Source organism: uncultured Nocardioides sp. (assembly GCF_947489365.1).
In the GTDB taxonomy this organism is placed as follows: domain Bacteria; phylum Actinomycetota; class Actinomycetes; order Propionibacteriales; family Nocardioidaceae; genus Nocardioides.
Map to the genome: position 1 here is coordinate 387,696 of NZ_CANLDB010000003.1, position 113,114 is coordinate 500,809.

A 113,114-nucleotide genomic window follows, 5' to 3' on the forward strand; every position below is an offset into this window, starting at 1 on the left:
GTGACGCTCGAGCTCGCCAACGTCGCGAACCTGCCGATCAAGCTCTGGCCCGGCATGAAGATCGGCCAGCTCTGCTTCTTCCGGCTCTCCTCGCCGGCCGAGCACCCGTACGGCTCGGAGAAGTACGGCTCGCGCTACCAGGGCCAGCGCGGCCCGACCCCCTCGCGCTCCTCGGCGAACTTCCTGCGCACGCAGATCTAGCCCCGGGTCCGGCCCCGGACCTAGTCCAGGACCTGCGAGACGTCGTTCATCAGGTCCGACGTGCTGTTGCCGCTGCTGCCCGAGCTCCTGCCGGGTCGCACGAGGAAGCGCGCCAGGAGGAGTGCGGCGACCAGCACGAGCACGGCGGTGCCGAGCGCCGCGAACGCCGCGGCGTCCCCGGAGCCCCAGGTCGCGAGCGCCTGGGAGACCAGCAGGGCGACGCCGACGACCGCCACCCCGACGGCGCCGGTGGTCACGCGGGCCCGCTGCCAGGCCTCGGCCGTACGCCGCCGCGCGAGCAGCACGCCCGCGAGGGCGAGGGTCGCGGCCGCGGTGGCGACGACGAGCCACGCCGGCGGGCCGGTCCCGGCGTCGAGGTCGGAGGTCCCGACGACCGCGACCAGGCCGGCGACCACGACGGCCAGGCTCGTCAGCGTGACCAGCAGGGACCGACGCCGCGCCGCGGCCCGCGCCTGCAGGTGCTCGCTCACCCTCTGCTTGCGCTGCTGCTTGCGCTCCCGCTTGGTCGTCACCGCTGGAGCGTAGGTCCGGGCGAGCGGGTTGAGCGGCTCGTCGGCCGTAAGTTAGGGTCACCTAACATGAGCACCGGGACGGTCGAGGAACCCCGCAGCGTCGTCGACCGGGTCATCGTACGACGGGCCGAGCGGGTGAGCCCCTCGTTCGTCCGCGTCTGGCTCGGCGGGGAGGCGCTGGCGGACTTCGGCACCACCGGCCCGATGCTCGACCAGCGCATCAAGCTGATCTTCCCCGGCGCCGCGGGCACGCTGCCGCCGCTGGACCCGGCGAGCGACTGGTACGCCGCCTGGCTGGCCCTGCCCGAGGACCAGCGCGGGTCGATGCGCACCTACACCCCCCGTGACGTCCTCGGCGAGGGCGCGGACCGGCAGGTGGTCGTCGACATCGTCGTCCACGAGCACGGCCCGACCGGTCCCGGCAACGCGTGGGCGCTGGCCGCCGTACCGGGCTCCGAGGCGGTCGTCGTCGGCCCCCGCCGCGACGCGGCGTGGGGCGGGATCGAGTTCGCCCCCGGTGACGCCGAGCGGGTCCTCGTCGTCGGCGACGAGACCGCCGTCCCCGCGGCGTACGGCATCCTGCGCGACCTCCCCGCCGACGCCCGCGGCTGCGTGCTGCTCGAGGTGCCGACCTCCGGCGACGTGCTCGACGACCTCCGCGGACCCGAGGGCGTGGACGTCGAGTGGCTGCCCCGCGACGGCGCCGAGCGCGGCGCGAAGCTGTGGGGCGCCACCCTCCGCCGGCTCGGGGAGGACGACTGGCGCCAGGCCCCGCCGCAGCTGGAGGACGACGAGGTCGAGGAGCTCGTCTGGGACACCCCCGAGGTCGCCGACACCTCCGCCGACGGGCCCTTCTCCGGCCTCTACGCCTGGATCGCCGGCGAGGCCAAGGTCGTCACCGGCCTGCGTCGCCACCTGGTCAAGGACCTCGGCGTCGACCGCTCGCAGGTGGCCTTCATGGGCTACTGGCGCGAGGGCGTCGCGATGAAGGGCTGAGTCCGGGGTTCTCCACAGGCCCGGAGTGGGGTGGGTTCGCCGCCCGGGCGTCGGGGGAGGACCCGGGCATGATCCCGCTGCCGCCCGGTCTCCTGGACCTCATCGACCTGCAGGACGGCGTCCTCGCGCGCCGCCAGGCGCTGGAGGCGGGGATGACCTCGACCGCCGTGGAGCGCAGGGTGCGGCGGCGCGAGTGGGTGACGGTCCACCCGGGCGTGTACGTGACGCACACAGGGCCGCTGACGTGGTTGCAGCGGGCCTGGGCCGCGGTGCTGGCGTGCTGGCCCGCGGTGCTCGACCGTCACTCGGCCATCCGCGCGGCCGAGGGCCCGGGGCGGCTCGAGCTCCCGGAGCACCTGATCGCCGTGGCGGTCGAGCGCGGCCGCCACGTGAAGGAGCCCGAGGGCGTCAGCGTCCGTCGGGTGGACCGCCTCGACGAGTGGGCCCGCTGGCAGCGGCACCCTCCGGTGCTGGCCTACGAGGCCGCTGTCCTGCAGATGGCGGACCGGGCGCGCACGGAGATGGCCGCCGTCGGGTGGCTGGCCGAGGCCTGCGGTGGCCGGCGCACCACGGCGAGCCGCCTGCGGTCGGCGATGGACGCGTCCCCGCGGATGCACCGGCGACTCCTGCTCGAGCAGATCCTCGAGGACGTCGAGGCGGGCACCTGCTCGGTCCTTGAGCGTGCCTACCGCCGCCGGGTGGAGCGGGCGCACGGCCTCCCGCGCGGCGTGCTGCAGGCGCCCGCTCGTGACCGGGCGGGTCGGCCGATGCTGCGGGACGTGCTCTACCCGCGGCACGGACTGGTGGTGGAGCTGGACGGGCGGCTGTTCCACTCGACGGCCCACGCCCGGGACCGTGACATGGAGCGGGACCTCGACGCCGCCCTGGACGGACTACGCACTGTCCGACTCGGCTACGGGCAGGTCCTGCCGCGCGCGTGCGCCACGGCGGTCAAGATCGCCGCGCTGCTGGGGGTCGAGCCCCTGAAGTGCGAGAACTGTGGTGGATCGTCCGAACCAGGTTCAGACGATCCACCACACTTCGCCGCCTAGATGTCGAAGAGGGAGCCGCCGAGGTCGACGTTCGTCTTCGGCTGGTTGGCCTCGCCGTTCGAGCTCGGCTTCTTCTCGGGCTCGGGCTCGGACTCGGGCTCCGGCTCGGGTTCGGGGTCGGCGTCGGCGGTGAGGGCGGTGGCTGCCTGGCTGACCTCGTCGCCCGACGGGGCGGTGGGCTCGGGGTCCACGGACTCCTGCTCCTCGGCGACCGCCTCGGCCTCCGCGGTGGGCGCGGGGATGTCGAAGAGGGACCCGCCGCTGAAGTCGACGGGCTCCGCGGGCTTCTCGGCCTTCGGCAACGGCTCGGGCTCAGGCTCCGGCTCGGGTTCCGCCTTCGCCGTCGGCTCGGGCTCGGCCGGGGCCGCGATGTCGAACAGCGACCCGCCGCTGAAGCCTGCCGGCTCGGCGGACTCCTCGGCGGGCTCCTCGGCGGGCTCCTCGGCGGCCGGCTCCGGCTCGGCCTTCGCAGCCGGCTCCGGCTCCGGCTCCGCGGGAGCCGGGATGTCGAACATCGACCCACCGAACCCCGCCGACTCGGCGGGCTCCTCAGCGGCCTTCTCAGCGGCCTTCTCAGCAGCCGGCTCAGGCTCGGTCGGCGCGGGGATGTCGAACATCGACCCCCCGGACGACGGCGCAGGCTCCGCCGTCGCAGCGGGCTCCGGCTCGGGCTCCGGCTCCGGCTCGGCCTCCGCCGGCGCCGCGACGTCGAACAGCGAACCGCCGGACGACGCCGGGGTGGCGGCCTTGGCCTCCTCCGCGGGCGCGTCGCCCTGCGAGGACGTCGGGGTCTTCTCCGCCGGGGCCGGGTCGTCGAACAGCGAGGTGCCGCCGGACGCCTTCGCCAGCGGGCCGGCGTCCGAGGTCTCGGTGATGGTGCCGGCGGACTGGGTGTCGTCGTCCGGGGCGGGCTCGTCGCGGGTCGCCTCGTCGGCGCGGGCGGCGGGGGCGGGGGTGTTCGCGGCCTTGGCGGTGGTCCCGGCGAGGGCCTTGGTGGCGGGCTGGCCCTTCACCGACGCTAGCAGCATCTGCGCGACGTCGAGGACCTCGACCTCCTCGCGCGCCTCGCCCTTCGACTGCATCATCGTCAGCCCGTCGGAGAGCATCACGCGGCAGAAGGGGCAGCCGACGGCGATCTGGTCGGCGCCGGTCCCGACGGCCTCGGCCGTGCGGTTCATGTTGATCCGCTCGCCGGTGTTCTCCTCCATCCACATGCGGGCACCACCGGCGCCGCAGCAGAACGAGCGCTCGGAGTTGCGCTCCATCTCGGCCATCTTCGCGCCGGGCAGCACCTGCAGGAGCTCGCGCGGCGGGGAGTAGACGCCGTTGTGGCGGCCGATGTAGCAGGGGTCGTGGTAGGTGATCGAGCGCTTGGCCGCGCCGGCGCCGTCCTTGACCGGTGTCAGCTTGCCCTCGCGCACGAGGCGGTTGAGCAGCTGCGTGTGGTGGACGACCTCGAGCTCGACGCCGAACTCGGCGTACTCGTTCTTCAGCGTGTTGAAGCAGTGGGCGCAGGTGGAGACGACCTTCTTGGCCTTCGCCTCGGTCAGCGTCTCGGCGTTCTGCGTCGCGAGGCCCTGGAAGACGAACTCGTTGCCCGCCCGTCGCGCCGGGTCCCCGGTGCAGGTCTCGCCGTTGCCCAGGACGCCGAACGTCGTGCCCGACATGTGGAGCAGCTCCGCGACGGCGCGGGTGGTCTTCTTGGCGCGGTCCTCGTACGCGCCGGCGCAGCCGACCCAGAAGAGCCACTCGACGGAGTCGAGGTCCTCGATGTCCTCACCGACGACGGGGACGTCGAAGTCCAGGCCCTTGGCCCAGTCCAGGCGCGCCTTGGGCGACTGGTTCCAGGGGTTGCCCTTGTTCTCCATCCCCTTGAAGAGCTGGTTCAGCTCGGCGGGGAAGTTGTTCTCGACGAGGATCGCGTGGCGACGCATGTCGATGATGTGGTCGACGTGCTCGATGTCGACCGGGCACTGCTGCACGCAGGCGCCGCACGAGGTGCACGACCACAGCGCCTCCGGGTCGATGACGCCGTACGCCGCCTCGTCGCCGATGAGCGGACGCTCGACCTCCTGGGTCAGCGTGTCGCTGCCCGCGAGGAGGGCCTCGCGGTCACCCTCGGCGGCGCGGAGGTACGGCGCCTGCGCGTACGCGTGGTCGCGCAGCTGGGTGATGATCAGCTTGGGGTTCAGCGGCTTCTCGGTGTTCCACGCCGGGCACTGGCTCTGGCAGCGGCCGCACTCGGTGCACGAGGTGAAGTCGAGGATGTTCTTCCAGGAGAAGTCCTCGATCTTCCCGACGCCCAGGGACGCGTCCTCGTCGAGCTCCTCGATGTCGTCGAGGCTGACGCGCTGGCCCGCGTTGGTCAGCGGCTTGACCGCGCCGAGCGCCGTCCGGCCGGAGGACTCGCGCTTGAACCAGATGTTGAAGAACGCGGTGAAGCGGTGCCAGGCGACGCCCATCGTCGTGTTCAGCGCGAGGACGATCATCCAGGTGAACGAGATGACGATCTTCAGCATCGCGACGAGGTAGATGAGGTTCTCGAGCGTCGAGGTCGACAGCCCGGAGAACAGCTCGCCCAGCCAGAAGGTCAGCGGGAAGTGCAGCGGGGAGGCCAGCTCGGGGTCGTCGGTGGTGAACAGCGCGTACTCGAGGCCGCGCAGCGTGATGATGCACAGGCCGACGCCGAGGATGACGCCCTCGACGAAGTAGCCCTGCCACATGGTCGACTTGTAGAACCGCCCACGGGCGCCGCGCACGCGCTCCTTCGGCCGCGTCGCGCGGTAGGCGATGAAGCCGATGATCGCGAACGTCATCAGCCACGTGAAGGCCTCGGAGGCCCACTCGTACGGCGGGAAGTGGCCGATGAGCGGCAGCGCGAAGTGGGCGTCGAAGAGCTGCCCGAACGCCGTCAGCAGCGTGAAGAACAGCAGGCCGAAGCCGACGAAGACGATCCAGTGGGCGGCGCCGACGACGCCCCACTGCAGCATCCGCGTGTGGCCCAGCGACTCCTTCAACAGGGTCACGGTGCGGGCGCCCGGGTTGTCCGTGCGCGACATCGCGGGCTGGCCGGCGCGGATCACGCCGAGGATCTCCTGGATCGCGCGCACGAAGAGCGCGATCCCGACGACCGTGATGGCCAACGACACGACGATGGCGACGATCTGCAGCATGCGGGGGTCTCTCCTCTGCTCCCAGCCGGCCCTCCGCGGCGGGTGGGCACTCGCGCAGCCTAGGGACGGTCTGCGCGGGCGTCAGGCACCGATCCGGTACCCACACACACTACCCGTGGGTAACTTCTGCCAGGCGTGGCCTCGCACACACGCCGCTAGCGTGGGTCCATGGCTCTCCCGACAGCGCTGACGTCCCGACTGTCCGGCCGGCTGCGCACCCTGGTGGGCGGCGGCCCCGGCGTCCTCCTGGAGCTCGAGCTCGGCCGCGGCGTCACCGAGACCCCGCCCGCCTCCCCGCTGGAGGCGTTGCGCTCGATCCGCACCCCGTCCCTGCGGTCGGTGGTGAAGGCCCTCGAGGAGGCGGCCGCCGACGACGACGTGGTCGGCCTGGTCTGCCACCTCGGCACCTGGGAGCCCACGCTGGCGCAGTCGGCCGAGCTGCGCGCGGCCGTCGGCGTCCTGCGGGAGGCGGGCAAGCGGACCGTCGTCTGGTCCGAGGCGTACGGCGAGCTCGGGCCCGGCAACACGCCGTACCACCTGGCGAGCGCGTTCGAGGAGGTCTGGGTCCAGCCCAGCGGGGACGTCGGGCTGGTCGGGATGTCCGCGCGGGCGACCTTCCTGCGCGGCGTCCTCGACAAGGTCGGCGTGGAGCCGCAGCTGGCGCAGCGCCATGAGTACAAGTCCGCGGCCGACACGTTCCTGCGCACCGCGATGACGGAGCCGGTCCGGGAGATGACGACGCGCCTGGTCACCTCCGCGACCGACACCCTCGTCGCCGACGTGGCCACCTCCCGCGGGCTGACCCGCGAGGCCGTCCGGGCCGCGCTGGAGGCCGGCCCGCTCACCGCCGACGAGGCCCTGGAGCGCAGCCTGGTCGACCGCATCGGCTACCGCGACGAGGTGTACGACGACCTCGGCGCCGGGCCCGACGCCGTCGCGGCCGGGTCGGTGGCGCTGAGGTTCGTGGAGAAGTACTCCGGCACCGGTGGTCTGTCCTCGGTCGTCGAGAACCTCACCGGCTCGCTGCCCGGCTCCTCCGGTGACCCCGTCGTCGCGATCGTCGGCGCCCACGGCGCGATCCACCTCGGCCGCTCCGGCCCGTCGAGCCCGCTGGGTGGGCCGAGCGTCGGCTCCGACACCCTCGCCGCGGCCCTCCGCGCGGCGGGCCGCGACGACGCCGTGAAGGCCGTCGTCCTCCGGGTCGACAGCCCCGGCGGCTCGTACGCCGCCTCCGACACCGTCCACCGCGAGATCCACCGGCTCCGCGAGGCCGGCACCCCGGTCGTCGCGTCCATGGGCTCCGTCGCGGCGTCCGGCGGCTACTTCATCGCGATGCCGTGCGACCGGGTGCTGGCCAGCGCCGGCACGATCACCGGCTCGATCGGCGTGCTCGCCGGCAAGCAGGTGCTCCGCGAGGCCTTCGACAAGGTCGGCCTGGCGCAGGAGACCGTCGCCGGCGGCCGCTACGCCGACATGTTCTCCTCCGACCGCGGCTTCGACGACGAGGAGTGGGCGCGGCTCGAGGGCTGGCTCGACCGCGTGTACGACGACTTCACCGCCAAGGCCGCCCGCGACCGCGGCATGGCGGTCGGCGACCTCCGCGAGGTCGCCCGCGGCCGCGTCTGGACCGGCGCCGACGCGGCCGAGATCGGCCTCGTCGACGAGCTCGGCGGCCTGTCGCGCGCGATCGACGTCGCCTGCGAGCTGGCCTCGGTGAGCCGGCGGAGGGCCGACGTGCGGACCTACCCCCGCACCGGGCCGCTCGCCGCGCTGCAGCAGCCCGAGAACAGCCAGTCCCCGGCCGCCGCGGCAGGGGTCCTCCTCGGCGGCGACGGCCCCCCGCTGCTCGCCCAGCTGCTCGGCCTCGTCGGTCTCCCGCCCACGACCGGCGTCCTCACTATGGGCCTGGACCTGCGGCTGCGGTAGCCCGCACCCACCCACCCACCCACCCACCCAGCCGGTCGAGCAGCACGCGAGCGCAGCGAGCGCGCGTCGTCGAGACGCTGTGAGATGGTCGCTGCCGTGCTGACCTACACCGAGGTGGACGTCTTCGGCCGGGGCCCGCTGACCGGCAACCCCGTGGCCGTCGTCCACGGCGCCGACGGCCTGGACGGCGACACGATACAGGCGTTCGCGAGCTGGACGAACCTGTCGGAGACGACGTTCCTCCTCACCCCCACCGACCCGGCCGCCGACTACCGGGTCCGGATCTTCACGCCGGGCCGGGAGCTGCCGTTCGCCGGCCACCCGACCCTCGGCACCGCTCACGCCTGGCTGGAGGCGGGTGGGACCCCGCGCGGCGAGGGCACCGTCGTGCAGGAGTGCGGCGTCGGGCTGGTGACGCTGCGCCGCGGCGAGGGGCTGTCGTTCGCCGCACCCGGCTTCCTGCGCCACGGCGAGGTCGACGACGCCACCGTGGAGCAGGCGCTGGCCGCGGTCGGGGTGTCCCGGGACCGCCTGGTCGCCGCGTCGTGGATCGACAACGGACCCGGCTGGCTCGGGCTCCGGCTGGCCTCCGCGGACGACGTCCTGGCGATCACGCCCGACGCCACCGTGATGGGCGAGCTGCGGCTCGGCGTCCTCGGCCCGCACCCGGACGGCGGACCCGCCGACGTCGAGGTCCGCGCCTTCGCGGGCGGCATCGGCGTCGACGAGGACCCGGTCACCGGCAGCCTCAACGCCGGGTTCGCGGTGTGGCTGATCGAGGAGGGCGTCCTGCCGTCGTCGTACGTCGCCCGGCAGGGCACCGCGATCGGCCGTGACGGGCGGGTGGTCGTCGAGCAGGTCGGCGACGACGTCTGGGTCGGCGGCGCGACGAGGACGGTCGTCTCAGGTTCTGTCGCGCTCTGACGCGGCGTCCCGCCCGGCGGCCCGCGCCAGCATCGCGTTGTACGCCGCGAGCTCGGCCTCGGCGTTGCCCGAGCGGTCGCGGCGCTTGGCCTCGCGGTCGTCGTCGCGGAACCACTGGAACAGCAGCACCACGACCAGCAGCACCATCGGCAGCTCACCGAGCGCCCACGTGGCGGAGCCGCCCAGGTACTGGTCGTACGCCGGGTCGCGGGAGAACCCGAGGCCCTCGTAGTAGTCGCCGCCGATGATCAGCTCGCTCGACATCACCGCGACCGCGAAGAACGCGTGGAACGCGATCGTCACCATCAGCAGCCCGAGGCGGGCGACGTGCGGCAGGCGCCTCATCGGGGAGTCCCCGATGAGGATCTCGAAGAACAGCAGGCCGGAGAGCAGGAAGTGCAGCTCCATCGCGGCGTGGCCGAGGTGGTGGTCCATGAGGACGTCGAACAGCCCGCCGAGGTAGACGACGTACAGGCTGCCGACGAAGATCCCGGCGACGACGACGGGGTGGCTGACGACGCCCGCGACCCGGGAGCGCAGCGCGCGGGACAGCAGCTGGCGGGGTCCGGTGCCGCCGGGGACGTCGGGCCCCGGCAGGGCGCGCAGGGCGAGGGTGATGGGGGCGCCCAGGACGAGGAAGATCGGCGCCAGCATCGAGAGCACCATGTGGGCGACCATGTGGGCGCTGAACAGGACGCCGGCGTACACGCCGAGGCCGCCGGAGGTCGCCCACAGCACCAGGAGCAGGCCGAACGCGAACGACAGCGTCCGACCGACCGGCCAGCGGTCACCGCGCCGGCCGAGGCGTCGTACGCCGACCGCGTAGGCGACGCCGCCCAGAAGGACGACGCTCAGCCCGACACCCGAGGGCTGCCACGACCAGAGCAGGCGCCCGAAGGTCACCGCGTCGGGGAGCGGCCCACCGAGGAGGGCCTCGGCGCGGGTGACGACGCCGGTCGGGGGCGTGGGGGTCCGGGCGAGGGCGGCGCCGAGCCCGAACGCCGTCGCCATCAGGGTGACCTCGATGCCGGCGAGGCCGGCGAAGGCCCGGCCGGGCCGGTCGGAGGCGCGCACGAGGCGCCGCAGCCGCAGCGCGACGAGACCGATCGACCCGAGGACGACGGTCTTGGCCAGGACGCCGGCGCCGTACCCGGTGGCGAGGTCCGAGAGCGACGTGACGCGGGTCAGCGCCGAGACGACGCCGGACACGGCGACGACCCCGAAGCACCAGGCCGCCAGGGCGGAGAAGCGGGCGGCGGCGCGGTCCGCGGCGGGGGAGGGGTCCGCGACGTTCGAGCGGGAGGGGAGGTGCCACCACAGCGCGACCACCCCGCCGGCCCAGACCGACGCCCCGAGGACGTGCCACAGCAGGGCCACCTCGGCCGTCCCGTGGCCGCCGGTCCCCGAGCCGGCGTGGCCGACCAGCAGGGGCGGGACGACGGCGGCCAGGGCGAGGACCAGGGCCACGACTGCACCGCCGGCCGTCGAGGCCGTCCGGGCGGTCGCCGCGACGACGAGGGCGAGCACGACCTGCACCAGCAGCGACTGGACCTGCGACGACGACCCGGCGGTGTCCAGCAGCCCGGCGAGCCGCAGCCCGGTGAGTGGGACGGCGACCTGGTCGGCGTACGTCGTGACCGCCTGGGCCAGCGAGACCAGCGCCCACAGCAGCGCGAGCGGGACGACGGCCCGCACCGGTCCGCCGCCCCGCGGGGTCCGCGACAGCGGGTCGCGCAGGGTGACGAGGGTCAGCAGCGGCACGAGCAGCAGGCTCACCACGGTGACGGCGACGAGCTGCCCGACCAGGTCGAGCGCGGGCAGCGCCCAGCCGACGACCGGGCCCGGGTCCGGGAGTCCCGGCGGGGCGGGGCTGGGGGCCCCGCCGGCGACGAGCAGCAGGACCACCAGCGCCCCGGCCGACGCGAGGAGCGCGGCGAGCGCCTGCGTGCGGCGTGCTCCGGCGTCCCCGTGGTCGTCGAGGACCTCCGGGGTTCCGGTGCGGGGCTCGGTGGAGGTCACCGCGTCCGGTTCCCCCGGCGCCGCGCCAGCATGAGCAGGGTGACGACCGCCACGACGGCGACGACGGCGACCACCACGACGGTGGTGCTGACGCCGCCCTCGTCGGACTCCTCGGTCTGGCTCGCCGCGGGCTCCGTGTCGGCGGTGGTGGGCTCGTCCGACGGTGCGGCGTCGGTGGCGGCGTCGGACGGGGCGGGTTCGGTCGCGTCCTCCCGTGGCTGGGTGCTGGCCTTGGGCGCCGCGGCGGGCTCTGAGGCGGTGAAGGTGGTCTCGCCCTCGATCGGGTGACCGTCGGCGGAGACGACGCGGTAGGCGATCGTGTACTCGCCGGCCGCCGCGGCGGCGGCCAGCGGACGGGTCACGGTGGCGCCGTCCACGGCGACCGCCCCGCCGGTGACGTCGATCCCGTCGGCGGTGGTGACCGAGACGAACGCGGGCTCGGAGACCTCCTCGCTGAACTCGAGGACGACCTCGGTCGGCGGGCGCTCGACGGTGGCGCCGTCCTCCGGGTTGGCGCCGACGAGGGCGGCGTGGGCCGAGGCGGGCGGGGCCGTGACGGCCAGGGCGGTGAGCGCGGTCAGGGTGGCGAGCAGGAGCGCGGCCAGCGCTGCCGAGGGACGGCGCAGGGCGTGGGTGGTCATGGGTCCTCCGAGCGGGTGGGTGGTCGAGCCGCCCTGCGTCGTCGGTGGTGTCAGGACGCGAGGGCCGGGGGCGGGGTCGTCCGCCCCGCCGGTGGCCCGCGCACGGGGGCGGTGCCCGGCGCCGGCGGACGCGGCGGACCCGCCACGGAGGCGGCGACCGCGAGCCGGGGGACGGCGTACGGCGGGAGGCCGGGCAGGGGGACGCGCCACCGGTCGAGGGCGGCGCGCGCCAGCCGGACCAGGGCGCGGTCGGCCCCGAGGGCCAGGGCGGCGCTGGTCAGCCCCGCGCCGACGTGTGTGAGGAGCATGACCTCGCCCGAGCCGTGGGCCATCGCGGCGTGCGGCGACGCGGACGTGGTGAAGAGGACGTGCCAGGCGCCCTGGGTGGCGACCGTCAGGGCGAGGGCGGTCCACGGTGAGGTCGGACGGACCCGGCCCAGCAGCATCCCCGCGGCCACGGAGGCGAGGACGGCGACGGCACCGGGCAGCAGGGCCACCGTCCCGCCCGAGGCGTGGTGCGCCCAGACGGCACCGGCGGCGGTCACGAGACCGACCGCGGCACCCCGTGCCGCGGCGGGTGTCGGTGCGCGTGTGGCCATCCCGGTCGCCCCTCGTCGTCTGGTCCGAGGCTACCCGCGGTCCCGGGACCGGGTCCTCCCCGATCTGGGTGCTTCAGGGGCCCGGCCGGGTCGGGCGGGCGCCTCCCCCGACGCGGGACGTCAGCAGCGCCGCGGCCCGGACCGTCGCGGCCACGTCCTGCGTCGGGTCCTCCTCGACGGGCCCGGTGACGGCGACGGCCGCGACCGGGTGGCCGGTGTGGTCGAGCACGGCGGCGGCGACGCTGGCCTGCCCCGCGGTGACCTCCTCGTGCTCGACGGCGTGGCCGCGCTGGCGGGTCTCGGCGAGCAGGGTCCGCAGCTCCGCCGGCCCGGACGGGCCGTGGCCCTCCCGGGTGACGAACGCGTCCGCGGCGGGGAAGAGGGCCCGCACCTGCGCGGCCGGCAGGGCCGCGAGGATCGCGCGGCCGCTCGCCGTGACCTGCGCCGGTAGGCGCACCCCCACGCCCGTGACCAGCGGTGGGCGGCCCGGGGCGCGCTCCTGGACGACGTACAGGACGTCGCGGCCGTGGAGCACCGCCAGCTGCGCGGAGCGGCCGGTGGCGTCGGCGAGGTCCGCGATCGGACGCCGGGCGATGCGGGCGAGGGGCTCGGATCGGGCGTACCCGCTGCCCACCTCGAACGCCGCCACCCCCAGCCCGACCGAACGGTCCTCGGGCAGGTGGACGACGAAACCCTCCTCGGCCATGGCGCCGAGCAGGTGGTACGCCGAGCTCCGCGGCAGGTCGCACGCCCTCGCGACCCGGTCCACCGGCACCGGCCCGGGCTGCGACGCCAGGAACCTCAGCACCCGCAGCGCCCTCGTCGCCGCCGGCACCTGACTCATGGGCTCAGGCTAGGACGCCGAGTCGGCCCCAACGCACTGCTGTGGGGCGTCGAGTCGGCCCGAACGCACTGCTGTGGGACGTCGAGTCGGCCCGAACGCACTTCCAGCGGACGTCGAGTCGGCCCGAACGCACTTCCAGGGGACGCTGAGTCGGCCCGGACGTGGCGGGCCACTGGTCTCGACGAGCACGACCGCCGGTGGTCCAGCTTGTCGAGACCCCGGCGCTCGGTGCGTTCGGGCCGACTGGGCGCGCAATAGGCGTGCGTTCGGGCCGACTGGGCGCTCGGGAGGCGTGCGTTCGGGCCGACTGGGCGCGCAATAGGCGTGCGTTCGGGCCGACTCGGCTACAGGTCGGTGACCCCGACGACCGAGTGCGGCCGGAAGGTCGGGTACGCCGGGTGACCGGTGCCGTCGGGACGGTCCAGGTCGAAGCCGCCGGTCAGCACCAGCCGCCAGGCGGGCCTCGCCTCGGTCTGGCCGAGCACGGGCACGCCGAGGGAGGTCCAGGCCCGGGCGGCCGCCGCGCACTCGGCGTGCAGCGGCGGCAGCCGGAACCCGTTGTCGGCGACCTCGGTCTCCGTGCCCAGCAGGTGCAGCGGGTTGGGCAGGCCCGACAGCCCGCAGGCCGCGCAGACCCGGCTGAGCGCGCACTGGAGCACCCGCTTCTTCGCGAGGTGGGCGAGGTCGCCGCTGCCGTCGTCGTGCTCGCACACGAACGGCAGCGGCAACCCCGACGCCTCGTCGGTACGACGCCCGGCCAGCTCCTCCGGCCAGGTCACCGCACCGGGGTCGCGGCCGCCGTCCACGACGGTCGGCCGCCAGCTCACGCGGTCCGGCTCCGCGACCACGCGCCCAGCTCGCTGCGGCGGCCGGGACGCTCGGCGTCCGTCTTCCGCTTGTTGCGCTGCTTGGGCAGCTCGTCCGGCGGCGGGGTGCCGTCGGGCGCGGTCATGCCGTTGGGCAGCGAGAGCTTCATGATCGTGCGCAGCGCCTGGCCGTACTGCTTGTGCAGCGGTCCGATCGTGTAGGGGATCCCGTACCGCTCGCAGATCTCCTTCACCTCGACCGACATCTCGCCGTACCGGTTGGACGGCAGGTCGGGGAAGAGGTGGTGCTCGATCTGGTAGCCGAGGTTGCCCGACATGATGTGGAGCAGCTCGCCGCCCTCGAAGTTCGCGGCACCCAGCACCTGGCGCAGGTACCACTCGGCGCGCGTCTCGTCCTCGAGCTCCTCCTCGGTGAAGTGCATCGCACCGTCGGGGAAGTGCCCGCAGAAGATGATCACGTAGGACCAGAAGTTGCGCATCGAGTTCGCCGCCAGGTTCGCGGTGATCGTCGTCTTCCAGTTCGGTCCGGACAGCGCCGGGTAGACGACGTAGTCCTTGACGAACTGGTTGCGGCCCTTGCGCCAGATCTGCTTGAGCTGGCGCTTCATCTCCTTCGGGTCCTTCTGGCCCTTCCGGATCCGCTCCACGTCGAGGTCGTGGAGGGCGACGCCCCACTGGAACATGGCGGCCAGCAGCGCGTTGTAGACCGGCTGACCGAGGTTGAACACGTTCCAGCGCTGCTCGCGCGCCATGCGGAGGATGCCGTACCCGATGTCGTTGTCGTGGCCGAGCACGTTGGTGAACTGGTGGTGCACGTAGTTGTGGCTGTGCTTCCACTGCTCGGCCGGCTGCGCGGTGTCCCACTCCCAGTTGGAGGAGTGGATCTCCGGGTCGTTCATCCAGTCCCACTGGCCGTGCATGACGTTGTGGCCGATCTCCATGTTCTCGAGGATCTTGGCGATCCCGAGCATGGCGGCGCCGGCGGCCCAGGCGGGCTTCTTGTGGCTGGCGAACAGCGTGACCCGCCCGGCGAAGGCGAGGCCTCGCTGGATCTTGATCATCCGCTTGATGTACGCCGCGTCGTCCGCGTTGCGCGACTCCTCGATGCGCTTGCGGATGGCGTCGAACTCGGCGCCGATCGCCTCGACGTCCTCGGGTGAGAGGTGGAGGTACTCCTTGACGTCGGAGATAGCCATGCGTGCTCCCTTGCGGTGGGCTGGTTGAGGTGGGGCTGGTGGTGCGCGGTCAGATGTTGAGGGTGCAGTCGCCGTTGGCGACGGTGACGCAGGTCTGGATCTGCTCGTTGGGCTGGTTGAACTGGTCGCCGTTGCGGACGTCGGTGACCGAGCCGGAGACGAGCGTCAGGGTGCAGGTGTGGCAGATGCCCATGCGGCAGCCGTAGGGCATGCCGATCCCGGCCTCCTCGCCCGCCTCGAGGATCGTGGTGGAGCCGTCGACCTCGGCCGACTTACCGGAGTTCTGGAAGCTGACGGTGCCGCCCTCGCCGGTGTTGTCGCCCAGCTCGAGGGTGAAGCGCTCGAGGTGCAGGTGGTCGGTGACGTCGTGGTTGCCGAAGTGCTCCTCGGCCGCGTCGAGCATGGGTCCGGGGCCGCAGGCCCAGGTCTCCCGCTCGCGCCAGTCGGGGCAGACGGTGTCGAGCTCGTCGAGGGAGAACATGCCCTCGTCGTCGGTGAAGCGCAGCTGCACCCGCAGCGAGTCGTGCTTCTCGGCGAGCGCCGTGATGGCCTCGCGGAAGATCATCCGCTCACGGGTGGGGCTGGAGTAGACGACCTGGACGTCGGTCATGGTGCCGCGCCGGTCCATCGTCTTGAGCATCGACATCATCGGGGTGACCCCGGAGCCGCCGACGAGGAAGAGGATCTTCGGCGGCGGGGGAGAGGGCAGCACGAACTCGCCGGCGGGCGCGGCCAGGCGGACGATCGCCCCCGGCTTCATCCCCTGCGCGAGGTGGCCCGACAGCAGGCCCTCCGGCATCGCCCGCACGGTCACGGTGATGCGGCGTCCGCGGCGGCGCGGCGTGGAGGTCAACGAGTACGAGCGCCACTGGATGCGGCCGTCGACCTCGACGCCGATGCCGATGTACTGCCCGGCCTCGTGGTCGAAGGACCAGCCCCACCCCGGACGGATGACGAGGGTGGAGGCGTCGTCGGTCTCCTGGACGACGTCCTCGAGCCGTCCCCGGAGCTCGCGGGCCGACCACAGCGGGTTGACGAGCTTCAGGTAGTCGTCGGGGTGCAGGGGGGTCGTGAGCTTGTCCGCGACCGTCCTGATCCTCTGCCAGTTCGGACGGTCGACCCGGTCCAGGATGCTCAAGGTCCCTCCTCAGGGATTGAGTGACCAGTTGTACACCGAACGATGTCTCCGGCGGTACCCCGAGAGTGATGCGTCACACACCCTAGGGCCGTGGTGCCGTCCCGGGCAGAGGTTTCAGAGCGGGAGACGGGCGCACACCCGACCACCCACCGGCGTCGGGCGTGCCTCGAGCGAGCCACCCAGGGCCTCCGCCCGCTGGGCCATGGACGTCAGCCCCACCCCCGGTCGCCACCCGACGTCGGTGGCGGTGCGGTCGTCGTCGGTGACGGTGAGCGTCAGGACGTCGCCCTCGCGCCCGAGGTCGACCAGCGCCGCGGTCGCGCGGGTGTGGCGGGCGACGTTCGTGAGCGCCTCGACGGCGATGCGGTACGCCGCCACCTCCGCCGCCGCGGGCACCTCACCGAGGTCGCCCGCGTCGACCGTGACCCGGAGCGGGTGCCCGTCGTGCCGGCGTACGTCGGCCGCGTGCTGCCGCAGCGCCCCCGCGAGGCCCAGCTCGTCGAGCGCGGGCGGTCGGAGGCCGGCGACGAGCCCGCGCACCTCCTCCACGGCCGCGACGGCGTACGCGCGGACGTCGGCGAGCAGGTCGGCAGCGGCGGAGGGGTCCTCGCCCGCGAGCACGTTGCGGGCCGCGTCGGTCGTGAAGGCCATCCCGGACAACCGGGGGCCGAGGCCGTCGTGGAGGTCGCGGCGCAGGCGGCGGCGTTCTTCCTCGACCGCCGTGATCACGCGGCCCCGGGAGGCGTGCAGCTCGGTCGCCAGCCGACGGGCGTGGACGGTCTGCGCGAGCAGCGGCGCGACGATGCGCAGGACGTCGTCGTCGGGGGCCGACAGCCGCAGGTCGCCGGGACGCAGCGCCACCTCGAGCGTGACCGGGGGGTCGTCGGCGATCGAGAGACGGAGGGTGCGCGCCGGGTCGAGCTCGCCGACCCTGGCGGCGACCGACCCGTCGACGTGCAGGGCGAGCCCGGGCAGCACCAGCGCCTCGCGCACGGCCGCCAGCGCCGCGGCAGGGTCGTCGCCGGCCTGCCCGATGGCGCCCGTGGCGAGGGCGGCCGCGGCGAGGGGGTCCGTGCGGTGGCCGAAGAGGACCTCGTCGACCACGCCGCGCAGGCGCCGGGCCACGGGCGTGACCGCCAGCGCGAGGACGAAGCCGACCAGCGCCTGACCGCCCCGGTTGACGTCGGTCCCCGAGGCGTCGAGGAGCCGCCACGTCGTGACCAGCACGGCGACGTACCCGCAGCCCGTCAGTGCGGTCACGACCGCGGGCACCACCAGGGAGCGGACGTCGGACTCCGGGCGGCGGCCGCCGGCGACCAGCGCCACGGGGACCACGGACCCGGCGACGGCGGAGGCGACCGCCAGGCCGTTCCCGGTGGTGGCGAAGACCAGCAGCGCCGGCACCAGCGTCCCGAGGCTGATCACCAGGGCGGCCCAGAGCAGCAGCTGCCGCTCCTGTCCGTCCGACCGCTCGACCCTCCACCACCCCGCACCGACCACCCCGAGGACGAGCAGCAGCCCGGCCGTCTCGGCGACGTCCTCGCTCGGGACCAGGAGCACCGCGCCCCCGCACCCGGCCCCCACCAGGGCGAGCAGCGGTGTCGACGGGTCGCGCCAGGCCGGGCGCGGGTAGGCGGTGAGGGCGACGGGCGCCACCGCGAAGTAGCCCACGACGAGCAGGGCCCCGCGAGCGGTGTCGGCGCCGAGCAGTCCCGCGACGGCTCCGGCGCCGAGGGTCAGGGCGACCAGCGCGAGGAGGACGGCGAAGGGGCGGAGTCGGGTTGTGCCCGCCGCGACGCCCGCGCTGCCGAGGCAGGAGGCGGCCACCAGGGCGAGCGCGACCTCGGTGCTCACGGCGCGTCCGCCGCGGGGTCACCGCCCCGTCCCAGCCCCGCCTCGCGGGCGAGGATCACGGCGGCCGTGCGGTCGCCGACCCCGAGCTTCGTGAAGACCCGGGTGAGGGTGTTGCTGACCGTCTTCGGGGAGAGGAACAGGGCCCCCGCGATGGCGGACGTCGACCGCCCCCCGGCGAGCAGGTCCAGCACCTCCCGCTCGCGGTCGGTCAGCCCGGCGAAGGGCGGCGCGGGGCGTGCGGGGACCGGGTCGTCGCCGTCCAGGAACACCCCGACGCGGTCGGCGACGGCGCCGCCGAGGACGAGCTGGCCGGCGGCGACGGCCCGGATGGCGCCGAGGATCTCGTCCTGCTCGGACTCCTTCAGCAGGTAGCCGCGGGCGCCGGCGCGGAGGGCCGACCGGACGCCCGCGTCGTCGTCGACCATCGTGAGCACCAGCACCGCCGTCCCGGGTGTGCTCCCGCGGATCCGCCGGGTGGCCTCGATGCCGTCGATCCCGGGCATCCGCACGTCCATCAGGACGACGTCGGGACGGGTCAGCTGCACCTCGCGGACGGCCGCCTCGCCGTCGGCGGCGGTCCCCACCACCTGCACGCCCGGGAGCGTGTCGAGCAGCGCCCGCAGCCCGCGACGCACCACCGGGTGGTCGTCCGCCAGGACCACCCGGACCGGGTCCGGAGGCTGCTCCACCGGTCCATCATCGCGCGGGTGGGGCCCGGGAGCGCGGGAAGAACGTCCCGGTCCCGGAGGGGCCGTCGGGAGCGAGGATGGGAAGCAGCGCCCTCCCGGTGCGGGCGGGCGCGACGGAGTCTCGGTCCACCGCCGGTCAGCGGGACCGGCCCGTCCCTCCAGGAGCCCCCATGAGCACCAGCGCCCACCCCGACTCACGGGCCGTCCGCGGCCTCGACGACCGCCTGTCCCTCTCCCGCGCGCAGCGGACGGGACTCGTGATCGGCGGCCTGATGAGCGTCGTCAGCCTCGTCCCCGTCCCGACGCCGGAGGGCGAGACCGGACCGCCGCTCGCGATCCTGGTCCTCGTCGTCGCCCTGGGCGTGATCGGCACCGTGGCCACCGTCGCCGCGTGGCGGACGCGCTCCCGGGTCTGGCTGCGGGTCCTCGCCGGGGCGCTGGTGGTCAACGCCGTCTCGTCGCTGCCGGCGTTCTTCGTGCCGGACGTGCCGACCCCCCTGGTGGTCTTCGCCGCCGCGGGGGTGGTCCTCACCCTGGTCGTCGTCGTCCTGCTCTTCTCGGGTCGGCGCCGCTAGGGGGTGGCGGGTGCACGCCCCGGTGGTGCCATTCGTCACGGGGGACCGATGAGACGAGGCACTGCCGGGGCGGCGTGGTCGGCGCGAGGCTCGGGTCATGAGCCTGATCTCCGACATGAACGCCCTCCGCCCCCTCCCGACCGTGGCCCGCGAGGCGCGCGCCTTCGCCGCCAACGTGGCCTTCGCGCTCCTCGTCCTGGGCGCCCTCTGGGCCTTCGAGGTGCCCCTGCTGCTGCCGTCCGTGGTCATCGGGGTCCTCGTCGCCCTGCTGGGGGCCCGCCTCGCCTTCCGCGCCGTCCGGGGCGATCGCGGGTCCGACGCCGCCTGACCGGTCTCACATCCGAGACAGCACCGGGCCGTCGGTGCTGGTGGCCGGGGCTGCCGCGGGTGTGCCATGGGACACGTGAGCACAGCCACGCACGAGACCACGGTCGACGTCGGCCCCGGACCCGTCACCCCCGCCCAGCTGGTCGCGGTCGCCCGCGGCGGCGCCGCCGTCCGGCTGACCGAGGACGCGCACGCCGCCCTCGACCGCGGCCGCGCGGTCGTCGAGGAGCTGGCCGCGGGGGAGACCCCGGCGTACGGCATCTCGACCGGCTTCGGCGCGCTGGCCACCCGCCACATCCCCGCCGACATGCGGGCGAAGCTCCAGCGCTCCCTGGTCCGCAGCCACGCCGCCGGCTCCGGCCCGGAGGTCGAGCGGGAGGTCGTCCGCGGCCTCATGCTGCTGCGCCTCTCGACGCTCGCGACCGGCCACACCGGCGTACGGCGGGTCACGGCGCAGCTGCTCGCCGACCTGCTGAGCCACGGCATCACGCCCGTGGTCCGGGAGTTCGGCTCGCTCGGCTGCTCCGGCGACCTCGCGCCGCTCAGCCACTGCGCGCTGGCGCTGATCGGCGAGGGCGAGGTCCGGGACGCCGACGGCGTCCTGATGCCCGCCGCCGAGGCGCTCGCCGCCGCCGGCCTGGAGCCCGTCGAGCTCGCCGCCAAGGAGGGCCTCGCGCTCATCAACGGCACCGACGGCATGCTCGCGATGCTCGTCCTGGCGATCCACGACCTGCGGGTGCTCCTGCGCTCCGCGGACGTCGCGGCGGCCATGAGCGTCGAGGGCCAGCTCGCCACCGACCGCGTGTTCGCCGCCGAGCTGATGGCGCTGCGACCCCAGCCCGGGCAGGCCGCCAGCGCCGCCAACCTCGTCGCGATCCTGACGGACTCCGGCGTCGTCGCCTCCCACCGGGGCCCCGACTGCCACCGCGTCCAGGACGCCTACTCCCTGCGCTGCTCGCCCCAGGTCCACGGCGCCGCCCGTGACACCCTCGACCACGCCGACCGCATCGCCGGCTGGGAGCTCGCGAGCGTCGTCGACAACCCGATGGTGCTGTTCGGCGAGGACGGCGACGACACGCTCCGAGGGGGCCGCGTCGAGTCCAACGGCAACTTCCACGGCGCCCCCGTCGCCCAGGTCCTCGACTTCCTCGCCATCGCCGCGGCGGACGTCGCCGGCATCAGCGAGCGTCGTACCGACCGCTTCCTCGACCGGAACCGCAGCCACGACCTGCCGCCGTTCCTCGCCGACGACCCCGGAGTCGACTCCGGGCTGATGATCGCCCAGTACACGCAGGCCGCGGTCGTCTCCGAGCTCAAGCGGCTCGCCGTCCCGGCCAGCGTCGACTCGATCCCCTCCTCGGCCATGCAGGAGGACCACGTCTCCATGGGGTGGGGCGCGGCCCGCAAGCTGCGCCGCTCCGTCGACGGCCTCGCCCGGGTCGTCGCCATCGAGACCATGACCGCCGCCCGGGCGCTCGACCTGCGGGCGCCGCTCACGCCGTCCCCGGCCACCGCCGCCGTCGTCCGCCTGCTCCGCGAGCACGGCGTCGAGGGCCCCGGACCCGACCGCCACCTCTCGCCGGAGATCGAGGCCAGCGTCGCGCTGGTCGCCTCCGGCGCCGTCCTCGACGCCGTCACCGCCACGATCGGAGAACTTCGATGAGCACCCCGACGACCCCGCCCAACTCGCTCCTCAGCACCGAGGGTGCCCGGCCGGTCCGCGCCGCCCGCGGCACCGAGCTGACCTGCAAGTCCTGGGAGACCGAGGCAGCGCTGCGGATGCTGATGAACAACCTCGACCCCGAGGTGGCCGAGGACCCCGACCACCTCGTCGTGTACGGCGGCACCGGCCGCGCCGCCCGCTCCTGGGAGGCGTACGACGCCCTCGTCGCCACCCTGCAAAGCCTCGAGGACGACGAGACGATGCTCGTGCAGTCCGGCAAGCCCGTCGGCGTCATGCGCACCCACGCCCACGCGCCGCGCGTGCTGATCGCCAACTCCAACCTGGTCGGCGACTGGGCCACCTGGGAGGAGTTCCGGCGCCTCGAGGAGCTCGGGCTCACGATGTACGGCCAGATGACCGCCGGGTCCTGGATCTACATCGGCACCCAGGGCATCCTCCAGGGCACCTTCGAGACCTTCGCCGCCGTCGCCGACAAGTCGTTCGGCGGCACCCTGGCCGGCACCATCACCCTCACCGCCGGGCTCGGCGGCATGGGCGGCGCGCAGCCGCTCGCGGTGACCATGAACGACGGCGTCGCGCTCTGCGTCGAGGTCGACCCGGCCCGCATCGCGCGGCGCATCGAGCACCGCTACCTCGACGTCGAGGCCCGCGACCTCGACCACGCCCTGGAGCTCGCGATCGAGGCGCGGGACGCCCGCCGTCCGCTGTCGATCGGCCTGCTCGGCAACGCCGCCGAGGTCTTCCCGGCCCTGCTCGAGCGGAACGCCCCGATCGACGTCGTCACCGACCAGACCTCCGCGCACGACCCGCTGTCCTACCTGCCGACCGGTGTCGCCTTCGAGGACTGGAAGGACGACCGCGACCGCGACCCGGAGGGCTTCACCAAGGACGCGCAGGCCTCCATGGCCGCCCACGTCCGGGCGATGGTCGAGTTCGCGGACGCCGGCGCCGAGGTCTTCGACTACGGCAACTCCATCCGCGACGAGGCCCGCAAGGGCGGCTACGACCGGGCCTTCGAGTTCCCGGGCTTCGTGCCGGCGTACATCCGTCCGCAGTTCTGCGAGGGGCGTGGCCCCTTCCGCTGGGTGGCGCTGTCCGGCGACCCCGCCGACATCGCCGCGACCGACCGCGCCGTCCTCGAGCTGTTCCCCGAGGACGAGAAGCTGCGCCGCTGGCTGACGATGGCCGGCGAGAAGGTCCACTTCCAGGGCCTGCCCGCCCGCATCTGCTGGCTCGGGTACGGCGAGCGCCACCTCGCCGGGCTGAAGTTCAACGAGATGGTCGCCTCCGGTGAGCTCAAGGCACCGGTCGTCATCGGCCGCGACCACCTCGACTGCGGGTCGGTCGCCTCGCCGTACCGCGAGACCGAGGCCATGCTCGACGGCTCCGACGCGATCGCCGACTGGCCGCTGCTCAACGCGATGGTCGCCACCGCGTCCGGCGCCTCCTGGGTCTCCCTGCACCACGGCGGCGGCGTCGGCATCGGCCGCTCGATCCACTCCGGCCAGGTCTGCGTGGCCGACGGCTCCGAGCTCGCCCGCGCCCGGCTCGAGGCCGTGCTGACCAACGACCCCGGCATGGGTGTCATCCGCCACGCCGACGCTGGCTACGACCGCGCCCGCGAGGTGGCCGCCCAGCGGGGCGTGCGCATCCCACTGGGAGGCTGACCCCATGAGCGATCCCCTCTGGCTGCGGTTCCTCTCCGGACCGGACGTCGACGCCCTGGCGCCGACGCCGGCCGAGGTCGTCGACGCCTGCGAGGCCGTCGTCGCGGCGCACGGCCGCGGCGAGACCGTGTTCGAGCCGCGCACCCACCTCGTGCCCGACAACGGCGGCCGTGGGCACTTCAACGTGCTGCGCGGCAGCGTCACCACGCTCGGCGAGCAGGGCGTCGCCGGGGTCAAGGTGGTCGGCGACTACGTCGACAACTACACCGTCGGCCTGCCCAGCGAGCTCGCGCTGCTCACGCTGTACGACCCCCTCACCGGGGTGCCCGCCGCGATCCTCGACGCCACCTGGATCACCGAGGTCCGCACCGGCGCCATGACCGCGGTCGGTGCGCGGCGGCTCGCCCGGTCCGACGCCAAGGTGCTCGGTCACCTCGGCGCGCGCGGGACGGCGTACGCGAACATCGTGATGCTCGACGCGATGTTCGACCTCGACGAGATCCGGGTGACGAGCCGCCGCCCGGAGTCGCGGGAGGCGTTCGCCGAGCGGCTGCGCGCCGACCTCGACACCCCCGTCGTGGTCACGGAGTCCACCGAGGCGACTCTCGACGGCGCCGACATCGCGGTGGAGGCCACCCGCCTGGTCGAGCCCGCGCCGCTGATCACCACCGACCTGCTGAAGGAGGGGTCGCTGCTCGTGCCGTACGGCACCGTCTCCGCGCTGGCCCCCGACCTGCTGGACGTCGTGGACAAGGTCGTCGTCGACGACTGGCGGGAGGCGCAGTCCGGCGAGTTCGGTGCGCTGCGGCCCCACCTCCGCTCCGGGGCGCTCACCGCCGAGACGCTGCACGCGGAGCTGGGCGCCGTCGTCACCGGCGAGCGGCCGGGCCGGGAGTCCGACGCCGAGCGGATCCTGTTCTGGCACCGCGGGCTGTCGATCCTCGACGTCGCCGTCGGCCACCTGCTGCTGCAGCGCGCGGAGGCCGCGGACGTCGGGACGATGGTGCGCTACCGGTGACCCACCGGTGAGCCCGTCGACGGGGGAGTCCCTCGACGTCGCCCGGCCCGACGACCTCGACGCCGCCGCGATCCTCGAGGTCGCCCGCGGGGCCGACGTCGAGCTGGCGCCCGACCTGCTGACGACCCTGCGCGGACGCCGCGACGAGGTGCTGTCCGCGCTCGCCGGCGGCACCCCGGCGTACGGCGTCTCCACCGGGATGGGCGCGCTCGCGGACGTCGAGCTCTCCTCCGAGGAGCAGACCGACCACTCGGCGCGCCTCATGCTCGCGCGCGCCGTCGGGGGACCGCCCTGGCTCGAGCCGAGGGAGACCCGCGCGCTGCTCGCGGTGCGGCTGCGGACCTTCCTGTCCGGGGACGCGGGCGTCTCGGCCGACCTCTGCGGCTGGCTCGCCGCGCTGCTCGTGGACGGCGCCGTCCCCGCCGTCCCCCGGACCGGGTCCGGCGCGGCCGGCGAGATCATCCCGTTGGCCCACGCGTTCGGCCACCTCGCCGGCGTCGGACGCTGGCTCGGCCGTGCCCCGCGGGTGGGGCCGGTCGCGCTGGGCCCCAAGGAGGGCCTGTCGCTGCTGCAGGGCACGCCCGTCGCGACCGCGCTCGCCCTGCTCCGCGCCGACGACGTACGACGGGCCGCCGCGCTGGAGACCCGGCTCGCGGCCGCGCAGGTCGCCCTCGTCGGGGCCAGCCGCGACCCGTACGCCCCGCCGCTCGCCCGCGGTGACCGCGTCCTGGCCGGCGTCCTGTCCGAGCTCGCCGCGGCCCTCCCGCCCGTCACGCCCACCGCCCCGGTGAGGCGGCTGCAGGCGCCGGTGTCGTTCCGGGTCGTCGGACCCGTCCTGGCGCACCTCGCCCGGCAGGCCACGGCGCTCGACGGGGCGGTCGACCGTGCGCTCGGTGGCGTCACCGACTCCCCGGCGTGGCTGCCGGAGGACGGGACCTTCGTCGGCACCGCCGGCTTCCACGGCCTCGACCTCGCCGCCGGTCTCGACGGCCTGCGGGTCGCGCTCGCCCACACCGCCGCGGTCGGTGCGGCCCGGCTGCACCGGATGCTCGACCCGGTCGTCTCCGGGCTGCCCGCCCAGCTCTCCTCCGACCCGGGCCCGCACGGCGGGCTGGTCGCCGTCCACAAGCGCGCGGCGGCCGCCGTCCACGCGGTCTCGGGCTGGGCGTCCACGCCGCTCGGCCCGGTCGAGACCTCCGGGGGCCAGGAGGACGTGCAGACCTTCGCGCTGGAGGCCGCGGAGAAGCTGCGGCTCACCCTCGGCGCGGCCCGGGAGGTCCAGGCCTGCGGGCTCCTCGCCGTCCACCAGGCGCGGCTGCTCGCCCCCCACCTGCTCGCCGACGCCCCGCCCCCGCTGGCCTCGCTGCTCGACGAGCTCGCCGCCGTCCTGCCGGCGACCACCCTCGACCGCCCCTGGGGCGAGGACCTCCAGCACCTCCTCGACGGCCCGCTGCTCGCCGGTTCCTGACTGGCCCCCTGCGCGGGTAGTCCCTGACGTTCCGACCGTGTGCGGGGCCGGATCGGGGTCGCACCGTCAGGGACTACCCGGACCGTGGCCCCGTCGACCCGCGGACGACGAGCCGCGGGGCGATGGTGCTGCGGACGGGGGTGGTCTCGCCCTCGATGCTGGTGAGCAGCTGGCCGACGGCGGCGTCGACGACGCCGTCCGTCCCCCAGCTGATCGTGGTCAGGCCGGGGCCGACGAGGTCGGCGACGTCGAGGTCCTCGAACCCGACCACCGAGAGGTCGCCGGGGACCGCGAGCCCGCGCACCGCCGCGGCACGGAGCACCGCGAAGGCGAGCGAGTCGCTGAGGCAGAAGACGGCGGTGACCCCGACCGCAGGACCCGTCAGGCTCGCCGCGAGGTGGTCGCGCAGCGCGGTGACGTCCGCGGACGCCGGGGGCGGGCGCAGCAGCTCGACCTCGACCCCGACCCGCGCGGCGTGCCGTCGTACGAGGTGCTCGGCGGGCCGGTCCGGCGTGCTCGGCCGTGCCGGGAGCACCACGGCCACACGGCGGTGGCCGAGGGTGGCGAGGTGGTCGAAGACCTGCGCCATGCCCGCGTCGTTGTCGAACACGACCGCCCCGGCCGAGGGGGCGCGGGGGAGCCGCTCGCCGACGCAGACGACCGGGAACCGCTCCGCGACGTCGTACCAGTGCTCGGCGCCGGGGTCGAGCGGCGCCACGAGCAGGCCGTCGGGGCGCTGCTCGCGCAGCTTCTCCAGCAGGGCGCGCTCGCGGGACGGGTCGCCGTCCGCGTCCGCGACGACCGCGTGCCGCCCCCGCGCCATCAGGGCACGCGACAGGTCGACGGCGAGCCGCTGCTGCCACAGGTCCCGGGTCGAGCCGCAGAGCACCCCCACCGTCCCGGTCGAGCCGGTGGCGAGGGCGCGCGCGATCGGGTCGGCGTCGTACCCGAGCCGCTCGGCGGCCTGCCGCACCCGCTCGACGGTGGCGTCCGCGCCCCGCTGTCCGCGCAGCGCGTACGACGCCGTCGCGGGCGAGACGCCTGCGGCGACGGCGACGTCCTGCAGCGTCGGGCGCTTGACCACCGCCTCATCGTAGGCGGCCGACGACGAGTTGACGTGACCCTGTGTGAAGCGCTTCACTTCTCCTGTTGTGAAGCGCTTCCCATCCTCCCCGCCGACCGTCCTCGACGTGCACCAGCACCTGTGGCCAGAGCCCCTCGTCGAGGCCCTGCGACGGCGGAGGAGCGCGCCCCGGCTCGAGGGCTGGGAGCTCCACCTCGACGGCGAACCCGCCTGCCCCGTCGACCCCGCCGCCCACGACCTCGCGGCCCGCCGCGCGACCGACCGGGCCGACGGTGTCGACCTGACGCTGCTGTCGCTGTCCGCACCGCTCGGCATCGAGCGGCTCCCCGCCGCGGAGTCCGCGCCGCTGCTCGAGGCGTGGCACGGCCTCGCCGACCACCTCGACGACGGCCACGGGCTGTGGGCCGCGCCGCGGCTCGTCGAGCCCGACCCCTGCGAGCTCGCCGCCACGCTCGCCCACCCGAGGGTCCACGGGCTCCAGGTCCCGGCCGACGCCCTGGCGACCCCGGGCCGCCTCGAGGCGCTGGCCCCGACGCTCGCCGTCGCCGAGGCCGCCGGGCTGCCGGTGCTCGTCCACCCCGGCCCCGCCGCGCCGACCGCCGAGGCGCTGCCCTCCTGGTGGCCGGCGCTGACGTCGTACGTCGCCCAGCAGGCCGCCGCCTGGCACGCCTGGCACGTCGCGGGCCGCGCCCTGCTGCCCACCCTCCGGGTCGTCTTCGTCGGCCTCGCCGGGCTCGCGCCGCTGCACCACGAGCGGCTGACGCAGCGGGGCGGGTCGCTGGGGGTGATCGACCCCGGCGTCTTCTACGAGACCTCCTCGTACGGCGGCCGCGCCGTCGACGCGATGGCCCGGGTCGTCGGCGTCGACCCGCTGGTCCTCGGCTCGGACCGCCCGTACGCCGTCGCCACCGACCTCGCCGCCGACCCCGGGCTGGGCGAGGCCTTCGCCCGCGCCGTCCGCTCCACCAACCCGCTCCACCTGCTGCAGGGAGGCCCCCGATGACCCTCGCCCCGGACGCGTCGCACCCGCGGGACGACCTGGAGCTGCCCGAGCTCCCCGGCCGCACGCTCGCCGAGGCCGAGCTCCGCGACTGGGTCGAGCGCCTGGCCGCCCGCCCGGAGCTCTGGCGGCACCACGTCGCCCACGACAGCGCCCGCGAGCGGGCCGGCGGACGCCACTACGTCAGCCTCCACCGCGACGAGCACGTCGACGTCTGGCTGCTGTGCTGGGACACCGTGGACGACACCGGGTGGCACGACCACGACACCTCGGCCGGCGCCGTCGTGGTCACCGACGGCGCGGTCGTCGAGAGGCGCCCCCGCCTCGGTGGCGAGGCCGCGTCGCGGACCGTGCCCGCCGGCCGCTCCTTCGCGTTCGGTCCCGACCACATCCACCGCATGAGCGGCGCCGTGGACGGCTCGGTCTCGATCCACGCCTACTCCCCGCCGCTGTGGCGGATGGGCCAGTACGCCATCTCCGACGACGGCGTGATGCGCCGCTGGTCGGTCTCGTACGCCGACGAGCTGCGCCCCGTCGAGGACGACGGGCACGCCCTAGTCTCCGGACCATGAGCGCAGCCGGGCCCGTCCACCACGAGCCGGGCTCGATGGCGGCCCGCCTGAACTGGCTGCGGGCCGGCGTGCTGGGGGCCAACGACGGCATCGTGTCCACCGCGGGCCTGGTGGTCGGGGTGGCCGGGGCGACGTCCTCGCGGTCCGCGATCCTCACCGCCGGGGTGGCGGGCCTGGTCGCGGGCGCGGTGTCGATGGCGCTCGGCGAGTACGTCTCGGTCAGCAGCCAGCGCGACAGCGAGTCCGCCCAGCTCGACCAGGAGCGCGCCGAGCTCGCCGCGACGCCCGACGAGGAGCTGGCGGAGCTCGCGCTGCTCTACGAGGCCAAGGGCCTGCGCCCCGACACGGCGCGCGAGGTGGCGACGCAGCTCACCGCCCACGACGCGCTCGGCGCCCACGCCGAGGTCGAGCTGCACCTGGACCCCGAGGCCCTCACGAACCCCTGGCACGCCGCCGGCGCCTCCGCCCTCGCGTTCACCCTCGGTGCCCTGCTGCCGCTGGCCGCGATGCTCCTGGCCACCCCCGCCACCCGCGTGGCGGTGACCGTGGTCGCGGTCCTCGTCGCGCTGGGCGCCACCGGGGCGCTGAGCGCGAGGCTCGGACGGAGCCGGGTCCGGGTCGCCGTCGCCCGGGTGGTGCTCGGCGGGGCGCTCGGGCTCGCGCTCACCTACGGCGTCGGTCGCCTGTTCGGCGTGGCGTTCGGCGGCTAGGGCAGATCTCCCCCTAGGCGTCCGCGAGCTGGTCGGAGTGGTCGCGCACGAGCTGGGCCGCCGCCCGCAGGCCCGGGCCCAGCACGTGGTCCTCGTCGACCGCGGGCAGCACCGCCGCAGCCTCCTCGTAGAGGCGACGGGCGGGGCAGTCCGCCAGCCGCTCGGGGGCGATGCGCAGCGCGCGGACGGCGGTGAGCAGCTCGACCCCGAGCAGGTCCGAGGTCAGCCGCGACAGGTCGTCGGTGGCCAGCGCCCCCTGGGTCGAGAAGCTCGCGTGCTCCTCCAGCCCGAGCGAGACGACCGCGTGCCCGGTGCTGGTCGGCAGGGTCAGCCCGCGGGCGCGGGCGAGCAGGTCGGCGGCGACGTACTCGACGATCATCAGCCCGGAGCTGTCCGCCGGCCCGGCCGCGAGGAACGCCCGCAGCCCGGTCAGGTCGGGGTTGAGCAGCGCGCTGGTGCGCGAGGTCGACAGAGCCAGGACGGCGTACGTCGCCGCGCGGGTCGCGTCCAGCGCCGCGGCGAGCCGCTGGGTGTGGAACTGCCCGTGGTGCAGCGCGGACACGTCGACGAGGATCGGGTTCTCCGCCGCGGCGCCGATCTCGGCCGTCAGGGCCCGCTCCGCCGCCGCGATCGCCTCCACGAGCGGGGCGTGGACCTGGGGGAGCGAGCGCAGGCTGAAGGGGTCCTGCAGCCGGCTGTGCTCGCGGCGCACGCCGGGGTCGTCCAGCCCCAGCAGGTGCCGCATGCGGGCGGCGACGCGCACGGCCTCGGGGTCGTCCTTGCCGGCGTGGACGCGGGCGTCGTACGCCTCGGCGGCGCCGCGCAGGGCCAGGTGCGACAGCGCGCCGACGGCCTCCGCGGTCCGGGACAGCCCCACGAGGCGTCGTACGGCGAGGGAACCCACCGCCGTCGTGACCGCGCTCGAGGACAGGAACGGCAGGCCGTCGCCCGACACCGCGGGGGCCGCCGGGATCCCGCCGGAGCGCCAGGGCAGCTCACCGACGAGCGTCAGGCCGAGCTGGGCGAGCCCGCTGAGGTCGGAGGTCCCGATCGCCCCCATCGGCCGGACCGACGGGACGGCCCTGGTCCGCAGCGCCAGTGCCAGCGCCTCGACCAGGGCCGGGTGGACCCCGGAGCTGCCGCGCAGCAGCTGGTGCAGGCGGATCAGCATGGCCGCCCGGGCGGTGGGCTCGTCGAGCTCGGGGCCGAGCCCGGCGGCGTGGCTGCGCCACAGCCGCAGCGTGTGGTTGCCGTGGGGTCGTACGCCGACCCCGCCGGGGGCCTCCTCGTCCGTCATGGGCGGCGGGGTGCCGGGCAGGTCGACCGAGTCGTCCTCGGCCACCGCGACGTGGCGCAGCGCGCCCACCCCGGTGGTGAGGCCGTAGACCGCGCCCTCGTGACGCGCCGACGCGAGGGCCCCGTGACCGCGGACCACGGGGGCGAGGGCGGCCTCGTCGAGGGTGAGGTCGATGACCGGGTCGTCGTCCGGGCCGGCGTGCGCGAAGGCCGCCACGAGGTGGGGTCCGAGACCCGGGACGGCGACCGGCCGGGCGGGCGCGCGGTACCTCCGCCGGTGGGTGCCGGTCGGGTATTCGGTGTCTCCGTCCACGTCCGGAGCCTAGGACTGCGCGATCCGTGGGTACTGGCGTGGTTTGATCTGTCTTCGAACAAGCACGAGCCGCCCACTCCGACAGGGGAGAGGGTGCCCCCGAGGAGGACGGCAGTGATCGAGTTCGACGACGTCGTGAAGACGTTCCCCGACGGCACCACCGCCGTCGACCACCTGGACCTGACGATCCCGGACGGCGCCATCACCGTCCTGGTCGGTCCGTCCGGCTGCGGCAAGACCACGTCGCTGCGGATGATCAACCGGATGATCGACCCCACCTCGGGCCAGATCCGGATCGACGGCAAGCCGGTCGGCGACTCCGACCCCGCCGACCTGCGCCGCGGCATCGGGTACGTCATCCAGGCCGCCGGTCTCTTCCCGCACCGCACCGTCGTCGACAACGTCGCGACCGTCCCGATCCTCGCGGGGACGCCGAAGAAGAAGGCCCGCGCCCAGGCCCGGGAGCTCCTCGACCGCGTCGGGCTGCGCCCCGAGCTCGCCGACCGCTACCCCGCGCAGCTCTCCGGCGGCCAGCAGCAGCGCGTCGGCGTCGCCCGCGCCCTCGCGGCCGACCCGCCGGTGATGCTCATGGACGAGCCGTTCTCGGCCGTCGACCCCGTCGTCCGCGACGACCTGCAGCAGGAGTTCCTGCGCCTGCAGGGCGAGCTCGGCAAGACCATCGTCATGGTCACCCACGACATCGACGAGGCGATCAAGCTCGGCGACCACGTCGCCGTCTTCGCCGAGGGCGGCAAGCTGGCGCAGTTCGCGCCGCCGGACCAGCTGCTGGCCGACCCCACCGGCGACTTCGTCTCCGGCTTCGTGGGTCGCGACCGCGGCTACCGCGGGCTGTCCTTCACCACCGCCGAGCACCTGCCGGTCGAGCCCGCCGACACCGTCGTCGAGGGGTTGCGCCTCGCCCTCGACAGCGACGGCCGCGCGCTGGGCTGGGACGGCGACGGGCAGAGCCGCCTTCCCACCGAGGGCACCTTCACCGCCACCGACACCATGCGGCGCGTCACCGACCTCGCGATCCTGTCCCCGGCCGGCGCCGCCGTCCGCGTCGACGGCAGCGGGCGGGTCGACGGCCTCGTCCGGCACGCCGTCGTCGCCGAGCACCTCCGCACCCGGCAGCTCGAGCGGCTGCGCAGCCACGGCCGGTCCACGACGGGCGCCGAGGGCTGAGTCGTGGAGTTCTTCTCCGACCTGGTGGAGTACCTCGAGATCAACTACTCGACGGTGCTCGAGGCGCTGCGGGACCACCTCTACATCGGGCTGGTCCCCGTCGTCATCGCGTTCGTCCTGTCGCTGCCGCTCGGCTTCCTCGTGGTGCGCTACGGCTGGCTGCGGGTGCCCCTGCTGACCCTGTCGAGCGTGCTCTACACGATCCCGTCGCTGGCGCTGATCCTCGTGATCCCCGGCATCCTGTCGACGAACATCCTCGACCCGAACAACGTCGTCATCGCGCTGACGATCTACGGCCTCGCGCTGCTCGTGCGGACCACCGCGGACGGCCTGTCGTCGATCGACCCGCTGATCGTCCAGGCCGCGACGGCGATGGGCTACAAGCCGGTGCGGCGCTGGTTCGCCGTCGACCTGCCCCTCGCGCTGCCCGTCGTCCTGTCCGGCCTGCGGGTCGCGACCGTCGCGTCGGTCTCGATGGCCAGCATCGCCGCGCTGGTGGGCATCGGGGGTCTCGGCCAGCTCTTCACCCGCGGGTTCCAGCTGGGGTTCTACCCGCCCCCCATCGTGATCGGCCTGGTGCTGTCGGTGGCCCTCGCCGTCGTCGCCGACCTGGTGATCGTCCTGGTCCAGCGGGCGGTCACGCCGTGGACCCGACTGCGACAGGGGGCCTGAGATGGGCGGCTACTTCTCCTACCTGCTCGACGGGGCCAACTGGACGTTCGACCCCAACGGCTTCCCGACCCGCATCCTGGAGCACCTCGGCTACACCGCGGTCGCGGTCCTCGTCGCGGCCGTCATCGCCTTCCCCATCGGCCTGCTGATCGGCCACACCAACAAGGGCGCGTTCTTCGCGATCAACCTCGGCAACGCGGCCCGCGCCGTCCCGACGATCGGCATCCTGTTCCTGGTCCTCGCCCTCGCCGGGCTGGGCCTCGTCCCGGTCATCGCGGCCCTCGTCGCGCTGGCGGTGCCGCCGATCCTCACCACGACGTACGCCGGCATCCGCTCGGTCGACCCGGCCGTCGTCGACGCCGCCCGCGGCATCGGCCTGCGGGAGCGGCAGATCGTCACGCAGGTCGAGCTGCCGGTGGCGCTGCCGATCATCATGGGCGGCCTGCGCAACGCCGTCCTGCAGGTCGTCGCCACCGCCACCATCGCGGCGTACGTCGGCCAGGGCGGCCTCGGCCGCTACCTGTTCAGCGGCCTCGCGCTGCGCGACTACCCCCGGGTCGTCGCCGGCTCCGTGCTCGTCGCCGTCCTCGCCGTCCTGCTCGACCTGGCCATCTCCGGCGTCCAGCGGGTCCTGGTGTCCCCGGGCACCGACGGGCGCGCGGCGAAGCGGCGCACCACGAGCCGCACCCGGCGCGCAGCCGAGCGCGGCCACGACACGGCCCAGGCCCTCGGCTCGGCCACCACCACGTCCCGCCACGCGGGCTCCTCGACCTGACCTCACCGACCCGTCCCGAACCACGAGAGGCACCAGCCATGCGTCGTACCCGCTCCACCGTCCTCCTCGCCGCGAGCGCCCTGCTCGCCGGCAGCGCCCTCACCGCCTGCGGCTCCGACGACGACGGCGGCGGGGGCGACCCGCTGTCCGGCGGCGGGGGCGACGGCGACACCAGCACCATCACCGTCGGCTCGGCGAACTTCCCCGAGAACGAGCTGCTCATGCAGATGTACGGCCAGGCCCTCGAGGACGCCGGCGTCGACGTCGAGTACCAGCCCAACATCGGCGCCCGCGAGGTCTACCTCGAGGCGTTCGAGGGCGGCGAGATCGACCTGCTGCCGGAGTACAACGGCGCGCTCCTGTCGTACCTGCTGGCGCCCGACCTGGTGCCCGAGGACGTCACCGACCCCGACCAGGTCTACGACGCGCTCCAGGACGTCCTGCCCGAGGGCAGCGAGACCCTGCCGCAGTCCGAGGCCGAGGACAAGGACACCCTGACGGTCACCCAGGAGACCGCCGAGGAGTTCGACCTGGCCTCCATCGCCGACCTGGAGCCGGTCGCCGACCAGCTCGTCGTGGGCGCCGGTCCCGAGTTCGAGGAGCGCTTCCAGGGCCTCGTCGGGCTCGAGGAGGTCTACGGCCTGACGTTCGAGGAGTTCCGCGCCCTCGACGCCGGCGGTCCGCTGACCAAGGAGGCGCTGGAGAACGGCGACATCGACGTCGCCAACATCTTCTCCACCGACTCCGCGATCACCGAGAACGACTGGGTCGTGCTCGAGGACCCGGAGAACCTCTACCTGGCCCAGAACATCGTGCCGCTGATCCAGTCCGAGGCCGTCACCCCCGAGGTCGAGGAGGCGCTCAACGCCGTCTCCGAGGCCCTCACCACCGAGAACCTCACGGAGTACCTCGCCATGGTCCAGCTGGACAACGCCGACCCCTCGGTCGTGGCCGAGCAGTTCCTCACCGACGAGGGCGTGATCTCGTGACCCGCGCCGCCGTCGGGGCCGCGGCGCTCTCCCTGCTGCTGGGTGGGGCGCTGACGGCATGCGGCTCCGACGGCGGCGGCGACCCCCTCACCGGGGGTGGGGGGGGTACCGACGCCGACTCGATCACGGTCGGCTCGGCGAACTTCCCCGAGAACGAGCTGCTGATGCAGATGTACGGCCAGGCCCTGGAGGACGCCGGCGTCGAGGTGGAGTACACCCCCAACATCGGCGCCCGCGAGGTCTACCTCGAGGCCTTCGAGCAGGGGTCGATCGACCTGCTGCCCGAGTACAACGGGGCGCTGCTCGCCTACCTGGTGGCCCCCGACGCCGTCCCGGACGACGTCAACACCTCCGACGAGGTCGACGCGGCGCTCGCCGACGTGCTGCCGGAGGGCAGCGAGACCCTCGAGCGCTCCACGGCGGAGGACAAGGACACGCTGACCGTCACCCGCGAGACGGCCGAGGAGTACGACCTCGAGTCCATCGCCGACCTGGAGCCGGTCGCCGACCAGCTCGTCCTGGGTGCGAGCCCCGAGTACGAGAACCGCACCGAGGGCGTCCCCGGCCTCCGCGACGTCTACGGCCTCGAGTTCGAGGAGTACAAGCCCCTCGACTCCAGCGGACCCCTGGTCAAGACGTCGCTGCTCGACGGCGACGTCGACGTGGCCAGCGTCTTCTCCACCGACTCCTCGATCGTGGAGAACGACTGGGTCGTCCTCGACGACCCCGAGAACCTCTTCGCGGTGCAGAACATCCTGCCGCTGATCCGCTCGGACGCCGTCACGCCCGAGGTCGAGGAGGCGCTCAACGCCGTCTCGGCGGCGCTGACCACCGAGAACCTCACGGAGTACCTCGCCATGGTGCAGCTCGACAAGGCCGACCCCGCCGTCGTCGCCGAGCAGTTCCTCACCGAGGAGGGCGTCACCGGCTGACCGGTCGCCGGCCGGGCTGATCGGTGGTCGGACCGATCGGTGGTCGAGGTGCGAGGAGCCTCGGCGACGAGCCTCGAGACCCCGTGACCGTCCTGCGAGGATGACCCGATGGCCTCAGCGCACCCCGACCGTGACCTCACCCTCGAGTGGTTGCGCGCGAAGCGACGCCACGTCGAGGGTGTCTTCGAGGGGCTGACGGAGGAGCAGGCCCGGCGGCCGGTGCTGCCGTCGGGCTGGTCGCCGCTGGCCGTCGTCCGCCACCTCGCGCTGGACGTCGAGCGGTGGTGGTTCGCCCGCGTCCTCGCCGGGCAGGACGTGTGGCTGCCGGTCGGCCGGGAGGGGTGGACCCTGGAGGAGCCCACGACGATCGCCGCCGAGCTCGAGGCCTACCGCGCCGAGTGCGCCCGGTCCGACCAGATCGTCCTGGCGACGGCACCCGACACGGCGCCCGCCCTCGACGACGACGGCGGGATCCCGTACGACGACGCCCGCGAGATCCTGCTGCACGTGCTCGTCGAGACCACCACCCACGCCGGCCACCTCGACGCGGCGCGCGAGCTGCTCGACGGCCACCAGCGGCTCGTCCTCGACTGAGCCCGGTCACCCCGCGTGCCGGTTCAGGCAGGTGTACGACGCCAGCGGTGGTGGAAGGGTGAGGTCATGACCGCCGCACCCATGCGCCGCCGTACGCCGCTGCCCGGCATCAGCTCCCGCGCTTGGGAGCACCCGGCCGACCGCGGTGCGCTGGTGGCGCTTCGGAAGCTGAAGGGCTTCGACACCGTCCTCAAGGCCGTGGTCGGGCTGGTCAACGAGCGGGCGGTGCGGCTCGCGTTCCTCGGCACCGCGGTGCGGGTCGACGAGCGGCAGTTCCCGGACCTGCACTACGCCCTGCTCGACGTCGCGAGCGTGCTCGACGCGACGGGGGAGGGCAGCGGTCTCGGCACCGAGCTGCCCGAGATGTTCGTGGTCGCCGACCCGACGATCAACGCGTTCACGATCGGGATCAAGAAGCCGTTCATCGTGCTGACCAGCGGGCTGGTCGCGCTGCTCGACTCCGACGAGCGCCGCTTCGTGGTCGCCCACGAGCTCGGTCACGCGCTGAGCGGTCACGCGCTCTACCAGACCCTGCTGATGCGGCTGATCTCGCTGAGCGGCGTCCTCAACGCGGTGCCGGTCGGCGGCCTGGCGATCCGCGGGATCATCGCGGCGCTCAACGAGTGGTCGCGCAAGTCCGAGCTCTCCGCCGACCGGGCCGCGCTGCTCGCGACGCAGGACCCGGCGATCGCGCTGCGGGTGCACATGCAGACTGCCAGCGGTGGTCACCTCGCCGACCTCGACCCGACGTCGTTCCAGGCCCAGGGGCAGGAGTACCTCGGCGCCGGCGGCCTACGCGACTCCGTGCTGAAGATGCTGCTCGTGGAGAACGCCAGCCACCCGTTCGCGGTCGTTCGCGCCGCGGAGCTGCGGCGGTGGATCGAGACGGGCGAGTACGCCCGGTTCGTCGGCGGCGGCTACCCCCGCCGGATCGACGACGCGGAGGCGAGCATGAGCAGCGCCGCGAAGGACGCCGCGGCCAGCTACACCGAGGCCTTCGGCAACGCCACCGACACGATCGGCGGTCTCGTCCACGACGTCGCCGGGTACGCCGGCACCGCCAAGGTCTGGCTCGACGAGCAGCTGCGCAAGCGTCGCGGCCCCCTCTGAGGCCGCACCACCCCCTCGCGTCCCGACACCCGTCGAGTGACCGGTGATCGGTGCTGCCGTGCGGCCCGCTCTCCACAGCCGACGCGCCGGAGAGCGCTCCTGAGTTGCAGATAAAGCCAACCTAGTTACTCTACTTTGATGCACGCAGGGGAGACGGTCGACTGCCACCAGCACGTGTGGCCCGCAGCGCTGGTGGACGCGCTGCGCCGTCGCCGCCGCGCGCCGTACCTTGACGGATGGACGCTCCACCTCGACGGCGAGGCGCCGTACGAGGTGGACGCGGCGGACCACGACCTCGAGCTCCGCGCCAAGCAGGACCGTGCGGACGGCGTCGGCACCACCCTGCTGTCACTCTCCAGCCCCCTCGGCATCGAGCACCTCCACCCCGACGAGGCGCGGCCGCTGCTCGACGCCTGGCACACCGGCGAGGTCGAGAGCCACCACCGCCGGTGGGCGGCCCCGGCGCTGGCCGACCCCGACCTGGGCGACCTGGCCGCGACGCTCTCGCGCCCCGACGTGGTCGGGCTGCAGGTGCCCGCGACCGCGATGACCGACCCCGCGTCGCTCGAGCGCCTCGCACCCCGCCTCGCGCTCGCGGAGGGTGCCGACCTGCCGGTGATGGTCCACCCCGGTCCCGCGCCGGCGGGCGCCGTCGGCACCCCGTGCTGGTGGCCCGCCCTGGCGTCGTACCCCGCCCAGCAGGCCGCCGCCTGGTACGCCTGGCACGTGGCGGGCCGCAGCCTGCTCGGTGACCTGCGGATCTGCTTCGTCGGCCTGGCCGGCCTCGCCCCGCTCCACCACGAGCGCCTCGTCGCTCGCGGCGGCACCTTCGGTGCCGTCGACCCCGGCGTCTTCTACGAGACCTCCTCGTACGGCGCCCGCGCCGTCGACGCGACCGCTCGCGTCGTCGGCGTCGACCCGCTCGTCCTCGGGTCGGACGCACCTTACGCAGAGGCGTTCGACCCGAGGAGCGATCCCGGTCTGGGCGAGGCCTTCGCCCACGCCCTGGGGGTCGCGAACCCGCACCGACTGCTCCGTCCCGCACCACGACCCGTCTGAAGGAGGCACGAGATGACCCTGGCTCCGACTTCCCCCGGCGCCGCGACCACCGGAACGGTGCTCGCCCCCGAGGAGCTGCCCGACGTCCCCGCCCGCGTCCTGGACCCGGCCGAGCTGGAGGCGCTCGTCACCGACCTCGCCGGCCGGCCAGAGGCCTGGGCGGAGCACGCCCGCCACGACACCGGCGGGCGTCACTACGTCTCGCTGTTCCGCGACGCCCACGTCGACGTGTGGCTCCTGTGCTGGAACACCGTCGACGACACCGGCTGGCACGACCACGACACCTCGTCCGGCGCGGTCGCCGTGACCCGCGGCGCCGTCACGGAGTCCAAGCCCCGCCTCGGCGGCGAGGCCGAGGAGCGCACCGCCGTCGCCGGCGCGTCGTTCTCCTTCGGCCCCGACCACATCCACCGCATGGTCGGCGCCGTCGACGGGTCGGTCTCGATCCACGCCTACTCGCCGCCGCTGTGGCGGATGGGTCAGTACTCCATCAGCGACGACGGCGTCATGCGCCGCTGGTCCGTCTCGTACGCCGACGAGCTGCGCCCGCTGGACTGAGACCGACCTCAGGCCTCCAGCGCGCGGATCGCCTCGGCGATCGCGAGGGTGCGACGAGCGGTGTCGACGTGGAGCTGCTCCACCATGCGGCCGTTGTACGTCGCCACGCCGGAACCCGCCTCCTCGAAGGCGGCGATGAGCCCCTCGGCGTCCTCGATCGCGGCGTCGGACGGGGAGAAGGCGCTGTTGGCGCCCTCGACCTGGCCGGGGTGGATCAGCGTCTTGCCGTCGAAGCCCATCCGCCGGCCCTGGTCGCACTCGGCGAGGAAGCCCTCGGTGTCCTTGACGTCGTTGTAGACGCCGTCGACGACCTCGACGCCCGCGGCCCGCGCGGCGAGGAGCACCTGGTGCAGCGACGGCAGGATGTTCCAGCGGCCCGGCACGTGCTCGGCGTACAGCTCCTTGACGATGTCGTTCGTGCCGAGCACGAAGACCGTCAGCCGGTCGGAGGCGCGGGCGATGGCGCGGGTGTCGAGGATGCCGTCGGGGGTCTCGATCATCGCCCAGAGCTTCGTGTGGTCCGGGGCTCCGGCCGCCTCCATCGCGGCGACCAGCGCCTGCACCTCCTCGACCGAGCCGACCTTCGGGACGACGATCCCGTCGGGGCCGGCCTGCGCGGCCGCGGCGAGGTCGGCGTCGTGCCACTCGGTGCCGATCGAGTTCACGCGGATGGTGAGGGTGCGGCGGCCGTACTCGCCCGAGGCGGCCGCGGCGCACGCGGCCTCCCGGGCGTCGGCCTTGGCGTCGGGGGCGACGGCATCCTCGAGGTCGAGGATCAGCGCGTCGCAGTCGATCGTCTTCGCCTTCTCCAGCGCCCGGGCGTTGGAGCTCGGCATGTAGAGCACCGAGCGCAGGGGGGTGAAGTCGCTCATGCGGAGGCCTCCTTCTCGGCCGCGGCGTACCGCTCGGCCAGCGCCGGGTCGGCGGCGGCGAGCTGCTCGGCGAGGTCGACCATCACCAGGCACTGCTTGAGGGAGGCGTCGTCCTCCATCTTGCCGTCGAGCATCACCGCCCCGGTGCCGTCGCCCATCGCCTCGACGACGCGCCGCGCGTGGGCGACGTCCTCCGGGCTGGGGCTGAAGACGCGGTGGGCGATCTCGATCTGCTTGGGGTGCAGCGACCAGGCGCCGACGCAGCCGAGGAGGAAGGCGTTGCGGAACTGGTCCTCGCACGCGACGGTGTCGGCGATGTCGCCGAACGGCCCGTAGTACGCCGACATGCCGTGCATCGCGCAGGCGTCGACCATCCGCGCGATCGTGTAGTGCCAGAGGTCCTGCTGGTACGACGTCCGCTCGGCCGCGATCGCCTCCGCGCTGCCGTCCGTGGGGTCCTGGCGGACGAGGTAGCCGGGGTGGCCGCCGCCGACGCGGGTGGTCTTCATGCGGCGGTCCGCGGCGAGGTCGGCGGGGCCGAGGGAGAGGCCCTGCATGCGGGGGCTGGCGCCGCAGATCTCCTCGACGTTCGCCATGCCGCGGGCGGTCTCGAGGATCGCGTGGACCATGAGCGGCTTCTCCAGCCCGGCCTTCGCCTCGAGCTGGGCCAGCAGACGGTCGACGTAGTGGATGTCCTCGGCGCCCTGCACCTTCGGGACCATGATCACGTCGAGTCGGTCGCCGATCGCCGTGACCAGCCGGGTCAGGTCGTCGAGCACCCAGGGCGAGTCGAGCGCGTTGATCCGGGTCCAGAGCTGGGTGTTGCCGAAGTCGGTCTCCTGCGCGATCCGTACGAGACCCTCGCGGGCGGCCTCCTTGTTGGCGGCCTTGACGGCGTCCTCGAGGTTGCCGAGCAGCACGTCGACGGTGCCGACCATGCCGGGGACCTTGCCCGCCATCTTCTCGTTGGACGGGTCGAAGAAGTGGATCGCGCGGCTCGGGCGGGGCGGGATCTCCCGCAGCGGCTGCGGGGCTCCGACGGCGAGGGGCGTGAAGAAGTCACGAGCAGGTCGCATGGGCCGCAACCTACTCGGAAGTAGCCCCCCGGCGATGTGACGCATGGCACGTGACGAGCGGGCCGGGCCGGGCGGCTGCGCGGAGGACAGGAGAGATGACCCCGATCAGGCCCCGGACGGCCTCCCTCGGGTGATCTCTCCTGTCCTTCGTGCCCGGGACCGCGCTCAGCCGGCGCGGCGCGAGCGGGCCCACCAGCGGCGACGCGGCTCCCCGGTCGGCTCCGGGGCGGTCCGGCGTACGGCGGCCTGCTCGAGTGCCCGGGCGCGACGGCGGGCGTGCCACGCCTGGACCTCGGCCTCGACGTCGCGACGTGCGGTGATGACCGGCGGCCCGCCGAGGTTGGTCAGCAGGGCGTGCTTGATCCGGGCGTTGAACTCGGTGACCTCGCGGCGGACCTCGGACTCCGCGGTCAGCGCGTCCAGCCGCTCGTCGAGCACGGCGTCGTCCTTGCGGAGCTGCAGCGCGGGCGGCAGGACGCCGGTGATCTTCTCGCGCTCGATCAGTCGCTTGACCCACCAGTCCGGGTCGTCGCCGCGTCCGATCAGCTCGTCCAGCGGCTTGCCGGACCCGGGCAGGTCGTCGAAGTCGCCGCGTTCCTGCGCCTTGCGGATCTGGAGGTCCACCCAGGAGGTCTGGTGCTGGATCCGCAGCGCGGCCGCGGCCTTCCCGGTGCGCGGGTCGCGCTCTCGGTCGGGCTGCTCGCTCATCGCCATCACCTCGCCCCCAGCGTACGAGGCCGCCGGAGGGATCGCTCAGACGTCGGCGACCGCCATCAGGAGCCCGACGACGACGGCGGCCAGCACGGCGGTGCCGAGGCCCACCGCGAGGGTGAACCCGACCGCGCCGCCACCGGAGGCCGCTCGCCGGCGCAGGGCCTGGCTCCACGCCAGGCTCGCGGCCAGCAGCACGACCTGGAGCCCGACGTTGGTCCAGGGCAGCACGGTGGTGCGCGCGCACGGCGGACCCTCGCCGTCGGGGGTGCAGGCGGTGCCGGCGGCGTACCCGACGAAGAAGGTCCCGAGCGTCGCCGCGAGGAGCACGGCGGCCACGGTGGCGAGGACCACGAGGCCGACCGCCAGCCGGGTCCCCACGCCCGCGGGGACCTCGGGGCTCACAGCAGGCCGACCTGCGCCGCGAGGACCAGGGGGCCGAGGGCGACCGTGGGGAGCCCGAGCCACCAGGCCCGGCCCAGGAGGGCACGCCACACCAGGGCGGATCCGACGAGGACGACGATCAGCAGCATCACGAGCCCGGCGCCATAGGCCAGCAAGAACCCCTGGGAGACGCCCTCCTGGACCGCCAGGCCGAAGCCCCACAGGCCGAGATAGGCGAAGACCACCGCCGTGCAGCTCATCACGCAGCCCGCCAGCAGGGCGACCGGCAGGCGCCACGCCAGGCCCGGGGCGGTGGACGGGCGGGTGGCGGGGTGGGCGGCGAGCGTCATGGCTCCATGGTCGTACGGCGCCGCCCCGGGTCGCCTGAGCGGCGGTACTCAACCGTGACCCCGTCTCGCATCCGAGACCCCGCCCGGCCACCCCCGGTTGCCGCCGGGTACGCCGGACCGGTGGACTGACGGGGTGTCAGCGACCCCAGCGCCCGCGGTGGACGAGCTCGTCCGCGTCGCGCCGCGCGCGGCGGGTCGGGGAGCCGGACGCCCCCACCTCCGCCGGGTGGCCCACGGTGACCGCGCCCGTCGGGACCAGCCCCGCCGGGACGCCGTACGCCGCCCGCAGCGCGTCCCACGACCGCGCCGGCACGCCGAAGAAGCAGGCCCCGAGCCCCTCGTCGACGCAGGCCTGCAGCAGCAGCAACGCCGCCATGCCGGCGTCCACGTGCCACCACGGGACGTCGAAGGACTGGTCGGCGCGGGCCTTGTCGGCCTCGGCGTAGCGGTCGCGGTACGCCGCCTCGTCGGCCCACACCACCACGACGACAGGTGCGCCGCGCATCCCGTCGAGCCAGCCGCCGGCCGCGCCGGGCTCGGCCGTGGCGGTCCAGAAGCCCGCGACCCCGTCCGGCTCCGTGAGCACCAGCAGCGACGTGCCCTGCGTGAAGCCGGCGCTGGGCCCGCGCAGCGCGGTGGCGACCACCCGGTCGAGGACGACCGGGTCGACGGGCTGCTCGGCGTACCGGCGGACCATGCGGCGACGACGGACGACCTCGGCGAACTCCATGGGAGCGGATCATGACCTTCGAGCAGATGTGGCGCGACCTCGCCCCGGTCGGGCGGTCCGCCGCGAGCGGCGGCTACTTCCGCCAGCCGTGGACGTCCGCCGAGACCGAGCTGCGCTCGTGGTTCGTCGAGCAGGCGACCGCGCGGGGCCTCCGGCTCGTCGTCGACGCGCTCGGCAACCAGGTCGCGTGGTGGGACTTGGCGCAGGGTCCCGCGGACGACGGCGTCCTCACCGGCTCCCACCTCGACTCCGTCCTCGACGGCGGCGCGTACGACGGCCCGCTGGGCGTGGTGAGCGCGTTCGCGGCCGTCGACCGGCTGCGCGAGCGGGGCCACGCGCCCACGCGGCCGCTCGGCGTGGCGGCGTTCGTCGAGGAGGAGGGCTCCCGCTTCGGGCGTGCCTGCCTCGGCTCGCGGCTGGCCGTGGGCGCGGCGTCGTGGGCGGATGCGCGCGAGCTGGTCGACCGCGGCGGGGTGGTGCTGCCCGACGCGCTCGTCGCCGCCGGCCTCGACCCGACGCCGCTGGAGCGCGGCGACGACGTCGACGTCCTCGCCGGCGTCGCGGCGTACGTCGAGCTGCACGTCGAGCAGGGCCGCGACCTGGTCCATCGCGACGTGCCGGTCGCGCTGGGGTCGCAGATCTGGCCGCACGGGCGGTGGCGGTTCGACTTCACCGGGGAGGCCAACCACGCCGGCACCACGCGCATGGAGGACCGGCGCAACCCGATGCTCACCTACGCCATGACGGCGCTCGCGGCGGACAAGCAGGCGCGGCTCGCGGACCTGCGTGCGACCTTCGGGCGCGTCGAGGTCAGCCCCAACGGCGTCAACGCCGTCCCCGGCCGGGTCAGCGCCTGGCTGGACGCCCGCGGAGCGGACGACGCGGCCGTGCGGGCGTTGGTGGCGACGGTCGAGCGGCAGGCCACGGAGCGGGCCGACCGCGACGGGACCGCCGTCACGGTCACCGCGGAGTCCGTGACCGCTCCCGTCCATTTCGACGCCCACCTGACCGCCCGCATCGACGCCGCCGTGGCCGAGGGGGGCGGCCTGCCGGTGATCCCGACCGGCGCCGGTCACGACGCCGGCGTGCTCGCGGAGGCGGGGATCCCGACCGCGATGCTGCACGTCCGCAACCCCTCCGGCGTCTCCCACGCGCCCGGCGAGCACGCCGAGACCGCGGACTGCCTCGCCGGGGTCGAGGCGCTCGCCGACGCGCTGGAGCGGCTGACCGCATGACCGCCCACCTCCTGCAGCGGGCGGTGCTGCCCGACGGCGTGGCCGACGACGTGCTCGTCGTCGTCGAGGACGGCCGGTTCGCCGAGGTCGTCCCCGGCGCCGACCGCCCCCGCCGCGCGCTGGAGGTCCCGGGCCTGACGATCCCCGGCCTCGCGAACGCCCACTCCCACGCCTTCCACCGCGCGCTCCGTGGCCGCACCCACGCCGCCTCGACCGGGGGCGAGGGCTCGTTCTGGACCTGGCGCGAGCAGATGTACGGCGTCGCCGCCCGCCTCACGCCGGAGACCTACCTGGTGCTCGCGCGGGCGACGTACCGGGAGATGGCCGCCGCGGGGATCACGGCGGTCGGGGAGTTCCACTACCTGCACCACCGGCCCGACGGGACGCCGTACGACGACGAGGACGGCGGGCCGAACGCCATGGGCCTCGCCCTGGTCGAGGCGGCCCGGCAGGCCGGCGTACGCCTCACGCTGCTGGACACCTGCTACCTCGCCGGCGGGTTCGGCGAGCCGGTGAGCGGCCCCCAGGTCCGGTACGACGACGGCTCGGCCGCCGCGTGGCGCCGCCGCGTCGACGCCCTTGAGGCCGCCGTCGGCGACCGGGACGACGTGGTCGTCGGCGCCGCCGTCCACTCGGTCCGGGCGGTGCCCGCCGCGGAGATGGGTGAGGTCGCCGCCTGGGCCGCCGAGCACCACCGGCCGCTGCACCTGCACCTCTCGGAGCAGCCCGCCGAGAACGACGCCTGCCTCGCCGCGACCGGCCTCACCCCGACGGGGCTGGCGGCGCGGGAGGGGCTGCTGGGTGAGCGGACGTCCGTCGTCCACGCCACCCACCTCACCGACGACGACGTCGCCACCCTCGGAGCCGCGCGCGCCCACGCCTGCTTCTGCCCGACCACGGAGCGCGACCTCGCCGACGGTGTCGGACCCTCGGTGCCGCTGCGCGAGGCGGGCGCGCGACTCACGCTGGGCTCCGACAGCCACGCGGTGATCGACCTCCTCGAGGAGGCGCGTGCCGTCGAGCTCGACGAGCGACTGGTCTCCGGGCGGCGCGGCCACTGGTCCGCCGCGGACCTGCTCGCCGCCGCCACCGCCGACGGCCACGCCAGCCTGGGCTTCGGCGACGCCGGCCGGATCGAGGTCGGCGCTCGCGCCGACCTCGTCACCCTCGACGACGCGAGCGTCCGCACCGCGGGGACCGGGGCCGACCTCGGCACCGCCGTCTTCGCCGCCGCGGCCGAGGACGTCCTGCGCACCGTGGTCGACGGCCGCGTCGTGTTCCGCCGGGCCGACCGGTCCGCCCTCGGCCGCGAGCTCGCGGCCGCGATCTCCGCCGTCATCTCCGACGTCAGCGAGGACCCGCGATGACCACCACCCTGCTCACCGGCATCGGCGAGCTCGTCACCAACGACCCGGCGCGGGCCGACGCCGGCCCGACCGAGGGCGGACTGCTCGGCCTGGTCCACGACGCCGCCGTCGTCCTGGACGGCGGCCGCGTGGCCTGGGTCGGACGGGCCGCCGACGCGCCCGCCGCCGACCTCGCCCACGACCTGGGCGGGCGGGCCGTGCTGCCGGGGTTCGTGGACTCCCACAGCCACCTCGTCTTCGCCGGCGACCGGTCGCAGGAGTTCGAGGCCCGCATGACGGGGACGCCGTACGCCGCCGGCGGGATCCGCACCACCGTCGCCGCCACCCGCGCCGCCACCGACGAGCAGCTCGCCGCCACCGTGACGCGCCACGTCGCCGAGATGCGCCGGCAGGGCACGACGACCGTCGAGATCAAGAGCGGCTACGGGCTCACCGTCCGCGACGAGGCGCGGTCGCTCGCCATCGCCCGCGGGGCCACCCCGGAGACCACCTTCCTGGGCGCCCACGTCGTCCCGGCGGACGTGGAGACATCTCGCTATGTCGACATCGTGACCGGCCCGATGCTGGAGGCGTGCGCGCCGTACGCCCGGTGGATCGACGTCTTCTGCGAGACCGGCGCCTTCGACGCCGACCAGGCACGGGCGATCCTCGCGGCGGGTGAGGTGGCCGGGCTGCGGGGCCGCCTGCATGCGAACCAGCTCGGTCCCGGACCCGGCGTGCAGCTCGCCTGCGAGCTCGGCCTCGCCGCCGTCGACCACTGCACCTACCTCGACGACGCGGACGTCGACGCGCTCGCCGACTCCGGCACCGTCGCGACCCTGCTGCCCGGGGTCGAGTTCTCGACGCGCCAGCCGTGGCCCGACGCCCGCCGCCTGCTCGACGCCGGGGTCCGCGTGGCGCTGGCGAGCGACTGCAACCCGGGCTCGAGCTACACCTCGTCGATCCCGTTCTGCGTCGCGATGGCCGTGCGCGACATGGGGATGAGCCCCGCCGAGGCGACGTACGCCGCCACGAAGCGGGGCGCCGACGCGCTGCTGCGCGAGGACGTCGGCGCGCTGGTGCCCGGGATGCGCGCCGACCTCGTCGTCCTCGACGCGCCGTCGTACCTGCACCTGGCCTACCGTCCCGGCGTCCCCCTCGTCGCCGCCACCTGGCTCGCCGGCCGCCCCCTCACCGCCGGGTGAGGCGCCCGGCTCAGGCCAGGTACCGACGCAACGTCAGCACCGCGTCGGCGAACCCGGAGGGGTCCTCCTGCGGCGGGTTGTGGCCGACCTCGACGAGCCGGTGCTCGACGAGCTGCGTGAAGTGCTCCCGGTGGGCCGCGGTCGTCGACGGCGGTGCGATCGGGTCGGCCGTGGAGTCGACGACGATGGTCGGGACCACGACCGGGGGCTGGGCCGCGATCGTCCGCTCGGACCGCTCGTGGTCGGGGTGGCCGGGCACGAGGGCGTAGCGGTGGCGGTAGGAGTGGACGACGGTGTCCACGAAGTCCGGGTTGTCGAACGAGGCGGCCGTCCGCGCGAAGACCTCGTCGCCCGGTGACCAGGTCGGCGACCACTCGTCCCACAGCTGGCGGGCGAGCTCCCGGCGGTAGCGGTCGAGGCCGCGGCGGCCGTGCTCGGAGTGGAGGTACCACTGGTACCAGAGGCGGCTCTCGACCGCGGGCTCCGCGGGGGTGGTGGCCATCGTGGCGACGTCGTGGACGTTGTAGCCGCCCACGGTGACGAGCCCGCCGACCAGGTCGGGCCACAGGAGCGAGGCGACGCACGCCGCGCGCCCGCCCCAGTCGAAGCCGCCGACCAGGGGTCGCTCCAGGCCCAGCCCGGTGACGAGGTCGCGCAGGTCCTGGGCGAGGGCCGCCTGGGCGCCCGAGCGCAGGACGTCCAGGTGCACGTAGCGGGTGGGGCCGTAGCCCCGGAGGTACGGCACCACCACGTCGGCGCCGGCCGCGGCCAGCAGCGGGGCGACCCCGTCGTAGCACCGGGGGTCGTACGGGAAGCCGTGCAGGAGGACGACGGGCCACCCGCCCGGTCCGCCGTGCCGCTCGTAGGCGATCTCGACCTGGCTGCCCCGCACGACCCCGATGTCGCTCATGGGTCCATGCCTACCCGACGGCGGGCTCGGCCTCCAGGGACGCCAGGACACGCTGCGCGACCCCACGGTGCACGGCGGTGACGTAGACGGCGACGTCACCCGCGACCTCGTACCCCGACCACCGGCGCGGGCCCGGGGCGGGAGGGTCCGGTCGTACGCCGGGTCCGCGCGCGGCGTCGTACGTCGCCGACGCGTAGAAGGACACCCCGGGGCCCTGCCCGCAGGCGTCGTCCGCGGAGACGGTCCAGTGCTCGTACTCGAACTCGCACCCGCCGAGGTCGGCGCGGTGCCAGGAGGCCGGGATCTCGACGTCGAGGCCACGGTGGTCGATGGTCTGCCACCCCGGCGAGCGCCCGTCGTCCCGCGGCGGCGCCTCGTACGTCGCCGACGCGGCCAGCGCCACCGCACCGGCCACCACCGGGAAGGCCAGGGCGACGACCGTCGCCGTACGACGTGTCCAGGTGTCCGCGGACCTGATCCCCATGTCCACTCAGACGCCGTGGGGACCGGATCGGTTGCATCGCACCCCGAACTGCCGACGCCCTAGAGGGTGAGCGCCACCTGGGCGGCCACGCGCTCGAGCAGCAGGGCCGCCTCGGCCATCGAGCGCGCTGGGTCGGGCTCGAGGTCGAACAGGGCCCAGGCCCGGGTGATGCCGGCTCCGGCGAGCTCGGCCTCGGTGAGGGTCGAGACGCCGCAGACGGCGACGACCGGGACGCCGTGCCGGGCGGCGGCCGACGCCACCCCGACCGGGGCCTTGCCGTGCAGCGACTGGGCGTCGAGGGAGCCCTCGCCGGTGATGACCAGGTCGGCGCCGACCACCCGCGCCTCGAACTCCGCGAGCTCCAGCATCGTCTCGATGCCCGGGCGCAGGTCGGCGCCGAGCAGGCTCATCGCGGCGAAGCCGGCGCCACCGGCGGCCCCGGCGCCCGGCGAGCTACGCAGGTCGCGGCCGGTCTCCGCGGCCACGAGGTCCGCCCACCCGGACAGCGCCGCGTCGAGCCGTCGTACGTCGCCGGGCGTGGCGCCCTTCTGGGGCCCGTAGACCGCCGCGGCCCCCCGCGGACCGCAGAGCGGGTTGTCGACGTCGCTGGCCACGGTCACCGTCACCCCGTCCAGCCGCGACCGCAGGGCGGTGAGGTCCAGCGACGCGGCCCGCTCCAGTCCGGCGCCGCCGAGGGGGACGGGCGAGCCCTGCGCGTCGAGGACGCGGCCGCCGAGCCCGACGACCAGCCCGGCGCCCCCGTCGGTGGAGCTCGAGCCACCGACGCCGAGCACCAGCGAGGTGCAGCCCGCGTCGATCGCGGCGGCCATGAGCTCGCCCGTGCCGATCGGCGAGGCGGTGAGGGGCTCGAGCCCGGACGGCAGCCGCGACAGGCCGGACGCGTCCGCCATCTCCACCACGGCCACGTCGCCCGAGCGTGCGTACGCCGTGTCGACGGGCTCGCCGGTCGGCCCGGTGACCCTCACGGGGACGCGGGTGAACCCGGCCTCCAGCGCCGCCACGAGCGTCCCGTCGCCGCCGTCGGCGACGGGCACCCGCTCCACGACCAGGTCGGGACGCTCGGCGCGCAGGCCGCGCTCGAGCGCCATGCACACCTCGGCCGCGGTCAGCGAGCCCTTGAACTTGTCGCACGCCAGGACGATCCGCATGCCCACGATCCAAGCGGACGCCGTGCCGGAGTCACCACCGCGCGGCGGCCGGGCCCTCAGAACGCCTCGGGGTCGACCGACTCCGCCACGGTCTCGAAGACGTCGGTGAAGCAGGAGTAGTCCGCGATGTCGACGGCGGCGAGCAGTGCGGTCTCGGTGCCGTCCGCCGCGGCCCAGGCCCACGACTCGCACACGGTCCGCAGGTCGGTGGCGGCCTGCCACCGCCGGTAGCGGACCGTCCGGCCCCCGTCGTCCAGGAAGTGGTCGTCCTCGTCGAGCAGGGACGCGTCGACGTCCGTGGGCGTCGACGAGCGGGCCAGGACGAGCGCGGGACGGCTCCCGGACGCGGGGAGCCGCCGGGGGGTGACCGCGGCGAGGACGCCGACTGCGGCGGGGAGCCCCGGGACGAGGTCGTCCGGCGGCGAGGCGGGGTCGAAGGACACCCAGCCGCTCGGGAGACGCACGGCGCGGGCGGGGGGACGGGGTCGCGACAGCGGGGTGGTGGTCATGGGCCGACGCTAGGAACGGGCTGGCCGCGGCGACAGGGCCCGCCGCGGGGCCTGTGGACGAGCGGGTCCTCCCGGCGCCTGTGGAGGCCGGATGGCCATTCTTGGCCGACTCCACGACAATGAACAGGTACGCCGCGCGGGCCGGACCGCGCGGCCGGCAGACGTCGAGCAACGGGTGGGGTGTCGAGGCACGTGCGGGACGACGAGAAGCGGTCGATCTGGACCGGTCTGATCGCGCTGGTCTCCGTGGGCCTCGTCGTCGGCCTGGTGGCCGGTGGCGCGACCTTCTTCGGGGCGCGCTTCCTGGGCCTCGACGACACGGCCACCCAGAGCTCCAGCGAGGGCCCCGGTGCCCGGCTCGAGATGCCCTCCCCGGAGGAGACCGAGCCCCCGGACGGTCCGCTGTTCACCCTCCCCGGCGGGCCGCCCGACGAGGAGACGACCAACGAGCCGTCCCCCACCGAGGAGGAGTCGGAGTCCGAGGAGCCGGAGGAGGAGATCTCCCTCCAGGCGGGGTCGTCCGAGGTCTCCCCGGGCGAGCAGATCGACCTGACCGGCGTCTACCCCGGCGGCGAGGGCGCCAGCCTGCTCGTGCAGCGCTTCGAGGGCGGCGAGTGGGTCCAGTTCGGCACGGAGCCCATCACGGCCAGCGTGACCGGCGAGACGTTCAGCACCTTCATCATCACCTCGCAGACCGGAGAGAACCGGTTCCGCGTGCTCGACACCGGCAACGACGAGGCCTCGAACGAGGTCACCGTCACCATCGCCTGACCGGGATCCCCGGAGGTCGAGGTGCGAGGCCGGCCACGGCCGAGCCACGAGACCCCGGGACCGAGCCGGCGCCGTACGCCGTCACGCCTCCTCGCGGTACCACTCCGGCAGGGGCTCGGGCGTGAGCGAGGCGGTGTCGTCGGGGCGTGCGAGGGTGACGATGGCGCGGACGACCTCGGGGTGCTGCTCCAGGGCGTCGGCGACCTCCCACAGCTGCGTCGCCGCGGCCGACTCGGGGACGTCACCGACCAGGTCGACGGCCGCGACGAGGAAGATCTTCTCGGCGCCGACCCACTCCATGCGCAGATAGCTCACCCGCTCGACGGCGGGGTGGTCGAGCAGCCGCGTCAGGGCGTGGTGGCGGGCCAGCGGGGTGACGGCCTCCCCGGTCAGCAGGTCGAGGTTGCGGTCGATGAGGAACAGCGCGACCAGGGCCAGCAGCACACCCACGACGATGGAGCCGACGGCGTCCCACGCCGCCTGGCCGGTGACCTGGTGCAGCACCATCGCCGCGGCGGCCACGACGATGCCGACGAGGGCGGCGGAGTCCTCGAGGACGACGGCCCGCAGCATCGGGTCCGAGGTCTCCCGGACGTACCGCACCGGGTGCAGCCGGCGACGTCGCGCCCCGCGGCGGGTCTGGCCGAACGCCTGCAGGAACGAGGTGCCCTCCAGGAGGAACGCGACCGCGAGGACGCCGTACGCCCAGCCGTACTGGGCGGTCGAGGGCTCGGCCTCGGGGGAGACCAGGGACTGGACGCCGTGCCAGATCGAGACGGCGGCGCCAACGGTGAAGAGGCCGAACGCGGCGAACATCGACCAGACGTAGCCGACGCGGCCGTAGCCCAGGGCGTGGGTCTCGTCGGCGGGCTTGGCGGCCTTCCGGGTGCCGACGAGGAGGAACACCTCGTTGCCGGTGTCGGCCCACGAGTGCGCCGCCTCGGCGACCATCGCCGCCGAGCCGGTGACCACCGCCGCCACCGACTTCGCGACCGCGACCAGCAGGTTCGCGGCGAACGCGACGACCACCGTGAGCGCGCTCTCGCCGCCCTGCGAGCCCTGGGAGCCCTGTGAGCCCGTCTGCTCCGCCACGCCCCCAGGCTGCACCCTCAGCCTGTGACCAGGCGGACCAGGCCACGCAGCACGAGGAACACGCCGCCGGCGGCGGCGAGCACGACGAGGATCCGGCGCGAGTGACGGCGGAAGACCCCCTCGACGGCGCCGAGGACGCGAGCCGCCGGACGAGGTGCCGCCGCCGCCAGGGTGGGCGGCAGCCAGGCGGGCAGGGCGAGGAGCAGGACCAGCAGGGCCGCGAGGACGACGGTCCCGCCACCGCCGAGCCGCGCGGAGACGACGTCCTTCGCCGCCGCGGCGGTGAGGGCAAGTGAGGTGACGTCGGTGACCATCGAGAACGCCCCGAACGCGAAGGCCCCCGCCGCCCCGCGGTGCGGGGTCCGCCGCGTCGTGCGGGGCCGTGGTGCGCGCCGGGGCCACCGGTGCACGGCCACGGCGACGCTCACCAGGAGCAGGCCGAGCAGGACGTCGGTGGCACCGTCGACGCGCGGCAGGGTGGGCAGCGACACCGACCGGCCCAGCGTCACCAGGGCGCCGACGTACGCCGCGGCGACCAGGAGGGCGCCGACGGCGTAGGCCCAGGACCGGCGGGTGCCGCCCCGGCCGGCCATCAGGACCGTCTGCTCCGTCAGCATCACGGGGCTGACGGCTGCCGCGAGCCCGAGCGGCAGGACGCCGAGCAGGACGTGCTCCACGCCTCAGCCCTCCTGCGACCTCACGCCCCGCAGGCCGCCGTCGAGGTTGACGACGTCGGTCCAGCCGAGCCGACCGAGCGTGTCGGCGCCGAGGGAGCCGCGGCCGCCGCCGTTGCAGTAGGTGACGACGGGGGTGCCCGGGTCGCCCAGCTCGGCCGCGCGGTCGGTGAGCTCGCCGAGCGGGATGTTGACGGCGCCGTCCAGGTGGTCGGCGGCGTACTCGTCGGGCTCGCGGACGTCGACCACGACCCGCGCACCGGGCGCCAGGGCGTCGGCGGGGGGCGCGTGCCGCACCCGCTCGCGTGCGGCTGCGGCGCGGGTGGCGAGGTCGTCGGTCGGCTCGGTCATGTCGCTCCTGGGGTCGGGTCGGGTGGCGAGGACCCCAGTCTCACCGACGCGCGACCAGCCGCTCGACGACGCCCAGCGCGAACCGCTCCCGCTCGACGACCTCGAGCCCGAGGTCACCCGGCAGCAGCGAGGGCCGGCACCTCGCCCCGCGTCGTGCTCCTCCACCCGCCCACCGTGGACGCGACGACGCCCCCGGCCGGGGGCCGAGGGCGTCGGTGGCACACGGGTGGCGCCGGTCGCGCAGCGCGTCAGCGCCTCGCGGGTGCGGTCACTCCGGGATGTAGTCGAAGACGTCCGGGTTCGGGCCGGTGCGGCCGTCCTCGCCCTTGTCGAGGGCGCTGATCGCGGTGACCTCGTCGGGGCTCAGGCGGAAGTCGAAGATGTCGAAGTTCGCCTGGATGCGCTCCGGGGTCACCGACTTCGGGAAGATGATGTCGCCCCGCTCGATGTGCCAGCGCAGCGTGACCTGGGCGGTCGACTTGCCGTGCTTCTTCGCGATCTCGGTGATCGTCGGGTCGTCGAGGACGCCGCCCTGCGCGATCGGGGACCACGCCTCGGTGGCCACGCCGAGCTTGGCGCCGGCCTCGCGGGCCGCCTCGTTCGTGAAGTAGGGGTGCACCTCGATCTGGTTCACGGCCGGGACGACGCCGGTCTCCTCGACGATGCGACGCAGGTGGTCGGGCTGGAAGTTGCTGACGCCGACCGAGGAGGCCTGCCCGGCGGTGGCGAGCTCCGCCATGGTCTGCCAGGTGGCGACGTAGTCGCCGCCGTAGCGGGTCGGGAGCGGCCAGTGGATGAGGAACAGGTCGACGCGGTCGAGGCCGAGCAGCTCGAGGGACTGCGCGAACGACGAGCGGACGGCGTCCGGCTGGTGGTTGGAGTTGTTGAGCTTGGTGGTCACGAAGATCTCGTCGCGCGGGAGTCCGGACTGGCGGATGGCCTGGCCGACCTCGTGCTCGTTGCCGTACATCTGCGCGGTGTCGATGTGGCGGTAGCCGACCTCGAAGGCGTTGAGCACGGCCTTCACCGTGTCGGCCGGCTCGATCTGGAAGACGCCGAAGCCGAGCTGCGGGATGGGGTGCTGCGAGTTCAGGGACACGGTGGGAACGGTCATGTGAGCGGGAACAACTCGTGCACGACGGGCATTCCGCCCGGACGCACGACGAGCGTCACACACCCCAGCAGCAAACCTGAGTTGAGTCCACTCAGGTTTCCTGTCAGACTCGCGGCATCGCTTCCCGCACCGGGGAGCCCACCACGGCACAGCCCACGATCAGCAGGAGGACCCCATGGCACGAGCGGTCGGTATCGACCTCGGCACGACGAACTCCGTCGTCGCCGTCCTGGAGGGCGGCGAGCCCACCGTCATCGCGAACGCCGAGGGCGCGCGGACCACGCCGTCCGTCGTCGCGTTCAGCAAGTCCGGCGAGGTGCTCGTCGGTGAGGTCGCCAAGCGTCAGGCGGTCACCAACGTCGACCGCACCATCCGCTCGGTCAAGCGCCACATGGGCACCGACTGGAGCGAGAAGATCGACGACAAGTCGTTCAACCCCCAGCAGATCAGCGCGTTCGTGCTGCAGAAGCTGAAGCGCGACGCGGAGGCCTACCTCGGCGAGACCGTCACCGACGCGGTGATCACGGTCCCGGCGTACTTCTCCGACGCGCAGCGCCAGGCCACCAAGGAGGCCGGTGAGATCGCGGGCCTCAACGTGTCCCGCATCGTCAACGAGCCGACCGCGGCCGCGCTGGCCTACGGCCTCGACAAGGGCGACGACCAGACCATCCTCGTCTTCGACCTCGGTGGCGGCACGTTCGACGTGTCCCTGCTCGAGATCGGCGAGGGCGTCGTCGAGGTCAAGGCGACCTCCGGCGACAACGTCCTCGGCGGCGACGACTGGGACTCCCGGGTCGTCGAGTGGATGGTCAAGAAGTTCAAGGACAACAACGGCGTCGACCTCGCGGCCGACAAGATCGCCAAGCAGCGCCTCCAGGAGGCCGCCGAGAAGGCGAAGATCGAGCTGTCCTCCTCGTCCGAGACCACGATCCACCTGCCGTACATCACCCACGGCGAGTCCGGCCCGCTGCACTTCGAGGAGCGCCTGACCCGCTCGGAGTTCCAGAAGCTCACCTCCGACCTGCTCGAGCGCACCAAGACCCCGTTCCAGCAGGTGCTGAAGGACGGCGGCGTCGCCGTCGCCAACATCGACCACGTGGTCATGGTCGGCGGCTCGACCCGCATGCCGGCCGTCACCGACCTGGTCAAGGAGCTGCTCGGCGGCAAGGAGCCCAACAAGGGCGTCAACCCGGACGAGGTCGTCGCCGTCGGCGCCGCCCTCCAGGCCGGCGTCCTCAAGGGCGAGGTCAAGGACGTCCTGCTCCTCGACGTCACCCCGCTGAGCCTCGGCATCGAGACCAAGGGCGGCGTCATGACCACCCTGATCGAGCGCAACACCACCATCCCGACCAAGCGCTCCGAGGTCTTCACCACCGCCGACGACAACCAGCCCTCGGTCGAGATCAAGGTCGCCCAGGGCGAGCGCCAGATGTGGAACCAGAACCAGCCGCTCGGCAACTTCGAGCTGACCGGTCTGCCCCCGGCGCCCCGCGGCGTGCCGAAGATCGAGGTCGCCTTCGACATCGACGCCAACGGCATCGTCCACGTGTCCGCGAAGGACACCGCCTCGGGCCGTGAGCAGTCGATGACGATCTCCGGCGGCAGTGCCCTGAACAAGGACGACATCGACCGGATGGTCAAGGAGGCCGAGCAGTACGCCGAGGAGGACGCCAAGCGTCGCGAGGCCGTCGAGACCCGCAACCAGGCCGACAGCCTCGTCTACACGACCGAGAAGTTCCTCACCGACAACGCGGACAAGCTGCCCGACGAGGTCAAGACCGAGGTCCAGACCGACGTCGACGCCCTCAAGGCCACGCTCGAGAACGACGAGGCCACCGCCGAGGAGCTCTCCGCGGGCGTCACGAAGCTCAACGAGTCGAGCCAGAAGATGGGTGCCGCGATGTACGCCGCCGCGGAGGCCGACCAGGCCGCCGCGGGTGGCAGCACCGGCGCCACCGGCGAGGCCGACGACGACGTGGTGGACGCCGAGATCGTCGACGAGGAGCCCGAGCAGGGCGACAAGCCCGAGGGTGAGTCGAAGTGACGGCTGGCGACCAGCAGCCCGACCCGGTCGACCCGACGACCGCGGCCGGCTCCTCCGAGGAGCCGGTCGAGGTCTCGGCCGACCCGGCCGACCTCGGTGACCTGGGCGACCCGGCCGACGAGGTCGAGGGCGCCGACGACACCGTCGAGTCCTCGGCCGGTGACCCGGCCGGCGACGAGCTGGCCGTCACCCGCATGGAGCTGGCGGAGCGCACCGCGGACCTGCAGCGCCTGCAGGCCGAGTTCGTCAACTACAAGCGCCGCGTCGAGCGGGACCGCGAGATGCTCGCGCAGAACGCGACGTACAAGGTGCTCGCCCCGGTCGTCGAGGTGCTCGACACCATCGACCGGGCCCGCGAGCACGGCGAGGTGGACGGCGGCTTCAAGAGCGTCGCCGACCAGCTCGAGCGCGTCGTGGCGCAGCAGGGCCTGCTCAGGTTCGCCGAGCCCGGCGACGCTTTCGACCCCAACCTCCACGAGGCGCTGTCCCACCTGGGCGGCGACCCGGAGGTCGAGGTCACCTCGGTGAAGACGGTCGTGAAGGCCGGCTACCGCATCGGGGACCGCGTCGTCCGCGCCGCGCAGGTCCTGGTCGTCGACCCGGCCTGAGCACCGGCAGCACGGCCCGGACGCACAGCACGACCCCCCACCCTGACCGCACACCCTGAACCCACCTGTGAGGGAGGTGTCCCGTGGCGAACGCCGAGTGGTTGAACAAGGACTTCTACGCCGTCCTCGGCGTCGCCAAGGACGCCACGTCCGCCGACATCAAGAAGGCCTACCGCAAGCTGGCGCGGGAGAACCACCCGGACTCCAACCCGGGTGACACCGCCAAGCACGACCGCTTCAAGAAGGTCGCGGAGGCCTACGACGTCGTCGGCGACGCCGCCAAGCGCAAGGAGTACGACGAGATGCGCGCGGCGGGGCCCGCCTTCGGTGGGTTCCCCAGCGGTGGTCAGGGTGGGGGCTTCGACCTCTCCGACCTCTTCGGGGGCGGTCGCGGGGGAGCCGGCCAGCCCGGCTCCGGCGGGATGGGCGACGTCTTCGGCGACCTGTTCGGCCAGACCGGCGGTCGTCGTACGACGGGCCGGGCGCGCCCCACGAAGGGCGCGGACGCCGAGACGACCGCGACCATCGGCTTCACCGACGCCCTGGACGGCGTGACCATCTCTCTTCGCCTGTCCAGCGACTCCGCGTGCCCGACCTGCTCGGGCAGCGGCGGCAAGCCCGGCACCCGGCCGCACATCTGCACGGAGTGCGAGGGCGCCGGCTTCGTGTCCGGCCGCCAGGGCGGTGCCTTCGCGATGACGGAGACGTGCCCGGCGTGCGGCGGCCGCCAGCTCGTGTACGACGAGCCGTGCCCCACCTGCCAGGGCTCCGGCCGTGGCCGCTCCGACCGCTCCGTGCAGGCCCGCATCCCCGCCGGCGTCAAGGACGGTCAGCGGATCCGGCTGAAGGGCAAGGGCGCCAAGGGCGAGAACGGCGGTCCCCACGGCGACCTGTACGTGACGGTCAAGGTCTCGTCCCACCGCCTCTTCGGCCGCAAGGGCGACAACCTCACCCTCGAGGTGCCGGTCTCGTTCGACGAGGCCGCGCTGGGCGCGGAGATCAAGATCCCCACCATCGGTGGCGCGCCGGTGACGCTCAAGATCCCCGCCGGGACGCCGAACGGCCGGACCTTCCGGGTCCGTGGCCGCGGCGGCCGCAAGGCCGACGGCACGAACGGCGACCTGCTGGCCACCGTCGAGGTGCAGGTGCCCGCCCGGCTCGGCACCGAGGCGCGCGAGGCCCTCGAGGCCTACCGGGAGGCGGTCGGGGAGACTACGCTCCGCGCCAACCTGTTCGAGAAGGCGTGACCATGATGGACGCACCCGTGGACCGGCCCGGTGGACCGCCACCTGAGGCCGCCGTCTACGTCATCAGCGTGGCCGCCCAGCTGACCGGCCTGCACCCGCAGACCCTCCGCACCTACGAGCGGATGGGTCTCATCACGCCGCAGCGCACCGCCGGTGGCGGTCGTCGCTACTCGGGGCGCGACATCGACCAGCTCCGCGAGATCGCCCGGCTGACGGGCTCCGGGATCGGGATCGAGGGCGTGCGCCGGATCATGGACCTCGAGCACCACGCGCTCGCGCTCGAGCACCGCAACCACGAGCTGCAGGCCGAGCTCGAGGCCACCCGGCAGGCCCTGCGCGAGGCCCTGTCCGCCCGACCCACCCCGCTGCCGGCCTCCCGCCTGCCCGCCCTGCTGCAGCAAGAGGCGCCCGGGTCCCTCGTCGTCTGGCGCCGCGGGCGCTGACCGACGATCTCCCGACAGCCCTGTCGGAGGAGCCCCACCCGGTCTACCCTCCCGCTCAGGGGAGGGGGAACCGTGGCCGAGCCGACGCTCTGGTGGCACCACCACCGCATGACGGCGCCCTCCCGCGCGCCCCACGAGCGCTGGGTCGTCGGCGAGCACCCCTGGGGTTCGAGCCTGTGGGACTGCCCCACCCGCCGTGAGCCCGACCGTCGGCTGCGCGTCGTCGAGGTGTCGGTGGCCGAGCCCGGCGCCCCCGTGGCCGCCGCCGTCCACGCCGTCCTCGACCGCCTCCCCGCCCCGCGGTGGCGCGAGCCGTGGGACCGGTGGGGGTGGTTCGGCCTCTCCCGACGTCCGGCGGGCCGCACCGCGAAGCTCCCGTTCACCGGCCGCATCCACCTGGCCGACGCGCTGTGCCACCGGGCGAGCGACCACCACCTCCCGCACGCGCCCGAGGTCGCCCGGGCCGTCCGGGCCGCGCTGTGGGGGTGCCGGGCCCAGGACTCGCTCACCTCCAACGCGCTGAACCGCTGGCTCGCCGACGTCGACCGCGCCGACGAGCTGGCGACGGGGATCGCGATGTACGCCCGCTCGATGGTCGGTGCGCCGGCCGCCCACGCGGCGGTCGTGACCCGGGCGGCGGCGCTGACCCGGGACCTCGTGGACGCCACGGCGAGCGACCTCGAGCCGGTACGACGGGAGGCCGTGACGCAGCTCCGCGCCCTGCTCGACGGGTGCCGCGAGGCCCACCACGCGCGGGAGGCGCTCGAGGCCGCCCTCGCGCGGGCCTCGCGGGAGCCGGTCCTCCCCGACCTCCGCCTCGCCGCCGCCGACGCGGACCGCGACGAGCGCCGCCACCGGGTGAGCGAGGTCCTGCGCGACCTGCGCGCCGAGGTCGTCGTCCTGCGGGAGGTCGACGCCGAGCTCCACGACACCCGGGAGCGCCCCGCCACCGCAGGGTGACCCCGTGAGACGTGAGACGGCCTGGTGCGGCGGTCTCGCGGCTCGGTCGCGGGGCGACCTCGCACCTCGACCACCGGGGTGACGCGCACACCGATGAGTTCCGGCGGGACTCCCGGTCATGACCGCCATGACGACCACCACCGGCCACGCCCCCGTCGGCGACCTGAGCATCTACCACGAGATCCACGGTGAGCCGTCCGGGCTGCCGCCCGTCCTGCTGCTCCACGGCGGCCTGTTCGACGTCGACCTGCAGTTCGGCGGCATCATCGGCGGCCTCGCCGCCGACCGGCAGGTCGTGGCGATGGACCTCCAGGGTCACGGCGGCACGAACGACGTCGACCGTCCGCTGCGCCCCGAGCACCTCGCGGACGACGCCGTCGGGCTGCTCGACCACCTCGGCATCGACCGGGTCGACGTCGTCGGCTACAGCCTGGGCGGTGCCGCCGCGCTCTCGCTCGCGCTGCGCCACCCCGACCGGGTGCGCCGGGCGGTGCTGTCGTCGGTCTCCTTCAACGCCGCCGGCCTGCGGGGGCAGAACGAGGAGGCGGTCGGCGAGCTGACGGTCGACATGATCGCCGGGAGCCCGATGGAGGCGACGTACCTCGCGAAGTCGCCCCACCCCGACCGCGAGCACCTCCAGGGCCTGCTCGACAAGCTCGGTCGCGTCTTCGAGGGCATGGACTGGACCGACGACGAGGTCCGCTCGATCGCCGCGCCCACCCTGGTCACGGTCGGCGACGCCGACATGGTCACCCTCGACCACGCCGTGGAGTTCCTCCGCCTGCGCGGCGGCGACGTGAACGGCGACTTCGACGGCCTCCCCGCCTCGCAGCTCGCGGTGCTGCCGGGCACCACCCACTTCGGCGGGTACGCGAACCCCGAGCTGGTGCTGGCGGTCCTGCGGCCGTTCCTGTCGGTGGCCGACTGACACCCGCGGAGGAGCCTGGAAGAGTCCGTCCTGCGCCACACCGTGGTGGCGCGGGAAGGACGCGACGATGGCTCACTACCAGCGCGTGGGCGCCGTACCACCCAAGCGGCACACGCAGCACCGCGACGACGACGGTGCGCTCTACTCCGAGGAGCTGATGGGGGAGGAGGGCTTCTCCTCCGACGCCTCGCTGCTCTACCACCGCCACGTCCCGTCGGCGATCCGCTCCGCGCGGACGTGGGAGCTGCCCGACCAGACGACGCGCCCCAACCACCCGCTCGTGCCGCTCCACCTGAAGCTCCACACCCTCTTCGAGGGCGAGGCCTGGCGCGACGTGGACGCCGTCACCGGACGCCGCCTCGTGCTCGCGAACTCCGACGTCCGCATCTCGTACGCCGCCGTCGGGGCGACGTCCCCGCTCTACCGCAACGCGGTCGGCGACGAGTGCGTGTACGTCGAGGACGGCACCGGCCGCATCGAGACCGTCTTCGGCGACCTCGAGGTCGGCCGCGGCGACTACGTCGTCGTGCCGCGCGCCACCACCCACCGGTGGGTGCCCTCGGGCGACGGCCCGCTGCGCCTGTACGCCGTCGAGGCCAACAGCCACATCGCCCCGCCGAAGCGCTACCTGTCGAAGTACGGCCAGTTCCTCGAGCACGCGCCGTACTGCGAGCGCGACCTGCGCCCGCCGACCCCGCCGCGGGTCGTCGACGACACCGACGTCGAGGTCTACCTCAAGCACCGCGGCCACGGCCCGGGCGGCCTGGCGGGGACGGTGCACGTCGTCCCGCACCACCCGTTCGACGTGGTCGGCTGGGACGGCTGCCTCTACCCCTACGCCTTCAACGTCGACGACTTCGAGCCCATCACCGGACGCGTCCACCAGCCGCCGCCGGTCCACCAGGTCTTCGAGGGCTGGAACTTCGTCATCTGCAACTTCGTGCCGCGCAAGGTCGACTACCACCCGCTGGCCGTCCCGGTGCCGTACTACCACTCGAACGTCGACTCCGACGAGGTCATGTTCTACGTCGGCGGCGACTACGAGGCCCGCAAGGGCACGGGCATCGGCATCGGCTCGATCTCCCTGCACCCGGGCGGCCACGCCCACGGCCCGCAGCCCGGCGCCGTCGAGGCCAGCCTCGGCGCGGAGCGGTTCGACGAGCTCGCGGTCATGGTCGACACCTTCAAGCCGCTCGAGCTCGGCGAGGCCGCCCTCGCCAGCGACGACGGCGCCTACGCGTGGTCCTGGGACAAGAACGGCTGACGGCCCCGGAGATCGAGGTGCGAGGCGGCCACGGCCCTCCCCGGAGATCGAGGTGCGAGGCCGGCCACGGCCGAGCCACGAGATCCCCGCACCTCACCGGGGCACGTCCCACCGAGGGTTAGCCTCGACAGCCGGCGGGCAGGCTGCACCTCGGAGGTGAGACATCGTGACGCAACCGGCGTTGTGGTGGCAGCACCACCGCATGCGCCCGCCGGTCATGGGGCGGGAGATGCGCTGGGCGGTCGCCCGCTACCCGTGGGGGGTCGCGGTGTGGGAGAAGCCCCTGCACTGGGTCGCCCCGGCGGGGATGCGGGTGGTCGACGTGGTCGTCACCGACCCGACGGCCCCGATCGACCTGGCCCAGGCGCACGCGGTCGAGCGGCTGCCGCGCCCGCCGCGGGCCCAGCGGGTGGCGAGCGCGCTGCCCTTCCCCGCCAGCGCCCGGTCCGTCACCGCCGCCACCGTGGTCGCGCTCCTCGTGCTCCTCGTCGTGACCTTCCAGACGGCGGCGTCGCCGGCCCTGGGGCGCTCGGACGGCCTCGTGCTGCTGCTCCTCGCGGGCCTGCCGGCCGTGGTGGCGGCCCTCGCGCTGGCCGACCGCGTCCCGCCCCACCACCACCCGGCCGCCTGGCGCCGCCGGGGCCACGACGCCGCGTCCGTGCCGTTCACGGGCCGGATCCAGCTGGCCGACGCGCTCTGCCAGCGCTCCGCGCACCAGCCGTACGCCGCCGAGCTGCGGCACGCCGTCCGTGCCGCGCTGTGGGAGTGCCGGGCCGACCGGGCGGCCCACCACGAGGGCCGGCCCCGCCTCGACGCGTGGCTCGACGACCTCGACGAGGGTGACCGCCTCGCCGCGGAGGTGCTGGAGCACGTGCCGACCGCCACGGACCCGGGCCCGGGCACGGTGGTCGGCCGGGCCGCCGAGGTCGTGCCCGAGCTCGTCGCCTCCCTGGCGACCCCCTCGCCGGGACAGCGGGCCGGGGCCCTGCGCCAGCTGGCGGAGCTCCGCGACGCCTGCGAGGAGGCGGTGGCCGCCCGGGAGTCCCTCGCCCGCACGGTCGACGCCGTCGCCCACGAGCCCGAGCCGACGTCGCTGCTCGGGCGCAGCGAGCGGGCCGAGTGGGTCGCGACGCGGGTCGAGGACCTCCTCGGCGACCTCCGCGCCGAGGCCACGATCCTGCGCGAGGTCGACTCCGAGCTGCGCACCCGCGACGGCGGCGACGTCCACGGTCGCTGACCCGCCGGGCGGGGCGCGCCCGGCGTGTCAGCATGGCCGGATGAGCGGACTTCAGGGACGACTTTCCGGGGTGCGGGTCGCGGTGACGGGCGCCTCCAGCGGCATCGGCGAGGCGACGGCGCGCGCGCTGGCCGACGAGGGGGCGCGGGTGGCGCTGCTGGCCCGTCGTACCGACCTGCTGGAGGACATCGCCGCAGACATCGGCCCGTCGGCGACGGCGTACCAGGTGGACGTCACCGACGCCGCGGCCGTGCGCGACACCATCGCGCGGGTCGCCGAGGACCTCGGTGGCATCGACGTGCTGGTCAACAACGCCGGCGTCGGGTCGATGTCGCTGGCCGCGGACGCCGACCTCGACGAGTGGCACACGATGGTCGACGTCAACCTCCACGGCGTCCTGCACGCCAGCCACGCCGCGCTCCCGCACCTCGTCGCCGCGGCGCAGGGGGAGCGGGGGATCGCCGACCTCGTGACCGTCAGCTCGGCGAGCGGACGCCGGGTGCCGAAGGCCACCTCCAACGTGTACGCCGCCACCAAGCACGCCGTGGGTGCCTTCTGCGAGGCGCTGCGGCTCGAGCTGGGGCCGCAGCAGGTCCGCGTCGGCCTCGTCGAGCCCGGCTTCGTCGTCACCGACATGACCAGCGACCAGGACTTCGGCGAGCTCGAGGCGCTGGAGGCCTCCGACGTGGCCGACTCCATCGTCTTCATGGTCACGCGCCCGCGACGCCATGCGGTCAACGAGATGCTGATGCGGGCGGTGGGTCAGTCGAGCTGACCCGGTCGGGACCCCGGACGTGCGACGACCCGGCAGGCCCCGTGGGTGGGGGCCGGCCGGGTCGTGTGCGGTGACCTCAGCGTGAGGCGGTGAAGCCCGTCAGCCCGCGGCGGGCGCGGATGCTGTTGGCCAGCGACGAGAAGACGAACGACGCCAGCATGCCCAGGATCAGGATGACGATCATGAGGGCGAGCAGGTTCGACGACTGCCCGTTGGTGGCCGCCTGGTTGAGCTGCGTGCCGAGGGCGGGCACCTCGGGGATCGAGACGATGATCTCGCCGGCCAGCAGCCCGCGCCAGGCGAACGCCCAGCCCTGGCTGAGCCCCGACACGTACGACGGGAGCGCGGCCGGGATGACGACGTACCGGTAGCGGCGCCAGCCCCGCGCGCCGAGCATGTGCCCGGCCCGCAGGTACGCCGGGGGCACGTCGTCGATGCCCGAGATGATGCCGTTCGCGATCGAGGGGATGGCCCCCATGAGGATCACGAAGTAGATCGCCGCGCTGTCGAGCCCGAAGATCAGGATCGCGAAGGGGAACCACACGATCGACGGCATCGTCTGAAGGCCGGTGATCATCGCGCCGATGGCGTTGCGCAGCGGCTTCCACTGCGAGACCGCGATGCCGAGCGCCGTACCGATCACCAGCGACAGCAGGAAGCCCTGCACGCCGCGCATGACGGTGTTCTGCACGCCCATCCAGAAGTTGAACGGGCCGTTGCCGGTGGCCACGAACACCAGGCGCTCGAACGTGTCGGCCGGGGAGGCGAACCGGTAGTCCGGCTTCCAGCCCGAGGTGTAGAGCAGCTGCCAGATCGCCAGGACGATCACGACGGCGGCGACCTTCGGCCAGACCGCCGCGAAGATCTCCTTGCCGCGACCCGGCTTCGCCGCGGCGCGCGCGCCGGGCTCCTTGCCGGCGGGCGGGGCGGTGGTCGGTCGTTCGGTGACGTCAGCGGACATGCCGGGCCACCTCCGTCTTCAGCTCGTCGGTCATGTGGGCGGCCTGCTCGGTCAGGTGGGGGTCGTCCAGGTGCCGCGGACGCGGCAGGTGGACCGGGTAGATCTGCTTCACCCGTCCCGGTCCCGACTCCATGAGCACGGTGCGGTCCGACAGGCGGGCGGCCTCGCGGACGTTGTGCGTCACGAACATCACGGTCAGCCCGAGCTCGGACCACAGCGACTCGATCTCGTCGTGCATCGCGTCGCGGGTCATGGCGTCGAGCGCCGCGAACGGCTCGTCCATGAGGACGATGTCGGCGTCCTGCGCCAGCACGCGCGCCAGGGCGCCGCGCTGCCGCATGCCGCCGGACAGCTCGTGGGGACGCCGGTGGCCCCGGCCGCCGAGGCGGACCTTCTCGAGCAGCTGCTCGACCCGGGGCTTCCGGTCGGCCTTCGCCATGCCGTTCAGGCGCAGCGCGAGGTCGACGTTCTGGGCCAGGGTGAGCCACGGGAAGAGCGTGGCCTCCTGGAACATGAACGCGATCCGCTTGCCGTGGGTGTCCACGGTGCCGGAGGTCGGCTTGTCGAGTCCCGCCACCAGGTTCAGCAGCGTCGACTTGCCGCAGCCACTGGCCCCGAGCAGGCAGACGAACTCGCCCGCGGCGATCTGGAGGTCGACGTCGGAGAGGGCGACGACCTCCTCGGCGCCGCTGCCGAACACCTTGGAGACGCCGCGGATGTCGACCGCGACACCACGGTCGGTCCGCTCCTGGGGCGTCGACGCGGTGGCGGTGCTGTTCGCGAGGGAGCTGCTCGAGACGGTGCTCACGGCGTCGGCACCTCCTGCTCACCGTTCTCGGCGAGGACCTGGTTGAGGATGGTGAGGTCGTAGATGTCGGTCACCGGCGGGGCGCTGTCGAGGCCGTCGAGCAGGTCGACCCCGGCCGCGTCGGTCGCGTCCTCCTCGAGGGAGGCCGCGATCGGGTCGTTGGTGAACTCCAGCTTGTCCCACGCGGCGGCGAGGACGTCGGGCTCGATCGGGGCGTCGGTCAGCTCGGTCACCCGGGCGCCCACCTCGTCGCGCGCGGTGTCGGAGTCGGTGGCGATGAAGTCGTTCGCGGCGACGGTGGCGCGCAGGACGGCCTCGACCTGGTCGGGGTTCTCGTCGAGGAACTCCTTGTTGACCAGCAGGTGGGTGGTGACGAACTGGCCGTCGGTGTCGGGCCACAGCTCCGACTCGTCGACCAGGACCTTGCCGCCCTCGGCGACCAGGATGCTGGCCCACGGCTCGGGGACCCAGGCGCCGGCGATGTTGCCGTCACGGAACTCGTTGACCGCGACCGGGTTGTCGGTCGGGACGATGTTGATGTCGCCGCCGCCCTCCAGGTCGGTCTCGTAGCCCTCGTCGGCGAAGTAGGCGCGGGCCGCGACGTCCTGGGTGTTGCCCAGGCTCGGGGTGGCCACGCGCTCGCCCTCGAGGTCGGCGAGGTCGTCGATGTCGTCCTGGACGACGAGGGACGCGCCACCGGAGGCCGCGCCGGAGACGACGCGGACCGAGTCGGGGCCCTGGACGAAGGCGGTCAGCGCGGGGCCGGGGCCGATGAAGCTCATGGCCAGCGAGCCGTCCTGCACCGCCTGGTAGGCGTCGGAACCGGAGTTGAACTGCTGGTAGCCGGGCTCGGCGTCGACCTCGGCGAGCTGCTCGTCGAAGTAGCCCTCCTGCTCGGCGACGATCGCGGTGGCGTGGGTGATGTTCGGGAAGTAGCCGATCAGCACCTCGTCGACACCCTCCTCGCCACCGCCGCCGGTGGTGGCCTCGGAGCAGCCGGCGAGTCCGGCCGACGCGACGAGGAGCAGGGCCGTGAGGCGCACGGGCGCGGTCTTTCGCATGGACATCCTTCTGGTGGTGGGACGGCGGCATGGCCGCACAGGGGGATGGAGCCGGGCCCGAGCCGACGCCGATAGGGTAAGCCTACATAGATAATGGAGTTACGCCGCACTGTGGTCATTGGCGTGGCGGGATCCGACGGGCAGGGGTGAAGGCGTGGACTGGCAGCGGGACGCCATCGGACTCGTCGCGGGCTTCCTGATCGCGGTCGTCACGAGCCCCGCCGGGGTCTCCGGCGCGGTGTTCCTGCTGCCCGTCCAGCTCACGCTGCTCGACGTCCCGAACCCCCGGCTCACCCCGACGAACCTGCTCTACAACGTGGTCTCCGGGCCGGGGGCGCTGCTGCGCTACGTCCGCCAGAAGCAGGTCGACCGCCCGCTGGTCACCGCGATCGTCACCGGCTCCCTGCCCGGCGTCGTCCTGGGCGCGGTGCTGCGGGTCCACGTCGCCAGCGACCCCACGGTGTTCCGGCTCATCGCCGCGGCCGTGCTGCTGCCCACGGGCCTGCTGGTGCTGCGACGTCGCGCGCCCCGTCCGTCCGGGTCCGGGCCGTCCCGGCGGACGATCGTCGTCCTGGGCTTCGCCACCGGCGTCGTCGGCGGCCTGTACGGCGTCGGCGGCGGCTCCCTGCTCGCCCCGATCCTCGCCGGGTCCGGCATGGCGATGGCCGTGGTCGCGCCCGCGGCGCTCGCCGGCACCTTCGTGACCTCGATCGCCGGCGTCGTCGCCTTCGCGGTGCTCGCCACCGGCAGCAGCGACACGATCTCCCCCGACTGGAGCCTGGGTCTCGCCGCCGGGGTCGGCGGCCTGCTCGGCGGCTACCTGGGCGCCCGGCTCCAGCCGCACGTCCCCGAGCGTCGGCTCAAGGACCTCCTCGGCGTCCTCGCGATCTCGCTGTCCGCGCTGTACGTCGTCCAGGCGCTGCTCGCCCTGTGAGGCTGTGCGGCTGTGCGGCTGTGCGGCTGTGCGGCTGTGCGGCTGTGCGGCTGTGCGGCTGTGCGGCTGTGCGGCTGTGCGGCGCCGGGGTCGCGGGGGTGCGTGGCCTAGGATCGGCCCATGACCGCGGTCGTGGGCGTGCTGCTCGCGCTGGTGCCGTCGCTGACGCTGCTGGCCGAGCCGTCCCTGCCCGCAGCGGTCCTGGCGCTCGCGCTCGCCGCGCTCTGCGCCGGCCGGGCCCGCGGGGCCGTGCTGCGGCTCCCGGTGACGACACGCCCGCCGCGGACGTCGTACGGCGGCACCCCGGTGGTGAGCGGACGGGTCACCGACCCCGACCGCCACCCGCTGCGCCCGCGTGCTCCCGGGACGGCCTGAGCCACCTCAGGCCCTGTCCCGACCCATCCCTGGAGCACACCCGTGTCCCTGCTCGACCCCATCTCCCACGCCCTCGCCGCCGTGGTGGCGACCACCCACGACGGCCTCACCGCGCTCGGCGCCGACCCGGACTCCGGGACGACCTGGGTGCTCTGCATCGCGGCCGTCGTGGTCGTCGTCCGCACCCTCGTGCTGCCCATCGCCGTCCACGGCGTCCGCCTCGCGCACGCCAACGCCCGCGCGAGACCCCACCTCGCCGAGCTGCAGAAGCGGTTCAAGGAGCGGTCCGCCGCGAAGGACCCGAACGCCACCCGCGAGTTCATGGAGGAGCGGCGCCGCATCACCGCGGAGCACGGCGTCTCCCGGTGGGGCTGCCTGCCGCTGCTCGTGCAGATCCCGGTCTGGATCGCGCTCTACCACCTGCTCGCCAACCTGGCCCGCGGCCAGGAGGTCGGTCTGATGGACGCGGGACAGGTCTCCTCGCTGAGGCAGGCCACCCTCGCCGGGGTGCCGCTCGCCGACGCCGGCTACCTCGGCGCCGGTGCCGGCCACCTCGCCGTCGTCGCGGGCCTGGCCGCCACCGCCGCGCTGCTGTCGTACGCCACCCAGCGCTGGCTCGTGCGGCAGAACACGGTGATGACCGACGCGCCCGAGATGATGGTGACGGTCCAGAACACGATGCCGCTGGTCTCCGCCGGCGGGATGCTGCTCGCGGGGGGCGTCGTCCCCGTCGCGCTGCTCGTCTACTGGGTGTGCAGCCAGGTGTGGACCATGGCGCAGTCGGCCGTGGTGTGGCGCTGGTACCCCACGCCCGGCTCACCGGCCGCCGAGCGCGCAGAGGCGAGGACGGCCGCGCGGGCCTGAGATCCCTGCCAGGATGCGCGCATGGTCGCCCACGAACCCGCCCTCGTCGTCACGCAGAAGATCACCATGATGGTGAACCGGTACGACGTCCACCGGCGCGGACCGGACGGGAAGCCGGCCGGTCTGCTCGCCACCGCGCAGCAGAAGCGGATGGCGTTCCGGGAGCAGGTGACCTTCTACTCCGACCCCGACCGTGGCACCCCGGTGTTCGGCTTCCGGGCCCAGCAGCGCGTCGACCTGGGCGCGACGTACGACGTGACCGACACCGGCGGGCAGTCCATCGGGTCGTTCCGCAAGGACTTCAAGCAGAGCCTGCTCCGCACGACGTTCCACCTGTCGACGCCCGCCGTGGAGTCCACGGGACAGGAGCGCAACGCCGCGATCGCGATCATCCGGCGCCTCGTCGACGTCCCGCTGCCCTTCCACTTCGACTTCACCGACGGCGCGGGCCAGCCGGTGATGAGCAGCACGAAGAAGTTCGGGGTGCGCGACACCTACCTCGTCGACGTGCCGGACCAGCGCCTGGACTGGCGGGTCGCGGCCGCGATGGCCGTGGGGCTGGACGCCCTGATGGCGCGCTGAGGGGCCGCCCTGCTCGCCGCCGCCTCACCGGCCCCACACCCGGTCCTCACCCGGGTCACAGGTTCGGGGGTTCTGCCGCCGGGTGACAGGGGGTCGGGCAGGGTGGGGGAGATGATCTCGGTACGGGTCGCCCCCCTCGTCGTCCTCGCTGCTGCCGCAGCGCTCCTCCTGCCGCCGCCGGCCACCGCCGCCGCGCCCCCCGAGCCGGTGGCGGGGTCGGTCGTCACCTTCTTCGCCCACAACGTCGCCGGCCGCACCCAGGGCAACAACGGCCGCGTCGACCCCGTCGCGGGCGACCTGGTCCGGTCGATCCGTCGCGAGCAGCCGTACGCCGGCGCCCTCAACGAGATCTGCGGCAACCAGGCCCGCGCCGTGGACCGCCGCCTGACCGGCTACCGCGTCGAGTTCTTCGGCAAGGGCCGCGCCTGCCCCGGCGGCGTCGAGTTCGGCAACGCCGTCGTGATCCGCAACGGCCCGGCCACCCGTCGTCGCGTCGTGCTGCCCACGAGCGAGGGCTCCCGCGAGCTGGTGTGCGTCAGCCGCCGCAGCTCCCGCGTCGCCGCCTGCTCCACCCACCTCACCGCCGAGCGCAGCCGCGGCTACGACCGCGTCGCGCAGGCGAAGCGGGTGGCCGAGGTGACGGAGGGCTACGTGCGGCGCGGCTTCGCGACGTACGTCGGTGGCGACTTCAACGACCAGCCGGCCACGAACACGCTCGACCCGATGTACCGGCCCGGGTACGGCGGCGGCGCCCACGGCATCTTCACCGAGAGCGACGGCTGCTGCGGCCGCGACGGCGAGCCCACGCTGGGCACCGCGAAGTTCGACTACGGCTTCGTGTCCTGGCAGTGGCGCCTGCTGCGCGAAGGTCGTCGACGCGCCGCACAGCGACCACGACCAGCTGTGGACGACGGTCCGCCGCAAGTAGCGGCCCCACCGGCACCGGTGAGGCCCACGTCACTGTCGGAGCACGGGTGTTCACGGTAAGACTGGACCCATGAGCCCGGTCGACACCCACCTCCGCCCGACCGCACGCTGGGTGCTCGGCCACGCGCTGCCCAGCCGGGCCATGCGGGCCGCGGGGCGCCGCGGGGACCTGCAGGGGCAGCTGCTCGAGCACGACGTGGCCGCCAGCGAGACCCGCCTGCAGGAGATCGCCGAGGCCGCCCGGGTGGGCGGTCCGCTGCACCGGGCGAAGTTCGTCCGGCTGACCGCCTCCCTCCCGACGGTCAAGGAGGTGCTGGGCAGCAACGACTTCGCCACCGGGGTCTTCGACATCGAGCAGGGTCCGCTGCGCCGGGTGGGCGCCTGGGCGAAGGCGACCGACCAGCTCGGCCCGCTCCAGCCGCCGTCGCTGCTGGTGAGCGAGCCGCCCTCGCACACCCGCTACCGCAAGCTCGTCACCCGCGTGTTCTCCGTCAGGGCCGTCGAGGCGCTGCGCGGACGCACCGAGGAGATCGCGGCCCAGCTGCTCGACGAGCTGGCGTCGTCCGCCGGTCCGGGCGGCGAGGTCGACCTCGTGGAGCGGTACTGCGCGATGCTGCCCGTGACCGTGATCGCCGAGATCCTCGGCGTCCCCGCCTCGGAGCGGGAGCGCGTGCTCGAGTTCGGCGCTGCCGCCGCCCCGAGCCTCGACATCGGGCTCGGCTACCGCGAGTTCCGGCACGTCGAGCGCTCGCTCGCGGCGTTCCGGGACTGGCTCGCCGCGCACCTCGCGAGCCTGCGCGACACCCCCGGCGACGACCTGATGAGCCGCCTCGTCGCCGAGCAGGAGGACGGCGTCGGCCTCACCGACGCCGAGCTCGAGGCGACGGCCGGCCTCGTCCTCGCGGCCGGGTTCGAGACCACCGTGAACCTGCTCGGCAACGGCACCGTCCTGCTGCGCGAGCACCCCGACCAGCTCGCGCGGCTCCGCGCCGAGCCCGACCTGTGGCCCAACGCGGTCGACGAGGTCCTGCGCATCGACCCGCCGGTGCTGCTCACGGGCCGCGTCGCCAGCCGCGACACCAACGTCGCGGGCGAGGCCGTCCGCCGCGGCGAGGTCGTCACGACGTTCCTCGCCGGCGCGAACCGCGACCCCGACGTCTTCGACGACCCGGACGTCTTCGACGTCGCCCGCCCCAACGCCCGCGACCACGTCTCGTTCTCGTCCGGTCGGCACTACTGCCTCGGCGCGGCCCTCGCGCGGATGGAGGGCGAGGTCGGCCTGCGGGCGCTGTTCGAGCGCCACCCCGACCTCGCGCTCCGGCCCGGCCGGCGGCGCCGGCGTACGCGGATCCTGCGGGGCTGGGCCACGCTGCCGGTCACCCTCGGCGAGCCGGCCGCGTGAGGGTGGCGGAGAACGTGGCGGAGAACGGGACGAAGGGCACTCGAGCGGCCGTTCCGGGCCCGGATCAGGGGCTTCGTCCCGTTGTGCGCGACGGCCGGTCCGCGACCTAGCTCCAGGAGGCCATGACCACGCAGAGCTCGTTGCCCCCGGGGTCGGCCAAGCCGTCGCCGGCGAGCGAGCTGAAGAAGGGGCGGCCCTCGAGGAACGTGCTGGGGTGGAGGACGAACCTCAGCGCGAACCCGACGCCATCGGGTGCCACGAGCGCGGGCGCGCCTCGCAGGACCGAGACGTCCTCGGTGAGCAGGCCACCCCAGAACGCCGCGAGCCGGTCGGGGTCGGGGGAGCCGACGGTCAAGGCCGTGACGTCGCAGACCATGACCGCATCCTCACCCTGTCGGGCCGAACTGCTCCACCCTGATCACGTCGCGCCGCACGCCGACCTCGCCGAGCAGGCGCACGCCGTACGACGCGAAGCCGGGGGAGCCGCAGACGTAGGCCCGCTCGACGCCCTCGGCCAGCGGCGCCACCTCATCCGGGTACGGCGTCGCGGCCACCCGGTCGCGTCCGTCGACGACGGAGTTCTCCCGCGTCGTGGCCACGAACGCGCCGTGGGCGAGCAGCTCGTCGGCGTACGGCAGCTCGGCCAGCGTGCGGGTCACCACCACGACGCGCAGCCGGTCGTGCACGCCGAGCGCGCGGGCGTGCCGCAGCATCGAGACGACCGGGACGACGCCCGTCCCGCCGACCACCGCGATGCTCGGCGTCCGTCCGCCCCAGGTGAACCAGCGCCCGATCGGCCCCCGCACCTCCACGGTGTCGCCGACGCGCGCCTCCTCGTGCAGGTGGCCCGAGACCTCGCCGTCCGGCATCGACTCGACGCACAGCTCGAGCAGCTCGTCGCCGGGGGCGGAGGCGACCGAGTACGACCGCTGGGCGGTGTAGCCGTCCTCGGCCCGCAACCGCACCACGCAGTGCTGGCCCGCGGCGTGCGTGAAGGGGGTCTCCAGCGCGAGGCGGAGGTAGGCGAGCCGCCCGTCGCGCCGGACCTGGTCGAGGGTCCCCGTCGTCCACGCGCCGGGGATCTCCGGCGTCCCGGGCTCAGGCATCCCCGACGTACCGCTGCTCGGTCCAGGGGTCGCCGAGGTCGTGGTAGCCGTAGCGCTCCCAGAACCCCGGCCGGTCGACGTCGGTCAGCTCGATCCGGGAGACCCACTTCGCGGACTTCCAGAAGTACAGGTGCGGCACCAGCAGGCGCAGCGGCCCGCCGTGCTCGGGCGGCAGCGGGCGTCCCTCGTGGTCCCAGACGACCCAGGCGCGGCCGCCGGTGACGTGCTCGAGCGGGAGGTTGGTCGTGTAGCCGGTCACGGACTCCGCCACCACGTGGGTGGCGCGCTCCAGCGGGCCTGCGGCCTCGAGCAGGACGTCGAGGGAGACGCCGGTGAAGCGGGTGCCGAGCTTGGACCAGCTCGTCACGCAGTGGATGTCCCCGGCGTACGTCGAGTGCGGGAGCGCCTGCAGCTCGGCGAGCGACCAGGTGGTCGCCGTGGCGACGAGCCCGTCGAGGGTGACGGAGACCTGCTCGGGGCGCAGGTGGGGCTCGGCCTCGGCGGTGAGCACGGGCCAGCCGTCGCCGACGTCGTGCTGGCCGGGGGGCAGGCGACCCTCGCGGTCGACGGGCCGCCGGCGTCCGGTGAATCCACGGGTGACGGGCACGGGACCAGTCTCCCGTGCCCGCCAGCCGCCGCCAACCGCCGCCCGTCGCCGCCCGTCGCCGCCCGTCGCCGCGGGCGGGGCCGCGGGGTCAGTCCGCGGGGCTCACGAGGATCTTGACGTTCTCCTCCTTGTTGTCGATCAGCTCGCGGAAGCCCTGCTCGACGATGTCGTCGAGGCCGATGCGACCGGTGATGAACTGGAACGGGTCGACCTTGCCGTCGGCCACCAGCGCGATCGTGGCGGGGTGGTCGTCGCAGTAGGCGAGGCTGCCGCGCACGGCGACCTCGTTGAAGACGAGGTCGTTCATGGCGACCGTCGCCTCGTGGCCCCAGATGGCGACGTTGACGCAGGTGCCGCCGGCCCGGGTGGACCGGATCGCCGTCGCGAGGACCTGGTCGATCCCGGCGCACTCGAAGGACACGTCGGCCCGTCGACCCTGCGTGATCTCGGCGACCGCCTCCACGACGTCGACCTCGCGGGGGTCGAGCACGTGGTCGGCGCCGGCCCCGTGGGCCTTCTCCTTCCGGGCGCGCGCGGGCTCGACGACGATCACCTCCTCGACCCCGACCGCCTTCAGCGAGGCGGTCGTGACGAGGCCGATGGGGCCGGCGCCGAAGACCACCGCCGAGTGGGACGGTTGCGCCCCCGAGAGCCGCACCGCGTGGTACGCCACGGCCAGCGGCTCCACCAGGGCCCCCACGTCGGTGCCGAGCTCGCCGAGCGGGTGGATCCAGCGGCGCTCGGCGACGACGTACCTCGAGAAGCCGCCACCGCCGCCCGAGAGCCCGACGAAGCCGAGGGTCGCGCACACGTTGTAGCGACCTTGCCGGCAGGCGTCGCAGCGGCCGCACACGATGTACGGCTCGACGACCACCCGGTCCCCCACCCGGAGGTCGGTGACCCCCTCGCCGAGCTCGACGACGACCCCCGCGAACTCGTGACCGAGCACGATCGGCGCGCCCTCACCCGTCAACGGGTGCGGGGCCTCCTGGGTGGGCGCGAAGATCGGGCCCTCCAGGTACTCGTGCAGGTCGGTGCCGCAGATGCCGCACCACTCCACCTCGACCTTGACGGTGCCGGCGAGGGTGGCGGGCTCGGGGATCTCGTCGACGCGCACGTCGCCGCGGGCGTGGAACCGGGCGGCCCTCATGAGGTGTGGTGCACTTCCTGCTTGCCCCACACCGGGGTGTCCATGCCCTCGAAGCGCGCCTTCAGCTGCAGCGCCAGGTAAAGGGAGTAGTGGCGCGACTGGTGGAGGTTGCCGCCGTGCATCCACAGGTTGTCGACCTGCGTCGGCTTCCACATGTTGCGCTGCTCGCCCTCCCAGGGGCCGGGGTCCTTGGTGGTGTCGGAGCCGAGGCCCCAGCACTTGCCGAGGCGGTCCGCGGTCTCCTGGTCGACGATCTCGGCGACCCACCCGTTCATCGAGTTGTAGCCGGTCGCGAACACGACGAGGTCGGCCGGCAGCTCGGTGCCGTCCTCGAGGACGACGGCGTCCTCGGTGAGGTGGGAGATCTGGCCCTTCGCCAGCTTGACGTCGCCGTTGGCGACGAGCTCCGCGGCGCCCACGTCGATGTAGTAGCCGGAGCCCCGGCGCAGGTACTTCATGAACAGGCCCGACCCGTCGTCCCCCCAGTCGTGGTCGAAGCCGGCGGCCTCGAGGCGCTCGTAGAAGTCCTTGTCGCGCTCCGCCATCTGCTGGTACGCCGGGATCTGGAACTGGTGGAGGATCCGGTAGGGCAGCGACGCGAAGGTCATGTCGGCCTTCTCGGTCGTCATCCCCGCCTCGAGCGCCCGCTCGGAGTAGAGGTCACCGAGGCCGATGTCCATCAGCGAGTCGGACTTCACGATGTGCGTCGAGCTCCGCTGCACCATCGTGACGTCGACGTCGTTCTCCCACAGCGCCCCGCAGATGTCGAAGGAGGAGTTGTTGGAGCCGATGACGACGGCCTTCTTGCCCCGGTAGGCGTCCGGGCCGGGGTGCGCCGAGGAGTGGTGGACGTCGCCGCGGAACACGTCGGTGCCCTCGACCTCGGGCATCCGCGGCCGCCCGGACATGCCGGTCGCGAAGACGACGTGCTGCGGGGTCAGCTTGAGGGTGGTGCCCTCGCGCTCGACCTCGACCTCCCACTCGCCCTGGGCCTCGTTCCACTGAGCCGAGAGCGCCTTGGTGGAGGACCAGTACGGGACCTCCATGATCTTCACGTACGACTCCAGCCAGTCGCCGATCTTGTCCTTGGGCGCGAAGACGGGCCAGTTGTCGGGGAACTTCAGGTACGGCAGGTGGTCGTACCAGACCGGGTCGTGCAGGCAGAGGCTCTTGTAGCGGCTGCGCCACTGGTCGCCGGGCCGCGGCCGCTTGTCGATGACCAGGCTCGGGACGCCGAGCTGCCGCAGGCGGGCGCCGAGGGCGATGCCGCCCTGGCCGCCGCCGATGACGAGGACGTAGGGCTGGGTCGTCGTCCCCAGCGACTCGGCCTCCTCCTGGCGCTGCTCGGCCCAGGTCTTGCGCTCCTTGTTGGCGCCGTGCTCCGCGCCCATCGGGCGGTGGGTGCCGCGGGGCTCCTCGTGGCCCTTGAGCTCGTACATCGAGGTGAGCAGCGTGAACGCCTTGTCCTCGCCGTTCTCGTCGACGAGCCGCAGGAGGCCCCAGCCCCGGCCGACGGCGGTCTCGAAGCCGATCCAGGCGGTGACGACGCCGTCGGCCTCGGTGGCCGGCTCCGTGGTCGCGAAGCCGGAGGGTCGCGTCCGCTCGAGGGTGCCGCCCAGCAGGTCCGCGACGCCGGCCGGGTGCTCGACGGTCGTGATGTTCCAGGTGAAGGAGATGAGGTCGCGCCAGTAGCTCTCGGCGGCGAACATCCCCGACGCGCGCTCGACGTCGCCGGAGGTCAGGGCGTTCTCGAAGCCCGACAGCCAGGCGTTCGCCCGGTCGTCGGCGGTGCCCTCGCTCGTGGGGCGCTCCAATGTCTCGGTCATGGGTCTCCTCGGACGGCTCGTGTGGTCGGGCTCACACAACTCCCTCCGGCGCGGCAGCGGAAGGGTTGCAGCGCGTTGCAATCCGGGCCGTTCGGCCTGTGGCCCCGATCACACCGCGGACGTAGGCTCCGCGCATGACGGTCCAGGCCCCGGTGACGCCGACGGCAGCGGTGCGAGCCGGCACGGACCTCGACCTGCACGCCCGGTCGCTGCGTCGCGTGCACGACGCGTTCATGGGCGGGTCGTCGCGGGCCACCGGCCCCCGCCCGGTCGTCACGCGGTCGTGGCAGCGCGTGCTCGAGCTGGGCCTCGACCCGAGCCAGACCAACCCCCGCGGGCCGGTCGTCGCCGCCGAGCTCGAGCGGCGGCGCCGCACGTCGCCGCTGGCGCTGGTCGTCGACGAGATCCGCTCGGTTCTCACCAGCGTCGCGGACGCCGCCCACTTCATCGTGGTCGTCACCGACGCGGACGGCGTCATCCTGTGGCGCGAGGGCTCGCCGGGCGTCCTGCGCCAGGCCGACCGTCTCGGGTTCCTCGAGGGCTCCGCCTGGACCGAGGGCCAGGTCGGCACCAACGCCATCGGGACGGCGCTCGCCGAGCAGGCCCCCGTCCAGCTGTTCTCCGCCGAGCACTTCGAGACCGACCAGCACCCCTGGTACTGCACGGCGGCGCCGGTGCACGACCCGCGCACCGGGGCGCTGCTGGGGATCGTCGACGTCAGCGGTCCGGCGCTGACGTTGCACCCCGCCCTGATCGCGCTCGTCGACACCGCCACCCGGCTCGCCGAGGCGCAGCTGCTGCACCGTCACGAGGAGCGGCTGCGCGGCCTGCGCCGCTCCGCCGAGCACGTGCTCGCCGGGCTCTCGGGGCCCCACCTGCTGGTGGACGACCACGGCTGGGTCGCCCACCACTCCGGGGTCACGGTGCGGGACCGGATCGCCGTCCCGAGCGAGCACCGCGCCCTCGCCGTCCCGGGGCTGGGGCTGTGCCTGCCCGAGCGCCTCGCCCAGGGCTGGCTCGTCCGGCCCCGCGGCGAGCGCCTGGCCGTGACCGCCCGGATCGTGCGCCGCGACGGCCGCGCCGTCCTCGAGGTCGACGGCAGCGGCGGGGCCGAGGGCTGGCACACGCCGCTGTCGCCGCGCCACGAGACGCTGCTGCGGGCGCTGCACGCCGCGGGACCCGACGGTCTGACCGCCGCCGACCTCTCCCGCCGGCTGTACGGCGACGACGAGCACCAGGTCACCGTCCGCGCCGAGGTCTCCCGCCTGCGGCGCGTGGCCGGCGCGCTCGTCGCGACCTCGCCGTACCGGGTGGCGGACGGCGTCCACCTCGATCTCGACCCGGAGGGGTGACAACGGCTCCCTCGCCGTGGTCCTCTCTCTCCGCGCCTACGGAGCGGAGCCCACGATGAGCCGTCACACCCGCCCCCGACGGCTCCGCGCCGCCGCCACCGTCGTCCTGGCTGCGGCCCTCACGCTGACCGCGGGTCCGGTGGCCTCGGCCGAGCCCGACCCGGCCGGTCCCGGGGTCGCGGTGGGCGGGAGCCGGTGGAGCGTCACCCCGCTCGGTGGGGGCGCGTACGAGGTGTCGTGGACCTCGCCGCGGCGGTTCCCCCTCACCTCCGACCGGCCGACGATCACCGGGCCGGACGGGCCGGTGGGGATCTCCACCGTGCGCGAGGACGGGCGGACCGTCGTCGCGTCGGTCCGCTCCGAGGGCGAGCCGGACGTCGACACGCTCGACGTCGTTCTCTCCGGGGACCGGCTCGACGAGCCCGGCGTCGACGCGCTGAGCGAGGCGACCCCGGGGTCGGCGGCGACCCCGGCCCCCCGTCGTACGACGGAGCTGGCGGTGGACCCGGCCGCACCCGGTGCGTTCGACGTGGTCACCGACGACTACGAGCTCGACCCGGTGAAGCTGCCGGGGATGCGGCAGCCGATCGAGATGGTCGGCCACACCGTCGAGCCCGCGCCCGACGCGGCCACCGGGCCCCGGCCGCTGGTGCTGTTCCTCCACGGTCGCCACGCGGTCTGCTACCGGCCGGACAAGCCCGACGCGTACACCGGGCAGTGGCCCTGCCCGGCGCCGTTCGAGGAGATCCCGAGCCAGCTCGGGTACGACTACATGCAGCGCCGACTGGCCTCGCAGGGCTACGCGACGGTGTCGATCCGGGTCAACGGCATCAACGCGCAGGACTTCCGCCTCGCCGACGGGGGCGCCGACGCGCGCGCGGCGATCGTGCAGCGCCACCTCGACCACTGGGCCGGCATGGCCCTCGAGCGCCAGGTCGACCTCGACCAGGTCGTGCTCGTCGGGCACAGCCGCGGCGGTGAGGGGGTCGACCGGGCGTCCATCCAGGTGCCGCTCGACGCGCCGTACCGGATCGCGGGGCAGGTCCTGCTCGCGCCGACGGACTTCGGCACCCAGACCGCGCCGTACGTCCCGACCGTGACGGTGCTGCCCTACTGCGACGGCGACGTCTACGACCTCCAGGGCCAGCGGTTCACGGACTCCTCCCGCGACCTCGGCCTCGGCGACGACTCGTCGCTGAAGAGCTCGGTGCTGGTCCTGGGCGCCAACCACAACTTCTTCAACACCGAGTGGACGCCGGGGATCGCCGTGGCGCCCGCCAACGACGACTGGTTCGGCGGCGGGAGGGGCAACGAGGTCTGCGGCAGGCGCTCGCCGACCCGGCTGAGCGCGGGGGAGCAGCGCAAGGTCGGCGTCGCGTACGTCGCCGGCGCCGTCCAGCTCTTCACCGGTCGCGACGAGGCCGCGGTGCTGCCGTTGTACGACGGGTCGACGGTGGTGCCTCCCTCGATCGGTGACGCGGAGGTCCTCTCCCACGCCATCGGCGGTGGCCGTGAGCTGCGCCGCCCCGCGCTCGACGCCGGACTGTCGCTCGCCGACGGGGCCACGAGCCGCTTCTGCCGGGGGGTGACGGCCGAGGGGTCCGCGAACGCCTGCGGCACCAGCCGCCGGCTCCGCGGGAACGCGCCGCACTGGTACGACGACTTTGAGTACGCGCCTCCGCGGACGGCGTTCGAGATGACGTGGGACGCGACGGGACAGAGCGCCGGCATGGTCCTGCGTCGTCCGCTGGACCTCTCCGAGGACCGGCTCGAGCTGCGCACGATCGTCGACCCCACCGTCGGTGACGCCCGGATCCGGCTGCGCCTGACCGACGCCGACGGTGGGACGGCGACCGTGACCCCGCAGGGTGGCGGGCTCGTCCCGGCCCTCCCGCTCGACCGGTACGTGGGCAAGCGCTGGGCCCAGACCGTCCTCGCGGACGCGTCGTCGGCCCCCGGGCTCGACGCGTCGCGCGTCACCCGCGTCGACCTCGTGGCGCGCAACGGCCGGGGTCACGTGTGGGTGCTGGACGTCGCGGCGGCGCCGACCACGCTGGCGGCCGTGCCTGAGCGGCGTGCCGCCACGGTCAGCCTCGGGTCGGTCACGGTGGCGGAGGGCGACGGGAACGGGCCGGCGACGGCACGGGTGCCCTTCACCGTGGATGGGACCCTGACACGGCCCGCCCGCCTGACCATCGGCCTGGAGTCCTACCTGCAGTCGCCGGAGCAGCAGTCCCGGATCCGTCTCGACCTGGCCCCCGGCCAGACCGAGGGGTCGATCCCGCTCACCTACCGCGCGAACGACCTCGACGACGACGGGGGCGAGGAGGGCGACGGGCGGGCCGCCTTCCTCAGTGCCTTCGCGGTGCGCGGTGCGATGACCGACGTCTACGACGGCCGGGTCGTCGTGGAGGACGACGACCCCAGCCCCGGGACGACGACCAGGACCCCCCGTCGGGTCCGGGAGGGGCAGCCCATCACCGCCACCGTCACCCTGTCCGAGCCGGTCGGCTACCCCGTCTACGTGAACGTCCAGCCCACCCGCGGCCGCGGGCCGCAGCTGGCGGTCGGCGACCTCCCGTCGGCGTGGGTGAAGCGCCACGTCCTCCGCCCCGGTCCGCCGGGCACCCCGCTCCACTCGCGCGAGACGAACATCGGGGGCACGGTGCGACCGGGGAGGACGTCGGTGACCGTGACGATCCCGACCCGCAGGGACGGCCGGGACGAGGGGGTCGAGGAGCTGACCGCCGTCGTCCGCAGCCAGCTCGGGGCCGAGCGCCGCACGATCAGGGTCGTCGACTAGGTCGGGCCCTCAGCAGCTCGCGCCGAGAGCCCGGCTGAGCTCGCGTGCGGCGTCGCGGCAGTCCGGCAGCGTCGCCGTCATCGCGGCCCGGTCCCAGCGGGTCGCGGGGCCGGTGACCGAGAGGGTCGCGTGCACGTCGCCGTGGGCGTCGTGCACCGCGACGGCGAGGGTGTTGACCCCGGCGATGGTCTCGCCGAGCGCGGCGGCGTACCCGTCGGCGCGGCAGCGCTCCACCAGCCGGACGAGCTCGTCGGGCGGGGGAGGGGCGGCCGGGGTCAGGGTCGCCCCGTCGCGGGCGTGCGCGACCCTTCGTACCTCGTCGTCCGTGCGGGCCGCGAGGACCACCCGTGACGGGGCCCCGCACCACAGGGGGAGGGGGCGGCCGATCTCGAAGGTGCGACGCAGCTCGGAGCGGCTCTCGACCTGCTCGACGTGGAGGATCTCGTCGCCGACGGGCGTGGACAGCCCGACGGTCTCGCCGGTGACGTCGCGCAGCCGCGTCATGACCGGGATGGCGGTCGCGCGGAGGTCGATGCGTCGGCGGTACGCCGTCCCGAGGGCCAGGGTGCGCGGGCCGAGGGCGTAGGCGCCGGAGTGGTGCTTCTCGGCCAGACCCACCTCGACGAGGCTCGCCAGCGACCGCTGGACGGCGCTCTTCGAGAGGCCGGTCGTCTCCGCGAGCGCCCGGATCGACTGGGCGGGCTCGCCCCGGGCGAGCTCGTCGAGCAGGGTCACGGCGCGGCGCAGCTGCTCGCTCACCTCGGTTCCTCCTCCCCCGTGCGCGGGGGTGCTTGACGACGACGGGGTCCGACCACAGAGTGGTGTCCCGCCAGACGTGACAGCGTCCCGTAGGTCGGGACAGTAGCAGAACCCGAGGTCCGCATGAGCAGCACATCCGCACCGGTCGACGCCGACGGCAAGGGCGAGGCGCCGATCAAGCGCGTCGCCGCGGCGAGCCTGATCGGCTCCGTCGTCGAGTGGTACGACTTCTTCCTCTACGGCACGATCGCCGGGCTCGTCTTCGCGACGCAGTTCTTCCCGACGTCCGACCCGACCACGGGGGCGCTGCTGGCGTTCACGACGTTCGCCGCCGGCTTCGTCACCCGCCCGCTCGGCGGGGTGATCTTCGGCCACCTCGGCGACAAGCTCGGCCGCAAGCCGATGCTCGTCGTGACGATGATGATCATGGGCGGCGCCACGTTCTGCATGGGCCTGCTGCCGACGTACGAGACCATCGGCATCGCCGCGCCGATCCTGCTGGTCGCGCTGCGGATGCTGCAGGGCATCGGCCTCGGCGGCGAGTGGGGCGGCGCCGTCCTGCTCTGCGTGGAGCACGCGCCGGACGACAAGCGCGGATGGTTCAGCGCCTGGCCGCAGCTCGGCGTCCCGATCGGGCTGCTCCTGTCGACGCTGTCCGTGCGCGGCCTCGGGTTCCTCGGCGACGAGGCGCTCGTGCAGTGGGCGTGGCGCATCCCGTTCCTGGCCAGCATCGTGCTGGTCGGCATCGGCCTGTTCATCCGGATGCGCATCGACGAGCCCCCGGCCTTCAAGAAGGTCGTCCGCGCCGACGAGCGCGCCGGCGTCCCCGCGTTCGAGGCACTGGTCAAGCACCCCAGGGCGACATTCCTCGGCATGGGCGCGCGGATGAGCGAGTCGGTGACGTTCAACATCTACAACGCCTTCCTGGTCGCGTACGTCGCGACGCTGGCGCTGGCCCCGAAGGTCATCCTCGACGCGCTCATCGTGGCGGCGGTCGTGGGCTTCGCCGTGATCCTCGCCTCCGGCGCGCTGTCGGACCGGATCGGGCGCCGTCCGGTCTTCGCCGCCGGCGCGGGCATCGCGTTCGTGACGGCTTTCCCGATCATGTGGCTGGTCGACACGAAGGACCCGCTGCTCATCACCATCGCCGTCGTCATCGGGTGGGCGTTCGCGGCCTGCATGATGTTCGGGGCCGAGGGCGCGTTCTTCGCCGAGCTCTTCCCGACGCGGGTCCGCTACAGCGGGATGTCGACGGTCTACCAGCTCGGCGTCCTGCCCTCCGGCGCCGTCGCGCCGGTGATCGGCACGTCGCTGCTGGCGGCGTACTCGGGCCAGTCCTGGCCGGTGGCTGTCTACGTGATGGCGATGGCGGCGATCACGCTGGTCTCGCTGGCGTTCCTGCCGGAGACCCGCTGGCGCGACCTCGACTCCGAGGAGATCACCGACACCCGCGTGAAGGCGGGCGCCCGATGAGCGAGCAGGCACGGCCCGACATCGTCCTGATCCTGGCCGACGACATGGGGTTCAGCGACATCGGCTGCTACGGCGGCGAGATCGACACCCCGAACCTCGACCGCATCGGTCGGGAGGGGGCCCGGTTCACGCAGTTCTACAACACGGCGCGCTGCTCGCCGTCCCGCGCGTCGCTGCTGACCGGCCTCCACCCGCACCAGGTCGGGGTCGGCATCCTCAACTTCGACGACTCGCCCGACGGCTATCCCGGGGACCTCGCCGACGAGTCCGTCACCGTCGCCGAGGCCCTGCGCGACGCGGGCTACGCGACGTACCTGTCGGGCAAGTGGCACGTCGCCTCCGACATGGAGCGGCCCAACCACTCGTGGCCGACGCGACGCGGCTTCGAGCGGTTCTACGGGACGCTCGAGGGCGCGGGGAGCTTCTACCAGCCGCGCACCCTCCACGACCAGGAGACGAACGTCGAGGAGCAGGGGCTGGACCCCGACTTCTACTACACCGACGCCATCACCTCCGCCGCCGTCGGCTTCATCGACGAGCACGCCGAGCAGCGTCCGGACGACCCGCTGTTCCTCTACCTCGCCCACACCGCGCCGCACTGGCCGCTGCAGGCGCCGGCGGCCGACATCGCGGCGTACGACGGCCGCTTCGACGAGGGCTGGGACGTGCTGCGCGAGCAGCGCCTCGAGCGCCTGGTGAAGGAGGGCATCGTCGAGCCCGACCAGGAGCTCGCCGCCCGGGACCCGCGGGTGCCCGCCTGGGACGACGCGTGGGACGACGCCGGGCACCGCGCCTGGGACGCCGCCCGCATGGCGACGTACGCCGCCCAGGTCTCGCGCATGGACGCCGGCGTCGGGGAGGTGCTCGACGCGCTCGAGCGCGCGGGACGCCTCGACAACACGATCGTGGTGTTCCTCTCCGACAACGGCGGCTGTGCGGAGGAGCTGGACGAGGCCTTCGTGACCGCGTTCGTGCCGATCAAGCCGACCACGCGCGACGGCGAGGAGGTCGTCGCCGGCAACGTGCCCGGCCTGGTGCCCGGCCCCGAGTCGACGTACCAGTCCTACGGCCGCGCGTGGGCGCACCTGTCGAACACGCCGTTCCGCGAGTACAAGCACTGGGTGCACGAGGGCGGCATCTCGACGCCGCTGCTGGTGCGCTGGCCCGCCGGGCTCGGCGAGGCCGGCGGCACGCTCGTGACCGAGCCGGCGCAGCTCGTCGACGTGCTGCCCACGTTCCTGGACGCCGCGGGGGCGTCGTACCCGACCGAGCGCGACGGCCACGTCGTCCCCCCGGCCGAGGGCGTCTCCCTGCTGCCCGCCCTGCGAGGCGGCACGGCGGGGGAGCGGGACCTGGTGTGGGAGCACGAGGGCAACTCCGCGATCCGCCGCGGCTCCTGGAAGCTGGTGCGCAAGCACGGGCAGGGCTGGGAGCTGTACGACGTGCCCGCCGACCGCGCCGAGGCCCGGGACCTCGCCGCCGAGCACCCCGACCTCGTCGCGGAGCTGTCGGCGGCGTACGAGGCGTGGGCCGAGCGGTGCGGCGTGATCCCGCACGAGCGGACGCTCGCGCTGTACGCCGAGCGCGGCAAGGGGCTCCCGCCGGAGTAGGCGCCTATCCGGCGGCGATGCCCGCGATGGCGTCCTCCGCGGGTGTCGTCGCCCGCCCGAGCAGGCTCCCGAGCGTCGGGTCCACGACGTCGAACTCGCCTCGGCGTGCGGCCGCGTACATGCCGAGCGTGAAGTCGGCGGCGCCGGGCGGCATGCCGGCCGCGACCGCCTGCGCGCGCCACTCCTCGTCGGGGACGACGACGCGGGTCACGGACGTGCCGCTGATCTCGGTCAGCCGCGCGGCGACGGCCGCGAGGTCGAGCGTCGTGGCCGCGGTGAGCGGCGGGGTGACGCCGTCGAGCGTCGTGGCGTCGTCCGACCCGGTGAGCGCGACCGCGGCAGCCTCGGCGAGGTCGGCGTGGGCGGTCCAGGAGACGGGCCCGTCCGCCGGGGCCACCAGCCGCCCCGTCCGGAGCGCGTCGCCGACGAACAGTCCGAGCGAGCTCGCGTAGAAGCCGTTGCGCAACGCGGTGAACGGCACGTCGAGGCCGGCCAGGTGCGCCTCGGTCGCGGCGTGGGTGCGCTGGGGCGCGAAGAGCGAGTCGGGCGACGCCGCCTGGTGACTGGTGTAGACCACCCGTCCGGCGCCCGCCGCGCGGGCTGCGTCGATCGCGGCGCAGTTGGCCTCGACCGCCCCGTCGCCGCGGATCGCGGCAGACACGACCAGCGCTCGGGTCGCCCCCTCGAAGGCGCGCGCGAGCGACGCGGGGTCGGTGAAGTCCCCTTCCCGGACCCTGACCCCGCGGGCGGCGAGGTGCTCCGCGCGCCCGGGGTCGCGGACGCTGACGCCGACCTGGTCCGCGGGGACGCGGAGCAGCAGTCGCTCGACGACCTGTGAGCCGAGCGTGCCGGTGGCCCCGGTGACGATGATCATTGGTACTCCCTTGATGTGATCGGTGATAACGACACCAGCCTGCGGGTTGTTAGCGGCGATAGCAAGCGCGGGTTAGCATCGGATCGTGCCGAGTGCCCCCGAGTCCCCCGTCCGACGTGCCGTCCTCGACGCCGCGGCCGGCCTCCTGCGCGAGGTCGGGGCGGACGGGGTCACCACGCGGGCGGTCGCCGACGCCGCCGGGGTGCAGGCGCCGACGCTGTACCGGCTCTTCGGCGACAAGGACGGCCTGGTCGACGCCCTCGCCGAGCACGTGATGGCGTCGTACGTCGCCGCGAAGGGGGAGCGCGTCGACGACGAGGAGGACGGCGACCCCGTGGTCGCGCTGCGCGACGCCTGGCGGGCGCACGTCGACTTCGGTCTCGCCAACCCGGGGCTCTACGCCCTGCTGGGCCGCCGGCCGGGCGGCGAGCGCTCCCCGGCGACCGCGGCGGGCATCGCGGTGCTCCGGCGCCGGGTCCGTCGGGTCGCCGCGGCGGGACGCCTGCGGGTCGACGAGGAGCGGGCGGTGGGGATGGTGCACGCCGCCGGCCACGGGACCGTCCTAGCCCTGCTCGGCACCCCGCCGGAGGAGCGGGACGTCGGCCTCGCCGACGCGATGTACGACGCCCTCGCCGCGGTGCTGGTCGAGTCCGCGCCGGTGGTCCCCGCGTCGACGCCGCGCGCGGTCGCGGTCACGTTCGCCGCCGTCCTGCCCGGGCTGGAGGGCCTCAGTGCGGCCGAGCGGGCACTGATGGGGGAGTGGCTGACCCGGGTGACGACGTCCGACTGAGCGACTGTCGCGGCGCGTGCGGGGAAAGGACTCCCCACCGTCGGTCCCCGGCGCTACTGTGCCTCCGGCCGCACCGGGGGGTGCGTGCCCACCCTGCGAGAGAGGACTCCTGCATGGGACAGCTCAGAGCGGACGGTCGCGTGCTCCACGTCGACCTCCAGGGCGAGACGATCAGGGCCCGGACCGGGTCGATGGTCGCCTACGAGGGCAAGGTCGACTTCAAGAACGCCGGCATGGGTGGCGGGGGCGGCTTCCGCGCCGCGCTCAAGCAGCGCGTCGCCGGCGAGGGCCTGTCCCTCATGGAGGTCAGCGGCGCCGGTCACGTGATGCTCGCCGAGGACGGCCAGTACGTCACCCGCGTCGAGCTGAACAACGAGACCCTCACCGTCGAGGCCGACTCCCTGCTTGCGCTCACCCAGGGCCTGCAGACCGACGTGAAGTTCATCGGCCTGTCCAACCTCAGCAACGGCCAGGGCGTCGCGACCACCGTCGTCAGCGGCTCGGGTGAGGTTGCGCTGCTCTCCGACGGGCCGATGATCGCGCTCAGCGTCGCCGGCGACGAGGTCTTCGTCGACCCGCAGGCGTACGTCGCCTCGCAGGGCAACCTGCAGATGAACCTGATCAGCGGCGTCAGCTGGCGGACCTTCGTCGGCGAGGGCAACGGCGAGGCGTTCACCCAGCGCTTCACCGGCCAGGGCACCGTCTTCCTCCAGCCGGCCGAGCGGGGTGCGTGAGATGGAGCTCGTCAACAGCAAGGTCGTCGAGGTCCAGGTGGACCAGATGAGCCGCTGGGTAGCCCGCCGCGGTGCGATGCTCGGCTACTCCGGCCAGGTCTTCTTCCGCCCCCTCGCCGGGACGGCGGGCCCGCGCGGCGGCATGGCCGGGGTCATGACCGGCATGCTCAGCGGGGAGTCCAACCAGATGATGGCGGCCGAGGGCCAGGGGACGGTCCTGTACGGCTACCAGGGTCTCCACGTGGACGTCGTCCAGCTGACGCCGCAGGCGCCGCTGACGATCGAGGCCGACCGCCTGCTCGCCTACGACCACTCGATCCAGCTGTCCTTGATGCAGATCGGCAGCGGCGGTCTCCGCGGCCTCGCGCAGGGCGCGATGACCGGGCAGGGCCTCGTGACGTCCCAGCTCAGCGGGCAGGGCGCGGTCGCGATCCTGTCCCACGGCGGGGCGATCCGGATGCCCGTCAACGGCGAGGTCTTCATCGACCCCCAGGCGTACGTCGCGCACCAGGGCAACGTCCAGGTCGAGCTGACCGGCAAGGTCGGCCTGCGCGACGCCGTCGGCCGCGGCAGCGGCGAGGCCTTCAAGCTGCGCCTCACCGGCCAGGGCGACGCCTACGTCCAGCCGTCCGAGCAGAAGTTCTGAGCAGGGGAGCCGACGATGCTGCAGCTCGACCAGACGTGGACGGCAGCGACCCTGCCGGAGAACGACAACGTGAACCCGTACGCCTTCAGCGTCGCGCTGAACGGCAGCTGGTTCATCTCCAAGGGCGCGATGATCGCCTACTACGGGCGGATCACCTTCGAGGCGATCGCCGCGTTCGCCTCCCGCGAGGCGTGGGTCGCGGCGCAGTTCTCCAGCCCGATCTACGTGCAGGACTGGGTGGTCGCGAACGGCCAGGGCAAGCTGGTGCTCGCCGACCGCGGATTCGACGTCAACAGCTACGACATCGACGCCGGCAACCTCACGATCAAGGCCACGAACCTGCTCGCCTTCGACGCCGGCCTCGAGCTGAAGCAGTCGATCGTGCCGGGCTTCGTCACGCTGATCGGGACCGGGAAGTTCCTCGCCAGCAGCAACGGGCCGGTGATCTTCAAGGAGCCGCCGTTCCGCGCCGACCCCGAGGCGCTGCTCGGGTGGGCGGACTGCCCCGCGCCGTCGCACCACCACGACGCCGCGTGGATGGCGGCCAACCTCATGTCGGCCGCGCAGGGGATCTTCGGCCGGACGTCGGGCGAGGAGCGCCAGTTCGACTTCACCGGTGCCGGCGTGATCCTGCTGCAGTCCAGCGAGATGACCCGCTCCGACCCGGCCACCCTGCGGCTCATCGAGTCGCAGGCCGCCGTCCTGCCGGTGCAGCAGAAGCAGACGCTGGCCCAGCGGCTCACGGCCGAGGTGCAGCAGAGCCAGCAGCAGCAGCGCCGCTGAACCGATGACTTCGGCGACGTCGCGAGGTCGGTCCACCCATGGCTGAGTACATGATCTTCTTCAACCAGCAGTGGGTCCCCGACTACCCCGCGTCGGACTTCCCCGAGATCGCCCGCGACGCGCGTGCGCTCTCCGAGGAGATGAAGGCCGCGGGCGTCCTCGTCTTCGCGGGCGGCCTCGAGGAGACGCCGCCGCTGGCGCACGCCGACGCGACCGGCGGCGAGCTGGTCGTCGCCGACGGGCCGTACTCCCGGCCCGCGGAGTGGCTCGGTGGCTTCGCCATCATCGACGTCGAGACCGAGGAGGAGGCGCGCCGCTGGACCGGCGCCCTCGCCGTGGCGTGCCGGTGGCCGCAGGAGCTGCGCGCCTTCGGTGCCGGGTCGATCCGGGGCTGACGCCGGAGCCCGCGCCCCGTCAGCGCGTCGGGCCGTACGGCAGCAGGGCCATCTCCCGGGCGTTCTTGATCGCCTTGACGACGCTCCGCTGCTGCTGGGGCGTCAGCCCCGTCACCCGACGCGCGCGGATCTTGCCGCGATCGGTGACGAACTTCTGCAGCAGCGTGACGTCCTTGTAGTCCACGTGGGCGACGTCGCGGGGGAGCATGGGGGCGCGGCGCTTCTGGCCGGGCCTGTCGGGTCGAGGCATGGCCGCGACCGTAGCCATGATGAGAACAGTTCTCAAACTGGCGGGTCGGAGAAGACGTGCCAGCACAGGTGGTCGCGACGTTCCTGGTCCTCGAGGACGAGGTCCCGCACGGCCGCGGGGAGGCGCTCCCGCTGCCAGTCGCGCTCCGCGCGCCCGGCGTCGGCGTCCCCGGCGTCCCCGGGGCGGTCGGCGCGGACCGCCTTGATCGCGTACGCCGCGGCGCCCAGGTCGTGCTCGGCGACGTGGGGGACGCAGGCGGCCTGGCCGGCGGCGTACGCCGCGAGACGAGCGGCGCCCCGCAGCGGCCGCGCGGCCCCCATCGCGTGACCGCCGGCGGCGCGCGAGGCCATCATCGGCAGCTCCCCGTGGGTCCACGCCCGGACGGCCTCGATCGCCTCCCGGGGACGGGGGTCGTCGGGCTGCTCGCGCTCGAACAGCGGGAGGACGCGCTCCGCGCACGTGGCCGCCCACAACGCCAGCAGGCGGTGGTCGTCGTCGGTCAGGCTGCCGCCCCGGCGGACGGTGATCAGCCGGGGGTCGCGGACCGGCGGCAGGATCACCGGCGCAGCCGCCCGTCGAGGTCGTGCGCGAGGCGGCCGGCCGCGGTCGTGCCCGGACGGCTCCGCGGGTAGCGCGACAGGACGTCCCGGACCCGCTCGTCCGCGAGGGCCAGGACCTCCTCCGTCAGGCCCTCCTCGGGGACGGCGAGCACCGCGTGCGCCGCGGCGCGGACGATGTGGCCGACCTGCGTCGCCTCGGCCAGGGGGTGCAGGTACGCCGACGCCGCGGCGTCCCCGGCGGCCATCGCCGCGTGGTGCGCGCCGACGTCGTCCTGCGCGCGGGCCGCGCGGTGCGCGGCGAGGGCGGTGGTGCGGAGGGCGTGGGTGCGTCGCCCTCCGGCGGCGAAGGCTCGGGCAGTGTCGACCGCCTGGCGTGGGCGGTCGTCCCCGGGCGTGGCCCTCTCGAAGACGTCGAGGACGCGCCGGGCGCAGGCGACGGTGAAGGTCCTGACGGCGCGCAGGTCGTCGAGGTCGAGCTCGACGTCCGGGGTGTGCATCGAGGTCACCCTAGTGGGGAGAACGTTCTCCACAGATTTCCGGAGAATGCTCGCTCAGGGTATTCGTTGTCGGTGGTCGAGAATACAATCGAACACATGAGCGAAACTTCGCCGATCGAGACGATGGTGCGGGAGGACCCCGTGGCTGCTGCGCGGGCCTTCGTCCGTGGTCTCGGCGCGCTCGATTCGCGGGGTGCCTGCGAGGTGGACCTGATCGACGTGATCGGTGAGCTGGAGACCCTGAAGTGTGTCGCGGAGTCGGCGCAGGCGACGGCGGCGCGGGGTGTGTACGCCGCCGCGGTCGCCCGTCAGGAGGCCGCGGGCGTGCGTGGGTCGCGGGTGGGTCGTGGGATCGGGCACCAGATCGCGCTGGCGCGCCGTGAGCCGCCGTCGCGGGGGTCCGCGCACCTGGGTCTGGCGCGTGAGGTCGCGGCGCTGCCGCACCTCGAAGCGTTGTGGCGGCAGGGTCGTCTGACCGAGCGGCGGGTGTCGCTGATCCTGGGCCGCATCGTGTGGCTCGACCTGGACGACCGCCGTGGGGTGGACGCCCAGCTCGCCGGTGACCCGGAGCGGGCCGAGCGGTTGTGTCAGATGAACGACTGGCAGGCCCGCGGTGCCGCCGAAGCCCTGGCGTGTGCCGCGGACCCCGCGGGTGCGGTCCGGCGTCGCGCTGCCGCGGAGGCCGACCGCCACGTGTCGTCCCGACCCGCGCCCGACACCATGCTGCGGCTCTCGGCGTTGCTGCCCGTCAAGGAAGGCGTCGCGGTGATCGTGGCGCTGAAGCTGGCTGCGGACCAGGCCCGCGCTGCGGGTGACGGGCGGTCGCGGGGTCAGGTCATGGCCGACACCCTCGTCGGCCGCGTCACCGGCCGTGACCCGGTCGCCGAGCCGGTCCCGGTGCACGTCGACGTGACCGTCCCGCTGGACGCACTGCTCCCCGACGGCAGTCACGAGGGTCAGCACTCGAACGCGTTCGGGTGGGTCGACGGGTACGGCGAGGTCCCCGCCGACCTCGCCCGCTCGCTGACCGCCGACGCGGTGGAGACCCTCGGGGTGTTCCGGCGCCTGTTCACCGACCCCGCCACCGGCCAGCTGGTCGCGATGGAGTCCGCGGCCCGCTGCTTCCCTCTGCTCCTCGCGCTGTTCCTGCGTCGCCGAGACAGGTACTGCCGCAACCCCTGGTGCGGAGCCCCCATCCGTCACACCGACCACGCCACGCCGGTCGAGGAAGGCGGCCCCACGTCCGCTGACAACGGCCAAGGGCTGTGCGAGGCGTGCAACTACGCCAAGCAGGCGCCCGGATGGCGATCCAAGACCCGACACGACCCCGACGGCACCCACGTCGTGGAGACCACCACCCCCACCGGCCACGTCCACGAGACCAGACCACCACCCGCCCACCCCCGGCGCGAGTGAGGCGACCGGTCCCACCCGGAGATCGAGGTGCGAGCGTCGCGCAGCGACCGAGCCACGAGATCCCGCGCACCACGCTGCGGTCTCGACGACGCGCGCTCGCTGCGCTCGAGTGCTGCTCGACCAACGGGAGCCCGGAGATCGAGGTGCGAGCGTCGCGCAGCGACCGAGCCACGAGATCCGGCGAGTGGTCGACCACCCGACGCGTCCCTTCACACGCGCGCCGCCCGGGAGCACACTGAGGCGATGATCGGACTCGGAAGCATGGAGCTGCTCCTCGTCCTGCTCATCCTGGTGGGCGTCGTCGTGTTCCTCGGGTGGATCCTCGTCCGCGCCACCCGCCGCTGACCGTTCAGCGTGTGACGCGGAAGGTCCACTCGCGCGCGGTGCGGTTGCCCAGCGAGTCGGCGGCGACGACCCGTGCGCGGTGACGGCCCGGTGACAGGGCCTTCGCCGGTCGCCCGCGCAGCTGACCGGTCGCGGCGTCGTACCGCGGTCCGGCGACGAGGCGGCCGTCGACGCGCAGCGTCACGGTGCCCGGCCGCACGGCGGACCACCGGTCCTGCAACCGGGCCCGCACGGTGGGACGGCGGGCGGCGGTCCGCCCGGTCGGTGCGACGACTCCCACCGTCGGGCCGGTGGTGTCCACCGTCCAGGTCCGGGTCGCCGGGGTCGGGTCGGTGTCCTGGTCGGTCGTGCGCACCGCGAGGGTGTGACGACCGTCGGCGAGACCCGAGTAGCGGACACCCGAGTCGCAGCCTCGCCAACCGCCCTCGTCCAAGCGGCACAGGAACGTGCCGACCTCGGCGCCGGTGAAGCGGAAGGTCGCCCCGGTCGAGCGCGTCGTGCCGCGGGGACCGTCCGTCAGGGCGACGCGCGCGCCCACCCGGACGCGGACCGTGCGAGTCACGGACTCGTGGTCGCCGGTGTGCCCGTCCGTGTGGGGGCGGGTCACCGTCAGGCGAGCGGTGTAGGTGCCCGGCCGGGCGTAGACGTGGACGGGGTCGGCCTCCCGGCTGGTGGTGCCGTCGCCGAGGTCCCAGTGGTAGGCGAGGTCGGCGGTGTCCGGGCCGAGGTCGGCGCAGCCGATGCGCCGCGCCGGGTTGTCGGGGTCGTGGACGACGACCGACACCGCCCGCGGTCCGGCCCGGCGGTCCGACGTCTCGACCACCCGTCCGCTGCTGCCGGCGGCGGACGAGGTGAAGTACGGCCAGATCTCGTTGCCCTCCGCGAACGGCTGGGTCTCGTCGAAGCGGAAGTGGGCCCCGCCGTCCTCGACCCCGCAGGGCTGCTCGTGCACGTGCGCGAGGTGGGCGGCGCCGGGTTTCAGGCCCGCGACGCGCAGGGTCGTCACGGTCGAGCCGCGACCGCGCGCCATCGAGGCCAAACCGGTCAGGTCGGGGTAGGCGTCCGTCCCCGCGGCGTACGGCGTCACCTCGCCGGCGGTGCGGACCCCCGCCGAGAACCCGACCTCCCGGGCGCCGTCGAGCGGGGTGGCCGACGCGGTGACCTGCGGGAGGGGCTCGCCGCCCCCGACGAGCAGGTCGACGGAGTCGGTGCCGACGACGCCTCCGGCGTCGGTGACCTCGAGGGTCGCGGTGTAGCTGCCGGCGTCGTCGTACTGGTGGGTCACGGTGCGGCCCGCGACGGGTGCGCCGCCGTCGTCCAGGTCCCACCGGTACCGCACACCGGACCCCTGGTGCTCGTCGGCGACCGACCCGGTGAGCCGGACGGTGAGGGGTGCGGGGCCGCTGGTCCGGTCGGCCACGGCGGTCACGGCGGCCTCCCCGGTCACGGTCACCGAGAAGGCCTCCCGGTGGACACCGCCGCGGCCGTCGGAGACCTCCAGCGTCACGGCGTAGGTCCCCGGCCGCTCGTAGGAGTGCATGGCGTGGTCGGTGGTCAGGACGCGGCCGTCCCCGGTGTCCCAGCGGTAGGTCAGCGGGTCGTCGTCGGGGTCGCTCGCGGCGGCGGTGAGGTGAACAGGCAGGGGAGCGGGGCCGGTCAGCGGCTCCACCGTCGGGCTCGCCGTCGGGGGCGTGTTCCCAGGCTCCGTGACCACGACGGTCCCGCGCATCGTGACGCCGTGGATGGCGCAGAGGTACTCGTACGTCCCGGGCTCGGTGAAGGTGCGGCGGATCGGGGCGCCGCCGGGGACCCGGTACTCCTGCAGCGGGTCGGCCCAGGTCGACGCGCTGTCGCGGGAGGTGAGGTCGTGCTCCTGGGCAGCCCGGTCGAAGCGCCACTCGACGGTGTCGCCGACGGCGATCGTGGTCGTGGCGGCGTCCCGGTCGTCAGCCGCGCCCTGCGTCAACCACCGGTTGCCGAACTGGTCGTCGACGGCGTCGACGACCCACGTCGTGGCCGCGGTCGCGGCGGGGGAGTCCGGGGGCGCGCCGGCGCGGGCAGCGCCTCCCCAGGCGGCGGTGACGACGAGCAGGAGCGCGACGAGCAGCGCGGGCCTCGGACGACGGGTGATCACGGAGACGACCTCGGTTCAAGAGTGTGACCTGACGGTCAACACAGTGAACACACCCGGGACGCCGCTGTCCAGGGGTCGTGCCGCGGGGGCGGTCAGCGGACGTAGCGGTTGCCCTGCTCGGCGGCGAGCCGCGCCTTGACGCTGAGCAGCGTCTCGATGACGAGGTCCTCGCGGCCGTCGTCGAGACGGCTGATCGGGACGGCGACGCTGATGCCGTCGACGGCCGGCCGGGAGAAGGGCAGGGCGATCCCGAAGCACCGCACGCCGATGCAGGACTCGTCGCTCTCGCGGGCGTAGCCGAGGTCGGCCGCCTCGTCGAGCAGGCCGAGCAGCGCGCCGCGGTCCGTCGTCGTCTGTGAGGTGAGCGTCGGGATCGTGTCGGGCACCAGGTCGTGCCGCAGGGGCTCGGGGAGGTCGGCGAGGATCGCGCGACCCAGCGCGGTGGAGCACGCGAGGAGCCGCCGGCCGAGGGCCGAGTGCATCCGCAGCGGGTGCACTGACTCGCGCTTGGACACGTAGACGACGTGGTTGCCGGCCAGGCGGCCGAGGTTCACCGTCTCGCCGGTGGCGGCCGCGATCTCGTCGAGGATCGGGGCCGCACGCGTCACCACCGGGTCCTCCGCCAGGTAGGCCGAGCTGACGACCAGCGAGTGCAGGCCCAGCTGGTAGACGCTGCCCGTCGGGTCCGTCTGCAGCCACCCGCGGTCGGTCATGGTGCGCAGCAGCGCGTGCAGGCTGCTCTTCGGGATGCTGAGTCGCGTCGACAGCTGCAGCTGCGTCCCCGGCCCCCGGGTCGCGATCTCGTCGAGCAGGTCGAGGGCCCGGGCCGCGGACTTCACCGGCCCCGCCGCCGAGCCCGTCCCCGTCTTCCCTGTGGTCGTCTCCTGGAGCATCTCTGCACCTCCTGGTGTGAATAAGCAGGCTGCCCCTGAGCCGTGTCAAGACAATCTAACCCGTGTCCACGGATGTGAACCAGATTTGATCCCTTGACCGTGACCTCAGTCACCTGTACGTTCCGACGCAGTTCACAAACGCGAACCAAGTTCACGAAATTGCGAGGAGCCTCAGGTGCAGGTCCGACACTCGGCATCGCCGTCCAGCGTGGAGACGGCGACCACCGCCGATCTGCGACACCAGTTCCTCGTGGAGGACCTCTTCGTCGCCGGCGAGGTCAACGCTGTCTACACCCACGACGACCGGCTCGTCGTCGGTGGCGCGCTGCCGGGGACGGACGAGCTCGACCTGCCCGCGTGGGACCAGCTCGGCGTCGAGTCCCACCTCGAGCGCCGCGAGCTGGGCATCATCAACGTCGGCGGCACCGGCCACGTGTTGGTCGGGGACGAGAAGTTCGAGCTCGACCACCTCGACGGCCTGTACGTCGGCCGCGGCAGCGAGGTCACCTTCGCCGGGGCCGACGCCGCCTTCTACTTCGTCTCCGCGCCGGCGCACGCGACGTACCCGACGACGGCGCTCAGCCACGCCGAGGTCGAGCCGCTGGGCCTCGGGAGCTCGCACTGCGCCAACGAGCGGCAGCTCTTCCGGTACGCCTGGGGCCAGGACCTGCAGACCGCGGGCATCCAGTTCGGCGTCACCGTGATCGCCGACGGCTCCGTGTGGAACACGATGCCGCCGCACCTGCACGACCGTCGCACCGAGGTCTACATGTACGTCGACCTCGACGCCGAGGACCGCGTCTTCCACCTCATGGGCCAGCCGGGCGCCACCCGCCACCTGGTCGTCTCCGACCGCCAGGCCGTCATCTCGCCGCCGTGGTCCATCCACTCCGGCGCCGGCACCGGCAGCTACGCCTTCATCTGGGCGATGTCGGGCGAGAACACCACCTACACCGACCTCACCCCGGTCGCGCTGGAGGACCTGTGACCGCCCTCGCCGAGCCGGCGACCGCGCCCCGGTCGCCCTTCGACCTCACCGGGCGGCGCGCCGTCGTCACCGGCGCGGGCCGCGGTCTCGGCCGCGCCGTGGCCCTCGGGCTCGCCCGGGCCGGGGCGGACGTGGTCCTCCTCGGTCGCCCCGGCGCCCAGGACGGGACCGCGCAGGCCCTGGAGGCGGAGGGTGCGAGGACCGAGGTCCTCGACCTCGACCTCGCCGACCACGACGTCATCGGCCAGGTGTCGGCCGACGTGCTGGCCGCCGGCGAGGTCGACGTGCTGGTGAACAACGCCGGCATCATCGACCGCGCCGACGCCGTCGACGTGGCGCGCGACGACTGGGACCGTGTCCTGGACGTCAACCTCACGGGCCTGTTCCTGCTCACCCAGCAGCTGGGCCGGCCGATGGTCGAGCGCGGCCACGGGAAGGTCGTCAGCATCGCCAGCCTGCTGTCCTTCCAGGGCGGCATCCGCGTGGCGTCGTACGCCGCGAGCAAGCACGCCGTCGCCGGCCTGACCAAGGCGCTCGCCAACGAGTGGGGGCCCGCCGGGGTCCAGGTCAACGCCATCGCGCCGGGCTACATCGCCACCGACAACACCACCGCACTGCGTGAGGACCCCGCCCGGTCCGCCGCGATCCTCGACCGGATCCCCGCCGGTCGATGGGGTGCCGCGGAGGACGTCGCCGGTGCCGCCGTCTTCCTCTCCTCCTCCGCCGCCGACTACGTCAACGGCCACGTGCTCGTGGTCGACGGCGGCTGGATGTCCCGCTGACCGATCCCGTCCCCCACCCACCGTCTCGGACCCATCCCGCCACACCGCTGGCACGAGAGATCGAGGAACAACCATGAAGCTCAGCTCACGACCCGCAGCCGCGCTGGTGGGTCTGTCCCTGGCCGCGCTCGCCCTCACCGGGTGCAGCGAGGAGGCCGCCGGTGGCGACTCCGCGAGCGCCGGCGAGTCCTGCGCCCCCGAGGACGTCCGACTGGTCGGTCAGGTCCGCAACGAGTCCAACCCCTACGAGGCGTCCTGGCTGGACGGTGGCGACGCGTTCGCCGAGTCCGTCGGGCTCGAGCAGGAGCGCCTGACCTACGACGGCGACTCGACCCGTCAGCAGGAGCAGGTGCGCCAGGTGCTCGCCGGCGACACCGACTGCCTGGTCATGAACATCCTCCCGAACGGCGACGCCGACACCCCGCCGATCGTGCAGGGCGCCGACGAGGCGGGCGCCTTCCTGGTGACGCAGTGGAACAAGCCGGCCGACCTGAACCCGGTCGACTACGACCGCTGGGTCAGCCACATCACGTACGACGGCCAGGAGTCGGGCCAGCAGATCGGGCAGGCGCTCGTCGACGACATGGGCGGCTCCGGCGGGATCATCGCCCTCCAGGGCGTGCTCGACACCGCCGCCGCGCAGGACCGCTTCGCCGGTCTGGAGGCGGCCCTCGAGGAGAACCCGGACGTCGAGCTGCTCGACGACCAGACCGCGAACTTCTCCCGGGCCGAGGCGCTCGAGGTGACCCGCACCCTGCTCAACCGGTACGGCGACGAGGTGACCGGGATCTGGGCCGCGAACGACGACATGGCGCTCGGCGCGCTGGAAGCCCTCGAGGCCGCGGGTCGCGCCGGTGAGGTCTCCGTGGCCGGCATCGACGCCGTGCCCGACGCGCTCACCGCGATCGAGGACGGCGACATGACCGCCACGGTCAGCAGCGACGGCCCCTGGCAGGGTGGCGTCGGCCTCGCGATGGGCTACTGCGCCGCCACCGGCGAGCTCCCCGTCGAGGACATCAGCGACGAGGACCGGGCCTTCTTCGCCGAGCAGTTCCTCATCACCGCCGACAACGTCGGCGACTTCCAGGCCCCCGAGGCCGACGTCGAGGCCTTCGACTGCGGCGCCGTCTTCGACCGCGTGGCGGAGCCCCTGTCGTGACCATGACATCCCCCGCCGAGGACACCGTGAGCCCCGAGGGTCACGTCGTCGGGGCGCGCCCCAGGCCTCGGCGGGGGGTGTCCCTCGCCGACGCAGGGCCCCCGATCGCGCTCGTCGTGATCTTCCTGGCGTTCGCGGTCCTGAACCCCTCGTTCCGGACCGTCGGCAACGTCCAGAACCTCATGGACGCCGCCGCTGTGCTGGCGGTGGTGACCTGCGGCATCAGCTTCGTCCTGATGATGGGGTCGATCGACCTCTCCGCCCCGGGCGTCATGGGCGCCTCGGCGATCGCGGTCGCCCTGCTCGTCGAGAACAACCGCAACGGCAACGACCTCGGGCTGCTGGGCATCGCGCTCGCGATCGGCCTGGGGGCCGCCCTCGGCCTGCTCAGCGGGCTCGCGCTGGTCCTGCTCAAGGTCCCGTCGTTCATGACCACCCTGGGCGTCTCCGCCGTCGGTCTGGGCGTCGCGACGCTCCTGTTCGACGGCGTGCAGCCGAACATCCGCGACGTGCGGCTCGACAGCCTCTCGGTGGAGCGGTTCCTCGGCTTCTCCTACCTCGCGTGGATCGCCGTGGCCTGCGTCGTCGTGGGGTGGCTGATCCAGCGCTACACCCGGTTGGGCCGCTACGCCTACGCGATCGGCGGTGCCGAGGAGGTGCTGTCGCTCTCGGGGGTCGACGTCCGGCCGTACAAGGTCATGGTCTTCACCCTCGCGGGCGCCTTCTACGGCCTGGGCGGCGTCATGGTCACCAGCCAGCTCGGCGCGGGCCTGGTGCAGGCCGGCCGGGGGTTCGACTTCGCCGCCATCACCGCGGCCGTCGTCGGCGGCACGCTGCTGGTCGGCGGCCGCGGCGGCGTCCTGCACTCCGCCGTCGGCGCCCTGCTCGTCACGGTCCTCACCAGCGGTCTCGTCCAGGCGGGCGTCAGCCCCTACTGGCAGGGCGGCGTGCAGGGCCTCATCGTGGTGGTGGCCGTCGCCGCCGCCGTCTACCCGCAACGACGCAGGAACCAGGTGGTCAAGTGAGCACGGAGGTGGCCGCCCGCGAGGCGGAGGTGCCAGCACCCGCGGTGCCGGCACTCGAGGTCCGCGGTCTCGTCAAGCACTACCCCGGGGTCAAGGCGCTGGACGGCGTCGACCTGGAGGTCCGCCAGCACGAGGTCCTCGGGCTGGCCGGTGAGAACGGCGCCGGCAAGTCGACGCTGCTCAAGGCGCTCGTCGGGCTCGTGCGCCCCGACGCCGGCGACATCTACGTCCGCGGCGAGAAGGTCCGTCTGCGCAGCGTCGTGGAGGCCGCCGGGCACGGCATCGGCATGGTCTTCCAGGAGCAGTCGCTGGTCCCCAACCTCACCGCGGCCGAGAACATCGTGCTGGGCAGCGAGGCGGCCGGCGTGCGCGGCGGGCTCTACCGCTGGTCGACCATGCGCCGGCTCGCCCAGGAGCAGCTCGACAAGATCGGATCCCCGATCGACCCGCTGGCCCGCACCGACAGCCTCACCTTCGCCGAGCGGCAGATGGTCGAGATCGCCAAGGTGCTGCGGATCGAGCAGCGCAGCCAGAACGCGCCTGTGATCATCCTCGACGAGCCCACCTCGGTGCTCGAGACCAAGGAGATCGACACCCTCTTCACGCAGGTGCGGCGGCTGCGCGAGTTCGCCTCCGTCGTCTTCGTCTCCCACCGGCTCGACGAGGTCCTCGACGTCTGCGACCGCGTGAGCGTCCTGCGGGGCGGGGTCTCCGCAGGCGAGGTCGCGACCGCCGGGGCCGACCCCTCCGACCTGCACCGCATGATGATCGGCTCCACCGGCTCCGACGACCACTACCACGGTGCCTCGGCGGCCGCCCGCGACACCGTCGGGGGGGCCGAGGGAGGCGAGGGTGCCGGGTCCCGCACCGGGCGCCCGCGTCTGGAGGTGCGCGGCCTGTCGGGCCGCACGTTCCGCGACGTCGACCTCGAGGTCGCCGCCGGCGAGATCGTCGCGGTCGTCGGCGTGCACGGCTCGGGCCGCGAGGACGTGTGCCGCGCGCTGTTCGGCGCCGAGCCGACCACCACGGGCACCATCAGGCTCGACGGCGAGACGCTGGACCTCAGCGGCACGCGCGCGGCGTGCGCCGCCGGCATCGGCTACGTGCCCGCCGAGCGCAAGACCGAGGGCATGGTCGGGCCGATGTCGGTGGCCGACAACATGACGCTGGTCGCCCAGGGCTCCCGCTGCACCGGTCCGTTCACCTCGAGGCGCAAGCAGGCGAAGCTGGTCGACCACTGGATCGAGAGGCTCTCCATCCGGGTGCCCCACCGCAACACCCCGATCGGCCGCCTGTCCGGCGGCAACCAGCAGAAGGTCGTCCTCGCCCGCTGGCTCGTGGGCGGCGAGATCAAGCTGCTGCTGCTCGACCACCCCACCCGCGGCCTCGACATCGGGGCCCGGTCCGAGGTCTACCGCCTGATGCGCGAGCTCGCCGCCAATGGCGTCGCGACCGTCCTCCTCGCCGACAGCCTCGAGGAGGCCATCGGCATGGCCGACCGGGTCGTCGTCATGAGCGACGGCCGCGTCGGCACCGAGGTGGCCTGCCCCGAGGGCGGCAAGCCCACCCCGCTCGACCTGGTCAAGGAGATGGTGTGAGCAACCCCGTCATCGAGAAGCCGCCGTCCACGGCCGCGCTCAGGGCAGCCCCGAGCACCGGCCAGCGGCTGACGTCCTTCATGCCGGTGATCGCCCTGGTCGGCATCTTCGCCGCCCTGACGATCGTCGACCCCGGCTTCCTCACGCAGAGCAACATCCTCGCGGCCGTGACCACCGCGGCCCCGCTGATCCTGCTCGCGGCCGGAGCGACGATGGTGGTGATGTGCGGCGGCATCGACCTGTCGATCGCCGCCCTCGCCTCCCTCAGCACGGTCCTCTTCGCCCTGTGGCTGCCCGACCTCGGCGGGGCCACCCTGCCGGTGGTCGTCGCCGTCGCCGCCCTGATCGGCGCCGTGCAGGGCGTCGTCCACGTGGTGCTGCGGATCCCGTCGTTCATCGTCACCCTCGGCGGGCTGTCGATCTTCTCCGCGGTCGCCCTCGTGGTCTCCGACGCGGGCACGGTCGGCATCAGCGACCTCACCGCGCTCGACTGGCTCGACCTGTACGTCGCGGGCTACGTCCCGATGTCCGTCCTCGTCGCGCTGCTCGTCGTCGCCGGGATCTGGGCGGTGCTGACCTTCACGCCGCTCGGCAGCTGGATCAGCGCCATCGGCTTCTCCGAGTCGGCCGCCCGGCTCGCCGGCTCGCCGGTCGACCTGGTCAAGATCGGCGCCTTCTGCGTGTCCGGCGCCTGCGCCGGACTGGCGGCGGTCATGCTCGTCGCCCGGAACTTCTCCGGCAGCCCCACCACCGCCGACAACCTGCTGCTCCCCGCGGTCGCGGCAATCGTCGTCGGCGGGACCGCCATCACCGGCGGCCACGGCGGGGTCTGGCGCTCGGTCGCCGGCGCCCTCGTGATCACCCTGCTCCGCGTCGGCCTGCCGGTCGTCGGCGTCCCGTCGGCCTACGAGCAGATCCTGTACGGCGCGATCATCGTCGCCGCCGTCGCCCTGACCCTCGACCGGTCGAAGGTGCTGGTCATCAAGTAGCGACCCGGTCCCGCCCCTCCCCGACGTCCCCGCGCACACCACCGACGAAAGGTCCACCCATGGCCACCCTGTCCCCGGAGCAGACCATGCTCCCCGCCGTCCGCTCGTTCCTGTCCTCGACCAAGCAGCTCCTCATCGACGGGGAGTGGGTGGACGCCGCCGACGGCCGCACCTTCGCCACGATCAACCCCGCCACCGAGGAGGAGCTGGCCCAGGTCGCGCAGGGCTCGGCGACCGACGTCGACCGCGCCGTCGCGTCGGCCCGCCGCGCCTTCGAGGCCGGCTCGCCCTGGTCGAGGATGACGCCGCGGGAGCGGTCGCACCTGCTGTGGCGCATCGGCGACCTGATCGACGCCCACGCCGAGGAGCTCGCCCAGCTCGAGTCCCTCGACAACGGCAAGCGCGTCAGCTCGGCGGCCGGCGACGTCTCCGTCGCCGCGGAGCTCTTCCGCTACTTCGCCGGCTGGGCCACGAAGATGGAGGGGACCTCGATCCCCATGTCCGTGCCCGGCAAGGAGTTCCACGCCTACACCCGTCGCGAGCCCATCGGTGTCGTCGCGGGCATCGTGCCCTGGAACTTCCCGCTCACCATGGCCTGCTTCAAGGTCGTCCCGGCGATCACGGCCGGCAACACCGTCGTCCTCAAGCCCGCCGAGCAGACCCCGCTCACCGCGCTGCGCCTCGGCGAGCTGCTCCTCGAGGCCGGCCTGCCCGCCGGCGTCGTCAACGTCGTCCCCGGGTACGGCGACACCGGCGCGGCCCTGGTCGACCACCCGGACGTGGACAAGGTCGCCTTCACCGGCTCGACCGAGGTCGGCAAGAAGATCGCCGCCGGCGCCTCGAGGAACCTGAAGAAGGTGTCGCTCGAGCTCGGCGGCAAGGCCCCGAACATCGTCTTCGCGGACGCCGACCTCGACGCCGCCGTGGCCGGTGCCGCCCTCGGCGGCTACTTCAACGAGGGCCAGTGCTGCGTCAACGGCTCGCGCCTCTACGTCCAGCGCGCCGTGTTCGACCAGGTCGTGGACGGCGTGGCCGCCGCCGCGCGGGCGATGAAGGTCGGCGACGGCTTCGACCCGAGCGCCGACATGGGACCGCTGGTCTCCGCCGAGCAGCACGAGAAGGTCCTGGGCTACATCAGGGGCGCGACCGAGGCGGGGGCCGTCCTCACCGCCGGCAGCGCCGAGCGCGCCCGTGACCGCGGCTACTTCGTCGACCCGACCCTCATCACCTCGGTCACCGAGCAGATGGCCGTGCAGACCGACGAGATCTTCGGCCCGGTCATCACCGCCATCCCGTTCGACACGGAGGACGAGGTCGTCGCCGCCGCCAACAACACCGTCTACGGCCTCGCTGCCGGCGTCTGGTCGCGCGACCTGGGCACCGCGCACCGTGTCGGCGCCAAGCTCCGCGCGGGCACGGTCTGGCTCAACACCTGGCACGCGGACGACGTCGTGCTGCCGCGCGGCGGCTACAAGCAGTCCGGCTGGGGCCGCGAGCTCGGCTCCTTCGGGCTCGACGACTACACCGAGCTCAAGACGGTCATCGCCGAGCTGCGATGACCGAGCCGCTGCTGGAGCCGACGAGGGACACCGTGCGGGCGAGCCTGGCGGACGTCGTCCGGAACCGGGTCGTCCCCGTCGTGGTGACCGACGACCCGGCCCGGGCGCACGACCTCGGGGCGGCGCTCGTGGCCGGGGGGCTCCCCGTCGCCGAGGTGACGCTGCGCAACCCGTTCGCCCTCGACGTCCTGACCGCGCTCGCGGCCCGCGGCGACCTGCTAGTGGGCGCCGGCACCGTGACCACGCCGGAACAGGTGGACCGCGTCCACGACGCCGGCGCGCAGTTCGTCGTGTCGCCCGGCCTCAGCGTCGCCGTCGTGGGGCGCTGTCGGGCACGGGGGCTGCCGGTCGTCCCGGGGGTCGTGACGGCCTCCGAGCTCATGGGCGCGCTCGCCCTCGGGCTCGGCACGGTGAAGTTCTTCCCGGCCGAGGCCTCGGGCGGGCCGGCGACCGTCGCCGCACTCGGCGCGGCGTTCGGACAGGTGCGTTTCGTGCCCACCGGGGGGATCTCGCCGGAGCGGGCGCCCGCCTACCTCGACCTGCCGCAGGTGGCGGCCGTCGGCGGCAGCTGGATGGTCGCGCCGGACCTGCTCGCGGCCGGGGCCTGGGACGAGGTCGTCCGCCGCTGCGCCGACGCCGTCACCCGCCTGGGCCCCGCGGGATCGGGCCCCGGGTGATCGAGGTCCGGCCGGCGGCGTCGTGCACGTACGACGTCGTCGCCCTCGGCGAGGTCATGCTGCGCCTCGACCCGGGGGAGGGGCGCATCCGCACGGCCCGCCGCTTCGACGTGTGGGAGGGCGGCGGGGAGTACAACGTCGCCCGCGGCCTGTCCTCGGTGTTCGGCCACCGCGCCGCGGTCGTGACCGCCCTCGTCGACAACGAGGTGGGCCGGCTCGTCGAGGGCCTGGTCCGCTCGAGCGGCCTCGACGCCTCCCTCGTCCGGTGGAGCCCGTTCGACGGGGTCGGCCGTGCCGCGCGCAACGGCCTCAACTTCACGGAGCGCGGCTTCGGCGTCCGTGGCGCCCTCGGGGTCTCCGACCGTGCCGGGACGGCGATCAGTCGGCTCGGGCCCGGCCAGGTCGACTGGGACGACCTCCTCGGACGCCGTGGGGTGCGGTGGCTGCACACGGGCGGGATCCTCGCGGGTCTCTCGGAGTCCTGCACCGCGCTCGCCCTCGAGGCCATGACCGCGGCCCGGCGCCACGGCACGGCGGTCTCCTACGACACGAACTACCGCCCCAGCCTGTGGGCGGGCTCCGGCGGCCACGCGCGCGCTCGCGAGGTCAACCGCGAGCTCGCGCAGCACGCCGACGTCGTCCTCGGGGGTCCGGCCGACTTCCCGGACCCACCGGAGGGCGGGGACCTGCTCGCCGACCTGGCCACCCTCGGGGCCTCGCTGCCGACGGCCTCCGTCGTGGCGAGCACCCGCCGGGTCGTGCACTCCGCCGGCGACAACGACTGGCAGGTCGTGGGCTGGTCCGCAGCCACCGGAGCCCTCACCTCGGTCGCGCGCGACCACCTCGCGATCCTCGACCGCGTCGGGGGCGGCGACGGGTTCGCCTCCGGCCTCGTCCACGGGCTGCTGGAGGGTGCCGGCCTGCAGCGCGCCCTCGAGCTCGGTGCCGCCCACGGAGCCCTCGCGATGACGACGCCGGGTGACACCTCGATGGCGACGCAGGCCGAGGTCGAGGCCCTCGCCGGCGGTGGATCGGCGCGTTCGCAGCGCTGAAAGTTCACACTGGTGAACCAGAACGTCATTCTGTTCACGAATATGGCGTGAGTTCTTGACCCTGTGGTGTGGGTCACCTTACGTTCGCCACGACTCACCCCGTCGGTGCCGCGTTCCCCCTGCCGCCGACACCCGACTCGAGGAGCTCTCATGAGCACACGTCGCCGGCCCGCCCGCACCCGGGTGGCCCACCGCGCACGACGGCTGTCCGCCAGCGCGGTGGCCGCCCTGACGGGAGCGCTGGTCGCGCTCTCGATGCTGAGCGTCGTCGCCCCGACGCCCGCCGCCGCAGCCCCGGACGACGGCGTGCTGCGCGTGCTGCTGTTCTACAAGTCGAACTTCCACGCCTCCCACGTCCAGGCGCGCCAGGCCATCCGCGACCTGACGGAGGAGCTCGGCGAGGAGTACGCCGAGGAGGTCGACATCCAGGAGACCGACGACCCGGCGGTCTTCAACGACGAGAACCTGGCGACCGTCGACACCCTGGCGTTCGCCCAGACCGGGGGCGTGCTCTTCAACGACGCGCAGCGTGAGGCCCTCGAGACCTACATCCGCGGCGGCGGCGGCTTCATGGGCGTGCACTACACCTCGTGGTCGGTCGGCACGAGCGAGCACGACGTCAACCCGTTCTTCCTCGAGCTGGTCGGAGCCATGTCGGAGGGCCACCCGGAGAACCCGGCCGTGCGCCCCGGCCGGGTCGTGAACACCGACCCGAGCCACCCGCTCACCGCCGACCTGCCGGCGGAGATCACCCGCAGCGACGAGTGGTACGACTGGACGGCCAACCCCGCGCAGGACGTCCGCACGCTGCTCGAGGCCGACGAGTCGTCGTACGGGATGGGCCGCCAGGGCAGCACCCACCCGATCACCTGGTGCCAGGAGATCGACGCCGGCCGTTCCTGGTTCACCGGCATGGGCCACGAGGGCTCCGCCTACTCCGAGCCGTTCATGCTCGACCAGATGCGGGACGGCCTCGCCTACTCCTCCGGGCTCAAGCCCGCCGACTGCTCGGCCCCCGACAAGTCGGAGAACGGCTCGTGGGGCGGCGTCCAGCCCTGGCCCCTGATGGCGATCAACGCCTCGCTCACCCCCGAGGGCACGATCCAGTCCTTCGGCAGCACCGCCACCGGCTGCACCGACGCCACGCCGTTCGACTGGACCGGCGACGGCTGCATCAGCCAGGGCGGCCAGTTCGAGTACGACGTCTGGGACCCGTCCCAGGAACGCACGCTCGAGAACCTCGACGAGGGCCTGAGCCCCAACGCGACCTACACCGACCTGTTCTGTGCGATGCAGGTGCAGCAGCCGCACACCGGCACGACGATGACCGTCGGCGGTGACGACGGCCTGGGGGAGAACGCCCCGAACGACGCCGCCATCGGCGTCACCAGCTACAGCGCGCGTCAGGGCCTGCAGGACGAGGCCCCGATGCACTACCCGCGCTGGTACCCGACCGGCACGACCATGCCGAACGGCGACATCGTCGTCCAGGGCGGCAGCCTGCGCGGCGGCCCCGGAGGTCCTGGCGTGAAGACCCCCGAGATCTACACCCCCGACGAGGGCACGGGCTGGCGCAAGCTCACCGGCGCCCGCAGCACCGCGGCGTACGGCGACGGCGGCAGCGACCACCCGGGCCAGGACGAGAACCGCTGGTGGTACCCGCGGGCGTTCGTCGCCCCCGGCAGCGGCACGCTGTTCAACGTCACCGGCACGCAGATGTACGAGCTCGACCCGTACGCGAACGACGGTGACGGCGAGATCACGCTGCGCGGCACCCTGCCGAGCGCCGTGGCGAACCAGGGCGCGCTCGGCAACCCGGTCGGCGCCACGTCGACCGCCGTGACCTACGCCCCCGGCAAGATCCTCCAGGTCGGTGGCGGCTGGTGGGCCAACGGCGGCGGACCCGCCGGCGCCCGCGCGGGCCTGACCGTCGACATCACCGGCGGCACCGAGAACCCGGTCGTCGCCGCCTCGGAGCCCATGGAGCACCGGCGCCACTGGCCGACCGGCACCGTCATGCCCGACGGCCGCGTCATCGTCACCGGCGGCAGCGCGGACAACAACGGCAACGGCGACTACGTCACCAACCCGGAGATCTGGGACCCGGCCACCGGCGAGTGGACCACCGTGGACGTCCCGCACGAGCACGCGCGGCTCTACCACTCGACCGCCCTGCTGGTGCCGGACGGCCGGATCATGATCGCCGGCGGCGGCGCCCCCGGGCCCCGCAACTACCGCGACGTCGAGTACTACTCCCCGTCGTACCTCCCCGACGGCGACGAGCCCGCCGCGCGCCCGGAGCTGAGCTCCGTCCCCGGCAGGATCGGGTACGCCGGCACCTTCGACGTGCAGTCGTCGACCGAGGTCTCGCGGGTCACCCTCGTCCGCAACGGCTCGGTCACGCACGGCTTCAACAACGACCAGGGCTTCCAGGACCTGGACTTCACGCAGGACTCCTCGGGCCGGGTCCGCATCACCGCCCCCGAGGACGCGACGTACGCCGTGCCCGGCGCGTACATGCTCTTCGTCTGGGACGCCGACGGCACCCCGTCGGTCGCGGAGATCGTCGACATCGACCCCGAGGTCGAGCTCGACGTGCGCACCCCGCTGGTGGTCGACCAGTTCGAGTACCCGCGCATCCCCGACGCGTGGCGGTCGGCCAACCCGCCCGCCGTCATCGACGTCGGCGCCGACAGCGCGCGCATGACCCCCTGGACGGTCGACAGCCCGGTCCAGCTCGTCCGCGGCTCCGCGACGGGTCAGGGTGGGCTCGGCGGCACCGGCTACCAGCTCGGCCTCGGCGCCGACGGCAGCCTCGACCGCGCGCTGCGTGGTCTGCGGGCGGGGGAGGAGTACCGCGTCGCCCTCAAGTACGCCCGCGACAGCCGGGCCACGGGCACTGCCCCGGCCACGCTGGAGCTCACCGTCGGCGACCTCACCGAGACGCTGACGGCGACGACGGCGAACCCGTCGGGCGACCTGGCGGGTGGCTCGTACGCCGACTTCGTCGGCACCTTCACCGCCTCCTCGCGGCGCGAGGTCATGAGCCTGGCGGCGACCGGTGGCGGCGGCGTGATGGTGGACGACCTCGTGGTCGCCGCGGCCGAGCCCGGGCTGGACGACGTGGGCGTCCGCTACGCCTTCGAGGAGGGCGAGGGGTCGACCGCGGCCAACACCGGCACCGACACCTCCGTCGGCGACGCGACCCTCACGGGCGGTGCCGGCTGGAGCCAGGACGGCGTCCTCGGGGCGGCCCTCGACCTGCCCGGCGGGGCAGTGGCGAACGCCGTCGACCTGCCCGACGACCTGCTGGCGGGGGCGAGCGACTTCTCCACCGCCTTCTGGGTCCGGCCGGACACGCGCACCAACTGGACGGGCCTGTTCCACCTCGGCACCGGTCTCGGGGGCGACGGCGGCTTCTTCCAGATCCAGACGTCGACCCAGGCGGACGGCCCGACCGGTCTCGCCGCGACGTTCAAGGCACCGGGCCAGGCCCTGCAGGAGCGCATCTACGCGGACCCGGCCGTGGACCTCGAGCTGGACGCGTGGAACCACGTCGCGTTCGTCCGCGAGGGATCCACCGGCACGCTCTACCTCGACGGCGAGCCGGTCGCCAGCCGTGACGACCTCACGTTGGGGCTGGACGACGTCGGCCCGACGGAGAACAACTGGCTGGGCCGCAACGGCTTCCCGGACGACGCGCTGGACGGCCGCATGGACGACGTCCGTGCGTACGACTCCGCGCTGACCGCGGACGACGTGACCGCCCTGTACGCCGAGGGCGCCGCGCTGCGCACCGAGGTGTCGATCAGCGTCGACCCGGCCTCGCCGTCGCCCTTCGGTGAGCCGCTCGAGATCACCGCGTCCGTCGACGCCGAGGGCGACGCCGTCGCCGAGGGCACCGCGCAGCTGTACGTCGACGGCACCCCGACCGGCCAGCCGGTCGAGGTCGCCGACGGGTCGGTCACCTTCGCCGAGCAGACGCTCGGCCGCGGGGACCACGAGCTCCGCGTGGTGTTCGAGGGCGCCGAGGGCTTCCGTGACGCGGAGGCCACCACCACCCACACCGTCGAGCGCCCGCCGCCCGGCGAGGGCACCCCGATCCACTACACCTTCGACGAGGGACAGGGCCGGACCGCGGCCAACACCGGCACCGACACCTCCGTCGGCGCCGCGACCCTCGAGGGGGCGACGGGCTGGACCGCCCAGGGCCAGTACGGCGCCGGCGTGGACCTGCCCGGCGGCGGGGCCGGCACCGGCAACCAGGTACGCCTGCCGAACGACGTCGACGCGGGTCTGGAGGAGGACTTCACCGTCTCGATCTGGACGCGGCCCGACGCCCTGCCGAACTGGGTGCCGCTGCTGCAGATCGGCAGCAGCACGGACACGTTCTTCCTGCTGCAGTCCAGCACGCAGGCCAACGGTCCGACCGGGTTCGCCGCGACCTTCAAGGCCCCGGGCAACGGCGCCCAGGAGCGGCTGACCCTCGGCAACGGGAACGACACCCCGCTGAACGAGTGGACCCACGTGGTCTTCACGATGAGCGGGTCCGTGGGTCGGCTCTACTTCGACGGCGAGCTCGTCGGGGAGCGGGAGGACTTCACGCTCGGGATCGACGACGTGGGGGTCGGTGGCCGGACCACCGCCAACTTCATCGGCGGCACCAGCTGGCCCGACCCGCGCTACGACGGCCTGGTCGACGACTTCCGGATGTACGACTACGAGCTGACCGAGGACCAGGTCGGCGACCTGTTCGAGGGCCAGCCCGAGCCGGGGAACGCGGCTCCGGTCGCGGTCGACGACTCCTTCACGACCGACGAGGACGTGCCGCTCGAGGTCGAGGCCCCCGGGGTCCTCGCCAACGACACGGACGCCGACGGTGACGCCCTCACCGCCGGTGGGGCGACGCAGCCGGACCACGGCGAGGTCACCCTCGCGGAGGACGGCGGGTTCACCTACACGCCGGACGCCGGGTGGAGCGGGACGGACTCCTTCACCTACGTGGCGAACGACGGCACCGACGACTCCGAGCCCGCCACGGTGATGATCACCGTCACCGAGGACGAGGAGGAGCCGCCCGGCGAGGAGGGCCCGGTCGCCGTGGCCGACGTGTACTCGACCGACCAGGACACGGTCCTGACGATCGAGGCGCCCGGCGTCCTGGCCAACGACACCGCCGCCGAGGGCACGACCCTCACGGCGACCGCCGTCGGCCGCCCCCGCCGGGGCGAGGTGGAGCTGGCCGAGGACGGGTCGTTCGTCTACACGCCGCCGGAGGGCTTCAGCGGCACGGACACGTTCGTGTACGTCGCGAACGACGGGACCGACGACTCCAACCTCACGACCGTCACCATCGCGGTCGACGAGGTGCCGCCGGCCGTCACCGCGGTCGCCGGCGTCGCCGCGCCGTTCACCTACGGGCGCCCCGGCACGGTCGTGGCCGCGGTGGCACCGCGGACGGCCACCGGACGGGTGGAGGTCCTGGACGGCGAGACCGTCCTGGGCCGGGGCTCGGTGGAGGACGGTCGGGCGAGGGTCACCCTGCCTGCCGGGTCCCTGCGGCCCGGGTCGTACGCGCTCACCCTGCGCTACCTCGGGGACGCCCGCCACGCGGCGTCGTCCTCGGTGGTGGACGTCGAGGTGGCCAAGGCGTCGCCGACGGTGACGGTGCAGCTGCCGGCGGCGATCGACCGGGGCGACCGCGCCACCCTCCGGGTCCGGGTGGCCGCTCCCGGGTCCGTCGCGATGACGGGGCAGGTCCGGGTGCTCATGCAGGGCAAGAAGGCCCTGACCCGCAGGCTCGACGACACCGGGAGGCTGCAGATGAGCCTCCCGCGGGCGAACAGGGCCGGCCAGGTCCGGGTGCGGGTGGTCCACCTCGCCGACGAGGTGTCGCAGCGCGCGGAGGCGACTCGCACGATGCGGGTGCGCCGCTAGCCGGCGGGGCCGCACACGGCACGAGGCGGGCCGGGAGGATCACCTCCCGGCCCGCCTCGTCGTCCGTGGTGCGGCGGTTCCGTCAGCGGGACTCGGACAGCGCGGAGACGACGCCGGCGCGGCTGTCGTCCTCGCTGGCGAGCACGCCGCCGTTGGCGACGATGTCCGCGGTGATCTCGCTGAAGACCATCCGCACGTCCTGACGGCGGGCGCCGAGGATCTCGACGGCGCTGTCGGCCACGGCGAGGGCGAACGCCCGGCGCTGCTCCAGGGTGCGGCCGGCGAGCAGCTCGACGGTGATGTTGGGCATGAGGACCTCCTACGGCCGACCCGTTCACGGGAGCGACCACGGTTCGACGATGTGAACCTGCAGCGTAGAGCGAGGCTCTGGCCGATGACCAGAACCGAGTTCACACTCTTGACACAGAGTCCCCGGCTTGATGGTGTGGTGTGCATCACCGCGGACTCGATTCGCACCCGTGAACCACCCAGGAGGACTCGTGAGACCGGTGCTCGCCCGTGCGGTCCTCGGCGCGATCGCGGTCGGCCTGGGCGGCGGCCTCGTCGCGGCCGGGGCCGCGCCGTCCGCCGCCCACGTCGGGATCACCCCGTCGACGACCGAGGCGGGGGCGACGGCCGTCCTCGAGCTGAGCGTGCCCCACGGCTGCGACGGCGCACCGACGACCCGGTTGTCGGTCCAGGTCCCCACCGGCGTGCTCGGCGTCGTGCCGACCCGCAACCCGATGTGGGACGTCGAGACGGAGGTCGCCGAGTTCACCCAGCCGGTGACGGACGCCCACGGCAACGAGGTCACCGAGCGGGTCACGTCGGTGACCTGGACGGCGAGGCAGCCCCTGCCCGACGGTGTCGACGACGAGCTCGCGATGAGCATGCAGCTGCCCGCCGAGGAGGGCACCCAGCTGTGGTTCCCGGTCGTGCAGCAGTGCCGGGGCGCCGAGTCGGCGTGGATCGAGGTCGCCGAGGGCGACGTCGACCCCGCGGACCTCGAGATGCCGGCCCCCACCTTCGTCGTCACCGAGGCCGCGGGCGACGGTGACGCGCACGGTGCCCACGGCGGCGGCGACGCGGACCCGGCGTCCCTCGACGCGGCGGACGCGGCGGACGAGACGGACGGGGCCCGGCAGGCGGCCGGAGCGCCGGCGCTCGGGATCGCCGGCCTCGCGCTCGGGCTCCTCGGCGCCGTCCTGGGCGGGACCGCGCTCGTGCGCCAGCGCCGCGGGGCGTGAGGCGGCTCGGCGCGGCGCTCGCCGCGCTGCTCGTCGTCCTGAGCGCGACGGGCTCCCTCGTCCTCACCGCCGCGGCACCCGCGAGCGCCCACGCGATCCTCGTGTCGTCCGACCCGACCGAGGGTCGGATCCTCGAGCGCGCGCCCGAGGAGGTCGAGCTCCGCTTCTCCGAGACCGTGACGCCGGTGTACGACGCCGTCGCGGTGTACGACGCCGAGGGCGACCCCGTCGCGTCGTCCGCCCGGGCGAGGGACGACCTGGTCGTCGTGAGCCTCGACGAGGCGGTCGCCGAGGGCACGCTGGTCCTGGTGTGGCGTGTCGTGTCGGCGGACGGCCATCCCGTCGGCGGGTCGCTGCGCTTCTCCGTCGGGGCGGCCAGTGCCGCCGTGGCAGAGCCCCCGCAGGCTGCGGCCACGCCGGACGACGGCGTGGTGCGCCCGCCCTGGCTGCTGGCCCCGCTCCGCGTCCTGACGTACGTCGGGCTGCTCGCCGCGACCGGCCTGGTCGTGTTCCTGCTCCTGCTCCTCGCGGCCGGTCGCGACGACGACCGGCCGCGCCGCCGACTGGTCGGGCTCACCCGCGGGGCGGCGCTCACGGCCGGGCTCGCCGCGGCGGCCTCGCTGCCCGTGGTGGCCTCCTACCAGCAGGGCGGTGGCGTCGGGGCCCTCTCCTCGGCAGCCACCTGGACGGCGCTCGGAACCACCGAGCTCGTCACGGGTGCTGGGATCGTCCTCGGGCTCCTCGCCTCCGTCGTCCTGCTCGGCGACGGCCGGGTGACGGGTGGCCGACGGCTCGGCGCGCTCGCGGCTGCCGGGGTCGCCGTCTGCTGTCCCGCCCTGGTCGGCCACAGCCGCGCCGCCTCCCCGGAGGGCCTGGTCGTCGCGGCGGACGTCCTCCACCTGGTGGCCGGGGCCGTCTGGCTGGGCGGCCTCGTCGGCCTGGCCGTCGCGCTGCCGGTGCTGGCCCGCCGACGCGGCGACCTGGCCGCCACCACGCTCACCCGTTTCTCGGTCGCCGCGGCGAGCGTGCTGGTGGCGCTGGTGGTCACGGGGTCACTGCTCGGGTGGCGGATCGTGGGCTCCGTGGCCGCCCTCACGGGCACCGCCTTCGGGCTGCTGCTGCTGACCAAGGTCGGGCTGGCGCTCACCGTGGTCGTCGTCGCCGGCTGGAACCGGTGGTCGCTGCTGCCCCGGTTGCGGGACGCGACACGCGCCCCCGAGCGACGGTCCGGCGCGAGGGTCGTGGCGCGCGCCACCGCCGTCGAGGCCGCGTTGCTCGTCGTCCTGCTCGGGGTCACGGGGGTACTCGTCGACTCGACGCCCGACGTCGCCGAGGCGTCCCGCGCCCCGGGGGAGGTGGACCCCGTCTTCACCGGGCCCCACCTCGCCTCGCTCGCGAACCTGGAGGTGCAGGCCGGGATGTCCCCGCACACGGTCGGCCCCAACGAGCTGACGATCCAGGTGCGCGACGCCACCGGCGTGCCGACGCAGACGGCCGAGCCGCCCCGGGTCAGCCTCGCGACCGACGACCTCGACCTCGGTGACGTCGAGCTGACCAGGATCGCCCGGGGCACGTGGACGGCCGACGTCGTGCTGCCCCGGCCCGGGACCTGGGAGCTCCAGGTCTCCCTGCGCGTCAGCGAGTTCGAGAACCCCGTCTCCGTCATCGACCTCGGCGTGTCGTGAGCGGGAGCGACCTACCCTCGGGTGTGCTCTCCTCCCGGTCGCTCGGAGCCCTCCTCGCCGCCGGCGTCGTCGTCGTGTCGGCCGGCATCGCCGCCCCGGGCGCCCACGCCTCCGTCGTGGCCCCTGCGCCCCGCGCCGACGCCGGCGAGGCCGTCGTGGTCATGAGCTGGAACATCGCCGGCGGCAAGCAGCACGGCGGCGGCGTCGAGCCGATCGTCCCGACGATCGCCACCGCGATCCGCGAGCGCGGGGTCACCGCTGCGGTGCTCAACGAGGTGTGTGCGTCCCAGGCGACGGCGTTGCGGAAGCGGATGCCCCGGTACACCGTGCACTACTTCCTCGCCGAGTCCGACCGGTGCCGAGGCGGCATCGGCAACGCCGTGGTCGCGCCGAAGGGGTCCACGCGGCTGAAGCGGTTCAGTCGCGGCCTGCCGTCCGGCGACAGCTACGTCCGCAACGTCGGCTGCGTCCGGCTGCCGGGCGGCGGGAAGGTCGCTGTCTGCGGCACCCACCACTCGTTCGAGGTGCGTCTGGCCGACGTCCGGCAGCGGCAGGCCCGGATCACCACCGACCTGGTCGAGCGGATGGTCGACCGCGGGTACGCCGTCGTCGCGGGCGGCGACCTGAACGCCACCCCGAGGAGCCCCCAGCTCGACGAGTTCTACAGCCGGCTCTACGCGGGCGGCCGCGGCGTGCTGCGCGAGAGCAACGGCTGCTGCGGCCGCCGGGGGCCCGGCACGACGAGGAACGGTGGCAAGAAGATCGACTACTTCTTCTTCTCCCGGCGTCTCGACCGGACGGGCAGCCGGG

At 74.0% G+C, this 113,114-nt stretch carries 108 protein-coding genes (2 of these 108 cut by a window edge); 65 read left to right on the forward strand and 43 right to left on the reverse strand.

What is annotated here, in order from left to right; genetic code table 11:
• Positions 1–201, forward strand: partial view of a dCTP deaminase gene (gene dcd, locus Q0858_RS10990; RefSeq protein ID WP_299053929.1) — the 3' end only. Its footprint begins 375 nt before the window's first position; the window shows 201 of its 576 coding nt (coding positions 376–576); its start codon lies beyond the left edge, outside the window; the stop codon is at positions 199–201.
• A 20-nt stretch (positions 202–221) separates the two neighbouring features.
• On the opposite strand, the gene Q0858_RS10995 is transcribed toward dcd, so the two are convergent.
• Positions 222–734, reverse strand: coding sequence for a hypothetical protein (locus Q0858_RS10995; protein WP_299053932.1), 513 nt, complete (start codon positions 732–734; stop codon positions 222–224).
• Between the two features lie 66 nt (positions 735–800).
• Between Q0858_RS10995 and Q0858_RS11000 the strand changes: the two genes are divergently transcribed.
• Both Q0858_RS11000 and Q0858_RS11005 read left to right on the forward strand, forming a co-directional pair.
• The gene (locus tag Q0858_RS11000) at positions 801–1,730 is read left to right on the forward strand and encodes a siderophore-interacting protein (RefSeq protein ID WP_299053935.1); all 930 of its coding nucleotides are present in this window, start codon (positions 801–803) and stop codon (positions 1,728–1,730) included.
• Positions 1,731–1,798: 68 nt separating this feature from the next.
• The gene (locus tag Q0858_RS11005; protein WP_299053938.1) at positions 1,799–2,782 is read left to right on the forward strand and encodes a hypothetical protein; all 984 of its coding nucleotides are present in this window, start codon (positions 1,799–1,801) and stop codon (positions 2,780–2,782) included.
• Here the strand turns inward: Q0858_RS11005 and Q0858_RS11010 are convergent.
• Positions 2,779–5,955 (reverse strand): heterodisulfide reductase-related iron-sulfur binding cluster, encoded by a 3,177-nt coding sequence (locus tag Q0858_RS11010; protein ID WP_299053941.1) that lies wholly within the window; start codon positions 5,953–5,955, stop codon positions 2,779–2,781. The genes Q0858_RS11005 and Q0858_RS11010 overlap by 4 nt on opposite strands.
• A gap of 168 nt (positions 5,956–6,123) precedes the next feature.
• Here Q0858_RS11010 and sppA point away from each other — a divergent pair, with 168 nt between their 5' ends.
• Together sppA and Q0858_RS11020 are read left to right on the forward strand one after the other, a co-directional pair.
• Entirely contained in the window at positions 6,124–7,881 is a 1,758-nt protein-coding gene (sppA, locus tag Q0858_RS11015) for a signal peptide peptidase SppA (RefSeq protein WP_299053944.1), read from the forward strand.
• Between the two features lie 84 nt (positions 7,882–7,965).
• Entirely contained in the window at positions 7,966–8,805 is an 840-nt protein-coding gene (locus Q0858_RS11020) for a PhzF family phenazine biosynthesis protein (RefSeq protein WP_299053946.1), read from the forward strand.
• Here Q0858_RS11020 and Q0858_RS11025 read toward each other — a convergent pair.
• The 9 genes from Q0858_RS11025 to Q0858_RS11065 all read right to left on the reverse strand — a co-directional run bounded on the left by Q0858_RS11025 (position 8,785) and on the right by Q0858_RS11065 (position 18,612).
• Positions 8,785–10,824, reverse strand: coding sequence for a cytochrome c oxidase assembly protein (locus Q0858_RS11025; protein WP_299053949.1), 2,040 nt, complete (start codon positions 10,822–10,824; stop codon positions 8,785–8,787). The two genes, Q0858_RS11020 and Q0858_RS11025, sit on opposite strands and share 21 nt — an antisense overlap.
• Positions 10,821–11,465, reverse strand: coding sequence for a copper resistance protein CopC (locus Q0858_RS11030; protein WP_299053951.1), 645 nt, complete (start codon positions 11,463–11,465; stop codon positions 10,821–10,823). The genes Q0858_RS11025 and Q0858_RS11030 overlap by 4 nt, the downstream gene beginning before the upstream one ends.
• Before the next feature lie 50 nt (positions 11,466–11,515).
• Complete coding sequence (locus Q0858_RS11035; protein WP_299053954.1) at positions 11,516–12,064, reverse strand: hypothetical protein; 549 nt, start codon at positions 12,062–12,064, stop codon at positions 11,516–11,518.
• Positions 12,065–12,137: 73 nt separating this feature from the next.
• Positions 12,138–12,908: an IclR family transcriptional regulator gene (locus tag Q0858_RS11040; RefSeq protein ID WP_299053957.1), complete on the reverse strand. Its 771-nt coding sequence runs from the start codon at positions 12,906–12,908 to the stop codon at positions 12,138–12,140.
• A 344-nt stretch (positions 12,909–13,252) separates the two neighbouring features.
• The gene (locus Q0858_RS11045) at positions 13,253–13,735 is read right to left on the reverse strand and encodes a hypothetical protein (protein WP_299053960.1); all 483 of its coding nucleotides are present in this window, start codon (positions 13,733–13,735) and stop codon (positions 13,253–13,255) included.
• Positions 13,732–14,931, reverse strand: coding sequence for an acyl-CoA desaturase (locus tag Q0858_RS11050; protein WP_299053962.1), 1,200 nt, complete (start codon positions 14,929–14,931; stop codon positions 13,732–13,734). The genes Q0858_RS11045 and Q0858_RS11050 overlap by 4 nt, the downstream gene beginning before the upstream one ends.
• A gap of 49 nt (positions 14,932–14,980) precedes the next feature.
• Entirely contained in the window at positions 14,981–16,069 is a 1,089-nt protein-coding gene (locus Q0858_RS11055) for a ferredoxin reductase (RefSeq protein WP_299053964.1), read from the reverse strand.
• A 114-nt stretch (positions 16,070–16,183) separates the two neighbouring features.
• A complete protein-coding gene (locus tag Q0858_RS11060; RefSeq protein WP_299053967.1) occupies positions 16,184–17,923 on the reverse strand; it encodes a histidine kinase in 1,740 nt (579 codons plus the stop codon).
• Positions 17,920–18,612 carry a response regulator transcription factor gene (locus Q0858_RS11065; RefSeq protein WP_299053970.1) on the reverse strand — a complete coding sequence of 231 codons (693 nt, stop codon included), beginning with the start codon at positions 18,610–18,612 and terminating at the stop codon, positions 17,920–17,922. The genes Q0858_RS11060 and Q0858_RS11065 overlap by 4 nt, the downstream gene beginning before the upstream one ends.
• A 170-nt stretch (positions 18,613–18,782) precedes the next feature.
• On the opposite strand from Q0858_RS11065, the gene Q0858_RS11070 reads away from it, so the two are divergent.
• The 6 genes from Q0858_RS11070 (at position 18,783) to Q0858_RS11095 (ending at position 25,351) form a co-directional block, all read left to right on the forward strand.
• The gene (locus Q0858_RS11070) at positions 18,783–19,187 is read left to right on the forward strand and encodes a hypothetical protein (RefSeq protein WP_299053974.1); all 405 of its coding nucleotides are present in this window, start codon (positions 18,783–18,785) and stop codon (positions 19,185–19,187) included.
• 97 nt (positions 19,188–19,284) lie between these two features.
• Positions 19,285–19,515 carry a hypothetical protein gene (locus Q0858_RS11075; protein ID WP_299053977.1) on the forward strand — a complete coding sequence of 77 codons (231 nt, stop codon included), beginning with the start codon at positions 19,285–19,287 and terminating at the stop codon, positions 19,513–19,515.
• 75 nt (positions 19,516–19,590) lie between these two features.
• Positions 19,591–21,177, forward strand: a complete 1,587-nt coding sequence (gene hutH, locus Q0858_RS11080) for a histidine ammonia-lyase (protein WP_299053980.1) — start codon at positions 19,591–19,593, stop codon at positions 21,175–21,177.
• Positions 21,174–22,865, forward strand: coding sequence for a urocanate hydratase (hutU, locus tag Q0858_RS11085; RefSeq protein WP_299053983.1), 1,692 nt, complete (start codon positions 21,174–21,176; stop codon positions 22,863–22,865). Before hutH ends, hutU begins: the two co-directional genes overlap by 4 nt.
• 4 nt (positions 22,866–22,869) lie before the next feature.
• Complete coding sequence (locus Q0858_RS11090; RefSeq protein WP_299053985.1) at positions 22,870–23,883, forward strand: ornithine cyclodeaminase family protein; 1,014 nt, start codon at positions 22,870–22,872, stop codon at positions 23,881–23,883.
• A gap of 7 nt (positions 23,884–23,890) precedes the next feature.
• Complete coding sequence (locus Q0858_RS11095) at positions 23,891–25,351, forward strand: aromatic amino acid lyase (RefSeq protein WP_299053988.1); 1,461 nt, start codon at positions 23,891–23,893, stop codon at positions 25,349–25,351.
• A 73-nt stretch (positions 25,352–25,424) separates the two neighbouring features.
• On the opposite strand, the gene Q0858_RS11100 is transcribed toward Q0858_RS11095, so the two are convergent.
• Positions 25,425–26,435 (reverse strand): LacI family DNA-binding transcriptional regulator, encoded by a 1,011-nt coding sequence (locus tag Q0858_RS11100; protein ID WP_299053990.1) that lies wholly within the window; start codon positions 26,433–26,435, stop codon positions 25,425–25,427.
• 106 nt (positions 26,436–26,541) lie between these two features.
• Between Q0858_RS11100 and Q0858_RS11105 the strand changes: the two genes are divergently transcribed.
• Genes Q0858_RS11105 through Q0858_RS11115 form a run of 3 tightly spaced genes read left to right on the forward strand, consistent with a single transcriptional unit; the run spans position 26,542 to position 28,717 of the window.
• On the forward strand, positions 26,542–27,438 hold the full coding sequence (locus Q0858_RS11105; protein ID WP_299053993.1) for an amidohydrolase: 897 nt from the start codon (positions 26,542–26,544) through the stop codon (positions 27,436–27,438).
• Positions 27,435–28,007 carry a cysteine dioxygenase family protein gene (locus tag Q0858_RS11110; RefSeq protein WP_299053996.1) on the forward strand — a complete coding sequence of 191 codons (573 nt, stop codon included), beginning with the start codon at positions 27,435–27,437 and terminating at the stop codon, positions 28,005–28,007. Before Q0858_RS11105 ends, Q0858_RS11110 begins: the two co-directional genes overlap by 4 nt.
• A complete protein-coding gene (locus tag Q0858_RS11115) occupies positions 28,004–28,717 on the forward strand; it encodes a VIT family protein (protein ID WP_299053999.1) in 714 nt (237 codons plus the stop codon). The genes Q0858_RS11110 and Q0858_RS11115 overlap by 4 nt, the downstream gene beginning before the upstream one ends.
• Positions 28,718–28,730: 13 nt before the next feature.
• On the opposite strand, the gene Q0858_RS11120 is transcribed toward Q0858_RS11115, so the two are convergent.
• Positions 28,731–30,326: an aromatic amino acid ammonia-lyase gene (locus tag Q0858_RS11120; protein WP_299054001.1), complete on the reverse strand. Its 1,596-nt coding sequence runs from the start codon at positions 30,324–30,326 to the stop codon at positions 28,731–28,733.
• A gap of 114 nt (positions 30,327–30,440) precedes the next feature.
• Between Q0858_RS11120 and Q0858_RS11125 the strand changes: the two genes are divergently transcribed.
• The 9 genes from Q0858_RS11125 (at position 30,441) to Q0858_RS11165 (ending at position 38,200) form a co-directional block, all read left to right on the forward strand.
• Positions 30,441–31,511, forward strand: a complete 1,071-nt coding sequence (locus Q0858_RS11125; protein ID WP_299054004.1) for an ATP-binding cassette domain-containing protein — start codon at positions 30,441–30,443, stop codon at positions 31,509–31,511.
• A gap of 3 nt (positions 31,512–31,514) precedes the next feature.
• Complete coding sequence (locus Q0858_RS11130; RefSeq protein WP_299054007.1) at positions 31,515–32,183, forward strand: ABC transporter permease; 669 nt, start codon at positions 31,515–31,517, stop codon at positions 32,181–32,183.
• Between the two features lies 1 nt (position 32,184).
• Entirely contained in the window at positions 32,185–32,958 is a 774-nt protein-coding gene (locus Q0858_RS11135; protein WP_299054010.1) for an ABC transporter permease, read from the forward strand.
• A 38-nt stretch (positions 32,959–32,996) separates the two neighbouring features.
• Complete coding sequence (locus Q0858_RS11140; RefSeq protein WP_299054013.1) at positions 32,997–33,947, forward strand: ABC transporter substrate-binding protein; 951 nt, start codon at positions 32,997–32,999, stop codon at positions 33,945–33,947.
• Positions 33,944–34,879 (forward strand): ABC transporter substrate-binding protein, encoded by a 936-nt coding sequence (locus Q0858_RS11145; RefSeq protein ID WP_299054016.1) that lies wholly within the window; start codon positions 33,944–33,946, stop codon positions 34,877–34,879. The genes Q0858_RS11140 and Q0858_RS11145 overlap by 4 nt, the downstream gene beginning before the upstream one ends.
• Positions 34,880–34,987: 108 nt before the next feature.
• Positions 34,988–35,473, forward strand: a complete 486-nt coding sequence (locus Q0858_RS11150) for a DUF664 domain-containing protein (protein ID WP_299054019.1) — start codon at positions 34,988–34,990, stop codon at positions 35,471–35,473.
• 66 nt (positions 35,474–35,539) lie between these two features.
• Positions 35,540–36,583 (forward strand): M48 family metallopeptidase, encoded by a 1,044-nt coding sequence (locus Q0858_RS11155; protein ID WP_299054022.1) that lies wholly within the window; start codon positions 35,540–35,542, stop codon positions 36,581–36,583.
• A 138-nt stretch (positions 36,584–36,721) separates the two neighbouring features.
• Positions 36,722–37,642 (forward strand): amidohydrolase family protein, encoded by a 921-nt coding sequence (locus Q0858_RS11160; protein ID WP_299054025.1) that lies wholly within the window; start codon positions 36,722–36,724, stop codon positions 37,640–37,642.
• Positions 37,643–37,654: 12 nt separating this feature from the next.
• Positions 37,655–38,200 carry a cysteine dioxygenase family protein gene (locus Q0858_RS11165; RefSeq protein WP_299054028.1) on the forward strand — a complete coding sequence of 182 codons (546 nt, stop codon included), beginning with the start codon at positions 37,655–37,657 and terminating at the stop codon, positions 38,198–38,200.
• 8 nt (positions 38,201–38,208) lie between these two features.
• Here Q0858_RS11165 and Q0858_RS11170 read toward each other — a convergent pair whose 3' ends face one another.
• From Q0858_RS11170 to Q0858_RS11195, 6 genes are all read right to left on the reverse strand, one after another.
• Positions 38,209–39,072 carry a CoA ester lyase gene (locus tag Q0858_RS11170; protein ID WP_299054031.1) on the reverse strand — a complete coding sequence of 288 codons (864 nt, stop codon included), beginning with the start codon at positions 39,070–39,072 and terminating at the stop codon, positions 38,209–38,211.
• Positions 39,069–40,148: a CoA ester lyase gene (locus tag Q0858_RS11175; protein ID WP_299054034.1), complete on the reverse strand. Its 1,080-nt coding sequence runs from the start codon at positions 40,146–40,148 to the stop codon at positions 39,069–39,071. Before Q0858_RS11175 ends, Q0858_RS11170 begins: the two co-directional genes overlap by 4 nt.
• Before the next feature lie 165 nt (positions 40,149–40,313).
• Entirely contained in the window at positions 40,314–40,856 is a 543-nt protein-coding gene (locus Q0858_RS11180) for a DUF1992 domain-containing protein (RefSeq protein ID WP_299054037.1), read from the reverse strand.
• 45 nt (positions 40,857–40,901) lie between these two features.
• A complete protein-coding gene (locus Q0858_RS11185; protein WP_299054040.1) occupies positions 40,902–41,264 on the reverse strand; it encodes a hypothetical protein in 363 nt (120 codons plus the stop codon).
• Entirely contained in the window at positions 41,261–41,593 is a 333-nt protein-coding gene (locus tag Q0858_RS11190) for a hypothetical protein (protein WP_299054043.1), read from the reverse strand. The genes Q0858_RS11185 and Q0858_RS11190 overlap by 4 nt, the downstream gene beginning before the upstream one ends.
• Positions 41,594–41,729: 136 nt before the next feature.
• Positions 41,730–42,323, reverse strand: coding sequence for a nitroreductase family protein (locus Q0858_RS11195; RefSeq protein ID WP_299054046.1), 594 nt, complete (start codon positions 42,321–42,323; stop codon positions 41,730–41,732).
• Between the two features lie 11 nt (positions 42,324–42,334).
• Between Q0858_RS11195 and Q0858_RS11200 the strand changes: the two genes are divergently transcribed.
• From Q0858_RS11200 to hutI, 3 genes are read left to right on the forward strand one after another with little or no spacing between them, the layout of a single operon-like run.
• Positions 42,335–43,558: an allantoate amidohydrolase gene (locus tag Q0858_RS11200; protein WP_299054049.1), complete on the forward strand. Its 1,224-nt coding sequence runs from the start codon at positions 42,335–42,337 to the stop codon at positions 43,556–43,558.
• Positions 43,555–44,925 carry a formimidoylglutamate deiminase gene (locus Q0858_RS11205; RefSeq protein ID WP_299054052.1) on the forward strand — a complete coding sequence of 457 codons (1,371 nt, stop codon included), beginning with the start codon at positions 43,555–43,557 and terminating at the stop codon, positions 44,923–44,925. The genes Q0858_RS11200 and Q0858_RS11205 overlap by 4 nt, the downstream gene beginning before the upstream one ends.
• Entirely contained in the window at positions 44,922–46,109 is a 1,188-nt protein-coding gene (gene hutI, locus Q0858_RS11210) for an imidazolonepropionase (RefSeq protein ID WP_299054055.1), read from the forward strand. Before Q0858_RS11205 ends, hutI begins: the two co-directional genes overlap by 4 nt.
• Positions 46,110–46,119: 10 nt before the next feature.
• Here hutI and Q0858_RS11215 read toward each other — a convergent pair whose 3' ends face one another.
• The 4 genes from Q0858_RS11215 to Q0858_RS11230 are packed head-to-tail and all read right to left on the reverse strand — an operon-like array spanning position 46,120 to position 49,181.
• Positions 46,120–47,019: an alpha/beta hydrolase gene (locus tag Q0858_RS11215; protein ID WP_299054058.1), complete on the reverse strand. Its 900-nt coding sequence runs from the start codon at positions 47,017–47,019 to the stop codon at positions 46,120–46,122.
• A gap of 10 nt (positions 47,020–47,029) precedes the next feature.
• Positions 47,030–47,503 (reverse strand): hypothetical protein, encoded by a 474-nt coding sequence (locus tag Q0858_RS11220; RefSeq protein WP_299054061.1) that lies wholly within the window; start codon positions 47,501–47,503, stop codon positions 47,030–47,032.
• A gap of 59 nt (positions 47,504–47,562) precedes the next feature.
• Positions 47,563–48,672, reverse strand: a complete 1,110-nt coding sequence (locus Q0858_RS11225; protein WP_299054064.1) for a glycerate kinase — start codon at positions 48,670–48,672, stop codon at positions 47,563–47,565.
• A 56-nt stretch (positions 48,673–48,728) separates the two neighbouring features.
• Positions 48,729–49,181, reverse strand: a complete 453-nt coding sequence (locus tag Q0858_RS11230) for a hypothetical protein (protein WP_299054067.1) — start codon at positions 49,179–49,181, stop codon at positions 48,729–48,731.
• Between the two features lie 180 nt (positions 49,182–49,361).
• On the opposite strand from Q0858_RS11230, the gene Q0858_RS11235 reads away from it, so the two are divergent.
• Positions 49,362–49,952, forward strand: a complete 591-nt coding sequence (locus Q0858_RS11235) for a hypothetical protein (RefSeq protein WP_299054070.1) — start codon at positions 49,362–49,364, stop codon at positions 49,950–49,952.
• Positions 49,953–50,033: 81 nt separating this feature from the next.
• Here the strand turns inward: Q0858_RS11235 and Q0858_RS11240 are convergent, their stop codons facing one another.
• The 4 genes from Q0858_RS11240 to Q0858_RS11255 all read right to left on the reverse strand — a co-directional run bounded on the left by Q0858_RS11240 (position 50,034) and on the right by Q0858_RS11255 (position 53,168).
• The gene (locus Q0858_RS11240) at positions 50,034–51,044 is read right to left on the reverse strand and encodes a cation diffusion facilitator family transporter (RefSeq protein ID WP_299054073.1); all 1,011 of its coding nucleotides are present in this window, start codon (positions 51,042–51,044) and stop codon (positions 50,034–50,036) included.
• A 17-nt stretch (positions 51,045–51,061) separates the two neighbouring features.
• Positions 51,062–51,721, reverse strand: coding sequence for a GAP family protein (locus Q0858_RS11245; protein WP_299054075.1), 660 nt, complete (start codon positions 51,719–51,721; stop codon positions 51,062–51,064).
• Positions 51,722–51,724: 3 nt separating this feature from the next.
• Complete coding sequence (locus Q0858_RS11250; RefSeq protein ID WP_299054078.1) at positions 51,725–52,069, reverse strand: rhodanese-like domain-containing protein; 345 nt, start codon at positions 52,067–52,069, stop codon at positions 51,725–51,727.
• 268 nt (positions 52,070–52,337) lie between these two features.
• Entirely contained in the window at positions 52,338–53,168 is an 831-nt protein-coding gene (locus Q0858_RS11255; RefSeq protein WP_366916008.1) for an aldo/keto reductase, read from the reverse strand.
• Positions 53,169–53,358: 190 nt separating this feature from the next.
• Here Q0858_RS11255 and dnaK point away from each other — a divergent pair, with 190 nt between their 5' ends.
• From dnaK to Q0858_RS11300, 9 genes are all read left to right on the forward strand, one after another.
• Positions 53,359–55,227 (forward strand): molecular chaperone DnaK, encoded by a 1,869-nt coding sequence (gene dnaK, locus Q0858_RS11260; protein WP_299054084.1) that lies wholly within the window; start codon positions 53,359–53,361, stop codon positions 55,225–55,227.
• Positions 55,224–55,835 carry a nucleotide exchange factor GrpE gene (grpE, locus tag Q0858_RS11265; RefSeq protein ID WP_299054087.1) on the forward strand — a complete coding sequence of 204 codons (612 nt, stop codon included), beginning with the start codon at positions 55,224–55,226 and terminating at the stop codon, positions 55,833–55,835. The genes dnaK and grpE overlap by 4 nt, the downstream gene beginning before the upstream one ends.
• A gap of 83 nt (positions 55,836–55,918) precedes the next feature.
• Positions 55,919–57,082 (forward strand): molecular chaperone DnaJ, encoded by a 1,164-nt coding sequence (dnaJ, locus tag Q0858_RS11270; RefSeq protein ID WP_299054091.1) that lies wholly within the window; start codon positions 55,919–55,921, stop codon positions 57,080–57,082.
• Between the two features lie 5 nt (positions 57,083–57,087).
• A complete protein-coding gene (locus Q0858_RS11275) occupies positions 57,088–57,525 on the forward strand; it encodes a helix-turn-helix transcriptional regulator (protein ID WP_299054543.1) in 438 nt (145 codons plus the stop codon).
• Between the two features lie 72 nt (positions 57,526–57,597).
• Complete coding sequence (locus Q0858_RS11280) at positions 57,598–58,485, forward strand: hypothetical protein (protein ID WP_299054094.1); 888 nt, start codon at positions 57,598–57,600, stop codon at positions 58,483–58,485.
• Between the two features lie 118 nt (positions 58,486–58,603).
• The gene (locus tag Q0858_RS11285) at positions 58,604–59,413 is read left to right on the forward strand and encodes an alpha/beta fold hydrolase (RefSeq protein ID WP_299054097.1); all 810 of its coding nucleotides are present in this window, start codon (positions 58,604–58,606) and stop codon (positions 59,411–59,413) included.
• 67 nt (positions 59,414–59,480) lie between these two features.
• A complete protein-coding gene (locus Q0858_RS11290; RefSeq protein ID WP_299054100.1) occupies positions 59,481–60,677 on the forward strand; it encodes a cupin domain-containing protein in 1,197 nt (398 codons plus the stop codon).
• Between the two features lie 166 nt (positions 60,678–60,843).
• The gene (locus Q0858_RS11295) at positions 60,844–61,914 is read left to right on the forward strand and encodes a hypothetical protein (protein WP_299054103.1); all 1,071 of its coding nucleotides are present in this window, start codon (positions 60,844–60,846) and stop codon (positions 61,912–61,914) included.
• Between the two features lie 40 nt (positions 61,915–61,954).
• A complete protein-coding gene (locus tag Q0858_RS11300; RefSeq protein WP_299054106.1) occupies positions 61,955–62,689 on the forward strand; it encodes an SDR family oxidoreductase in 735 nt (244 codons plus the stop codon).
• Between the two features lie 76 nt (positions 62,690–62,765).
• Here the strand turns inward: Q0858_RS11300 and Q0858_RS11305 are convergent, their stop codons facing one another.
• From Q0858_RS11305 to Q0858_RS11315, 3 genes are read right to left on the reverse strand one after another with little or no spacing between them, the layout of a single operon-like run.
• Positions 62,766–63,650, reverse strand: a complete 885-nt coding sequence (locus Q0858_RS11305) for an ABC transporter permease subunit (protein ID WP_299054109.1) — start codon at positions 63,648–63,650, stop codon at positions 62,766–62,768.
• Entirely contained in the window at positions 63,640–64,458 is an 819-nt protein-coding gene (locus tag Q0858_RS11310; RefSeq protein ID WP_299054111.1) for an ABC transporter ATP-binding protein, read from the reverse strand. The genes Q0858_RS11305 and Q0858_RS11310 overlap by 11 nt, the downstream gene beginning before the upstream one ends.
• Entirely contained in the window at positions 64,455–65,519 is a 1,065-nt protein-coding gene (locus Q0858_RS11315; RefSeq protein WP_299054114.1) for an ABC transporter substrate-binding protein, read from the reverse strand. The genes Q0858_RS11310 and Q0858_RS11315 overlap by 4 nt, the downstream gene beginning before the upstream one ends.
• Before the next feature lie 154 nt (positions 65,520–65,673).
• Between Q0858_RS11315 and Q0858_RS11320 the strand changes: the two genes are divergently transcribed.
• From Q0858_RS11320 to Q0858_RS11345, 6 genes are all read left to right on the forward strand, one after another.
• On the forward strand, positions 65,674–66,453 hold the full coding sequence (locus tag Q0858_RS11320; RefSeq protein WP_299054117.1) for a sulfite exporter TauE/SafE family protein: 780 nt from the start codon (positions 65,674–65,676) through the stop codon (positions 66,451–66,453).
• Between the two features lie 120 nt (positions 66,454–66,573).
• On the forward strand, positions 66,574–66,828 hold the full coding sequence (locus Q0858_RS11325; RefSeq protein WP_299054120.1) for a hypothetical protein: 255 nt from the start codon (positions 66,574–66,576) through the stop codon (positions 66,826–66,828).
• Positions 66,829–66,870: 42 nt separating this feature from the next.
• Positions 66,871–67,692, forward strand: a complete 822-nt coding sequence (gene yidC, locus Q0858_RS11330) for a membrane protein insertase YidC (RefSeq protein ID WP_299054124.1) — start codon at positions 66,871–66,873, stop codon at positions 67,690–67,692.
• Positions 67,693–67,713: 21 nt separating this feature from the next.
• A complete protein-coding gene (locus Q0858_RS11335) occupies positions 67,714–68,274 on the forward strand; it encodes a hypothetical protein (RefSeq protein ID WP_299054127.1) in 561 nt (186 codons plus the stop codon).
• 111 nt (positions 68,275–68,385) lie between these two features.
• Positions 68,386–69,261, forward strand: coding sequence for a hypothetical protein (locus Q0858_RS11340; protein ID WP_299054130.1), 876 nt, complete (start codon positions 68,386–68,388; stop codon positions 69,259–69,261).
• 10 nt (positions 69,262–69,271) lie between these two features.
• Positions 69,272–70,603: a cytochrome P450 gene (locus Q0858_RS11345; protein WP_299054134.1), complete on the forward strand. Its 1,332-nt coding sequence runs from the start codon at positions 69,272–69,274 to the stop codon at positions 70,601–70,603.
• 106 nt (positions 70,604–70,709) lie between these two features.
• Here the strand turns inward: Q0858_RS11345 and Q0858_RS11350 are convergent, their stop codons facing one another.
• The 5 genes from Q0858_RS11350 to Q0858_RS11370 all read right to left on the reverse strand — a co-directional run bounded on the left by Q0858_RS11350 (position 70,710) and on the right by Q0858_RS11370 (position 75,292).
• Positions 70,710–70,979, reverse strand: coding sequence for a hypothetical protein (locus Q0858_RS11350; protein ID WP_299054137.1), 270 nt, complete (start codon positions 70,977–70,979; stop codon positions 70,710–70,712).
• A gap of 10 nt (positions 70,980–70,989) precedes the next feature.
• Complete coding sequence (locus tag Q0858_RS11355; protein WP_299054140.1) at positions 70,990–71,709, reverse strand: FAD-binding oxidoreductase; 720 nt, start codon at positions 71,707–71,709, stop codon at positions 70,990–70,992.
• Positions 71,702–72,316, reverse strand: coding sequence for a sulfite oxidase-like oxidoreductase (locus Q0858_RS11360; RefSeq protein WP_299054143.1), 615 nt, complete (start codon positions 72,314–72,316; stop codon positions 71,702–71,704). The genes Q0858_RS11355 and Q0858_RS11360 overlap by 8 nt, the downstream gene beginning before the upstream one ends.
• A gap of 88 nt (positions 72,317–72,404) precedes the next feature.
• Positions 72,405–73,466, reverse strand: coding sequence for a 2,3-butanediol dehydrogenase (locus tag Q0858_RS11365; protein WP_299054145.1), 1,062 nt, complete (start codon positions 73,464–73,466; stop codon positions 72,405–72,407).
• Complete coding sequence (locus tag Q0858_RS11370) at positions 73,463–75,292, reverse strand: NAD(P)/FAD-dependent oxidoreductase (RefSeq protein ID WP_299054148.1); 1,830 nt, start codon at positions 75,290–75,292, stop codon at positions 73,463–73,465. Before Q0858_RS11370 ends, Q0858_RS11365 begins: the two co-directional genes overlap by 4 nt.
• Before the next feature lie 134 nt (positions 75,293–75,426).
• Between Q0858_RS11370 and Q0858_RS11375 the strand changes: the two genes are divergently transcribed.
• Complete coding sequence (locus Q0858_RS11375) at positions 75,427–76,644, forward strand: GAF domain-containing protein (RefSeq protein ID WP_299054151.1); 1,218 nt, start codon at positions 75,427–75,429, stop codon at positions 76,642–76,644.
• Between the two features lie 55 nt (positions 76,645–76,699).
• Positions 76,700–79,447 (forward strand): hypothetical protein, encoded by a 2,748-nt coding sequence (locus Q0858_RS11380; RefSeq protein ID WP_299054153.1) that lies wholly within the window; start codon positions 76,700–76,702, stop codon positions 79,445–79,447.
• A 9-nt stretch (positions 79,448–79,456) separates the two neighbouring features.
• On the opposite strand, the gene Q0858_RS11385 is transcribed toward Q0858_RS11380, so the two are convergent.
• Complete coding sequence (locus Q0858_RS11385) at positions 79,457–80,206, reverse strand: IclR family transcriptional regulator (RefSeq protein ID WP_299054156.1); 750 nt, start codon at positions 80,204–80,206, stop codon at positions 79,457–79,459.
• Positions 80,207–80,329: 123 nt separating this feature from the next.
• Between Q0858_RS11385 and Q0858_RS11390 the strand changes: the two genes are divergently transcribed.
• Both Q0858_RS11390 and Q0858_RS11395 read left to right on the forward strand, forming a co-directional pair.
• Positions 80,330–81,679: an MFS transporter gene (locus tag Q0858_RS11390; protein WP_299054159.1), complete on the forward strand. Its 1,350-nt coding sequence runs from the start codon at positions 80,330–80,332 to the stop codon at positions 81,677–81,679.
• A complete protein-coding gene (locus Q0858_RS11395; protein WP_299054162.1) occupies positions 81,676–83,289 on the forward strand; it encodes an arylsulfatase in 1,614 nt (537 codons plus the stop codon). The genes Q0858_RS11390 and Q0858_RS11395 overlap by 4 nt, the downstream gene beginning before the upstream one ends.
• A 4-nt stretch (positions 83,290–83,293) precedes the next feature.
• Here the strand turns inward: Q0858_RS11395 and Q0858_RS11400 are convergent, their stop codons facing one another.
• Positions 83,294–84,163 carry an NAD(P)H-binding protein gene (locus Q0858_RS11400; protein WP_299054166.1) on the reverse strand — a complete coding sequence of 290 codons (870 nt, stop codon included), beginning with the start codon at positions 84,161–84,163 and terminating at the stop codon, positions 83,294–83,296.
• 85 nt (positions 84,164–84,248) lie between these two features.
• Here Q0858_RS11400 and Q0858_RS11405 point away from each other — a divergent pair, with 85 nt between their 5' ends.
• The 5 genes from Q0858_RS11405 to Q0858_RS11425 all read left to right on the forward strand — a co-directional run bounded on the left by Q0858_RS11405 (position 84,249) and on the right by Q0858_RS11425 (position 87,511).
• Positions 84,249–84,953 (forward strand): TetR/AcrR family transcriptional regulator, encoded by a 705-nt coding sequence (locus Q0858_RS11405; protein WP_299054169.1) that lies wholly within the window; start codon positions 84,249–84,251, stop codon positions 84,951–84,953.
• Between the two features lie 113 nt (positions 84,954–85,066).
• The gene (locus Q0858_RS11410) at positions 85,067–85,687 is read left to right on the forward strand and encodes an AIM24 family protein (protein ID WP_299054172.1); all 621 of its coding nucleotides are present in this window, start codon (positions 85,067–85,069) and stop codon (positions 85,685–85,687) included.
• Position 85,688: 1 nt separating this feature from the next.
• Positions 85,689–86,333, forward strand: coding sequence for an AIM24 family protein (locus Q0858_RS11415; RefSeq protein WP_299054174.1), 645 nt, complete (start codon positions 85,689–85,691; stop codon positions 86,331–86,333).
• Between the two features lie 15 nt (positions 86,334–86,348).
• Positions 86,349–87,116, forward strand: coding sequence for an AIM24 family protein (locus Q0858_RS11420; protein ID WP_299054178.1), 768 nt, complete (start codon positions 86,349–86,351; stop codon positions 87,114–87,116).
• A gap of 38 nt (positions 87,117–87,154) precedes the next feature.
• The gene (locus Q0858_RS11425; RefSeq protein ID WP_299054181.1) at positions 87,155–87,511 is read left to right on the forward strand and encodes a YciI family protein; all 357 of its coding nucleotides are present in this window, start codon (positions 87,155–87,157) and stop codon (positions 87,509–87,511) included.
• Between the two features lie 19 nt (positions 87,512–87,530).
• On the opposite strand, the gene rpsR is transcribed toward Q0858_RS11425, so the two are convergent.
• From rpsR to Q0858_RS11440, 3 genes are read right to left on the reverse strand one after another with little or no spacing between them, the layout of a single operon-like run.
• Positions 87,531–87,761, reverse strand: a complete 231-nt coding sequence (gene rpsR / locus Q0858_RS11430) for a 30S ribosomal protein S18 (protein WP_299054184.1) — start codon at positions 87,759–87,761, stop codon at positions 87,531–87,533.
• Between the two features lie 32 nt (positions 87,762–87,793).
• Positions 87,794–88,321: a putative immunity protein gene (locus tag Q0858_RS11435; protein ID WP_299054187.1), complete on the reverse strand. Its 528-nt coding sequence runs from the start codon at positions 88,319–88,321 to the stop codon at positions 87,794–87,796.
• Entirely contained in the window at positions 88,318–88,818 is a 501-nt protein-coding gene (locus Q0858_RS11440) for a putative immunity protein (protein WP_299054190.1), read from the reverse strand. The genes Q0858_RS11435 and Q0858_RS11440 overlap by 4 nt, the downstream gene beginning before the upstream one ends.
• Before the next feature lie 96 nt (positions 88,819–88,914).
• On the opposite strand from Q0858_RS11440, the gene Q0858_RS11445 reads away from it, so the two are divergent.
• Positions 88,915–90,234 carry an HNH endonuclease gene (locus tag Q0858_RS11445; RefSeq protein WP_299054193.1) on the forward strand — a complete coding sequence of 440 codons (1,320 nt, stop codon included), beginning with the start codon at positions 88,915–88,917 and terminating at the stop codon, positions 90,232–90,234.
• A gap of 349 nt (positions 90,235–90,583) precedes the next feature.
• Here Q0858_RS11445 and Q0858_RS11450 read toward each other — a convergent pair whose 3' ends face one another.
• Together Q0858_RS11450 and Q0858_RS11455 are read right to left on the reverse strand one after the other, a co-directional pair.
• Positions 90,584–92,713 (reverse strand): PKD domain-containing protein, encoded by a 2,130-nt coding sequence (locus tag Q0858_RS11450; protein ID WP_299054196.1) that lies wholly within the window; start codon positions 92,711–92,713, stop codon positions 90,584–90,586.
• A gap of 92 nt (positions 92,714–92,805) precedes the next feature.
• Positions 92,806–93,606, reverse strand: a complete 801-nt coding sequence (locus Q0858_RS11455) for an IclR family transcriptional regulator (protein WP_299054199.1) — start codon at positions 93,604–93,606, stop codon at positions 92,806–92,808.
• A 175-nt stretch (positions 93,607–93,781) separates the two neighbouring features.
• On the opposite strand from Q0858_RS11455, the gene kduI reads away from it, so the two are divergent.
• From kduI to Q0858_RS11505, 10 genes are all read left to right on the forward strand, one after another.
• Positions 93,782–94,594, forward strand: coding sequence for a 5-dehydro-4-deoxy-D-glucuronate isomerase (kduI, locus tag Q0858_RS11460; RefSeq protein WP_299054202.1), 813 nt, complete (start codon positions 93,782–93,784; stop codon positions 94,592–94,594).
• Positions 94,591–95,376, forward strand: coding sequence for a 2-dehydro-3-deoxy-D-gluconate 5-dehydrogenase KduD (gene kduD / locus Q0858_RS11465; protein WP_299054205.1), 786 nt, complete (start codon positions 94,591–94,593; stop codon positions 95,374–95,376). The genes kduI and kduD overlap by 4 nt, the downstream gene beginning before the upstream one ends.
• 73 nt (positions 95,377–95,449) lie before the next feature.
• On the forward strand, positions 95,450–96,535 hold the full coding sequence (locus tag Q0858_RS11470; RefSeq protein WP_299054208.1) for a sugar ABC transporter substrate-binding protein: 1,086 nt from the start codon (positions 95,450–95,452) through the stop codon (positions 96,533–96,535).
• 2 nt (positions 96,536–96,537) lie between these two features.
• Positions 96,538–97,560, forward strand: coding sequence for an ABC transporter permease (locus Q0858_RS11475; protein ID WP_299054546.1), 1,023 nt, complete (start codon positions 96,538–96,540; stop codon positions 97,558–97,560).
• A complete protein-coding gene (locus Q0858_RS11480) occupies positions 97,557–99,158 on the forward strand; it encodes a sugar ABC transporter ATP-binding protein (protein WP_299054211.1) in 1,602 nt (533 codons plus the stop codon). The genes Q0858_RS11475 and Q0858_RS11480 overlap by 4 nt, the downstream gene beginning before the upstream one ends.
• Positions 99,155–100,147: an ABC transporter permease gene (locus Q0858_RS11485; RefSeq protein WP_299054214.1), complete on the forward strand. Its 993-nt coding sequence runs from the start codon at positions 99,155–99,157 to the stop codon at positions 100,145–100,147. Before Q0858_RS11480 ends, Q0858_RS11485 begins: the two co-directional genes overlap by 4 nt.
• Before the next feature lie 59 nt (positions 100,148–100,206).
• Entirely contained in the window at positions 100,207–101,706 is a 1,500-nt protein-coding gene (locus tag Q0858_RS11490) for an aldehyde dehydrogenase family protein (protein WP_299054217.1), read from the forward strand.
• Positions 101,703–102,383: a bifunctional 4-hydroxy-2-oxoglutarate aldolase/2-dehydro-3-deoxy-phosphogluconate aldolase gene (eda, locus tag Q0858_RS11495; protein WP_299054220.1), complete on the forward strand. Its 681-nt coding sequence runs from the start codon at positions 101,703–101,705 to the stop codon at positions 102,381–102,383. The genes Q0858_RS11490 and eda overlap by 4 nt, the downstream gene beginning before the upstream one ends.
• The gene (locus Q0858_RS11500) at positions 102,380–103,435 is read left to right on the forward strand and encodes a sugar kinase (protein WP_299054223.1); all 1,056 of its coding nucleotides are present in this window, start codon (positions 102,380–102,382) and stop codon (positions 103,433–103,435) included. The genes eda and Q0858_RS11500 overlap by 4 nt, the downstream gene beginning before the upstream one ends.
• A 150-nt stretch (positions 103,436–103,585) precedes the next feature.
• On the forward strand, positions 103,586–109,372 hold the full coding sequence (locus Q0858_RS11505) for a LamG-like jellyroll fold domain-containing protein (RefSeq protein ID WP_299054226.1): 5,787 nt from the start codon (positions 103,586–103,588) through the stop codon (positions 109,370–109,372).
• A gap of 82 nt (positions 109,373–109,454) precedes the next feature.
• Here Q0858_RS11505 and Q0858_RS11510 read toward each other — a convergent pair whose 3' ends face one another.
• On the reverse strand, positions 109,455–109,682 hold the full coding sequence (locus Q0858_RS11510) for a tautomerase family protein (RefSeq protein WP_299054229.1): 228 nt from the start codon (positions 109,680–109,682) through the stop codon (positions 109,455–109,457).
• Positions 109,683–109,872: 190 nt separating this feature from the next.
• Here Q0858_RS11510 and Q0858_RS11515 point away from each other — a divergent pair, with 190 nt between their 5' ends.
• The 3 genes in view from Q0858_RS11515 to Q0858_RS11525 are tightly spaced (at most 23 nt apart) and all read left to right on the forward strand, a layout consistent with a single transcriptional unit that may run on beyond the window.
• Complete coding sequence (locus Q0858_RS11515; protein ID WP_299054232.1) at positions 109,873–110,619, forward strand: YcnI family protein; 747 nt, start codon at positions 109,873–109,875, stop codon at positions 110,617–110,619.
• Positions 110,616–112,304: a copper resistance protein CopC gene (locus tag Q0858_RS11520; protein WP_299054235.1), complete on the forward strand. Its 1,689-nt coding sequence runs from the start codon at positions 110,616–110,618 to the stop codon at positions 112,302–112,304. Before Q0858_RS11515 ends, Q0858_RS11520 begins: the two co-directional genes overlap by 4 nt.
• A 23-nt stretch (positions 112,305–112,327) precedes the next feature.
• Positions 112,328–113,114, forward strand: partial view of an endonuclease/exonuclease/phosphatase family protein gene (locus Q0858_RS11525; protein WP_299054239.1) — the 5' portion only. 59 nt of this gene lie beyond the right edge of the window; the window shows 787 of its 846 coding nt (coding positions 1–787); the start codon lies at positions 112,328–112,330; its stop codon lies off the right edge, out of view.

Excerpts from the sequence above, each read along its gene's own strand:
- Q0858_RS11000 (WP_299053935.1), top strand. The coding sequence starts at position 801 with ATGAGCACCGGGACGGTCGAGGAACCCCGCAGCGTCGTCGACCGGGTC.
- Q0858_RS11005 (WP_299053938.1), top strand. The coding sequence starts at position 1,799 with ATGATCCCGCTGCCGCCCGGTCTCCTGGACCTCATCGACCTGCAGGAC.
- Q0858_RS11010 (WP_299053941.1), bottom strand. The coding sequence starts at position 5,955 with ATGCTGCAGATCGTCGCCATCGTCGTGTCGTTGGCCATCACGGTCGTC.
- sppA (WP_299053944.1), top strand. The coding sequence starts at position 6,124 with ATGGCTCTCCCGACAGCGCTGACGTCCCGACTGTCCGGCCGGCTGCGC.
- Q0858_RS11020 (WP_299053946.1), top strand. The coding sequence starts at position 7,966 with ATGGTCGCTGCCGTGCTGACCTACACCGAGGTGGACGTCTTCGGCCGG.
- Q0858_RS11030 (WP_299053951.1), bottom strand. The coding sequence starts at position 11,465 with ATGACCACCCACGCCCTGCGCCGTCCCTCGGCAGCGCTGGCCGCGCTC.
- Q0858_RS11035 (WP_299053954.1), bottom strand. The coding sequence starts at position 12,064 with ATGGCCACACGCGCACCGACACCCGCCGCGGCACGGGGTGCCGCGGTC.
- Q0858_RS11040 (WP_299053957.1), bottom strand. The coding sequence starts at position 12,908 with ATGAGTCAGGTGCCGGCGGCGACGAGGGCGCTGCGGGTGCTGAGGTTC.
- Q0858_RS11050 (WP_299053962.1), bottom strand. The coding sequence starts at position 14,931 with ATGGCTATCTCCGACGTCAAGGAGTACCTCCACCTCTCACCCGAGGAC.
- Q0858_RS11070 (WP_299053974.1), top strand. The coding sequence starts at position 18,783 with ATGAGCACCAGCGCCCACCCCGACTCACGGGCCGTCCGCGGCCTCGAC.
- Q0858_RS11075 (WP_299053977.1), top strand. The coding sequence starts at position 19,285 with ATGAGCCTGATCTCCGACATGAACGCCCTCCGCCCCCTCCCGACCGTG.
- hutU (WP_299053983.1), top strand. The coding sequence starts at position 21,174 with ATGAGCACCCCGACGACCCCGCCCAACTCGCTCCTCAGCACCGAGGGT.
- Q0858_RS11090 (WP_299053985.1), top strand. The coding sequence starts at position 22,870 with ATGAGCGATCCCCTCTGGCTGCGGTTCCTCTCCGGACCGGACGTCGAC.
- Q0858_RS11110 (WP_299053996.1), top strand. The coding sequence starts at position 27,435 with ATGACCCTCGCCCCGGACGCGTCGCACCCGCGGGACGACCTGGAGCTG.
- Q0858_RS11115 (WP_299053999.1), top strand. The coding sequence starts at position 28,004 with ATGAGCGCAGCCGGGCCCGTCCACCACGAGCCGGGCTCGATGGCGGCC.
- Q0858_RS11135 (WP_299054010.1), top strand. The coding sequence starts at position 32,185 with ATGGGCGGCTACTTCTCCTACCTGCTCGACGGGGCCAACTGGACGTTC.
- Q0858_RS11140 (WP_299054013.1), top strand. The coding sequence starts at position 32,997 with ATGCGTCGTACCCGCTCCACCGTCCTCCTCGCCGCGAGCGCCCTGCTC.
- Q0858_RS11150 (WP_299054019.1), top strand. The coding sequence starts at position 34,988 with ATGGCCTCAGCGCACCCCGACCGTGACCTCACCCTCGAGTGGTTGCGC.
- Q0858_RS11155 (WP_299054022.1), top strand. The coding sequence starts at position 35,540 with ATGACCGCCGCACCCATGCGCCGCCGTACGCCGCTGCCCGGCATCAGC.
- Q0858_RS11160 (WP_299054025.1), top strand. The coding sequence starts at position 36,722 with ATGCACGCAGGGGAGACGGTCGACTGCCACCAGCACGTGTGGCCCGCA.
- Q0858_RS11165 (WP_299054028.1), top strand. The coding sequence starts at position 37,655 with ATGACCCTGGCTCCGACTTCCCCCGGCGCCGCGACCACCGGAACGGTG.
- Q0858_RS11170 (WP_299054031.1), bottom strand. The coding sequence starts at position 39,072 with ATGAGCGACTTCACCCCCCTGCGCTCGGTGCTCTACATGCCGAGCTCC.
- Q0858_RS11175 (WP_299054034.1), bottom strand. The coding sequence starts at position 40,148 with ATGCGACCTGCTCGTGACTTCTTCACGCCCCTCGCCGTCGGAGCCCCG.
- Q0858_RS11180 (WP_299054037.1), bottom strand. The coding sequence starts at position 40,856 with ATGAGCGAGCAGCCCGACCGAGAGCGCGACCCGCGCACCGGGAAGGCC.
- Q0858_RS11190 (WP_299054043.1), bottom strand. The coding sequence starts at position 41,593 with ATGACGCTCGCCGCCCACCCCGCCACCCGCCCGTCCACCGCCCCGGGC.
- Q0858_RS11195 (WP_299054046.1), bottom strand. The coding sequence starts at position 42,323 with ATGGAGTTCGCCGAGGTCGTCCGTCGTCGCCGCATGGTCCGCCGGTAC.
- Q0858_RS11200 (WP_299054049.1), top strand. The coding sequence starts at position 42,335 with ATGACCTTCGAGCAGATGTGGCGCGACCTCGCCCCGGTCGGGCGGTCC.
- Q0858_RS11205 (WP_299054052.1), top strand. The coding sequence starts at position 43,555 with ATGACCGCCCACCTCCTGCAGCGGGCGGTGCTGCCCGACGGCGTGGCC.
- hutI (WP_299054055.1), top strand. The coding sequence starts at position 44,922 with ATGACCACCACCCTGCTCACCGGCATCGGCGAGCTCGTCACCAACGAC.
- Q0858_RS11215 (WP_299054058.1), bottom strand. The coding sequence starts at position 47,019 with ATGAGCGACATCGGGGTCGTGCGGGGCAGCCAGGTCGAGATCGCCTAC.
- Q0858_RS11220 (WP_299054061.1), bottom strand. The coding sequence starts at position 47,503 with ATGGGGATCAGGTCCGCGGACACCTGGACACGTCGTACGGCGACGGTC.
- Q0858_RS11225 (WP_299054064.1), bottom strand. The coding sequence starts at position 48,672 with ATGCGGATCGTCCTGGCGTGCGACAAGTTCAAGGGCTCGCTGACCGCG.
- Q0858_RS11230 (WP_299054067.1), bottom strand. The coding sequence starts at position 49,181 with ATGACCACCACCCCGCTGTCGCGACCCCGTCCCCCCGCCCGCGCCGTG.
- Q0858_RS11250 (WP_299054078.1), bottom strand. The coding sequence starts at position 52,069 with ATGACCGAGCCGACCGACGACCTCGCCACCCGCGCCGCAGCCGCACGC.
- dnaK (WP_299054084.1), top strand. The coding sequence starts at position 53,359 with ATGGCACGAGCGGTCGGTATCGACCTCGGCACGACGAACTCCGTCGTC.
- Q0858_RS11275 (WP_299054543.1), top strand. The coding sequence starts at position 57,088 with ATGGACGCACCCGTGGACCGGCCCGGTGGACCGCCACCTGAGGCCGCC.
- Q0858_RS11285 (WP_299054097.1), top strand. The coding sequence starts at position 58,604 with ATGACCGCCATGACGACCACCACCGGCCACGCCCCCGTCGGCGACCTG.
- Q0858_RS11290 (WP_299054100.1), top strand. The coding sequence starts at position 59,481 with ATGGCTCACTACCAGCGCGTGGGCGCCGTACCACCCAAGCGGCACACG.
- Q0858_RS11300 (WP_299054106.1), top strand. The coding sequence starts at position 61,955 with ATGAGCGGACTTCAGGGACGACTTTCCGGGGTGCGGGTCGCGGTGACG.
- Q0858_RS11305 (WP_299054109.1), bottom strand. The coding sequence starts at position 63,650 with ATGTCCGCTGACGTCACCGAACGACCGACCACCGCCCCGCCCGCCGGC.
- Q0858_RS11315 (WP_299054114.1), bottom strand. The coding sequence starts at position 65,519 with ATGCGAAAGACCGCGCCCGTGCGCCTCACGGCCCTGCTCCTCGTCGCG.
- Q0858_RS11325 (WP_299054120.1), top strand. The coding sequence starts at position 66,574 with ATGACCGCGGTCGTGGGCGTGCTGCTCGCGCTGGTGCCGTCGCTGACG.
- Q0858_RS11335 (WP_299054127.1), top strand. The coding sequence starts at position 67,714 with ATGGTCGCCCACGAACCCGCCCTCGTCGTCACGCAGAAGATCACCATG.
- Q0858_RS11340 (WP_299054130.1), top strand. The coding sequence starts at position 68,386 with ATGATCTCGGTACGGGTCGCCCCCCTCGTCGTCCTCGCTGCTGCCGCA.
- Q0858_RS11345 (WP_299054134.1), top strand. The coding sequence starts at position 69,272 with ATGAGCCCGGTCGACACCCACCTCCGCCCGACCGCACGCTGGGTGCTC.
- Q0858_RS11350 (WP_299054137.1), bottom strand. The coding sequence starts at position 70,979 with ATGGTCTGCGACGTCACGGCCTTGACCGTCGGCTCCCCCGACCCCGAC.
- Q0858_RS11355 (WP_299054140.1), bottom strand. The coding sequence starts at position 71,709 with ATGCCTGAGCCCGGGACGCCGGAGATCCCCGGCGCGTGGACGACGGGG.
- Q0858_RS11365 (WP_299054145.1), bottom strand. The coding sequence starts at position 73,466 with ATGAGGGCCGCCCGGTTCCACGCCCGCGGCGACGTGCGCGTCGACGAG.
- Q0858_RS11370 (WP_299054148.1), bottom strand. The coding sequence starts at position 75,292 with ATGACCGAGACATTGGAGCGCCCCACGAGCGAGGGCACCGCCGACGAC.
- Q0858_RS11375 (WP_299054151.1), top strand. The coding sequence starts at position 75,427 with ATGACGGTCCAGGCCCCGGTGACGCCGACGGCAGCGGTGCGAGCCGGC.
- Q0858_RS11380 (WP_299054153.1), top strand. The coding sequence starts at position 76,700 with ATGAGCCGTCACACCCGCCCCCGACGGCTCCGCGCCGCCGCCACCGTC.
- Q0858_RS11390 (WP_299054159.1), top strand. The coding sequence starts at position 80,330 with ATGAGCAGCACATCCGCACCGGTCGACGCCGACGGCAAGGGCGAGGCG.
- Q0858_RS11395 (WP_299054162.1), top strand. The coding sequence starts at position 81,676 with ATGAGCGAGCAGGCACGGCCCGACATCGTCCTGATCCTGGCCGACGAC.
- Q0858_RS11400 (WP_299054166.1), bottom strand. The coding sequence starts at position 84,163 with ATGATCATCGTCACCGGGGCCACCGGCACGCTCGGCTCACAGGTCGTC.
- Q0858_RS11410 (WP_299054172.1), top strand. The coding sequence starts at position 85,067 with ATGGGACAGCTCAGAGCGGACGGTCGCGTGCTCCACGTCGACCTCCAG.
- Q0858_RS11415 (WP_299054174.1), top strand. The coding sequence starts at position 85,689 with ATGGAGCTCGTCAACAGCAAGGTCGTCGAGGTCCAGGTGGACCAGATG.
- Q0858_RS11420 (WP_299054178.1), top strand. The coding sequence starts at position 86,349 with ATGCTGCAGCTCGACCAGACGTGGACGGCAGCGACCCTGCCGGAGAAC.
- Q0858_RS11425 (WP_299054181.1), top strand. The coding sequence starts at position 87,155 with ATGGCTGAGTACATGATCTTCTTCAACCAGCAGTGGGTCCCCGACTAC.
- rpsR (WP_299054184.1), bottom strand. The coding sequence starts at position 87,761 with ATGCCTCGACCCGACAGGCCCGGCCAGAAGCGCCGCGCCCCCATGCTC.
- Q0858_RS11440 (WP_299054190.1), bottom strand. The coding sequence starts at position 88,818 with ATGCACACCCCGGACGTCGAGCTCGACCTCGACGACCTGCGCGCCGTC.
- Q0858_RS11445 (WP_299054193.1), top strand. The coding sequence starts at position 88,915 with ATGAGCGAAACTTCGCCGATCGAGACGATGGTGCGGGAGGACCCCGTG.
- Q0858_RS11455 (WP_299054199.1), bottom strand. The coding sequence starts at position 93,606 with ATGCTCCAGGAGACGACCACAGGGAAGACGGGGACGGGCTCGGCGGCG.
- Q0858_RS11470 (WP_299054208.1), top strand. The coding sequence starts at position 95,450 with ATGAAGCTCAGCTCACGACCCGCAGCCGCGCTGGTGGGTCTGTCCCTG.
- Q0858_RS11475 (WP_299054546.1), top strand. The coding sequence starts at position 96,538 with ATGACATCCCCCGCCGAGGACACCGTGAGCCCCGAGGGTCACGTCGTC.
- Q0858_RS11490 (WP_299054217.1), top strand. The coding sequence starts at position 100,207 with ATGGCCACCCTGTCCCCGGAGCAGACCATGCTCCCCGCCGTCCGCTCG.
- eda (WP_299054220.1), top strand. The coding sequence starts at position 101,703 with ATGACCGAGCCGCTGCTGGAGCCGACGAGGGACACCGTGCGGGCGAGC.
- Q0858_RS11505 (WP_299054226.1), top strand. The coding sequence starts at position 103,586 with ATGAGCACACGTCGCCGGCCCGCCCGCACCCGGGTGGCCCACCGCGCA.
- Q0858_RS11510 (WP_299054229.1), bottom strand. The coding sequence starts at position 109,682 with ATGCCCAACATCACCGTCGAGCTGCTCGCCGGCCGCACCCTGGAGCAG.